Here is an 81,745-nt window from a genome sequence, read left to right as displayed (position 1 = left end):
GAGCAACTGACTTGTAATCAGTAGGTTGGGGGTTCAAGTCCTCTAGTCGGCACCACTTTCAAAATGAGCCATTAGCTCAGTTGGTAGAGCATCTGACTTTTAATCAGAGGGTCGAAGGTTCGAGTCCTTCATGGCTCACCATTTACAATTTAATGCGGGTGTAGTTTAGTGGTAAAACAAGAGCCTTCCAAGCTCTGGTCGAGAGTTCGATTCTCTTCACCCGCTTTTCAATTATGGGCCTATAGCTCAGCTGGTTAGAGCGCACGCCTGATAAGCGTGAGGTCGATGGTTCGAGTCCATTTAGGCCCACCATATATTATTCCGCAGTAGCTCAGTGGTAGAGCTATCGGCTGTTAACCGATCGGTCGTAGGTTCGAGTCCTACCTGCGGAGCCATTATGCTTCCATAGCTCAGCTGGTAGAGCACTTCCATGGTAAGGAAGAGGTCACCGGTTCAAGCCCGGTTGGAAGCTTGGGAATAGGTTTAAAACTTTTTTGGCCCGTTGGTCAAGTGGTTAAGACACCGCCCTTTCACGGCGGTAACACGGGTTCGAATCCCGTACGGGTCATACTAAAAGAGATAGCATAATCTGCTATCTCTTTTTTGTTGTGTAAAAGTGGACTTTGGATAGAAAAAAAGGGATACTCAAGGTCATTAACGAAATGGCACTTAGAAATATATCATAGCTGGGAAGATCCTAAGGAATTAGTTGTAGAGTTATTAGATACAGTTGAATAATAAAAATTGAAATATGGATCGCTCAACTAAAGGATGCTTTAATTGAGCTTTTTAATATTGAAATTTCTGTATTAGGCGCTACCACGGAAAACAAATAGTATAAATAGAAGAAGCTGTCTTTCAATAGGTGATCTACTGGAGACAGCTTTTTTATGATGCTAACGTTGTCGAGTATTGTCGGTAAGTCGATATATTGCAAAAATCGCTGATATAATTTGAGTTACGGTCGATAAATTTCAATAATCGCTGATATATTTGGAGTTACGATCGATATATTCTAAAAATCGTCGATATAATTTCACTTACCGACAAAACCACAAAAAATTCCTTTCACAATCTAAAGAAAACGCCTCCATTGAAATGGATTCCACGCCTATCCTAATAACTTTACACTCTATGTGAAAAAGTTCACAAATAGGTCATAATTTGTGAAGTAATTCACAATAATACGTGCTACAATATGAGTGTAAAGAAGTTAAACAACATTAAATTAGTATTTTAATTAATTACTTAAACAATCATAAAAAATATATGTGAACAATAGAGAGGGGAAATTACCATGAAAAAAGGTATCAATCGTGTAGTATTAGTAGGAACAGGAGCTGTAGGTTGTAGTTACGCTTACTCAATGATCAACCAAGGTGTAGCTGAAGAATTTGTATTAGTAGATGTTAATGAAGCAAAAGCAGAAGGGGAAGCAATGGACTTAAGCCATGCGGTACCATTCTCTCCATCACCAACAAAAGTTTGGAGCGGTAGCTATGCAGATTGTAAAGATGCAGATTTAGTAGTCATCACTGCTGGATTACCACAAAAGCCAGGTGAAACTCGTTTAGACTTAGTTGAGAAAAATACAAAGATCTTTAAACAAATCGTTCGCGGTATTATGGATAGCGGATTCGATGGAATCTTCTTAATCGCAACTAACCCAGTTGATATTTTAACTTACGTAACTTGGAAAGAATCTGGTTTACCAAAAGAGCGCGTAATTGGTTCTGGTACTACTTTAGACTCTGCTCGTTTCCGTTACATGTTAGGTGACTACTTAGATGTAGATCCACGTAACGTTCATGCTTACATCGTTGGTGAACACGGTGACACTGAACTTCCAGTATGGAGTCACGCTACTATCGGTGTACAAAAACTAGAAACAATCTTAGCTAACAACGAACAGTACAAACAAGAAGACTTAGATAAAATCTTCGAAAACGTACGTGATGCAGCTTACCATATCATCGAGCGTAAAGGTGCAACTTACTACGGAATCGGTATGTCACTACTTCGTGTAACTAAAGCAATCTTAAACAACGAGAACAGCGTATTAACTGTATCTGCATACCTTGAAGGTCAATACGGTGAGAAAGATGCTTACGTAGGTGTTCCAGCTGTAATTAACCGTGAAGGTGTACGTGAAATCGTAGAGCTTGAGTTAAATGAAGAAGAAAAAGCGAAATTCGCTCATTCTGTAAAAGTATTAAAAGAAACAATGGCACCAGTACTATAATAATTGCTAAATCATTCAGGGGCGGGACACGCTTCCTACCTCTGAATTCATATAATTTAATATAAATTCCTTTTCCGGTTTCCCTTGTATATCCCCAATATACCCCTTTTGCTGGATCAGGGTTGTTTATAGAAAAGAGCACTCTACTTTAAGTAGAGTGCTCTTTATTATTATTTTTTAGGTGTTAATCCTAATTTCTTTAAAATATCTGTCAGTGTACCGCTTTTTGATTTTTCAACAGCTGTTTGTGATTTAGATGCATCTGGATCTTTTTTCAAGAAGTTCTTTTCAACGAAGCGAATATCTTTTTCGTCGACAATACCATCTTTGTTAAGGTCGCCGTCTTTCACAGATAGCCCTTTTTTACCATAGTTGCTAGCGATAATTTCTGCATCTTTAATATCAATTACTTTATCGCCATTTACATCACCTGCAAGGTTTTCATCAAAGCGTGCATAATAATATTGGCCAATTAGCTTACCATCTTTCTCGGTACCTAATTTCGTTGTTAGTCGACTTGTCAAATGCCCTGGTACTTCTACATATAAGTTGTAGTCGCGTTTATTAACAGGAAGTCCATTTAATTTGAAGTATCCGTATTTATCTAGTGAGCCTTCAAACTTATGACGGTAAGAATCAGTCGCATATACTTTTACGCCAAGCTTTGTATAATCGAACTTTTCATCTAAATATCCACGTTCATTTAAGAATGCGCCCGGTTTGATATTGCCTTCTACTAGTGAGTTTAAGGACATAACTGAGAATGATTGATCTTGAAGGACACGCATTCTATTTGGCTCTGTTTCTCCTGGTTTCCAGTATACAAACACGGCTGACTCTAATTGGGCATTTGCTTCATAAAACTCATCATTTTCTACTTTGAACGTTACATCAATGAACGGGAAATCACCATCTAATCCAGCGAAGTTTTTGTCATCGATAGCACCGCCAACTGTAACAGAGCCTGCTTCTAGTTTTGGTTCATTTACTTTTGCAGTTACACCTTTTTCAGAAAGGAGTTTTTCAAAAGCAGGATTGAATTTCGCATTTGCAAATTTGAAGTTCTTCTCTAGGAATTTTACGTTAAATTCCCCAGCAACAAATTGTTTCACATGTTTGGCGTTTAGCGTCACAGTGAATTCATCACTTTTATATACTTCTTTTTTATCATAGCTAGTTTTCGCATATTGAGCTCCTTGCGGGATAAACCAATAGTTATTTACACCGCTTGGATAGTCAGCTCCTGCAGTTGCATAATCGAAAATATATACGCCTGTGTTCATTGGGCCTTCCACTTTAAAGGATTCAGGAGTAATGCCAACTTTAAAGTCACCATTTGCATTAATAGGTAAAAATTTATGCAAGTATGGAGAATAGTCATAATACATAACGCCATTCGCTTCTTGCGTAATATTTAGCCCTTTTCCTTTTAAGTAGTCAACGTTCGAATCATACACATTTCCTTTAATCCATAACGCTTTTTTACCATCTTCTACTGTATAATTTTCTTCATTTAATTCATAAATACCAGGTTTTAATCCAGTTAATTTTACTTCTGGCGGTGTATTATCAATTACGACATAATCACCTTTCACACGTGCTTTCCCAGCTTTGTCATAGCCAACAAACTCAATTGTGTAGTCTCCTTCTGGTAAGCTGATTTTCTCATCACCAATTGGTTTTGCAGGATCATTTGTGAAAGGATACACTTTTCCGTTAAAGAATGAATCTAAGTAGTAATATCTATCCGTTTTTAGTCCACTCGTGTTTAATGTCCCAAGGAAACCGAGCGCTTTATTTGTTTTCGAATCTTTCACGATAAGATCTAACGTTTCAAGTTCGCTATTTAATTGGAATGCCCCGTGTACATATGATTCACCGTATGGATTAAATTTCGATGTATCAGTTGAAATTGCTTTTCTTGATAATATGGCATTTTCAATACCAGGCTCTGATACACGAATAGAGAACGGAATTTGATACGTTTCTTCTTTATTTTTCGTATTTGTAATATGAATATATCCTTCATATCGGCCTTGTTTTACACCGGCTGGAACATTAATTTTTGCTTCAATTTCATCTGATTTGCCAGCATCAAGAGTAATTGTTTCTGGAACAGATACTTTTACACCGTTTGCGATAGCATCGTTAATAGAAGAAGATGCCGGTGTATAAGAAATTTCTGTTTTAAATTCTTTTTTCTCTTGTTTATTATGATTTTGTACTTTTATATTTCGTTTTTGTTCAAGAGCTTCACCGTCTTTTTGATAGAACTTCCCGAATGCAATGGATCCGGTTTCTTCTGGTACTTCAATTACTTCATCATTTACAACTGTTTTTGTTGTATCTAGCACTTTAAAACTTGTTTCCGTATGAACGGCGTTGTACGCATCTACTCGTCCAGCTCCAACTTCATATACGGAATACTTTTCTTTTAAATCATCAGCTGTGTTCATAAGAGATGCTTTCACATCAAACGGAGAGTATTCTGGGTGTTCTTGTAAAATAAGAGCAGCAACGCCCGCGATATGAGGAGAAGCCATGGATGTTCCTTGCATACGCTCATAGGAAACGTCATAGTTTTCGCCATCTTGTGGATCGTTAATATATTCGGGTACTGTTGAAAGCACAGCAACACCAGGGGCTGTAATATCTGGTTTAATATCATCATTTGATGTAACAGGACCGCGTGAGCTAAAGTCTGCAAGATGATCGCCTTCTGTTTGAATATAACTAAGTTCGTCAAAGCTAAAGGATGTATTACCTTGTTCGATTTGAGTTTTTAGTTTTTCACCGTCTTCTTTCGTTAGGCGGAATGCTGGGATGTATTTTGTACTTTCGCCAACGTAGAAAGGAATTTCTCCGTCCACATTGTTATAAATAATAACGGCTTTTGCACCTGCTTGTTTTGCATTCGCAATTTTTTCATCAAATGACAGTGTACCGCGTGCAACGAGAGCGATTTTTCCTTTTACATCTTTTTTACTAAATTCGTCAGGTGTACCAATTCCTACAGATTCAATAGGTAAAGATTGTCCTTTGAAATCTTCTATTTTATCAGTGAAGTTTTTGCCAAATAAAATTAAGTTAGGGAATTGTACCTGTCCAGCATGACCTGATAGTTTCGGCAAGGAAATAGAACTATCACTTGCCCCGACCGTAATCGCAAATGGAGAAGCACCTGGTGATCCGAGTGTCGCTGGGTTTGGACCAGAGTTTCCAGCAGCAACGACTGTAACAACACCGGAAAGCATAGCGTTATTGACAGCGATAGACGTAGGATCAAGCGGGTTGTTGCTATCGTCACCTAACGATAAATTAATAACATTCATACCGTCAGAAATAGATTTATCGATTGCAGCAATAATACCAGAACTATCTCCACTTCCGTATGGACCGAGTACACGATAGTTATACAGTTCAATGTCAGGTGCAACACCTTTTACTGCGGAATCTGATGTGTTTTTCTTTTGAGCAGAAACGATACCTGCTACGTGAGTACCGTGGGCTGTGTAGAAGGAAGAACCACGATCATCAAATTCAGGAGCACCAGATTGTTGCCACTCTGTATAAGTTGTTTCCATCGGATCCGCATCGTTATTAATAAAGTCCCAACCTTTTACGGAGTTTGGGTCTACCCTGCTAGAATCTTCACCTGGTTTTGCACGATAGCCCTTATAGACGTCTTTTAAGTCAGGATGATTGTAATCAATGCCTGTATCTAATACACCAACTTTAATTCCTTTTCCGGTAATGCCTTCGCTATGTAACTTATCGACCCCAATTTGCGGAATACTATCTGTTAGTTTTTGAGGTGCTTTTTGCTCTGCTTGTTTTGGTAAATTTAATTTCACTTCGTAATCTTTCCAAATACGTTTTACAACACCAATTCGTAACAATTCTTCCACTGTATTTGCAGGTAATGTTAGGGCAACCCCATTTATAGCATGTTTATAAGAACGTTTAATTTGTACAGACTGGAAATTCCCTGACTTTACTGATGGGCTGAATTGATGAAGACGTTTTAGTCCTTTTTGGAATTCTTCATGTTCTTGATCGATACGTGCTTTTATATTTTCAGGAGCAGCTTGTAGTCCTTTTTCTTTTTGCTTTAATTTATTAATTTTTACTGGAGCAGTTTGAAATTCTACAATGATATTTACTGGTTCGGAACTACTCGTATTAATATCTGGCGAAATCGTAAAGCCAGGATTGGCATCTAACGTTTGTAATGCCTGACGCTGTTCTTTAGAAAGTTTTGATAGTAAAGACTGGGCGTTTGAAGAGTCAATTTGGTTAATTGGATTTTCAGCAAGTACATTGAACGGAAGGGCAGTTGAAAACAGAACGCCAGCCGTTACAATTCCGGTAACAAAACGATTTTTCTTTTTCATGTATAAGCCTCCGATAATTTATATTTTAAATATTACTTCTCTGTGCCTGGTGTTTGCTCTGCATGGAATGTCCAGTTTAGCTGTAAGGAATCGCCCTGGAATTTATTTTGATCTTGGTCGTTGTCTTCAAAGGAGAAGAGAACGTGTAAATAATCTGTTTCACCAGATTTAATACCATCTATTAAGTTATGACGTTCTAGAGAAGTAGCCACATCCTCAGGTTTCATAGTTTTTAATTCTGATAGTTTTGTTTCCCACAAAATTTCATGATCATCGTTTGGATTAGACGGCTTTCCATCATTCACTAAAAATTTGACGATGATGTGATCGCCTAAATCTTCACCATCATTATTTTTCTTTGCATCTGTAACTTCATAGGATGTTTCAAGTGCTACTTTTGCAATATCCAATGATCCTTTATTTTCAAGCGTGAAATTTTTTTCAATAAAGTCACCTGGTTTTAAATCTTTCACATCAACAATTACACTTGGATTAATAGAAAGGTCTAGTGTTCCAGCTTGAAATGAGTTACTAGATGTTTCAGAATCACTGAAGTAGGCGAATACACCGCCGAATGTAAGGGATAAGCCAAGCGAAGCTGTGACAACTCCCATTCCAACCTTTTGTTTTAATGACATAAGAAAGCCCCCTAATTAAATTTTTATGGCGACTGTTCGTAACAAGGATAAATAAGTAAACATAGTAGTCCGCTATGAATTGTAGTTACGAAAAATCGATGTTCTTTATTGAGAACAAGTATATGCGTATAAATTTTCCATTTCAATACAATTGTGACGAAAAATGTTGAGAAACATTTTTTTATGACAGATTATTTTGTTACGATTTCAAGTGGAAATAGGATAAAAAAGAGGATGAATCTAATAAAATAGAGGTTGAGAAATAAATAGTAAGATGAAAGACTAGTAAAAAATGAAGCGTTTTCAATGAATATTCGTCAAAATTCGATATTTTATATAGAAATGTAAAAAAAATTCAACATTTTCAAGAAAAAAACGTATATTTTTTATAAATGAACAAGGATATTTCAGTTTTTCGCAGAATTGGTAAAGTATAAAAAATTCTGTCATCTTAGTGAGGTGAGCATATTGAGTGTAATAAATTGTGAAGAAGTGAAACGAGATGAGTTTCATACAGAAAAGTACTATGACAGTTATAACATCTTTGGTGCACATATTGTGACGGAAGATGAGATGCGAGGTGTACGATTTACAGTATGGGCTCCTCATGCGAAAGCAATGAGTGTTGTTGGAAATTTTAATGAATGGGATTATGAGCAACATAAGATGCTACAAGTGACAGAAGAGGGAATTTGGTCCCTATTTATACCGCATATTGAAGAAAAAGAAATATATAAATATGCGATTGAAACGATGGCTGGTGATGTCATTTTTAAGGCAGATCCGTATGCTGTGTATGCAGAAGTAAGACCGAATACGGCATCTGTAGTTTTTGATATAAAGGGATACGAATGGAATGATAAAAACTGGAGTCGTAAGAAAAAGAAAAAATCGGTTTATAAAGAAGCGATGACAGTTTATGAATTGCATTTCGGTTCTTGGAAAAAGAAAGAAGATGGAACGCTGTATTCTTACAGGGAAATGGCAGAAGAACTCATTCCTTATGTGGTGGAGCATCAATTTACACATATTGAAATTATGCCGCTTGTTGAGCATCCATATGATCGTTCTTGGGGATACCAAGGGACGGGATATTATGCAGCAACGAGTAGATTCGGCACGCCACATGATTTGATGCATTTTGTCGATGAATGTCATAAATATGGAATCGGTGTCATTTTAGATTGGGTGCCGGGGCATTTTTGTAAAGATGCTCACGGTTTATATTTGTTTGATGGCACACCGACCTATGAATATAAAGATAAAGATGTACAAGAAAATCCAGTATGGGGAACTGTTAACTTTGATTTAGGAAAGAGGGAAGTACGTAATTTCTTAATTTCAAATGCGTTATTTTGGATGAGATATTTCCATATTGATGGTTTCAGGGTAGATGCAGTTGCGAACATGCTCTACTGGAATAAAGAAGGACAAGAGCAAAGTAATGAGCACGCTGTTTCATTTTTACGGGAGTTAAATGAAGCGGTATTTGCAGAGGATGAAGATTTTCTTATGACAGCTGAGGATTCAACAGCTTGGCCACTTGTAACAGCTCCAACGTATGAAGGTGGGCTTGGATTCAATTACAAATGGAATATGGGCTGGATGAATGACGTGTTGAAATATATGGAGTGTGCGCCAGAGTACAGAAAATATATTCATGAGAAAATGACGTTCTCTTTACTATATGCTTACTCTGAAAATTTCATATTACCGCTTTCTCATGATGAAGTCGTTCATGGGAAAAAGTCGTTATTAAATAAAATGCCAGGAGACTACTGGGATAAGTTTGCTCAACTTCGTTTATTATATGGATATTTCTTTACTCACCCAGGAAAGAAATTACTTTTCATGGGAGGAGAATTCGGGCAGTTTGATGAGTGGAAAGACCTTGAAGATTTAGATTGGAATTTACATGATTTTGAAATGCATCGTTATATGCATGATTACTTTAAAGAGCTCATAGCATTGTATAAGCGCTCTAAACCACTTTGGCAGCTTGATCATTCGCCTGAAGGATTTCAGTGGATTGATGCTAATAATAATGAGCAAAGTATTTTCTCATTTATCCGCCAAGGGGATAAACAAGAAGATGCGTTAGTTGTCGTATGTAATTTTACGAAAGCTACATATGAAAACTATAAAGTAGGTGTACCAGATTTCGAGTGTTATAACGAGATTTTAAACAGTGATGCTGAGCAATATGGCGGATCAGGGCAAGTAAATAAGAAACGTCTGAAGGCGATTCAAGAACCGTTTCATAATCAAGCAGCACATGTAGAAATTACAATTCCACCATTTGGCGTATCCATATTACGACCAGTGAAGACGAGAAAGGGGAGTAAAAAACAAGATGGCTCAAAAACAAAAGTGCGTAGCAATGTTACTAGCAGGGGGAAAAGGTAGTCGATTAAGTGCATTAACAAAAAATTTAGCCAAGCCAGCTGTTCCATTTGGTGGTAAATATCGCATTATTGATTTTACGCTAAGTAACTGCGCAAATTCTGGTATTGAAACGGTTGGGATTTTAACGCAATATCAACCACTCGAACTTCATAATTATATCGGAATCGGCAATGCGTGGGATTTAGACCGAGTAAGCGGTGGAGTCACAGTATTACCTCCTTATGCGGAGTCTTCAGGTGTGAAGTGGTACACAGGTACGGCAAGTGCCATTTATCAAAACTTAAACTATTTAAGTCAATATGAACCAGAGTATGTTCTCATTTTATCAGGCGACCATATTTACAAAATGGATTACAGTAAAATGCTAGATTACCATATTGAGAAAGAAGCGGACGTTTCCATTTCTGTTATTGAAGTGCCTTGGGATGAGGCGAGTCGTTTCGGTATTATGAATACGAACGAAGAGATGGAGATTGTTGAATTTGAAGAGAAACCGCAATTTCCAAGAAGTAATCTTGCATCAATGGGAATTTACATTTTTAACTGGGCAATTTTGAAAGAGTATTTAGAAATGGATGCAAGAAACCCTGAATCTAGTAATGATTTCGGAAAAGATGTACTTCCGCTTTTATTAGATGAAGGGAAGAAGTTAATGGCGTATCCATTTGAAGGGTATTGGAAAGATGTTGGAACGGTGAAGAGCTTATGGGAAGCGAATATGGATTTACTTCGCGATGAAACATCACTGAATTTAAATGATCGTAATTGGCGTATTTATTCTGTTAATCCAAACGAACCACCTCAATATATCGCTGAAAAGGCAAAAGTAGAAGAATCACTTATTAACGAAGGATGCGTCATTGAAGGGGACGTGAAGCATTCTGTACTATTCCAAGGAGTGACGGTGGAAGAAGGTAGTATGGTTATTGATTCTGTCGTTATGCCTGGAGCGAAGATTGGTAAAAATGTTGTGATTGAAAGAGCAATCGTTGGATCGGAAATGGTTATTGAAGATGGAACAATCATTCGTCCAGAGAAAAATGTTGACGATGTAGTACTCATTGCTGAAGGGAAATAGAAAAGGGGGATGAAATGAATGGGAGAAAAAATGTTAGGAATTATTAATGCAACGGGAAGTTTTCCTTCCTTAAAGAAAGTAACAGGGCATCGTTCACTAGCGGCGTTACCGTTTGGGGGCCGTTATCGACTCATTGATTTCATGCTTTCAAATATGGTGAATTCTAATATTCATAGTGTGGCAGTTTTTACAAGCCATAAAAACCGTTCGCTAATGGACCACGTTGGTTCAGGAAAACAGTGGGATTTAGATAGAAAAAGAGACGGACTGTTTTTATTCCCGCCAAACTGCCAATGTGATCAAGATGAATTTGGATCTTTTGCGCATTTTAGAAGACATATTGATTATTTTCTAAGAGCTAGAGAAGAATACGTTGTTATTACGAATAGCCATCTCGTAACAGCATTAAATTTTCAAGCTGTGTTAGAGCGACATATACATACGGCAGCTGATATTACGGAAGTTTGCCATGAAGGGGTTTCGCTTCAAACATACGTGTTAAAGAAACAATTATTGTTAGATTTATTTGAGTCATATAAAGATGTGGAACAATATAGCTTATTCGATGTAGTGAGAGAAAAGCGCGGAAAATCACTACATATTGCTACGTATGAGCATACAGGATATGTAGCTATTATTGATTCGATTGAAAGTTACTATAAACATAGCTTAGAAATTTTGCAACCTGCTATTTGGAAGCAACTATTTAAGAAAGAAGCACCGATCTTTACGAAAGTAAAAGATGAACCACCAACTCGTTACCTAAAGGGTGCAGTCGTGAAAAACACAATGATTGCAAACGGCAGTATTATTGAAGGTGAAGTAGAAAATAGCGTTGTCTCCCGTTCTGTTAAAATTGGAAAAGGTTCAATTGTTCGTAATAGCATTATTATGCAAAAGAGCCAAATTGGAGATAACTGTATAATAGACGGTGTTATTATTGATAAAGACGTGAAAATTGGTGACGGTGTTGTTTTAAAAGGAACCGCCGATGAGCCATACGTTGTAGAAAAAGGAAGCGTTCAAAACAGTACGATTAATAGTTATTCTTAAGAAATCAGTGGGGGTTTTTCCTCCACTGATTAAAGTTTTAATTCAAATGAAAACTCGAAGGGAGGAAGCTGCAAGGGAAGTAGTATAAACTTTTCGTGCAGTGGGACAACAAGTGAATATTTTATTTGCAGTATCAGAATGTGTACCATTTGTTAAATCGGGAGGATTAGCTGATGTAGCAGGTGCGCTCCCAAAAGAGCTCAAAAAATTAGGTGTGGAAGTTCGCATTATACTCCCGAATTATAGTCTTATTCCGCAAAAATTAAGGGATGGATGTACGTTACATAAAGTAATTAACGTCCCGCTTGGGTGGAGAAATCAATATTGCGGAATTTTAAAAGGTGAGCAAGACGGGATTACGTATTACTTAATAGATAATGAATATTATTTTAAGAGGGATTCTCTGTATGGCCATTATGATGACGGAGAGCGTTTTTCTTATTTCTCGAAAGCGGTATTAGAGTGTATCCCGCATCTTGATTTTGAAGTGGATGTTCTTCATAGCCATGATTGGCATACAGCTATGGTCAATTTCTTGCTGCGTGAAAAGTATCAAGATAATCCATTATATGAGCATATTAAAACAGTATATACGATTCATAACTTGCAGTTCCAAGGTGTATTTCCTCCTGAAGTGATGTATGACTTGTTAGAACTTGGTGATGAATATTTTCATAGTGAGCAGTTAGAGTTTTATGGAAATGTGAACTTTATGAAGGGTGGCATTATCGCTTCTGATCAAATTACAGCGGTTAGCCCGACATATAAAGAAGAAATTCAATATGAATTTTTCGGTGAGAAGTTAGATGGATTACTGCGAAAATATAATGATAAGCTAAGCGGCATTGTAAACGGAATTGATACGAGCGTATATAATCCAGAAACGGATTCGTATATTACTGCTCAGTACGATGCAGATTCATTATATGAAAAGAATGAAAATAAACGCGCGTTGCAGCGTTATTTTGGTTTGCCAGAAAAAGAAGATACACCAATTATTTCTATGGTAACGAGATTAACGAAGCAAAAAGGTCTTGATTTAGTACGTACTGTATTCCGAGAAATAATGGAGGAAGATGTACAATGTATTATTTTAGGATCAGGTGATTCGGAATATGAACAATTCTTTGAGTGGATGGCATATGAGTATCCTGAGAAGGTAAAAGTGTATATTGGCTTTAATGAAGAGTTAGCTCATCAAGTATATGCGGGAAGTGATTTATTCTTAATGCCATCACTGTTTGAACCGTGTGGACTTGGACAACTTATCGCATTAGCGTACGGTACGATTCCAATTGTAAGGGAAACAGGCGGATTAAATGATACGGTACAATCTTATGACGAAGAAACTGGAGAAGGAAATGGTTTCAGTTTCACGAATTTTAATGCACATGACATGTTGCACACGGTTCGTCGTGCAATTGGATTTTATCATGATAAATCGGTATGGGAGCAGCTTGTAAAACAAGCGATGACTGAAGATTATAGCTGGGAGAAATCAGCTCTTGCTTATAAGAAATTGTATAAAAGTCTCATGGAATAACATGTAGGTGGTGAAGAAATGTTTACTCATGTTGAAAGTTTCAAATCAGCTTTTCTAGAAAAGTTAGAGACGATGTATGGTAAAAGTTTCAAAGACTCTACAACTCGTGATCAATACAATACGCTTGGGTACATGGTACGTGAGTATATGAATAGTCAATGGATTGCAACGAATGAAAGCTATCGGTCTGGAGAGCGAAAGCAAATGTATTACTTATCCATTGAGTTTTTACTTGGACGTTTGCTTGGAAGTAACATATTAAATTTAGGAATCAGGGATGTATGTGAGCAAGGACTTTCTGAGCTTGGGATTTCGTTGCAACAATTAGAAGAGGTGGAAGCAGATGCAGGTCTTGGCAATGGTGGACTTGGACGATTAGCAGCCTGTTTCCTTGATTCACTTGCATCTTTAGATTTACCAGGTCATGGATGTGGCATTCGTTATAAACACGGCTTATTTGATCAAAAAATTGTTGATGGTTATCAAGTTGAATTTCCAGAACAGTGGCTTCTTCATGAAAACGTATGGGAAGTAAGAAGGCATGATCAAGCTGTAGAAGTAAGTTATTTCGGCAATGTTGAACCGCTCTACATTGATGGACGTTTAGAATTCAGGCATACAAATGCAGAAGTAATTATGGCCGTACCATATGACGTTCCAGTAGTAGGTTATGAGACGAGTACTGTAAATACACTTAGACTTTGGAATGCGGAACCAGTTCCTTTCCCACAAAATTGCAAAGATATTTTGAAATATAAGCGTGAAACAGAGGCGGTATCGGAGTTTTTATATCCAGATGATACCCATGATGAGGGGAAAATACTTCGTTTGAAACAACAGTATTTCCTCGTATCAGCAAGCTTGCAAAATATTGTTCGAATGCATAGAGAAAGATATGGTGACCTTCGTCAATTACATGAGAAAATTGCGATTCATATTAATGATACCCATCCAGTTTTGGCGATTCCAGAACTGATGCGTATTTTATTAGATGAAGAAAAACTAGCATGGGAAGAAGCTTGGCACATAACAACGCAAACGATTTCTTATACGAATCATACGACGTTATCAGAAGCGCTTGAAAAGTGGCCAATTCACATTTTCAAACCGTTATTACCGAGAATTTATATGATTATTGAAGAGATTAATGAACGTTTCTGTCATGAGCTTTGGGAACGTTATCCATATGAATGGCATCGCATTGAAGAGATGGCAATTATTGCGCATGATCTTGTGAAAATGGCTCATTTAGCAATTGTCGGTAGCCATAGTGTAAACGGCGTAGCAAAAATTCATACAGAAATTTTAAAGCAGCGTGAAATGCGATTGTTTTATGAGTTTTATCCAGATAAGTTTAATAATAAAACGAATGGAATCGCTCATAGACGCTGGTTAATGAAAGCGAATCCGCAGCTGACAAACCTTATTTCAGAGGTGATTGGAACAGAGTGGAAGAAAGAACCGATTAAGCTTCAAGAGCTACAATTAGTTCAATACGATGCGAGTTTCCAAGAGAAATTTGCAGAGGTAAAACAAGAGCGTAAAGAGATTTTAGCAGCGCGTATTCATAATACAATGGGGATTACAATTGATCCTAATTCTATTTTTGATGTGCAAGTAAAAAGGCTACATGCTTACAAGCGACAATTATTAAATGTTCTTCATATTTTATATTTGTATAACCGTTTGAAAGAGGATGCTAGTTTTACATTTTATCCGCGTACTTTTATCTTTGGAGCGAAAGCATCACCTGGCTATTACTATGCGAAAAAAATTATTAAATTAATAAATGAACTCGCAAGGAAAGTGAATAATGATCCGTACGTAAGCAAATATATGAAAGTTATCTTTCTAGAAAACTATCGAGTGTCTGTAGCGGAAGATATATTCCCAGCGGCCGATGTAAGTGAACAAATTTCAACTGCAAGTAAAGAAGCATCGGGAACAGGTAATATGAAATTTATGATGAATGGTGCGATTACGCTCGGCACGTTAGACGGAGCGAATATTGAAATAAAAGATAGAGTCGGTGAGGATAACTGTTTCATTTTCGGCTTAACGGCCGAAGAGGTTCTTCATTACTATCAAAATGGTGGATATCGTGCAAGTGATTATTATCACCACAATGGGCACATTAAAAAGGTAGTAGACCAGTTAACGAATGGTTTCTTTGCACAGTCTGGAGCTGAATTTGAAGCAATTTACGATTCTCTCGTTATTCAAAATGATGAATATTTCGTTCTGCGAGATTTTAGCCCATATGCGGAAAAGCAAGAAGCTGTTGGTAGAGCTTATGAAAACCGAACGAAGTGGTTGGAAATGTCGATTTTAAATATTGCACAATCTGGTCATTTTGCGAGCGATCGAACGATTTTGCAGTATAGTAATGAGATTTGGGGTATTGGTAATACGGTTACGCAGTATTAAAGAGGTCGCTACGTTGGAAAAGACAATATGAAAATATATCAGCGGTTTTTAAGAGATATCGATTTACCGAAAAAAATTGACACTAATAAATAAACCGAGCTTAAACTCATTAAGCTCGGTTTTCTTTTTTGCTTAAGAAAGAAATGAGATCACAGTATATATGATACCTGTTCCATCATATTCTCCTGTCGCAAAGTATGAAAATGTAAAGAAACCTGTAAACGTAAAAATTACAATGAGAAAAAGTGCAAAGATAAATTTTAGCATGTAAGGTCCCCTCATCCAAAAGTAACTTCATATATTATTATAGTATAAGGATATTTAATTTCCAATTGTTTACTGGTTAAAAATGAGAAGTCAGACATGTTTTGTATGTTGTCATGGCATGATTATTTGCAATCGATTTTGTGTTTTTTGTAAAAGTCATGTTGTGATGAACGTGTGCATATTCCCAGTCTTGTTCATTAAAATGGACATTGCGCGGAGGGAGAAGAGGAACGACATCAAATAAATTAACAAAGCGAAAGCTACTAGCTACTTGCAGTTTATAATAATTACGAAATGCAATATCTCCCACTTTTGGGGAGGCAAATGTATACAGACCGTACTGTGTGAAGGCAGTGTTTATACGCGCATCGAGTATATGTAGTGTTGCGAGCGCGCCGCCTAAACTATGACCTGTTGCAAGAAGTTTCTTATGGGCTGGTAATGATACGAGCATATCCATAATAGAATCTCGGCAAGACTCATAAATGGAAAGAAAGCCGTTATGGACATTTCCACTATTTAAAGCATATGGGTATGGTTTTTGGTTAACGAGTGAATCGATAATCCAGTCTGTATCCGTTTGTGTTCCGCGAAAAGCTACAATAATGGTATCCTCAGATTCTAGTATGAATCCGAACCATTCTGTCGTTTGAATGGTTTTTCCTTGAAAGCCTTGTACATATTGAAAACCATCTGGTATTTCAAAAATCCCATTTTGTTTATATTGTTCATACGTTAACTCACAACAAGAAGCTAACAGTATGGCAGTATCTTTATCAAAGGATAAAGGAGTACGCATTAAGGAAGCCTCCTTAAGAAAAGGTATAGTTCAATATATGCAGTGAGGGACTTGATTCATTCTTTTTAGAAAAAAAGCTTGAACCTACAGTTACGTGAGGGAGTATGATTTTTGTAAACATACTGTTAGGAGGAGTGTAAGATGAGCAAAAGAGAAGGCTATTCAATTGGTGAGTTTTCAAGGAGAACGGGTACAACGATACGAACGCTCCAATATTACGATGAAATTGGATTACTTAAACCTGAAAAGAATGTTAGCTCTGGTCACCGTGTGTACAAAGGAAAAGATATATTAGAGCTACAGAAAATAGTGAGCCTTAAAGTATTAGGATATAGTTTAGAAGAAATAAGCGTCATGCTGAAAATGCCAAGTTTGAATGTAAATTTAAAAGAAACATTGGAGCAACAAAGAAAAGCCTTTGAAGAAAAAAGAAAACAAATTGAAGTTTCGATAAAGGCACTTGAACGAACAATGGTATGTCTTGAGGAAGATGAAGAGCTGGATAGTGACATATTAATGAGTCTAATTAACAGCATTCAAGAAGAAAAAGAACAACGTTTATGGCTTGAAGAATATGTATCAAAAGAAACAGTTGATGGATTATATAATAAGCCAGAAGAAGAGAGCCTGACACTTGATAAAGAGTTTGTGCGTTTAGCAAAAGAAGTGAAAAGGTTATTTGGAAGACAAATTGAGGATTCAGAAGTGCAAAAATTGGTTGATGAACATATGAAGGCGACTCTTAAGTATGTTGGTGAAGAGACAATGTATTCTCTAGGTAAATTAGAGAATGCAGAAGAACAATATAATAATATGATGCTATCTCCTTATACGGAAGAAGAAGAGGCGTGGCTTAATGAAGCAATGGAGTATTATATGATGATTCGAAATGGTTTATATAGTCCACCAAAATAAAAAGCGCCCGATAAGGGCACCTTTTACTCTTTTCCATCTAATAAACGACCAAGTCCGCCTAAAACGCTGCCTTCACCAGTGCTTTGTGCTGCTGGGCTTGTCAGACGTGCTGCTAAGCGGCTAAGTGTTAAGGACTGAATCCAAACTGTTCCAGGACCTTCTAACGTTGCGAAGAATAAACCTTCGCCGCCAAATAGAGCTGTTTTTACTTTTCCAACGAACTCGACATCGTAGTTAATGTCTTTTGTCATGGCAACGAGACAACCTGTATCGATACGAAGCTTTTCGCCAGGTTTTAATTCACGTTTATATACAGTTCCGCCTGCATGCATGAAAGCAAGTCCATCACCTTCGAGTTTCTGCATGATGAAACCTTCACCGCCGAAGAAACCAGTTCCGATCTTTTTCGTAAACTCGATTCCGATAGAAACGCCTTTTGCAGCACAAAGAAATGCATCTTTTTGACAAACTACTTTTCCTTGATATTCTGTTAAATCTACAGGAATAATTTTACCCGGATAAGGAGCAGCAAAGGATACGTGACGCTTGCCGTGACCTGTATTTGTAAATACAGTCATAAACATGCTTTCGCCTGTAACGAGACGCTTACCAGCGCCCATTAATTTTCCGAATAAACCTCCAGATGGGCCAGAACCATCACCGAAGATTGTTTCCATTTCAATGTAATCTTCCATCATCATCATTGCGCCAGCTTCTGCGATAACGCTTTCTTCTGGGTCTAACTCAATTTCAACAAACTGCATATCATCGCCGTATAATTTATACTCGATTTCATGTGCTTGCATTTTTTTCACCTCATAAATATGTAGTAATTATATTGTACAGAAATTATTAGAATTAGAACACTATAGTTTTGTTAATTTTCCAATAAAATATGAATATGAAAATTCAACATTATATTAAAATTATAAAAAAATGGTGGAATGAAAGTGTTCTCATTTGACGTTTTTGATATAGCGTGATATAGTGAAGTCACTATTGAGCTACATAATGTGGTACGGAAATAAAGCACGTTGAATTAAAGGCTGTAAGCTTGTTATACATTCATGTCCTTTATATCCACCTTTTCATGTGGATTCATAGTTTCATTTTTATTTAGGAGGTACATGACATGCAAACAGGTAAAGTTAAATGGTTCAACAGCGAAAAAGGTTTCGGTTTCATCGAAGTTGAAGGTGGAGACGATGTATTCGTTCACTTCTCAGCTATCCAAGGTGACGGATTCAAAACTTTAGAAGAAGGTCAAGAAGTTTCTTTCGAAATCGTTGAAGGTAACCGTGGACCACAAGCTGCTAACGTTACAAAAAACTAATTAGCTAGCGATAAAAAGCATTCCGATTTTCGGAATGCTTTTTTTTATTCTTTGGAACTCGACTCATTTGAAGACAATTCGCCCTTAAAGGTACGCTCTTCAAAGTCATCAAGCATTTGCTCATATTCTTCATGTTCTTCCGTAGCGAAAACTTGCGGATTTTTTCCATACATATCTGTACCGATAAAGTTTTCGAAATCCTCTACGTAGCCTACGTTTTCTTCACTATTTACGTACATGCCATTATAGTTTTTCGAATCTTGTCTTTCTAAATCAGATGGTGTCTCAGATGTTCCGTAATTGGCAACATCTTGCCATGCATCTTCTGCATCGTATTCAACAGAATGATCTTCATCATGTTTGTGGAAAGAAGGAGACAATACTTCTTCTTCGACTGGTCGTGTATTCATATTTAACTTATTTGTTGCGTGCTGAACGCATGTTGTAGCGGTTGGCATCGCTTCTAATCTTTCAAATGGAATTTCTTCGCCAGACACTTCGCAAATGCCGTACGTACCCGCTTCTATTTTTTGCAGGGCATGCTTCGTGTCCTCAAGTTGTTTATGCCAAAGTTCAATAAGCCCGAAGTCTTTTTCACGTTCATATAGCTCTGTTGCCATATCAGCCGGATGGTTATCATAGCTAGATAATTCCCCAACAGATTCACGTTCAGATGCACGATCTTCATTTTCGTGTGTTTGTATCGTTTGCTCTAGTTCTTGCTTTTGTTTTTCTAAAACGGATTTAAATTGATTTATTTGTTGTGGAGTTAACATAGTCGTCCACCTTCCTACAATTCAGTTTCTTTACATAGTATGAGCGTTGCGAGTAGGAATTATGAGCTGAAATTGGTATATGAAAAAGGAGCCGCATTAGCAGCTCCTTTTAAAGGAAATATCCAAGTAATAATCCGATTCCCATTAAGAGACCGAAGATTGTATTTGTTTTTGCTGTTGCTATCATCGCAGGTACCATTTCCATTGGAATGCTTTTGCCGATAAAGCCTGTCGTCGCTTTAAATGCTTTCGGTGCACTTAAAAATACGATCAGCATCCATGGTGATACGATGCCCACGAGAATTAAAGCAATTGTCCAAATGTAGGAAACGATGAACATAGAAGCAAGTACACCAACTGCTCGCTCACGTCCAACGAGAATTGCTAACGTTTTACGACCGTTTTCTTTATCGCCATCTAAGTCACGGATGTTATTCGCTAGTAAAATGGCACCAATTAAAATGGAGCTTGGAATAGATAGTAAAACGACTTCTGATGTTACAGTTCCAGTTTGAATAAAGAATGAAATTCCGATAATAATGACACCCATAAATAATCCGGCTGTTAACTCTCCAAATGGTGTATATGCAATTGGAAGTGGGCCGCCTGTATAAAGGTAAGCAACGGCCATACAAACAAGACCGATTGCAGCAAGCCACCAGCTAGAATTCATACAAATATAAACACCTAATAGTATCGCGATGCCGAAAAATCCAAATGCTAAGTTAAGCACTGTTTTTGGCTGAATGCCATCGCGAACGATAGCGCCGCCGATACCAACTGAACCTTCGTGATCAAGTCCTCTTTTATAATCAAAGTATTCATTAAACATGTTTGTTGCTGCCTGAATGAGAAGACAAGCAAGAAGCATTATAAGGAAAAGAGGGAGATGTATTTGATTTATACCTCCGACCTGCATTGCATAGGCTGTTCCGATGAAAACAGGAACGAAAGCTGCTGTTAATGTATGGGGACGTAGTAAACTCCACCAAATGCGCCAGCCTGTTTGCTTGCTTGGCTTTGGCGCCGTAGGAGAGGAATTCGTTTCGACGTTCATTTCCATGTTGAATCCTCCTTTGGTCACATATTGTACACAACTAAGTGTAGAAAAAGCATCATTTAGTGTCAACGTTTATTTTCTAGGAAGAGAAGGTGAATTTCTCAGAAATGCTAAACGTTGACAGGCCTTTCGTTTGAGGTGTATCTTAAAATCAAGCGTAATTATGACTATTTTTCGCCCATAGGGGGGAGACAATTGTGATTCAAACGAAACAAAAAGGCTTGCAAGAAGTTCTGAGTGCAGCCATTAAGCATGCAACTGATGAAAAAATATTGGTTAGTTTTGTAAAACAAATAGACTGGATGGATCCGCTTCTGTTTTATGCAGCGGGAAAAAGGATTTCATTCGAAAATAGATGTTATTTTGCAGACCCAGCTCAGCATGTAATATTTGCTGGAATTGGCTCTGTTTTCACTATAGCAACTGCTTCTCACAAACGCTTTCAAACTGCTCGTGACGAGTGGGATAAAGTAAAAGAGAAATCATTTGTACAAAGAGAAAGATACGAGTTTGGAACAGGTCCTCTTTTATTTGGTGGATTTTCATTTGACCAAGAAAAAGAGAAAACCAATTTATGGAAAGAATTTGATGATACGACATTTTCACTACCAGCATTTTTATTAACTGTAAAAAATGAAAAAGCATGGTTAACAATGAATACATTCGTTTCAGCAACAGATTGTGCAGAAACTCTTTATAATGAAATTGTTTCTTTAGAAGAGAAAATTTTGGAGGAGAGTAAATGTGCACTAGAAGGATCGAAATTAACAGTTACTTCTAAAGTAGAAGTAGATCCGAAAGGCTGGATGAAGGCTATTGAGAAAGTGCAAGATGAGATGAAGCAGGGGAACGTACAGAAGGTTGTATTAGCGAGGGAGCTAAAAGTAGAGATGGATCATCATATTGATTCTGCGCTTGTTTTAGAAGCACTTCGCATTGGGCAACCAGATTGTTACGTATTTTCTTTTGATTATAAAGGAGCATGCTTCTTAGGAGCGACGCCAGAAAGATTAATTCGCAAAGAAGATGAGAAGTTTACTTCAATGTGTCTTGCTGGTTCAACTGGTCATGGTCAATCTATAGAAGAAAGTAAGCGAAATAGTAATGCGCTTCTTCATGATGAAAAGAATTTAGCTGAACACGGTTATGTTGTGAACATGATCAGGTCTGTATTAAATGAGCACTGCGAATCCGTTAATATTCCGGAAAGTCCAGGTCTATTAACAACGAAAAACTTAATTCATTTATATACGCCTGTAGAGGCAAAAGGCGATGCGAGTCTTTTAACGATGGTAGAAGAATTACATCCAACACCAGCTCTTGGCGGGACACCTCGTTTGGAAGCGATGAAACTGATTCGTGATGTTGAATTGTTAGACAGAGGATTATATGGTGCACCGATTGGCTGGATAGATGATGAAGGAAATGGTGAATTTGCGGTTGCACTTCGCTGCGGATTATTAAATGGCGAGAAAGCATCCTTATTCGCCGGTTGCGGGATTGTAATTGATTCAGTACCACAACTTGAATATGAAGAAACAAGTTTGAAGTTTAGACCGATGCTTGGTGCTTTGGAGGAATTAATGAAATGAACAATCATATAGAAGCATTATCATATTATTTAGGCGCGTTCGTGGATGAACTGACGCGTCTAAATGTATGTGATGTTGTCATTAGTCCAGGCTCACGGTCCACGCCGATTGCTCTACTAATGGAACAACATGAAGGAATGAACACATATTTACATGTAGATGAAAGATCTGCAGGATTTTTTGCGCTCGGTATCGCAAAAGCGAAAAAACGTCCGGTTGCATTATTATGTACGTCAGGAACGGCAGCAGCGAACTATTATCCAGCTGTATGTGAAGCTTTTCATTCACGAGTGCCGCTTATCGTCTTAACGGCAGATAGACCGCATGAATTAAGAGATGTCGGTGCACCACAAGCGATGAATCAATTTAATTTATACGGTACGTTTGTGAAGCAATTTACAGAGATGGCACTTCCAGAAGCGAGTGAAGCGATGTACCACTATGCTCGCATGACAACGCAGCGCATGATAGCAAGCGCGCTTTTAGCACCGCAAGGACCTGTTCATCTTAATTTTCCAGTTCGCGAACCGCTTATCCCGGACTTCTCATTAGAAAGTTTATGGGATAAAGGACGCGGGGAATATACAGGAGTAGTTCAGCAAGGGAATGCGGTGATGCCGAGTGAATATGTAGACTCTCTTGTAGGGCGCCTTTCACATATAGAAAAGGGGCTTATTATTTGTGGAGACGATAGTCATTCAGAACTCGCAGCATTTGCCGCACAATTAGCTGAAAAAACGGGATATCCAATATTAGCGGATCCACTTTCTAACATTCGTAGCGGACACCACGATAAAACGATGGTAATCGACTGTTACGATACATTTTTACGAAATGAGCTGTTAAAAGAAACGTGGAAGCCGGACGTTTTAATTCGCTTCGGTGGTATGCCTGTTTCGAAAGCATTAACGCAGTTCATCAAAAAACAAACGAAAGCTGTTCATATCGTTGTTGACGAATCAGGACAATGGAGAGATCCAGCTCTCGTTGCCACAGAAGTTGTCCAAGCAAGTGATATTGCATTTTGCAGTGCACTAATAGAAAAAATGCCAGTTATGAAAAAGAATGATTGGTCCCGAATGTGGCAACATATAAACGAAAAAACGAAGGAAACGCTTCGTGAAATGGAAACATATGATACTGCATTTGAAGGAAGAGCCATTACGGATATTGTCCGCGTATTACCAGAAGGAGCAACGTTATTTGCGAGTAATAGTATGCCAATTCGTGATACAGATTCATTCTTTTTCACATCGGATAAAAATATTCAAGTGATGGCTAATCGCGGTGTAAATGGGATTGATGGAATCATTTCGACAGCTTTAGGAGCGAGCGTTATTTGCGATCCGCTCGTATTAGTAATCGGTGATTTATCATTTTATCACGATTTAAACGGATTATTAGCCGCAAAATTACATGAATTAAATATAACGATTGTCGTTGTAAATAATGACGGCGGCGGTATTTTCTCATTCTTACCACAGTATGAGAAAAAGGAACATTTCGAATCGTTATTTGGAACACCGATTGGTCTTGATTATGAGCATGTTGTCAAAATGTACGGTGGTTCATTTAGCCGTGTAAATGGTTGGGAGCAATTCCGAGAAGAAGTACAAAAAGGAACAACGACAGAAGGTTTACACGTTGTGGAAATTTGTACGAACCGTGATGAAAACTTAACGTTACACCGCAAATTATGGGCAAAAACACAGGACGTAATTACTACATCTTTACAAGGTGAATCAAAATGAACGTAACGCTGCAAGGTGTATCGTATGAATATGAAGTAGTCGGAAGCGGGGAACCACTTCTACTTCTTCATGGTTTTACGGGAAGCATGGAAACGTGGCGTTCCTTCGTTCCTTCTTGGAGTGAGCAATTTCAAGTCATTTTAGTAGACATTGTTGGGCACGGAAAAACGGAAAGTCCTGAAGATGTGACTCATTATGATATTCGAAATGTAGCATTGCAAATGAAAGAACTACTAGATTACCTTCATATTGAAAAAGCGCACATACTTGGTTATTCAATGGGCGGTAGATTAGCGATTACGATGGCATGTCTATATCCAGAGTATGTACACTCTCTTTTATTAGAAAATTGTACAGCTGGGCTTGAAAGTGAAGATGAGCAAAAAGAACGCTGTGAAAAAGATGAGCGGCTTGCTCAGAAAATTGAGCGAGAAGGCATCGAAAGCTTTGTAACGATGTGGGAAAATATTCCGCTGTTTGAAACGCAAAAACGTTTAGCACAAAACGTACAAGAAGCAGTGCGAGAAGAACGACTTGCTAACAATCCAAGAGGGCTCGCAAATAGCTTGCGCGGCATGGGAACAGGGGCTCAGCCTTCATGGTGGAATGAGGTACAAAATTTAAAAATGCCTGTTCTTTTAATGAACGGTGAGCATGATGAAAAGTTCTTTCGCATATTAAAAAACATCGAAAAATGCATCTCTGATGCGAAATTTGTCAAAATTGATGGTGCTGGCCATGCAATTCATGTGGAACAACCGGAAAAGTTTGATACAATAGTAAAGGGATTTCTAAAAACTATGCAGTGATGCTTTTTTCAGTTAAGAATGAAGTTGCACTTATAGAGGAGATCAGAAATATACAAGGAGGTAGTTGTAATGGCTATTGAATGGGTAAAAGAAGGCAATTACGAAGATATTATTTATTCAACATACAATGGTATCGCAAAGATTTCGATTAACCGCCCTGAAGTACATAACGCATTCCGTCCTAAAACGGTAATGGAGTTAATCGACGCTTTTGCACAAGCTCGTGATGATGCGAATGTTGGCGTTATCATTTTAACAGGTGAAGGTGGACGTGCATTCTGTTCTGGCGGCGACCAAAAAGTTCGCGGTCATGGTGGATATGTAGGTGACGACCAAATCCCACGTCTAAACGTATTAGACTTACAACGTCTAATTCGCGCAATTCCTAAACCAGTTATCGCAATGGTAGCAGGTTATGCAATTGGCGGAGGACACGTACTTCATATCGTATGTGACTTAACAATCGCTGCAGACAACGCTGTATTCGGACAAACAGGTCCTAAAGTAGGAAGCTTTGACGGTGGATACGGAGCTGGTTACTTAGCTCGTATGGTAGGCCACAAGAAAGCTCGCGAAATTTGGTACCTATGCCGTCAATACAACGCACAAGAAGCGCTTGATATGGGCTTAGTAAACACAGTAGTACCATTAGAAGAACTTGAAGCAGAAACAGTACAATGGGCAAAAGAAATCTTAGCAAACAGCCCAATGGCACTTCGTTTCCTAAAAGCTGCATTCAACGCAGACACAGACGGTCTAGCTGGTATTCAACAACTAGCTGGAGATGCAACGTTATTGTACTATACAACTGACGAAGCAAAAGAAGGTCGCGACGCGTTCAAAGAAAAACGCAGTCCGGACTTCGGTCAATTCCCTCGTTTCCCGTGATGAAAGCGGAAGCGGCTCGTTTAGAATGTGAGGGGGATGGAGCTTCTGACGTAGAGGCGCTTTTTGCCTCGTAGGAAGAAGTGAAGCCACCGAACATTCTAGCCGCTGTAGCTGGATGAAACCAAAAGTGGAAGCGGCTCGCTTAGAACAAGAGGGCGTTGGAACTCCTGATGTAGAGGCGCTTTTTGCCTCGTAGGAAGGCGTGAAACGACCGACTGTTCTAGCCGCTGTAGCTGGATGAAACCAAAAGTGGAAGCGGCTCGCTTAGAACAAGAGGGCGTTGGAACTCCTGATGTAGAGGCGCTTTTTGCCTCGTAGGAAGGCGTGAAACGACCGACTGTTCTAGCCGCTGTAGCTGGATAAGGTCAAACCGGAAACAAAACAACTAAGAGACTTGATGTCATATCAAGTCTCTTTCTTTCATGAAAGGAGAATGAGTGATGGAGACGATGCCAAATTGGTTAATGCAACGTGCATTTTTAACACCAGATCGCACTGCAATTGAAATAGAGGAAGAGAAAGTTACTTTTATGCAGCTGCATGAAAAAGTAGTATCTGTTTGTGAACACCTCACGCATGTTGGAGTGAAGCCTGGGCAAAAGGTGGCTGTTCTGATGAAAAATGGTATGGAGATGATTACAGTTATTCACGCCCTATCGTACGTAGGTGCAGTAGCTGTGCTTTTAAATACGCGTCTTTCAAGAGAAGAGCTACTTTGGCAAATGGATGATGCTGAAGTTATTTGTTTAGTGACGGATCAAGATTTTGAGGCTAAAGATATTCCTGTATATTCATTCGCCGACATAATGAATGGACCAAAAGAGGAAGCCCCTATACAAGAAGAGTTTTCTTTAGAAGAGGCGATGACAATTATTTATACGTCAGGGACGACAGGAAAACCGAAAGGCGTTATTTTAACGTACGGAAATCATTGGGCAAGCGCAGTTGGTTCTTCGCTTAATTTAGGCCTTCGTGATGATGATTGCTGGTTAGCTTGTATGCCGATGTTCCACGTTGGCGGCTTATCTCTTTTAATGAAAAACATTATGTACGGCATGCGCATTTTACTCGTTCCGAAATATGATGCGGATTTTATTCATAAAGCACTTCAAACGAGAGGCGTTACGATTATTTCTGTCGTATCAAAAATGTTAACTGATTTATTAGAACGACTTGGGGCAGAGACATATCCACCTTCTTTACGATGCATGTTACTTGGGGGAGGACCAGCGCCGAAACCACTATTAGAAGCGTGTGTAGAAAAAGGAATTCCTGTATATCAAACGTATGGAATGACAGAAACGTCTTCGCAAATTTGTACGTTATCCGCAGATTATATGTTAACGAAAGTAGGGTCAGCTGGAAAACCACTATTTCAGTGCCAACTTCGTATTGAAAAAGATGGCGTAGTAGTACCGCCATTTGCGGAAGGCGAAATCGTAGTAAAAGGACCGAACGTAACAGGTGGTTACTTTAACCGTGAAGATGCGACGCGTGAGACAATTCAAAACGGATGGCTTCATACTGGTGACCTCGGTTATTTAGATGAAGAAGGATTTTTATACGTATTAGATCGCCGCAGTGATTTAATTATTTCTGGCGGAGAGAATATATATCCTGCTCAAATTGAAGAAGTGTTGCTTTCTCATCCGGCGGTAGCGGAAGCTGGTGTTGTCGGTATGACTGATGATAAATGGGGACAAGTACCCGCTGCTTTTGTTGTAAAAAGTGGAGAGGTAACAGAAGAAGAAATTCTTCATTTTTGCGAGGAGAAATTAGCGAAATATAAAGTGCCGAAAAAAACTTGTTTCTTAGAGGAATTACCACGAAATGCTTCGAAAAAATTGTTAAGACGAGAGTTAAGACAATTAGTGGAGGAGATGTAAGTGGAGATAAAAAAAGCGACACTTCATATAACGGAAATGCCACTGGTCATCCCGTTTGCTGCAAGCTACGGAACGTATGAAAAGCGTGAAAGTATCGTCATTGAATTAGAAGATACGGACGGGTGCATTGGTTTTGGCGAAGTCGTTGCATTTTCTGAACCGTGGTATACGGAAGAAACGGTGAAGACTGCGCTGCATGTACTGCAAGACTTTTTATTACCTGATTTATTAAAGGCTGAAATTTCTCATCCGAATGAGGTACCGAGCTTGTTCCAGCATATAAAAAGAAACGGAATGGCAAAGGCGGGAATTGAAGGGGCTGTTTGGGATTTATATGCGAAGCGTCAAAAGAAATCGTTAGCGACAGTGCTTGGCGGAACGAAGGCTGAAATTGAAGTCGGTGTTGTCATTGGAATCAATACGATTCCGGTTATGTTAAAACAAATCGAGAAGTATGCAGAAGAAGGATACGAGCGTTTTAAAGTGAAAATAAAACCGGGGCATGATTATGAGTTATTGAAAGAAATTCGTAAAGAATTTCCGCATATCCCGTTAATGGCTGATGCCAATTCAGCGTACACGTTAGCTGATGTAGAAAAATTAAAACGGTTAGATGAATTTCAATTGATGATGATTGAACAACCACTAGCGGATTATGATTTTCTTGATCATGCACAGCTGCAAAAGAAAATTGAAACACCAATTTGCTTAGACGAAAGCATCCATAGTTTAGAAGACGCGCGTGTTGCGATTACGCTTGGTAGTTGCCGCGTCGTTAATATTAAACCGGGGCGAGTGGGTGGATTAACAGAATCGGTTCAGATCCATAATTATTGTATGGAGCATAACATACCAGTTTGGTGCGGCGGTATGGTGGAGATGGGGATTTCACGAGCGCAAAATGTTGCGCTTGCTTCATTGCCGAACTTTACGATTCCAGGCGATATATCTGCTTCTAGCAGACATTGGGAGAGAGATATTATTTCGCCGGAAGTGACGCTTGAGGGCGGGAAAGTGATTGTACCGCAAAGCGTTGAAGATGAGTACGGAGTGGACCGCGGAAGGCTGGCGGAAATCACGAAGCAACGGATTGTTTTGGAGCGGTAAGTTGAGTCTTTCAAATAGCGGGCGAATTTCGTCGTTAATTGTCGGTTGGTCGATATATTTCAATAATCGCCGATATAATTCGAGTTACGATTGATATAATTGAAAAATCGCCGATATATTTCAAGTTACGGTCGATATATTTGGAAAATCGCTGATATAATTTTATTTACAAAGGTTACTCTAAAGGGTAACCTTTTCGCATTGTACAAATTGCATAGACTAGTTTACAATCGATCGTATAAAAAGGGGGAGTAAAATGAAGCGCATTTCCATTTTAATAGCGGATGATGAGGCAGAAATTGCTGATTTAATTGAGATACATTTAGAAAAAGAAGGGTACCATGTTGTGAAGGCAGCGAACGGGGAAGAGGCCGTTCATATTATTGAAACGCAGCCAATCGATCTAGTGGTTTTAGATATTATGATGCCGAAAATGGATGGGTATGAGGTGACGCGTCAAATTCGCGCGAAGCACCATATGCCAATTATTTTCTTAAGTGCGAAAACGTCTGATTTTGATAAGGTGACAGGTCTTGTATTAGGTGCAGATGATTATATGACGAAACCTTTTACACCGATTGAATTAGTTGCACGTGTAAATGCACAATTACGTAGGTTTCTTACGTTAAATCAGCCGAAAGTAGCGGAGAATAAATCTGCTTTAGCGATAGGCGGAGTTGTGATTGATCCTGAGCGCCGAACGGTAGATGTGTACGATGAGAAAATTGAATTAACGCCAAAAGAGTTTGATATTTTATATTTATTAGCGAGTCACCCGAAGAAAGTATACAATGTGGAAAATATTTTTCAGCAAGTATGGGGTGAAGGGTATTACGAAAGTGGAAATACAGTTATGGTACATATTCGTACATTGCGGAAAAAACTTGGAGAAGATAAAAGAAAAGATAAGTTAATAAAAACAGTGTGGGGGGTAGGGTATACTTTCAATGGGTAAAAAGATGAGAAGTTTTCGCTCAAAGATGGTTATGCTATTTGCGTTAAGTATGATATTAGCTGGTGGCGTAACGTATATCATTTATGAAGGATTACGGATTTATTACAAATCAGAAGTTCTTTATGAGGATCGTTTAGCCGAAGTGCGTTTCATGATAAGACAAATTGGGGATGTTAATTTCTTTTTAATTATTTTCATCCCTCTGTCCATTATGTTTTTCTTCTTCCTTACTAGGCCGTATTTAAAATATTTTGATGAGATTTCAAACGGAATTCATCATTTGGCGAACGGAGATTTTACAAATGAAGTGCGCGTTTCATCAAATGATGAGTTTGGATATATTGCAAACGAAATTAATGTAGCGAGTGAGAAATTAAAGGAAGCAGTGGAAAGAGGAGACTTTGCTGAAAGTAGTAAAGATCAGCTCGTTGTAAACTTAGCTCATGATTTAAGAACTCCATTAACATCCGTGTTAGGGTATTTAGATTTAATTCTTAAAGAGGAGAATTTAACAAAAGAACAAATTAAACATTTCTCCACAATTGCATATACGAAATCGCAAAGGCTTGAAAGTTTAATTGATGAGTTATTTGAAATTACACGTATGAATTATGGCATGTTACAACTAAATAAAAAGCCTATTGATATAAGTGAGCTACTTATACAGCTAGATGAGGAATTATATCCGCTGTTAGAGAAACATCATTTAGAAGCTAGATTGAATATTGATCCGCATTTGCCGATTAACGGTGATGGAAAATTGTTAGCTAGAGTATTTGAAAACTTGTTAACAAATGCCGTTCGATACGGATATGATGGGCAATTTGTTGATCTGAATGGGTATATCGATAATGAAGAAGTTGTCGTACAAGTTATAAATTATGGAGATAGCATTCCAGAAGAAGATTTACCGTATCTTTTTGATATGTTTTATACAGGTGATAAATCGAGAACGGAGAACCGTGGCGGGACAGGCCTTGGGCTATTTATTGCGAAAAATATTATCGAGCAGCATAACGGTACAATTTCTGCTGAAAGTAATGTAGTTAGAACAATATTTGAAGTGCGATTGCCAAAAGACGAGAACGTAACAATTTAATAAAAATTTAAACTTTATCCCACTTTTTATTTTAATAGTTTTTTCTATTCTAGACGTAAGTTACGTTAAGGAGGAACTAGAAATGAAAAAGTGGGTATTTATTTCTTTTTTTATCGCATGCACAATCTGTGTAGGCGTTTATATATCACCGTTATTTCAAAAAGAAATTGATGTGAAAATCGGCGGGGAAAATAGTGCAGTAAAGAATGAAAATATGAAAAAGGTAGAGGTTACAAAAGAAGAAATTTATAAAGGGGATCTATTATTAGTTAACAAAGATTACCCAGTAAAAAAAGATAGTATTAGGTCTGACATTATAAATGTAAATCATAGCAGTGAATTAGTAAGAGGTTACGTAATATTTGATAGAAATCTTCGTTTATCAAAGGATGTTGTAAAAAAGTTTTTGAACGTTGTCGATGCGGCTGGAAAAGATGGCGTACAACATTTCTTAATGAATAGCGGGTATAGAGATTTTAAAGAGCAAAGTAAATTATATAAAGACATGGGATCGGATTATGCACTCCCAGCAGGATACAGTGAGCATAATTTAGGGTTATCACTAGACGTTGGATCGACGCAAAAGAAAATGGAAAAAGCGCCTGAAGGAAAATGGATTGAAGAGAATGTATGGAAGCACGGCTTTGTTTTACGTTATCCGAAAAATAAAAGTAACATTACAGGCATTCAATATGAGCCGTGGCATATACGTTATGTCGGCTTACCTCATAGTGCGATTATGCAAAAAGAGAAAATTACATTGGAGGAATACTTAGACTTCTTAAAAGAGAAAAAAGAAATTTCAACTGATGTAGAAGGTAAGAAATATAAGGTTTCTTATTACAAAGTTTCTGGGAACATGAAAGTGGATGTTCCGGTGAATAAGCAGTATGACATTTCGGGGAATAATATGGATGGGGTTATTGTGACGGTACAGGAATAAATAAAGAGGTTGTTCCGGTTTGGAGCAACCTTTTCGTATATATAAGAAAGGGATTGATGTTTTTTGTCGGTAAATCGATATTCCTTGTCGAATCGTTGATATATTGTGAGTTACGGTAGATATAATTGAAAAATCGTTGATATATTGCAAGTTACGATAGATATATTCGAAAAATCGTTGATATAATTTCCTGTACTATCAGCCTTTTGAGGAGTATCTTTTATTTTACTCTTAAACATTATAACGTTATATTTACTTCTCCCTTTTTTTGTGTTACGCTAAACGTGTGAAAAACATATAAAATGAAACTTTAATGTAAGCGTATTCTTATGGCTTCTTATAGAAAAGGGTGGAAATACAATGACAGAACGATTCGTACTACGTAATGTGAAACGTGTGAACGGGGAAGAGATTGACATTGTAATTGAAAATAATAAAATCGCACAGGTGACGAAAGCTGGTGCTGGCGAAGGTGGAAAGGTTCTTGATTACTCAGGTACTTACGTATCGAGTGGCTGGATTGATTTGCACGTTCATGCTTTTCCAGAGTTTGATCCGTATGGCGATGAGGTGGACGAAATTGGCGTTAAGCAAGGGGTAACGACAATTGTTGATGCGGGTAGCTGCGGAGCTGATTGCATTGAAGATTTAGTAAAAAGTAGAGAGCAGGCAAAAACGAATTTATTTGCCTTTTTAAATATTTCTCGCATCGGTTTGAAACGAATTGATGAATTATCCAATATGGAATGGATCGATAAAGAGAAAGTAATAGAAGCAGTAGAAAAGTATAAAGATGTAATCGTTGGGTTAAAGGCGAGAATGAGTAAAAGCGTTGTTTGTGATAGTGGAATTGAACCGCTGCATGTAGCGCGCTCTTTATCCCGTGAAACATCATTACCAATTATGGTACATATCGGTTCAGCGCCTCCTCGCATTGAGGAAGTTGTACCTCTTTTAGAAAAAGATGATGTTATTACACATTACTTAAACGGGAAAGAAAATAATTTATTTGATGAAGAAGGCAAACCGCTACCTGTGTTACTAGATGCAGTGAATCGCGGTGTGCATTTAGATGTTGGGCATGGTAATGCTAGTTTTTCTTTTAAAGTAGCAGAGGCAGCAAAGCGTCACGGTATTGCCTTTAATACAATCAGTACAGATATTTACCGGAAGAATCGTGTGCATGGTCCAGTGTATAGTATGGCTCACGTTCTTTCGAAATTCCTTTACTTAGGGTATCCGCTAGAAGAAGTAATTGATGCGGTTACGAAACATGCAGCAGAATGGCTTAAGAAACCAGAGCTTGGCCGTATTCAAGAAGGAGATATTGCAAATTTAACTTTATTTACGGTGAAAGATGAGAAGGTTACGTTAATTGATTCAGAAGGGGATCAGCGCATTGCTGAAAGAAGAATTGATACGAAAGGGGTTGTAATCAATGGGTCATTCATTGAATGCTAAGTACGGATTAAAGAGAGTAATTAATGCGAGCGGTAGAATGAGTATTTTAGGTGTATCCGCTCCGACAGATACAGTTATGGATGCGATGAAACATGGTGGACAAAATTATGTGGAAATTGCTGATTTAGTAGATAAAGCGGGAGACCATATTGCGAGAATTCTAGATTCAGAGGCAGCGGTCGTTGTGAACTCAGCATCGAGCGGAATTGCGCTTTCTATCGCTGGTATCGTTACAGAAGGAAATCGCCGTAAAAGTGAAAGACTTCATCAAGATGTAATCGCGAAAAATGAAGTGATTATGTTAAAAGGTCATAACGTTCAATACGGTGCTCCAGTTGAAACGATGATTTACTTAGGCGGAGGTAAGCTTGTTGAAGTGGGTTACGCAAATGAAGGGAAAGCAGAGCATATTGAAGATGCAATTGGTGAAAATACAGCAGCGATTCTATATGTGAAATCCCATCATGCCGTGCAAAAAAATATGATTTCTGTTGAAGAAGCATGGGAAGTTGCGCAGCGAAATAACATCCCGCTTATCGTCGATGCGGCAGCTGAAGAAGATATTCAAAAATATGTGAAGTATTCAGACCTTGCCATTTATAGCGGTTCAAAGGCAATTGAAGGACCAACTTCTGGTATTGTTGGCGGGAAACGAAAATATATTGAATGGCTGAAAGTACAATTACATTGCATCGGGAGAAGTATGAAAGTTGGGAAAGAGACGACTTTCGGTTTACTGCAAGCGCTTGATGAGTACGGAGTAAAAGAAGATAAGAGCGAGCAAGAAAAAGAGTTGTTACAAGTACTTATGCCGCTAAAAGAATTAAACGGCGTCAATGTAACGATTGTTCAAGATGAAGCAGGAAGAGCAATCTTTAGAGCACGTATTCATATTAATGAAAAAGAATTAAATAAATCAGCAAAAGACGTTGTGACAGCATTACGCGAAGGGGAAATCGCGATTTATACACGTGATTACGGAGTAAGACAAGGATTCTTTGATATCGATCCACGTCCACTTCAAGGTGATGACATACATGTGATTGAAGAAAAATTGAGAGAAATTGTAGGGGGAAACTAAAATGACAAACATTCAAAAACGTTTTTATAAAGGCCGCGTAGCATTAAATGTATTGGCAAACAATATCGAAAATGCAAAAGATATTTTTGAAGCAGCAGAAGGTTATGTAGTAGTAGGTGTATTATCAAAAGATTATCCAACAGTAGAAGAAGCTGTTACAGCGATGAAAGCATACGGAAAAGAAATTGATGACGCTGTATCAATTGGACTAGGCGCAGGAGATAATCGCCAAGCAACAGTTGTAGCTGAAATTGCGAAGCATTATCCTGGTAGCCATATTAACCAAGTGTTCCCTTCAGTTGGAGCGACACGTGCAAATCTTGGTGAAAAAGATAGCTGGATTAATAGTTTAGTATCGCCAACAGGAAAAGTAGGGTACGTAAATATTTCTACTGGTCCAATTAGTGCAGCTGGAGAAGAAAAAGCAATCGTTCCAATTAAAACAGCGATCGCACTTGTACGTGATATGGGTGGAAATTCATTGAAATACTTCCCAATGAAAGGGCTAGCTCATGAAGAAGAATATCGCGCAGTTGCGAAAGCTTGTGCAGAAGAAGGATTCGCATTAGAGCCAACGGGCGGAATCGATAAAGAAAACTTTGAAACAATTGTACGTATTGCGCTAGAGGCAAACGTAGAACAAGTGATTCCGCACGTGTACTCTTCTATTATTGATAAAGAAACTGGTAATACGAAAGTAGAAGATGTTCGTGAATTATTAGCAGTCGTGAAGAAGTTAGTTGATCAACATGCGTAAGAAAATTGCAGCATTCGGTGAAGTAATGATGCGCCTGCAAGTACCAGGATATGAATTGTTATCGCAAGCTAACACATTAAATTATTCCTTTTCTGGTACGGGTGTGAACGTGGCAGCAGCACTTTCTCATCTTGGGCATGAAGGATTTCTTATTTCAACTTTACCGGAAAATTCGGTTGGAGATGCTGCATTATCTTATATTCAAAAGTTAGGTGTGCAAACCTCACTTGTTTCAAGAGGCGGTAAATATGTCGGTATGTACTTTTTAGAAAATGGATTTGGGGCACGTGCAAGCCGCGTTACATATTCGAATCGATTAGAAAGTAGCTTTAATACGGCGTCTGAAGAAATGTATCAATTTGAAGAAATCGCGAAGGAAATTGATATCATTCATTTTTGCGGGATTACACTTGCAATGAATGATACGGTGCGTCATCATATGAAATCTTTAGCGAAAGCAGTAAAAGAAAACGGAGGAACTGTCGTCTTTGATTGTAACTATCGTCCATCTCTTTGGGGAGAAGATGGGTATGAGCAGGCGAAACCACATTATGAAGAAATGCTCGCTCTTGCTGATATCGTTATGATGAATGAAAAAGATGCGATGTTCGTTCTAGGAATGAAAACAGAAGAGACGGAGCGAGAGGCGCAGCTTGTTGATCTTATTCCAAAAGTAGCTGAAACGTATAGTATCGCTACAATTGCTGGTACACATCGCTTTATTAATAGCGATAATACACACTCGCTTCGCGGGTTTATATGTAAAGATGGTACATTCACTTTTGCAAAAACACTTACGTTTTCTGTATATGATAGAATAGGTGCTGGAGATGCTTATACGAGCGGGATTATTCATGGCGAGATAGAAGAGTTTGCACCAGAGAAAGCTGTTTCATTTGCGTCAGCAGCTGGAATGCTTGCACATACAATCGTCGGTGATACGCCAATGTCATCAGAGAAGGATATACTTCGGGCAATGACGGCATCAGTAGGTGATGTAGAAAGGTAGTGGGTGTAACGGTGAACGTAACGAGAAAAAAAGGACCATTATATTTACAAATAAAAAACATTATTCGTGATCGAATATTGCATGGTGTATATGCGATTCATACGAATATTCCTTCCGAACCACAGTTAGAAGAAGAGTTCAAAGTGAGCAAAATTACAGTGCGTAATGCGATTAAAGAACTTGCTCAAGAAGGATATTTGGAAAAGAAAAGCGGTAAAGGAACGAAAGTCATCCGTAACACTTCTGCGACAAAGTTGTCAAAGGGTAAGAAATTTACTGAAGTTTTAGTGGAAGAAGGATATAAAGTACAGAAGAAATTGCTAAAAGCAGAAATCGTTCAGAATGAAGAAGGAACAGTGCCATTTCGATTATTCGGTAAAGAGAGTTTTCGTATTGAACGTTTATATACGTTAAATGATGCACCGTACATTCATTATACGCACTATTTCTCAGCACACATGGCAAGTACAGATTTATCGGACTTTGATTTGCAATCGCTTTACGATTTAGTAGAAGACCGAGGTATACATTTAGAAAACTTCAGAGATGAATTCGCTGTTGGTCTTGCGCCTAGTTTCGTTGCCGAAGCGTTAGGGGAAAAAGAGGGGACAGCGCTATTAAAACGCATGCGCTATTCTTACGATGAAGTTGGAGAAGTAATTGAATATAGCGAAGGCTACTACAATACAGAAATGCAGCATTATGTAGTGAATTATGACGTATAAAAAAGAGGGGATGTTCCCTCTTTTTTTATAAAGTAAGGGGAATGAGAGATGGATATATACTTATTAATCGTCACGTTACTTGCAATTGCGATTGTTATCTTAGGGGTATCATGGTGGAAATGGCATGCATTTATTAGTTTAACAGTTGCGAGTTTATTTTTAGCCATTATGTCTGGACTGAATGTAACGAAGATAGTGGCTGCCTATGAAACTGGTGTTGGTAGTGTACTAGGGCATTTAGTTGGTATTTTAGCTCTCGGAACAATTTTAGGGAAAATGATGTCTGATTCAGGGGCAGGCATGCAAGTTGCAGATTTCTTTATTCGATTTTTCGGCGTAAAAAAATTACCTTGGGCTATGTTATTTGCAGGGTTCGTTATAGGGATTCCAGTCTTTTTTGAAGTAGGGATCGTCATTTTATTACCACTTGTGATTTCCATTCGAAAAACGACGAAGCAAAATATATTATTAATTGCGTTACCTGTTATTGCTGGATTATCTATTGTTCACGGGCTCGTGCCACCACATCCAGGGGCGATGACAGCAATCGGTATTTATAACGCGAACTTAGGAAAGGTGCTTTTATATTCATTACTTATCGCGTTACCAACAGCCATTATCGCAGGACCGATATTTGCAAAGTGGGTACATAAAAGGGTTATACCTGAAAATGAACCAGAGCTTATTCGAGTTACGACTGTCTCAACTGATTTACCGAGTCGTAAAGCTTCATTCTTTATTATTTTATTACCAGTTGTATTGATGATTTTATCGGTCGTTGCACCATATATTTCATTACCGAAAAAGATGACTGAATTTTTCGTATTTATAGGAAGTCCAGTAATTGCTTTACTTATTTCATGTTTCGCAGCATTTTATTTACTTGGAATCAGACAAGGAATTAATAAAAAGATGATTAAAAAATTAACAGACGAAAGTTTATTACCGGTCGGTTCCATTATTTTAATTATCGGTGCTGGTGGTGGATTTAAACAAATATTAATTGAAAGCGGCGTTGGAACGGCGATTGCGCAAATGGCAGAACATATATCGTTATCACCAATTGTATTAGCTTTCATGGTAGCTGGATTAATTCGAATTGCAACAGGTTCAGCGACAGTAGCATTAACGACAGCAGCAGGAATTGTTTCACCAGTTATTCAGCACATGTCTGGTGTGAATTTAGAATTGCTCGTTATAGCAACCGGTGCAGGATCGTTAATGTTTTCTCACGTAAACGATGCAGGATTCTGGCTTGTAAAAGAGTATTTAGGTTTGACGGTGAAGGAAACGTTTAAAACGTGGACGGTACTCGAGACATTGTTATCATTTATTGCATTTGGTTTTGCGCTTTTATTGAATATGTTTATTTAGAAGAGCCGATTTAAACGAATAGAGCACACAGAGAAAATGTAATTTCTCTGTGTGCTTTATTCGTTTTTTTGTGCTTTCTATCGCTCTATTACTTAATGGAACGGACATACTGATCTTCTCCATCGTCTTTGACAAAGACTCCTAGCTCATTCAAATCTTTGCGTAAATGCTTCTTTTTTTTCGAGTTTCCTTCTCGAAGAGCATTTCGTCTTTCATACAAAATAGTATTTATGCTTTTATTAAATCGCTCATCCTCTAATTTCCATAAGCTATACTCTTGTTTATAAGGATCTTGTTCCACCCAGGGGAAGCCGTGCATTACGAAAATATCTTTAATTTTGCTTGGATTAATGTCAGATGTTTCACGTAACCATTCTCGTTCTTCTTGATCAATGATAACCACTTGACGCTTATCTACAAAAACGGCTTTTACATTTGACCTGGTAATTTGCTTCTTTTGATTGTCCTTATTCATGTGAATGCTTTCCGAAGTAATGTTCATTTTTAAAGCTTCACTATAAATAATTAAAGAAAATAAAACTCCTGCAATAACACCAATGAGCATGAGAATAACAGGAAGCCAGAAGGGGTTAATAAAATTTAAAAGTTCTATAATTTTTGAATCAGAAAAGAGAGGAATCTTTTTTATAATCTCTATTAATTTAGGTGAAAAATATCCAATAATGCCTAAAAGGATTGGACTTACTATAGCAAGTAATTTTTCTAAAAAACCTAATCCAATGACAGATACCTTTTTCATTTGTAGTTCATCCTTTCTTAATCTATATTTTTTCAAAATCAGGGCATTTAAACAGTGAGTTTCTTCACCATTTTGATGAGCTCATCCGAGTAATTTTCTATAGATATAGATGAATTTGCCTTTAGCATTCTTTCTTCGATTGCTCCTAAAATAAATGAAGCCAATGTGTCAATTCGGAAAGAGTTAGAAAACACTCCATTTTGTTGACCAGTCTTCAAAATATCTAATAACATCGTTCTAAGAGCATCATCTTCTTCGTCGTCTTCGATTCTGTAATAAGGAACATTCTCTTCATTTCTTGCATTAAAGACAATCTCAATTAAGGCAATATTATTTTTGTAATGAGTTTCTTGATAAGCCAAATGTGCTTCAATAAAAGCCTCTAGTTTGTTTATTTCAGATTGGGCTAATAGTACTCGATTGCTAATAAATTCATGTTGTTTATCAACTAAAAATTGTAAAGTCCGATTCATAAGATAAAGCTTATCGTTAAAATGATAAGAAATAAGTCCAGTGCTAATCTTAGCTTTTTTTGCTACCTTCGTTAAGCTTAAGTTGTTATATCCAACTTCTTCTAATGTATCAATACATGCAAGAATAATTTGTTCACGTCTAGCCTCTGCAATAAAAGAATCAGTCACGCTATTCAACTCCTGATTTTTATAATTTGAATGTATAATCAAAAAATTGATTGGTCGTTCAATTAAATTTTAGTAAGAAATTAGAAGTATGTCAAATGCTTTATGCTTACATCTTGATAAGGGTAATTCGCCTATTGATCAAGCCCAATTCCTAAAACAAGCCCGTTTTTAAGTAAGCCAAGCTTCCGATTCGCCCTGAAAACATAATATAAATGGAATCCCCTCATTTAGAGCAAGGTGAACTTGTTATGAATGATACTAAAGGAGGAATAGAGTAATGAGCGAAAAGTGTGAACACAGACATGATGATTGTAACCGCAGACATGGGTGCGGAGGCGGTTTTGCGCTTCTAATCGTATTGTTTATTTTATTAATTATCATCGGTGCTAGCTGCTTCGGTGGCGGAGGCGGTTGTGGTTATGGCGGTTACGGCGGCTACGGATATGGTGGCTACGGCGGATATTGCTGCTAATTAAAAACTATTGAAAATGGCCTTGTGCAATACGCACAAGGCCATTTTATTCATATTTTGATATGCTGTGATAATTTATTAATGTACAGAGAACGGATTAAGAAGAAGAAAACAATCTCGATAATACCGAAAAAGGTGAGTACGATACATGTCTCTTTTAGTAATGAGAAAGAAAACATGCTTTGTAAAAACTTAACCGCAAATAACGTGTGAACACCAGCAACGATGTAAGGAACGAAAAATAAAATTCCTAACTGAATCGTTGCGGAGCGAAACATTTCTGACTCAGTTAATCCAAGCTTTGTAATCGTAATGTATTTTTGTTTTTCATTCGTTAAGTCATTATACATACGGAAGTATAAAACACTAGCTGCTCCGATAAAGAAAATAAAGCCGAGAAATGCCCAAATAAAGAATTGAGCGACCGCATTTCCTTTACCGTAAATGAGTTCATCCGTAGCCGTATGTATGAAGAAAGGAGCTTGAGCGTTCTCTTCTGTATGCTTTTCGTAGAACGTACGTGCATCACTACTAATAACACGTAACATATTTTTGGTTGGAACTATTGCATTTTCCCAGTTTTCTACGAAGTAGTTGTAGATTACGGTTGTTTCAATATGAGGAATCATATTATCAAATACATAATCTTGTACGACAACTAAATGTGGGAATGCAAAGGATGGTTCGATCCCCTTATTAATAAACCCTTTAATATAAAATTCTTTTTTATTAGACCCGAGTGTAATCGTATTTTGCTTTGCAAATGGATTTGATACAAGATCGAGCAGTTCTGGTGAGTGGCGAGAAATAATATACACTTCTGTAGAATTGATTGTTACTTCCGGTCTTTTCAATTGTTTAGCGATTGCGTTATAATCACTCATCTTCATAAGCATAATGTCTTCTTTTGAAGCTGTATCTTTTAATACTGTAAACTTATATTTTTTGTAAGGAAAATTATTATTTGTAAGTTCAGTTTCAATTGTAGTAATATGCTTTTGTTCAAGGGAATTGTCACCTTCTGACGTATAAGTGAAGGGGACAGGATATCGCTCTAGTACTGATGCTTTCGTATTGTTATTAGCAGCGAATAATCCAATAATAATCGTAAATGCAAGTGCAGATAGCATAGAAACGATAAAGAGTACATTAATATTACTGCGGGTACGAGAAACTAAATCTGAAATCCATAACATGTTTATTTGTTTTAAATAAAACTTTCTACGCTTCTTTAAAATATAGATAAAAAGAAGAAATGTTTGTGAAAAGAATAAATATGTCCCGACTATTACGAGTGGTAAAATAGATAACATAATAAAAAAGACAGATCCATTTTGCACATTTTTTTCCGTTACGTAGCCTCGCGGATAACCAGCGATATAATAGCATAGCCCTAAACAAATTACAGCAAATAGCGAAATGAGTATAGATGGTTTTTTTTCACTCTTCTCTTTGTTAACTCCCTTAATAAGCTGCGTTGTTTTTCGAGTACGAATAAACATCGGTGTAAACGTAGAAACGATTAAAAATAAAATGATAAACGTTACGGTTGTAACGATAATCGCTTCTGTTGGCCAATATAAATAAAGGCCTTTCGAACTTGTTAATTTCGAAGTGACTAATAAGAAAAAGTTAGAAAATACAAGACCACCCTGTATACCGATAAAGATAGATAATATCCCAATTATCATGTTTTCGGTAAATAACAATCTTTTTAATTGTCTCTGTGAGATACCAAGAATAGTGAGTATCCCGAATTGCTGCTTCCGAACATTTAAAAATGTTCCAATTGAATATAACAGAAAGAAGAACGAGAACATAACGATCACAAGCTGTGCTGTACTAGCTAAGTTCATTAGAGGATCCCGATCTTGAAAGCCTTGTACACTTTGTAAGCGTGGATGATACGCGTATACAGTAAATGAAAAGAAAACCATGATAGAGAACGCACTACTTACAAAATAAGCGAAATATGCTTTCGAATTACGCGAGACATTTTTAAATGCGAATTGCCAAAATGTCATCCACGTCTTCCTCCTAATAATGCTAGAACATCTAATATTTCTTGATAAAATTTCTCTCGGTATAGCCCGCGGTGTAGTTCATTGTAAAGTTCGCCATCTTTAATGAAAATGACGCGGTTGCAATAACTTGCTGCAAACGGATCGTGCGTAACCATTAAAATCGTTGCATCTTCTTCTTTGTTTAATTTCGTAAATAGCTCCATTACGTCAATTGCCGCTTTTGAATCTAAGTTTCCTGTCGGTTCATCGGCAAGTAGAAGGGAAGGATGATGAATAACAGCACGTGCTACTGCGGTACGCTGTGCTTGTCCTCCTGACACTTCAAAGATACGCTTGTCTAAAATATGATCAATTCCAAGCTTTTTTGAAATGTTATCAAGCTTTTCATCCATTTCTTTTAAAGGAACATTATCTAATGTTAAAGGTAGTACGATATTTTCACCGATTGTTAGTGTATCTAGTAGGTTAAAGTTTTGGAAAACAAATCCTAACTCTTGGCGGCGGAAAATAGCTAACTTCTCTCTACGAAATGTGTGCGGTTTTTTTCCGTTAATCACGACATCACCAGCAGTCGGAGAATCAATGGTAGAGATAACGTTTAAAAACGTAGATTTACCGCTACCAGATGGTCCCATGATCGCAACGAATTCACCTTTATCTACATGTAAATTTATATTTTTTAAAGCAGTATGAGGGACTTTTCCTTCATACACTTTTGAGACATTTTTTATGTGTAATACTTCTTCCATAATAATCACCTTTCTAATTTTAAAACTTAATGTGTTGTGATAATTTTTGCATATAGAAGGAACGAATTAAAAGGAAAAATAAAATTTCAACTGTTCCAAAAATCATCAGTACGACTGTAATCTCAGCGAAGAACGAGAGATGTAAAATTTCTTGTAGCATCTTTGTCGCAAACATCGTATGGATCGATGCCATAATGTATGGAACAAAGAATAAAATAGCAAGTTGAATTGTAGCAGATCGTTTCATTTCGGCTTCTGTTAAACCAATTTTTGTAATCGTTACATACTTTTCTTGCTCATTTGTTAAATCTGTATACATTCGGAAGTAAAGAACACTGCCAGCACCGATAAAGAAAATAACTCCTAGGAAAGTACCAATTAAGAAGAACGAAGCGACATTTAGTTTTGTTTTATATAGAGAATCACTCGCTTCACTTGCGTGGAAAGGAGGATGCTCTGCTTTGATCGCTTCACTTTCATTATAAATTTTTGTTGTAAATGCCGCACCGATGTTATGTGCTTTTTCCCAATCGTACACTTTAAAGCTATATACACTCATTTGTTTTGAAATGGTGGATAATGCTTCTACATTTTCATCAGATAGTATGAGCAATTGGTATATTAAGCGATTTGGGAATGGATTATAACTTTTATATTCTTTCACTTGTAGTTGTAAATTGTTTTGAGTAAGTGTAAGAGTATTTTTTTTGTCTTTATTATGAAGCGTTCCAATAACTTGATCATCTAAGTCTGTCATAAGAATATAAGATTCATTCTTATTTACCGTGAGCGTTTCCCAATTTAAAGCCTTAGCAAGTACATTATAGTCACTTTGTTTAATGGCGTAATAGAGCTGCGTGTTATCTTCAGATGAAGATACTTCATATATATCTGTTTTAAATTTTGTATAAGTAAAGTGCTCTTCAATAAATTTTTGTTCTAACCAGTTTAAATGTTCATCCGCTAACGTATTTTCAGTATGAGATAAATAAGTAAACGGGAAAGGATTTTTCCTAATTTCATCAAACTTTGTAAACTTCCCGAATCCATATAAGAAGGTAATCATTGTAAAAGCGAGAGTCGATAGCATTGCTACAATAAAGAGCATGTTAATGTTTGTCCGAATACGCGCTGCTAAATCAGAAATCCAAAGCATATTAATACGTTTCATATAAAATTTTCTTCGCGTCTTTAATATACGAATGAGCAAGAAGCTAATCTGTGAAAAGAAAAAATATGTCCCAGCTGAAATAAGCGATGGAATGACAAATATACTAGAGACGGCATATAAAAGCCCAATGATGTCACCTAACGACATAAAATACAGTGGATTGGCTGCTAATACATATCCAGTTATTAAGCATGTCGCACCGAATAGAGAGATGAGCACGGATGCTTTTCTTTCTTTTTGCTGTTTTCCTTCTTTTAAAAGTCGTACCGCTTTTCTTGTACGAATGAGCATCGGTGTAAAAGACGATACGAGAATAAAGAGACCGAGAAAGATTACTATTGTTAAAATGATAGCACCTGTAGGCCAATATAAATATAGACCTGGTACATGCGTAATTTTTGCGGTAACTAATAAAAAGAACTGTGAAAAGACAAGTCCTAATTGAATACCAAAAAATATAGAAAGAATACCGATTAACATGTTTTCTAAAAAAATAAGTCGTTTTAGTTGTTTTTGAGATATACCAAGTACAGTTAAAATCCCGAACTGTTTTTTTCGTACTTTTAAGAAAGTACCGATCGAATATAGTAAAAAGAAAAATGAAAAGAACACAATGACAACCTCTGAAATTGTCATTAGTATGTTCAGAGCATAATTAATGTCTGTCATATGCAATTTCGGATGAAATAAATAAACTGCAAATGAGAAAAAAATTGCGATAGAGAACGCACTGCTTACAAAATAGGCGAAATAAGCTCTGGCGTTCCTTGTGACGTTTTTAAATGCAAACTGCCAAAATGTCATTCACCTAGACCTCCTAGTAGGATGAAGACGAAAAGGATATAAGAGATATCCTTTTCCCCTATTAAATACATTCATAAAATTTAACCATTCGTATACTCTGATAACTTTTGCATGTAAAAAGAACGAATGAATAAGAAAAAGACGATTTCAACTACGCCAAAAATAATAAGAACAGCTGAAATTTCTTTGAATAGTGATAGATCAATTACATCTTGGAGCATTTTTGTTGCAAACATTGTATGAATGGATGCCATAACATATGGAATGAAAAATAAAATGCTAAGCTGAATAGTAGCAGATCGTTTCATCTCTTTATCTGTTACACCAATCTTAGAAATCGTTATATATTTCTCTTGTTCGTTCGTTAAATCTGTATACATTCTAAAATAAAGAACGCTACCGGCTCCAATGAAGAAAATAACACCTAAAAATGTTCCGATTAGAAAGTATGCAGCACTACCAGATGTGATTCTGTATAATGAACCTGCTGATTCATAGGAGCGTATAAGAGGGCCTTCGTATTGGAATTCCTGTCGATCTCTTTGTATTTTTTTCATAAAATCATCAGCAATTTCATAAGTCTTTTCCCAATTTTGTACGTTATAATTGTACGCTGTTACGTGCTTTGTTGTATTTGGTAAGTTGTTTACAACAGAGTCAGGTAAAATTAAAGTTTGGTATGAAAAGTTAGATGGAATGGCCCCTGCTTGTTCATAGCCTTTTACTTGTAATTGCGTATTTGTGCTAGAAAGTGTAATAGACTTTCTATTGTAGCTTGGCTCAAATTCGCTGAATAAGGTTATATAAGCGTTACCTGTTAAGATGTATACTTCATTTTCGTTCATGAATAGTTGTTTCATTCGCAGGGAAGCTGCGAGTTTATTATAGTCACTTTGTTTTATTGCATATATGTCATTATAAGCTGTTATACCTTCATCTTCTTTCAATGGTGTTTCATATAAATCAGCCTTTATTTTTTTATAAGAGAAATTCTCTTTTTGTAATTGTTGTTCAAGCCAATTTAAATGATTGTCCACAAAAGGATTTGCTTCATAAGAAAAATAAGAGAATGGAAACGGTGAACTTCGCGTAACCTCTAGCTTTGTAAACTTTCCGACCCCATATAGGAACGTAATCATTGTGAAAGCGATTGTAGATAGCATCGCTACAATAAACAACATATTAATATTCGTTCGGATGCGGCTTGCTAAATCCGAAATCCACAGCATATTAATTCGTTTCATATAAAACTTTCTTCTTTGCTTTAAAATATAAATAAGTAAGAAACTAATTTGAGAAAAGAAAAAATATGTCCCAACTGTCACAAGTGATGGGATCACAAAAATACTTGAAACCATATATATAACGCCTACTTGCGGGTTTATTGAGAAGAAATATTTAGGATTTGCAGCTAAAATATAACCACCTAATAAACAAATCGCACCAAATAGAGAGATGAATATGGATGGTTTTCTTTCTTTTTGTTTCCCACTATTATTCGTTTTTAAAAGGTTTACCGCCCTTTTCGTACGAATCAGCATTGGTGTAAATGAAGATACGGCGATAAAGAGACTCAGAAATACAATTGTTGTTAAAATAAAAGCATTCGTTGGCCAATATAAATATAGTCCTGGTAGATATGTAATTTTCGCTGTTACTAATAAGAAAAATTGCGAAAAGACAAGTCCAAACTGCATGCCGAAAAAGATAGATAAAATACCAATTAACATATTTTCAGTGAAAATGAGTCGATGTAATTGCTTTTTTGATATACCTAAAACGGTTAACACACCAAATTGCTTTTTCCGAACTTTTAAAAACGATCCGATTGAATAAAGTAGAAAGAAGAACGAGAACAAGACAATGATAACTTCTGAAAAAATCATTAATCCTGAAATTTCTGAGATCATACTGAAATTTTGTAATTTAGGATGAAATAAATAAACAGCAAACGAAAAGAAAACAGCAATGGAAAAAGAACTGCTTACGAAATAAGCAAAATAAGCTCTGGAATTACGTGTTACATTTTTAAAGGCAAACTGCCAAAATGTCATAATACGTACCTCCCGCTAGAAGACAAATATGTAGTTTTATTGCAAAAAATGTATGAGAGTAAGTTCTCATACATTTTGCTAGCATATGTCACGATCATGCTTCGGTCACCTTCTCCGTATGTTCTGCTTGATTATTTGCAGCGTTGTGGAAGATGATTTTAATCGTCGTTCCTTTCCCAACTTCAGAATCTAGTTTGACAGAGTGACCTAAATAATCACAAATTTTACTTACAATATAAAGTCCCATACCAGTAGATTCTCCGAATGTACGACCGTTTTTCCCAGTGTAAAACGGTTCGAATACTCTTCGAATATCTTCTTGCGGAATACCAACACCTTCATCACGAACTTCTAAAATAATATCTTTTCCGTTTCGGTAAGCGGATAAGAATACTTTCTTTCCGCGCTCACCAGAGTAACGAACAGCATTTGTCATTAACTGATAGATGATAAATTTTAGCCATTTCGCATCAGAAGCAACTTTTAAATCAGAATGAACTTCTAAAACAGGGAAGACACCATTACGAATGAATAGTTCTTTTAATCCGTTAATATTTTTTGTTACCGTATCTTTTAATGAAATCGTCTCGACATGGAAATCTTCATGGAAGTTATTTAACCTAGCCATGTATAAAGCCATATCAAGCCCTTGGTTTAGACGCTCTAATTCTTTTTTAAACTTTGGAATTAAATGTTCGTCTTCCATTTCTAGCACCATAAGCTGCATAACAGAAACAGGTGTCTTCATTTGATGTACCCAATGGTTAATGAATAATTGATGTTCTTGTTGTTTTACTTCATACGATTGTAGTTCTTTTTGGAAGAGGCGGTACTGCGTACGCACGAGTTCATTGACACCGTGAGGCATTGGAGCAGTCGCTCTTTCAATAAACGCATCTTCCATTTTTTCTGGTTGCTCACTTAATCTATGGTACATTCTACGATTGCGGACGTAACGGTAAGCGAGGAAACAAATAAATAAGTATAAACTTAAAACGACGAAGTAAAATTTATTATTTTGAAATCCATCTACTGCATCATAAAGAACGAAAATGATACCGAAGTTTAATACGTACAGTAGAAAAAATGCAAAATGATCACGTAAAAATAGCTTCATGCTTATTCACTCCAAGTTGCGTTAAAGCGATATCCAAGTCCACGTACTGTTTCAATAGAGTTCTCAATGCCAAGCTCATTAAACTTTTTACGAAGACGCGTAATGTTTACGTTTAATGTATTTTCCTCAACGAAACTTTCGTCATCCCAAAGCGCAGCTAATAAATCTTCACGGCTCGCTGTACGAGGGAATTTAGATAATAACATTTCTGCTAAAATTGCCTCTTTCTTCGTTAAAAGAACTTGTTCAGATCCAAAATGAATTTCTGGACGTTCAGGGAATAGTTTTAAACCTTCTACTTCAACGATACGTTCAGAAATATTTGGTGCATAATCACCGTAAATACGACGTAATTGTCCTTTAATTTTTGCCATTACAACGTCGTAGTGGAATGGTTTTGTAATGTAATCATCCGCACCGCTTTCAATCGCCATAATTTGTTCCATCTCACCAGCACGAGCTGAAATGAAAATAATTGGACAAGTAGATTCATGACGGATTTGGCGGCACCAGTAGAACCCATCGAATTTCGGTAAGTTTACATCAAGTAAAACAAGATGTGGTTTCACAGCGTTAAACGATTCCATAATATCATCGAAATTCTCTGCAACAACAGCTTCATAGCCATATTTTTGAATGTGAGATTGTAGTAATGATGAAATATTTGGATCGTCTTCAACGATTAAAATTTTATACATATGTATATTCCTCCTAAAAAAACAATTGTAGATATAGTGTATCATGTGTTTCAAGTCTTTTCATTAAGTTGAAAGATAAGCTAGTAAACAGTATAGGTCAAAAGCGGAGAAAGTAAAAAGGGCTTCGTATATAATTGACAATTAACTGAAATCATTTTAACATTTAGATAAATATCTAAATGTCTAATTAGTGAAAGGAAGAAAGACATTGAATCAAGCATTCAAAGCGTTAGCAGATCCAACAAGGCGAAAAATTTTAGACTTATTAAAAGAAGGTGATTTAACCGCTGGAGAAATTGCTGAACATTTCAATATGACAAAACCAAGTATTTCACACCACTTAAACGCACTTAAAAATGCTGAACTTATTCAAGATGAAAAGAAAGGGCAATTCGTTATGTACTCTTTAAATACAACTGTCTTTCAAGATTTGTTGACTTGGGTGTTTACGTTTACGAATAAGGGGGAAGAGAGCAAATGAAAAAGCATCTTGTCGCAATTATATTGATTCTTATAACTGGTTTAGCTTGGGCATATGCATGGCCGAATTTGCCTGATACAATGGCAGTTCATTGGGGAATGGAAGGTGTAAATGGTTATGCTTCCAAATTTAATGCAATGTTGTTGCTACTTGGGATTATGATTTTTACTTACGTTTTATTAACAATTACCCCAAAGATTGATCCTAAGAAAAAGAATTATGATAAGTTTTCTAAAGGTTATATGATAATAAACTATAGCGTAGTAGTATTATTATTTTTAGTTAATATGCTTGTAATTGGAGTGGGGTTAGGCTATGACATTCCAATGAATAGTACACCGCTTATTCTTGTTGGTCTTTTATTTATAGTCATCGGAAACTATTTACCACAATGTAAACCAAATTACTTTGTAGGTATAAAAACACCGTGGACGTTAAGCAACGAAGAAGTATGGAGAAAAACGCACCGTTTTAGCGGAAAGGTGTTTGTTGTATTAGGAATTATTATGATTTTAAGTGTTTTTGTACCAGTAACGTGGAAATCTTTCATAATGGTTGGAATTATTATTGGTGCAGTAGGATTAACGATGGGATATTCCTATGTCGCTTATAAAAAAGAACTAAAAATGTAAGACAAAGCTGCTTTTCCTTTTAAGGAAAAGCAGCTTTATTTTTTATCACTTCTTCAAAACCGGTATCCAAATTTCACTTTTAAAGTTTGAAGAAGATATGTCTTTCTGTTCATTCCACAATATTTCCGGTCCTTCCGCTAGTTCATAATTGGAAGAAGGAAACCATTCAGAATAAATACGTCCCCATACATTTTGTAATGCATCAGGAAATGGTCCGACAGCTTCAAATATAGCCCACGTTGAAGCTGCGACTTCAAGTTGTGCGAATTGCTCTGGGCAATCTTCCACACTAGCTACTCCAATATAGTGATCAAGTTCTCCTTTTTCCTCCATTCTTCCTTCAGAAAAATTAGTAGAAGCACTAATAATTCCAGTAGGTTCCATATTTGAAAGTGACTTTAACGTTTGAATAGACTCTGGGTTTAAACTTTTCCACATAGAAGTAATTTCTTCATTTATACCGTTAAAAACGATTGGTACTCGTTTTGTAATACCTATAATTCGAAATGGCTCTTTTTCTTCAATTCGATAGTTCATTTCATTTCCTCCTTGAATGGATAATTGGAAGGTCATTGGTGAATAAGCCTTCAAAGAATGGCTACTATTTCGGGCTTCTGAAGGTGTGATACCGTGCAAGTTTTGAAAGGCACGAGCGAATGAATCTGGTGAGTTGTAGCCATATTTTATAGCCAAATCAATGACTTTTACATTGCTGTTTTTTAGTTCAAAGGCAGCGAGAGTAAGACGTCTACAGCGAATATACTCTGATAGTGATATGCCTGCTAAAAACGAAAACATTCTTTTAAAGTGATACTCAGAACAAAGAGCTAGCCTCGCAACTTCTTTAAAATCAATTTCATTCGTAAGATTATCTTCAATATAGCGCATTGCAGCATTCATATTTTTAAGTGAATCCATATGATGACCTCCTCTGTATATAGAATAGCAGGAACGAAATAGCCCCATCCGACATTTCATGCACAACTTTGTAGGGTACATTTTGTACCTTACAAAATTGTAATGTTCCTGTAAGGAGAATGAATGGATGGTATGATATCCCAATGTTATAGTAACAAAGTACTTTAATTCATTACGTTAACTTTTTGATTTCTTTACTTATGTGCCTTACATAACTGTCATGTTTGTGTAAGAAACATCGATAGTGGCAAGAGTAGAGAGTGTATATAGTTGAAAATAGAGAATAGAAGAAATGAGGGATGTCGAGATGAAAACAGTGTTAGAAGCAAAAAATATTGAAAAAGTATATGACACAGGTGGTAATACATTTGCAGCGTTAAAAGGTATTAACTTACAAGTAAAAGAAGGTGAGTTCGTTGGAATTATGGGACCTTCTGGTTCTGGTAAGACGACTTTACTAAATGTTCTTTCTACAATTGATAATGCGACGAACGGTGAAATTTTAATCGATGGAAAAGATATTGTAAAAATGAATGATGATAAGTTAGCGTTATTCCGCCGCGATCATTTAGGTTTCATTTTCCAAGATTATAACTTATTAGATACGTTAACGGTGAAAGAGAATATCGCTTTACCACTTGCGTTATCAAAGGTGAAAGCGAGTGAGATTGATCGCCGCGTTCTTGAAATCTCAAAGAAATTCGGTATTGATCATATTTTAAGTCAGTTCCCATATCAAGTATCTGGTGGACAGAAGCAAAGATGTGCGGCATCACGTGCAATCGTTACAAATCCAAGTATGATTTTCGGGGACGAGCCGACTGGAGCGCTTGATTCTAAATCAGCAACAGATTTACTTGAAAGTATGAAGTCGTTAAATGAATATGATAACTCTACAATTTTAATGGTAACGCATGATGCATTTGCAGCAAGTTATTGTAAACGAGTTATTTTCATTAAAGATGGTGAACTATATAAAGAATTGCACCGTGGTGAATCAACGCGTAAACAGTTCTTCCAAAAAATTGTTGACGTAATGTCTTCTATTTCTGGAGGTATGGCTGATGACCTTATCTAGCATTGCCCTCCGCAACATACAGCGGAACTTTAAAGACTACTTTGTATATTTTGCATCTATGATTTTTAGTATCGTTATTTATTTTACATTTAAAGCACTGCAATATAATTCACAAATGGAAAAAGCAGCAGAAGCTTCTAAAAAGATTAGTGGAGCGTTCCAAGTTTCAAGTGTGATGCTTATCATTTTCGTAGCAGTGTTTATTATATATTCGAACGGATTCTTTACACGTAAACGTAAAAAAGAAGTTGGCTTATATTCGTTATTAGGTATTCGTAAAAGACAAATTGGTAAAATGCTCTTTTATGAAAATATGTTAATGGGATTAATGTCTTTAATTATCGGTATTGCGATTGGTAGTGTCCTTTCAAAATTATTCCTTGAACTGCTAGTAAGCATGATGGGATTAAATTTAAATGTTCATTTTGAAGTACCGATGGCTGCCATTATTGATACAGCACTTATTTTCTTTGTGATTATTTTGTATACATCACTTCAAGGATATCGTTTAATTTATCGCTTTAAGTTAATTGAACTTTTCCGCGCAGAACGTGAAGGAGAAGCAATGCCAAAAGGATCTGTCATTATGGCATTTATTTCAGTTGTCTTAATCGGTTCAGGTTATTTCTTAGCATTAATGTTCATGAAGGCAGTTAAATATGCAGACTTTATGGCAGTTGCACTTTATATTTTACTAGCAACAGTATTAGGTACGTACTTACTATTTATGTTCTTTACAGTATTCGTATTGAAACGTGCAAGAACGAATAAATCATCGTTTTATAACGGTATGAATATGGTAACGACGTCACAGCTACTATATCGTATTAAAGGAAATGCAAAGTCACTTGCGACAATTTCTATTTTAAGCGCGGTAACATTAACAGCGGTTGGTACGTCAGTTACGATGTATTACAACACATTTACACAGTCAAAAGCAGTTGCACCTTACAGTTACTCTTATGAGAAAAAAGATGCAGAGCTTGATAAGAAAGTAAATGCGATTTTTGCAGAAGAGAAGAAAGATCACCCGATCAAAGATCAATTTGAAATTGAGACAGTTCCTGTAAAAGGGAAGTTTGAAGGAGACAAAGTTGATTTCATTCTTAACATGAACTATAGGATTTCAGAGAAATATCAGTTTATGTCTCAGTCAGAATTTAATAAATTTGCTAAAAAAATCGACGCAGAAACAGTGAATGTAGCTGCTGGTGAAGCATTTATATATGATAGTTCGTATATTGAAGGGCATGAGTTTAGTCCACAATATAAAGGAAACAAAGCAGTATTCCAAATTGGAAACGAAACGAAGCAATTAAAAATCCAAGGTGCAAATGACGTTGCGATTACAAATTTAGGTGAATTAGTTGTTGTCGTTTCAGATGAAATGTATGAACAAGCGAAGCAAGCATTTGGAACACGCGTTGTAAAAAATATTGATGTAAAAGACGAGAAAGATAGTAAAGTGTTAACAGAAAAATTAACAAAAGTGATGCCAGCTGGTGAATCAGAAATGGTGCCATCATTTAGAGATTTCTACACTGGTTTCCATATGGGGCTTGAAGGAACAGGATTAATGATGTTTATTGGAATGTTCTTAGGTCTTGTATTCTTACTAGCAACAGGTTCTATCATTTACTTTAAACAATTAACAGAAGCAAATGCTGATCGTGAGCGTTATGTTGTACTTCACAAAATAGGGGTCACAAAACAAGAAATGAAAAAAGCTATCGCAAAACAAGTAAGCTTTATCTTTGCAATCCCGTTAGTAATCGGAATCCTGCACAGCTTGTTTGCATTAAAAGGTTTAGGGAACATACTACCATTTGAAATTATGATTCCGCTTCTAATTAGTATCGGAGTCTATGGTGTCATTTATATTGGGTATTACTTCATAACAGTTCGTTCTTATTATAAGATTGTGAGTGCGAAGTAATAAGGGACAGCTATCGCTACAGGGGATAGCTGTTTTTTATTCTTCATAAAATCTTAAGAAATCTCCTTAATTTTTGTTAAGAAACGATAGTTATACTTAGAAACAAGTTAAAAACTATTGAACGAATGGGGAGATGGTTACATGCAACTCATAACATTCTTACACGAATTTATTAAACATCCGAAACATACTGGTGCAATTGCGCCAAGTTCAAAAATATTAGCAAAAAAAATGGTAGATGTAATTGATTTTCATAGAGCGAAATGCATCGTAGAGTTAGGGCCTGGTACAGGGGTTTTTACGAAGGAGATTATGAAGAGAAAAAAGAAGGAAACAATATTTCTTCTTATTGAAATTAATGAAGTGTTTTGCAAAGAGCTAAAGAGAAAATATAAAGATGAGCAGAACGTCATTGTTGTACACGGTTCAGCTGAAAATATAAAGAAGTATATGGAAGAGTTCCATATAGAATGCGTGGATTACGTCTTATCGGGATTACCTTTTACATCTTTACCAGAAGAAGTTTCAAAGCGTATTTTAAACAATGTAATGGAAGCGATACATGAGAATGGTGAATTTATTACATTTCAATATTCACTGGTAAAAAAAGGATTTATACAGCGCTTCTTTCCTGAAATTACGCTAGAGAAAGTGTGGCTCAATTTCCCACCAGCGTACGTCTTTAGCTGTAAAAAAGAGCTAAGGAGAGCGTATGCATAATGGAATTACATGAATTATTATCTTATATTGAACAATACGGTTATTGGGCTTTGTTTTTCTGTTTATGGTTAGGGATTATCGGTATGCCAATCCCAGACGAAATGATTGTAATGAGCGGTGGTTTTGTATCATCACTAGGGATATTAAGTATTATTCCTGCGTTTTTATTAACGTATTTAGGCGTTGTATCGGGGCTTTTTTTAGGTTATATACTAGGGAAAATATTTGGTACAAAAGTACTTCATAAGCTAATGAAAAAGAAAAAGGCGAAATATCTTTTGAAATCTCAACAAATGGTAGAGAAATATGGTCATTATGCGTTAGTTACAAGTTACTTCATACCGGTTGTAAGACATATCGTACCGTATGTAGTTGGGATGAATAATATGTCATTTAAGATGTATGCTTTGTATTCTTATACGACAGGATTTGTTTGGACACTCGTTTACTTTGTGCTAGGTTCTTTATTTGGACAACATATTGAAAGAATTGTAGCAGTTGCGATAGAGTATGGTGTGTATTTTGGGGGGAGCATTGCATTGATTGTGAGTGTGTTTTATTTTTACAGACAAAAAAGAAATACAGTGATGAGTAAATAAAGGAGGCGAAAGGTTCGTATTGGCGTGTAATTACAAGAGGGAGGTTTTCGCACGGTAAAGTACAAATAGAAGTAGATAAAATTCCTAATAGTGCAAAGGTAAAGTTAGGATTGTAAGTATAAACCCGGTTCTAGATAAGAGAATCGGGTTTGTTATTTTATGGTAAAATATAGGAGGGGGAGTGTGAGTTATGCTACTCATTGTTAGTCTTATATTAATTGGAATTATGTGTAGTATGAGAATAGTATCCTTACATATGATAGAACGACAAAAGATAGAAGAGCGATATGTATATTGCCCAAAATGTGATGCGAAAATTAGAAAAGGGAATTCTGCTCCTTTTTGTTCGAAATGTAATGTAATATTTTAAAGAAGATAAAAAGGCCACAACGAACATATTTCAGTTCGTTGTGGCCTTTTTTGAATGAAGAATAACAACAACTTTCTATGTTCCACTCATAATTTCTACGGTTATCTCCGCAAAAATAGGTTTTTTTTATAAAATCATTTTATTTTGGAGCTACAGACGTTGAAACATAAAATTGTTACTTATTAGTATCTATAACACTTTAAAGTGCGTACTTTTTATTGTGTTGCTGATAAGACATAATTACATATGTGAGAGGGAAATGAGTAGTGTAGAACTAAAAAGCATCTACGTTATTTTTAATAATTATCGTGCTTTGATTGGTCATCCCTTTTCACATTAATTGATATCCATTCATCATTTTTAAATAGATTTTAGGAGGAGATTTTAAATGAAAGATTTATTAAAAGGTACACTTGGTTTTGGTACGGCACCGCTAGGTAATATGTACCGTAATATTCCAGAGGAAGAAGCAATCGCAACAGTGGATGCTGCTTGGGATAATGGTGTTCGTTACTTTGATACAGCTCCACTTTATGGATCTGGTTTAGCAGAGATTCGTCTTGGTGAAGCATTATCGAAAAGAAATCGTGATGATTACTTCTTAAGTACAAAAGTAGGTCGAATTATTTCAGATGAATTGGAAGATCCATCTACACGTGATTTAGGTGAAAAAGGCGGACTTTTCGAATTTGGCCGTAAAAATAAAATCATCAATGACTACAGTGCGGATGCAACTCTTCGTTCTATTGAGGATAGCTTAAAACGTTTAAAAACAGACCGTCTAGATTTTGTTTATATTCATGATGTAGCACAAGATTTTTATGGAGATGAGTGGATTTCACAATTTGAAATTGCTCGAACAGGAGCATTCCGTGCACTTACTCAATTGCGTGATGAAGGTGTAATTAAAGGCTGGGGACTTGGAGTAAATAAAGTAGAATCAATTGAACTTATGTTGGATTTAGAAGAAGCAAAACCAAATGTTTCTTTACTAGCTGGTCGCTATTCATTATTAGACCACGAGCGTGCGTTAGAACGCGTGATGCCTGCGGCTGTAAAAAACAATATGGACATTGTTGTTGGTGGACCATATAGCTCAGGTGTACTTGCTGGAGGTGCTCACTTTGAATACCAAAAAGCGTCAACAGAAATCATTGCAAAAGTTAATAAAATGAAAAACCTTGCAGATCGTCATGGAATCAGTATTAAAGCTGCTGCTTTACAGTTTTCACTGGCTAACCCAGCAGTTGCAGCTGTTATTCCTGGTGCAAGTAAACCGGAACGAATTGCAGAAGACCAAGCTGCATTAAAAACAGTGATTCCAGCAGCGTTCTGGGAAGAAATGCGTGAACAAAAATTAGTTGCAGTTAATGCACCACTACCAATTAACGTTAAATAAAAAGGAGAGTAATGAAAATGGCAAATACTATTACATCTATTGAAATTCCAGCTTCACCTGCCCAAGTATGGAAATTAATTGGAGGTTTTGATGCACTTCCAGATTGGTTACCATATATCCCTAGCAGTAAAGTAACGGAAGGTGGACGTGTAATCCTGATGGCGATGCAATCGTAGAGCGTTTAGAAGCATTTAATGAGAAAGAACGTTACTACACATATTCAATTATGCAAGCACCATTCCCTGTGACGAATTATTTATCTACAATCCGTGTTAAAGAAGGTAAAGATGCTAACACATCATTAGTTGAATGGTCTGGTAGCTTCACTCCTGTAGAGGTTACTGATGAAGATGCAATTAATCTATTCCATGGAATTTATAAAGACGGTTTAGAGGCATTACAACAAGCATATTTAGGTTAATCAATTTATTAAACAATGAGAGTTTGAGAATAGATTAAAAAAACTGATTAAACATAAAAAAGACGAGCTAAAGTTTGAAACTTTAGTTCGTCTTTTTGTATTATACAACCGCAGGATTATAAATCATCGTAAAGTGCCCTGGCAACAATTCAATATGACAAGGTGTATGCAGCGAGCTTTCTCCATCTGTATCTACTTCTTTTTCTTCCTCTGTTTCAATATGAATGGATTTCGCTTTTACGTGGAAGATGTCATTGTCATTTGAGTCTTCAAATAGTTTCTTTCCGATGTAATCTTTAAATGCTTGAATACCTGTTGATTTGACTACGAAAATATCAAGTGTTCCGTCATCGCATTTTACATTCGGAATAAAGGAAGGAATACCGCCAAGGTATTCACCGTTTCCAACCATAACAAGGACAGCTTCATCTTCATATACTTGTCCGTCGTACGTAATTTTCACTGGGAATGTTTCAGCATTTTTGACAGTTCGAATGGTGCTTAAGTAGTAACCAATTTTACCAAGCTTTGCTTTCTCTTCTGCATCAATATTGTTTGATACTTCAGATACGAGTCCAATGCCCCAGAAGTTTAAGAAGTGTTGTCCGTTTGCTTTTGCGACGTCAACTGGTTTTACGTGTTCCTTTGTGATCAGCTTTGCTGCTTCTGCAATGTTTTGCGGAACGCCGAGTGTGCGAGAGAAGTCATTGCAAGTTCCGCCTGGAATGATTGCAAGTGTAGGTCTAGTTTCAAGAGGTGCTAAGCCATTTGTGCATTCAAATACAGTGCCGTCACCACCAAAGACGATAATTAAATCTACTTTACTAGCAAACTCTTGGCAATATTTCGTTGCATCACCTTGCTTTTTCGTATGAAGGATATGTAAGTCAGGAAAAGCTGCGGCAAGAGGTGGTACGATTTTCGTTAAATTTGTATGTAAGTCGCCTTGTCCAGCTTTTGGATTTACGATGAGGAGTACTTTTTCAAATTTTGTCTTTGTCATTTTTTTCTCTCCCTTTGTCTTTTACGAATTGTGATAGAAAATAAACTTCCACCAGTAATTGATGAAAGTTTATTTTATTATATTATTCCGTTACAACTGAAGCGATAAATGGTAAGTTACGATATTTTTCTGCACAGTCGATACCGTAGCCAACGATAAATTCGTCTGGAATTTGGAAGCCAACATATTCAGCTTTTAAGTCCACTTTACGACGCTCAGGTTTATCAAGCAACGTACAGAATTTGAGTGCCTTTGGTTTATGCATAAAGAAGTGATCTTTTAAGAAGTGAAGTGTTAAACCAGAATCGATAATGTCTTCTACGACAATTACGTTTTTGCCAGTAATGTTTACATCGATATCTTTTAATAGTTTTACTTTTCCAGTTGTTTCTGTTTGATTTCCGTAGCTAGATGCAGAAATAAAGTCGATTGTTACATCATTTTTAATGTGACGAATTAAATCAGCAGCGAATACGAAAGATCCTTTTAATACAGCGATTACTACGATTTCTTCTCCTTCAAAATCACGTTCGATTTGAAGTGCTAGTTCTTTTACTTTTTCTTGTAATTGTTCTTCAGAAATTAAAGTGTCTTTTATTTCAATATTCATTGGAGTCCTCCTACAGTGTAAAACTTGCGAACATTTCGACTGTAAAGGATAGAAAGAAAAAAGTCAAAGAAGATATAAGTTTTTTACAAAAATCTCCACAAAATAGTCAGATGATATGATATACTGATTACATTAAGAAAACGCTTCCATAAAGGGTGATTATGATGAAAAAGAAAGAGTATACAAGTGCAACATTTATAAAAGCATTGCTATTAACAATTGTTCTTGGCCTGTTAGCATACATAATTGATATACCAGCGATTCGGATTTCACTAATTGGAATGACTTTAGTATTAGGAGCAATTTCCCACGGTATGATGTCACAGCTGCAAGAAGCTAGGGTCGATCGTATGAAAGATCATATAGATGAAAAATGAGAAACCTTCACGTATAGAGAGTGAAGGTTTTTTGTTTCTTACAAAAATGTAAGGTAGTTGTAAGGCAAATCGATAGTTGCATAGTAGTGTTTTGGATAAACTATGGGTGTAAGGTAAAAGGCAAGCATATTTTAGGTAAATTAAGTTTTAGGCACTCTATATGTGAAAAAGGAGTAGGAGGGCATGGAGAAACGTTGGACGACCTTTTCTTTTTTAGCAACTAGCAACACCGTAATGCTAGCTGGCGAAATGGATTTTTTGCACTTGTTTGATCGAGAAGACGATCATTCTTCTTCTAATTTTACAATGAAATGGAATAAATGGAGCGAAAGTTGTAGGTTTGAAGAAGAGACCCCTAACGAAGAGCAAAAGATTATTTTGACAAACCCTATTAAAGCGTGGGTTGTTCAACGTCGTAAGTGTAACGTCAAAAATCACTTAAAGAAAACTGAGCCGAGACAATTAGTTATCGCTCCGGCCCATTCTACTTCTAAATCACGCGAAAGTAACATGTAAATAATTGAGACACACACCCGAAAAAACATCGTATATATTGCGATGTTTTTTTATTTTTCTACAATGAAATCTTTAAATGAAATATATTTCATCTGCATTTTATATTTATATCTCTTGTTTATTCTAGTGATACATCCGATGCGAAGTGATGTAAAACATATAAAAGGAGAGAAATGAAATGAAAAAGAAGCTATTACCAATCTGTGCAATGGCACTTTTAACAGTAGGATATTCTTCAGTAGCAAGCGCGGATACTGGAACAGTAACGAAGGAGGAAGAGGCGCAACTGCAGCAAGATAAGGCTAAAAAAGAAGAAGCAATTAAGGAACAGCAAAAAAGTGAAGTAGAGAAAAAGCAAGCGGCGCAAGTACAAGAAAAAAATGATATGGCTAAAAAAGAGGAAGCAATAAAAGCTGAGAAAAAAAGTGAAGAAGAGAAAAAGAGGATAGCGCAAGAACAGTTAAAAAGTGATATGGCAAAAAAAGAAGCCGCAATTAAGGAACAGCAAAAAAAAGATGTAGCAAAGCCAGCTGTACAAGGTGAAAAATTACCAAACACTGCATCAAATAATGTAGTGATGATGGGTCTAAGTGCATGTCTTGTAGCAATCGGTACATTATTTGGTTTGAATCGTCGCAATAAAGTTAAGGCGTAATTAAAATATTGTCCTATAAAGAATGGAATAATTTCATATATTAAAAATGGTAGGTTATTCCTACCATTTTTTGCATGGAGGGATGAAACATGAAGTTACTCAATTATATCGGTATTGTATTGATTGCCATAGGACTATGTATGGGATCATATTACGCTATGGAATGGTATAAAGGAAAAAGCTCTGCGGGGCAATTAACGAAAGAAGAAATAAAGAGCCTTGAAAATATACAACATAATCAACTTTCTTACGAAACACCTGTAACTTCCCAAGTGCCTTCTTCTCAAACAGAACATAAAGAAGGAGAAAAGGTTGCACTGTTAAATATACCGAGAATAAAGAAGAAGTTTTCTATATATTGGGGAGCGGATGATGCAACGCTGAAGAAAGGGGTTGGCATGTTCGTTAGTGATGTAACGACAACGCCATCTGGAGGGGGACATACTGTACTAAGTGGGCATAGGGATACTGTCTTTACAGATTTAGGAGAGTTAAAAGAAAAAGACAAGCTTATTTTAGAGTATGATAATAAAACGTACACATATGAAATTCAAAAAATATGGATTACCCATGCGGATGATCGCACTGTTATTATAAAAAAAGAAGAACCGATATTAACACTGACAACTTGTTACCCATTTAATTATATAGGGGATGCGCCAGATAGATATATTATCGAGGCGAAGTTAACTGCTAGTTATTCAAAGTGAAATTATGATTTCTAAAAGCGGGAGGAGGATACATAAGTTATGGCAAAAAATATTTTAATTGTGGAAGATGAAGATATATTACGTGAAATATTAAAAGACTATTTTTTAAGTGAGCAATATGTAGTGTTTGAAGCAAGAGACGGGAAAGAGGCTTTAGTTGTATTTGAGGAAGAAGAGGTTGATTTAGTTATTTTAGATATTATGTTGCCAGAACTTGATGGGTGGTCCGTTTGCCGAAGGATCCGTAAAACATCCGAGGTTCCTATCATTATGCTGACGGCACGTGTAGATGAAGATGATACGTTACTTGGATTTGAACTTGGGGCAGATGACTATGTGACGAAGCCATATAGCCCACCAATTTTATTAGCAAGAGCAAAAAGGTTGTTAGAGAGTAGAAAAGTGACAAAGCAACTTTTAGAGAATGAAGATGATACATTATCGATTCATGGTATCCATGTCCATTTTCCGTCGCGTACTGTTACGGTAGATAAAACAGATATAAATTTAACACATACAGAATTTGAAATATTAGCGTACTTTATGAAAAATCAAGGGATTGTTTTAACACGAGAGCAATTAATTTCAAGAATTTGGGGATATGAATTTGCTGGTGATGACCGAACCGTTAATAGCCATATTCGTAATTTAAGAAATAAATTAGGAGAGAAAGCAAAGTACATTACAACTGTAGTACGAACAGGTTATAAATTTGAGGGGAATGTATGAGAAAAGGGATTGTACTAAAATTATTTATCCTCACTACAGCATTATGTATGTTAATTTTAGCGACGATATTTATTGGACAAACGATATTTTTTAAACAATATTATGCGAATAGAAAAGTGGAAGATATTAAATTGAATTTAAATTCCTTCGAAAAGAATTATTTGAACTATGCAGGAAGTGTAGAAGGAATTCAGAAGCTGGAGCAAGACTTTTTAAGAGAAAATAATACGTGGATTACGACATTAGACCAGAATGGGAATTTAAAACATGCAGATGATTTTTATTTTGAAGTAACGATAGATCGTAAGCAACAGAAGAGTTTTGGACAACAAACATTCAAAATTCCTTTATACAATCTCGTCAATATAGAAGAGATTGATAATAAATCATCAAATCCGTTTTTAGGCCAAGAAATTTATTTTTCTGGCGTGAAAAAAGATGATAGTTATATTCCATTCTATTTCGCGTTAGGCAAGCAAAATTTAAGCGGATCTAATAAACCGTTAGAAAAAGCGTTTCAGGAGAAAAGGAAATTAAATGAGGAGAAAAAGAGAGCAGCCGGGGAACAACTTGCTAAGGAAAAGAAACCAGCTGTCCAGGAAGAATCTGCTCAAGAATTAGATGCTTACATAAGTGGGCGGGTTACGAAAGTTCAGCTTCCTGATGTAACAGGTCCTATAAATCCAATTTATAAAAATAGCATCTTCTTAGATAACATAAAAGAATTTCAAACGGATTTATTATTAAAAGAGAGCAAGCACATACAATATGCAATACAAACAATGGACTATGAAAAAAATGATATTAAATATAAATTATTAATCAAGCCAACAAAAGAAAAAGATGGATCAGTAACTTATATATATGCGATGGCTTCTTTACAGCCTGTAGATGAAGCTGTACAAATGGTGCAAGATTACTACATTTACATCATTGCATTTGTAGTTGTTCTTATTTTTCTAGCGTCATTCTATTATTCAAAACAAATTGCAAAGCCGTTATTAAAAATAAATGATACAACGAAGAAAATAGCGCATTTAGATTTTACAGAAAAAATACCGATTACTTCAAAAGATGAAATTGGTGATTTATCGAAAAATATTAATGTATTATCCAATAAACTCCATTCCCATATTGGACAGCTAGAACAAGATATTGAAAAGGAAAGAAAATTAGAAAAGACGCGGAAAGAATTCATTTCTGGTGTTTCGCATGAACTAAAAACACCGCTGAGTATTATGAAAAGCTGTATTTCTATTTTAAAAGATGGAGTAGCTGAGCATAAAAAGGAGTATTATTTTCAAGCGATGGAACGAGAAGTAGATAAAATGGATACGTTAATTTTGGATATGCTGGAGTTAGCTAAATTTGAGTCAGGTACATATAAAATGAAAAAGGATCCATTTTATATTGATACAGTAATGGAAGATATATGTGAACACCTTTCTGTAGAAATAGAGAAAAAAGAACTTCATGTTCATAAAAATATAGGTCCATTTGAAGTAGTCGCAAATCAAGGCCGGATTGAACAAGTCATCGTGAACTTCATTACGAATGCTATACGTTATACACCAAATAAAGAAGATATTATTATTTCTACAATAGATGAGAAGGATCGTATAAAAGTGTGTATTGAAAATAAAGGTACTCACATTGAAGAAGAGCAATTAGATAAAATTTGGGATCGTTTTTATCGCGTGGATGCAGCTCGTCAACGTTCGCAAGGTGGAACAGGTCTTGGGCTTGCCATTTCAAAGAATATTTTAGAACTACATGATGCTGAATATGGAGTAAAGAATACAGAAGATGGTGTATTATTTTATTTCTACTTATTGAAAAAAGCGTAGATGATGCATGCTACGCTTTTTTAATTTATTTTCATATTATCTTTACTTAATCTTTATTTTCAAGCGATATAATCTGGTTAGAAAATGAGGTTATGTAAGGAGTCGATGAACCGTGCATAGCAATTGGCTAAGTATAATGGTATTTATTTTTCTTTGCGCATTTATTGTTTTTTTAATTGATATTACGATATGAACAAAAAGAGCGCTTATTAAGCGCCCTTTTTGTTTGCATTTATTTGATAAGCATTGATGCTCTTGAATAAGCGTGGTGAAGTAAGGAATAAAAATATAAGTAAAACGGTACATAGAATATAGGAACCAATCATTGTACTACCATTTACGATTAATGAATAAAGCACAGCTGATTGACCTTTCGGCGCATATTGCCCCCAGAAAATAATACCGGCAATAAAGTGACAGAAGTAGCGAGCAAAGCTACCGATAAATGTAGCAAGGATAATATAACCAAGAACTTTTTTTCCTTCGTTTTGTTTTGAAGAAGGTTTGTCTTTACGGCTACCTAAATTTGATTGTTCTAAGTTATTTTCATTAGACGTTAAAAGTGCTTTTTGAATTGGACGATAGAATAAGCCAGCAAATCCGATAAAAGCAAAGGCAATGAAGTACTCAATGAATGCTTGAATAGGTGTTAAAATGTAAGCATCTCCCACGACAATTTGTAATAGTCCCCAAACTAAACCACCTAAGAAAGCTGATTTAAAGCCCCAGCGGTATGCAATAATAAAAATAGGAATCATAGCAAATGAAATGGAACCGCCTGTTGGAAGTTTAATTGATAATGGTAAAATATCGATGACCAGGGCGAAGGCTGCAAGAATAGCAGATTCGATCATCGCTTGTAAATTGGTGTTACGCATGTTGTCTCCCCCTAAATCCAAGTTGTACAAAAAAGAATAGATATCATAGGAGGATACGAAATACGTAAATAAAAATGAGGTATGTATTTCGGACGTTTGCACAATCCCTGCGTTAGCATTAACTAACAGGTTCGAAGGGTCGGAACGAAGTGTTCCCTCTCAGCGACATGGCTCCCCCTGTGATAACGAGATTCTTTATTTGCTACTGTTTATTGTAAGCGAAATGGATGAGAATGGCAAATGAATACAGTATGACAATAATTGAAATAGAATTGTAGCAAAATGTTAATAAATATGAAGTAAAAAGTTATAGTCCAAGTGAAATAGAGTATGATATAATTTTTTTGAAAATAATTATCATTCTCTTCTGAGGGGGAAGTTTATGAGTTTAGTAGATATTAAAATTGGTGAGAAAGTGTTAGTAAAAAGCGTTCATTCTTTAGATCAACTATTAAAGAGAAGACTAGCTGCTTTCGGTCTTTCTGAAGGAAGCGAACTTCGTATGAAACAAAAAGCGATGTTCAAAGGTCCTTGTACATTGGAGTGTCGTGGACAGTTAATTAGTATTCGTCATTGTGACGCGAAAATGATAAAGGTGGAATTAGCGTGAATAAGGTTGCTTTGCTAGGGAACCCGAATACAGGGAAGACATCGTTATTTAATGCACTTACTGGTTCTTATGAGTATGTAGGAAACTGGAGTGGTGTAACAGTAGAAAAGAAGGTTGGTAAATTAAAAGATAAGCAAGGAACATTAATTGATTTACCAGGCGTTTATGACTTGAATCCAGTTTCACGTGATGAAGGTGTTGTAACAAACTTTCTACTAACAGAAGAATTTCAGCATATGTTAAATATTGTGGATTCCTCGCAGTTTGAACGAAATATGCATTTAACGTTGCAATTACTTGAATTTGGTAAGCCAGTTTCAATTGGTTTAAATATGATTGATGTGGCGAAGCAAAGAGGAATTGTAATTGATGTAAAACGATTATCAGAACAATTAGGTGTAACAGTCGTTCCTGTCGTTGCAAGAAGTGGAAAAGGCTGTGAAGAACTACTTGCGACTCTTAAAGAAAATGACAAAAAAGAGAAAAAGCCATTCCTTATTTCATATGGTGTACAAATGGATGAAGGAATCGAAGAGGTAATTTCTCTTTTAGAGAAAGCGAATTATGAGCATCCAAGATGGTTAGCTCTTCAATTTTTAAGTAATAACGAAGTAGTAGAAAAAGAAATGAAAGCATTACCAATTTATAAGGAACTTGTAGCCATTCGATCTCGCTTAGAAAGAAAACTTGATTGTACGTTGGAAGAGCACATTTACAAAACTCGTGAAGCGTATATTGAAAAGTTAAAAACAAATGTTATGAAGCATGAGAAAGAAGGGAAAATTCCTTTTTCAGAAAAAATTGATAGATTAATTACACATAAAATTTTAGGACTTCCAATCTTTTTAGCAGTTATGTTTTTTATTTTTCAGGTTACGTTTACGTGGATTGGTACACCATTATCTGATATGTTAGATGAGTTTTTTGGTGGAAAGCTTACGGATTGGGTGACAGCTGGACTTACAAGTGTTGGAGCTTCTGATTTTATTCAAGCACTCGTTACAGAAGGTATTATTGCCGGTGTTGGTGCCGTATTAGTATTCGTTCCACAAATCTTTGCATTATTCTTTTTCATTTCATTATTAGAAGACTCAGGGTATATGGCGCGAATTGCAGTTGTTATGGATAGAATTATGGAATTCTTCGGCTTGAATGGAAAAGCGTTCATTCCAATGATTATCGGTTTCGGATGTAATGTTCCAGGTATTATGGCAGCGAGAACGATTGAACAAGAAAAAGAACGTTTACTTACAGTTCTTGTAACGCCATTTATGTCTTGTTCGGCACGTTTACCTGTATATGCGTTATTTGCGGGCGTATTCTTCCCGCATAGTCAGGCGACTGTTGTGTTTTCTTTATATGTTGCAGGGATTGTCCTTGCGTTATTAGTTACAAAAATTATGTCTCTTACCATTTTAAAAGCGGAAAAGTCTATTTTCGTCATTGAACTACCTCCTTATCGCGTGCCACAAGCAAAAACATTATGGCTGAGCACATGGGAGAAAGGGAAAGGATTTGTTCGTAAAGCAGGTACATTTATCTTCGGTGGTTCTGTTGTCATTTGGCTATTAAATTATGCAGGTCCATCAGGATTTGGTGTTGATATGGGAGACAGTTTCTTAGCGATGATTGGTGGATTTATCGCACCACTATTTGCACCGCTTGGCTTTGGAACGTGGCAAGCTGCAGCATCCCTTTTAACAGGATTTTTAGCGAAGGAAGTTGTCGTTTCTACAATGGCAATTATTTATGCAGTTAAAGAAGATGTGCTTGGAAACGTAATGGGAGCACATTATACAGCATTATCAGCTTATGCATTTATGTTCTTTATTTTATTATATGTTCCGTGTTTAGCGACAGTAGCCGTTATTAAACGTGAAACAGGATCAGCGAAGTGGACGATTTTCTCTGTCGTGTATCCACTCGTTGTTGCTTATGTATTAACGTTCATTATATACCAAGTTGGATCCTTACTCGGATTCTAGAAGGAGATGTATTGTGATGATGGTCAATATTATAATTGGAGCTATCATTTTTGGTTATGCAGCATACACGTTAGTTAATTTTGTAAAGAGAAGTAAAAAGGGAAAATGCGCCGCATGTTCTTTAAATAAGTCATGTCAGTCACAAACATGTAGTCCGGATATGGAGCAAATTGCTCATAAATAGAAAAAAGCTTTGCGAATTTGAATTGAACCCAAAAAGTTAGACAAATATATTAAGCAGCTACTAAGGATTGAACTCTGTATTGCACAGGGGACAATCCTTTTAGTTTTGTTTTAATTCTTTTGTGATTGTAGTAATGAATATAAATATCGTTTTATTGCTTGTATTTTATCTTTTGAAGAAAATTTAGCCATAAAAAATGCACCTCCAATTGTTAATTATGTGTCTAACAATTGGGGTGCACTTCATTACAGGCAGTCTTTTTAATCTACTTCAATATCTCGGCCTTCTGTCATCACTTTATTTCTCCAAAGCAAAAGTAATCTCCTAAATTCTGAAGTTTCTAATTTACATTGATTATTTGGTGGGCTAATGTAATAATTAATCGCGCTTGTATATTTAGGTTCAATAAATACAGCAGCAGCATTGTATTCTAGTTCATAACTAGGGTACTTTCCCTCTACGACATGGTCTAAAACTTCTATGTATTCATCCGCTTCATCTTCATCTAGGTTTTCTATAAAGTCAGATACAATAGCAATTTCTTTTGGTAAACGAATTCTTAGTCCACCAAATGGGTCACGCCAAAATTCATGTGAATAATTCATTAATACAACCTCACTATCTTCTCGTATATTTTGGATAAGCGGTGGTAATTTCTCCATTTTCAATAATCATCTCAACTTTAAATCCAGAAGAAGTTTGCCCTACGTATTTATTTGGAGCGATTTGAACACGATTGGTATATGCTTCTTTAATAGAATCAACTACCTGGACTCTATTCCAATCCTTAGGGAAAAATGAAGATTTAGCTTGTTTTACAATACCATCAATCTTTACCTCTGCAACATATACTCCTGCAGGATTTGGTGGCCTAGTAACGCGAATTATCTCTCCCCCCATCATATTCTCGTGATGATAACCAACAGCTTTTAATCCCCACCATTTTTGTCTTACTTCACCATGAAAAACATGCTCCATAAGTGATGAGTCAAATTTATATGGCGTGTTCCCACTGGAAGTTCCTTCCCCCCTAGCAAACTGATGGGTCGATAGCTTTTCCTCAGCTGCTCTAAAATCAGGTGTATCAAATACAGAGCGTATATTATTTCCACCAGTTAAAGCAAACTCATTGCGATTACGATTGAATAAGGATGCAGCGTCTTGCAAGCTTTGATTAGCAGTTCGTGAAATCTCAGCTAATTTTGTGCCAGGATTCAACATTGCAATTTTATCCACGCCTTTTGTTCCTACGAATAGTTGTCCAACAGCCAATATAGTATGACCAGCCGCGCTTCCATACCATTCTGCACCACTATACGAGTCACCATTGGTAACATCACGATTCCAAGAATCAGAAATTGTTTGTTTTATCGTATTGAATGTCTCGACTGGATGAGAAACGGCTTCAATCGTGTTATTAAATGTGTCAATTGGATGGATAATTGCATCTGCAAGTCCTAATAATTCATCACCTATAGCGTCGCCCATTCCTTTTTTTAAGTGATAGGGGACACCTAATCCAGATTTTTCAAAAGCAGATGCGATTTCATCATCTATAGTGTCTTTTATTTTATTCACATCTTTATATGCTGCATCGATACCATATTTAAATTTATCATATAAAGACTCATCGGAATTTTTTACTTTACTAAAATCCTCATAAGTTTCCTTGAGACCATGCCAAACCTTGTCACGTAAAGATCCATCATTTTTCTCACTATTTAACTTACCACACATTGCTCCTTCTTCAAGATTTCCATCATATGAAGCATCTGCGGTACGGAATTTTTCGGCAATTCGTTTCAAATCCTCTTCCACTTTTATAATCGAATTGATAGATGTAAAAGCTTTTGGTCTTGCATCATTGAACATTTGAATGAACTGTTGGTTAGAGGCACCAATCCATTGAAAACATAAATGATCTATTTCATTACATAGATTATTGTGTATAGATTCTAATGCGATTCTGGTATTATTTGCACGATTAGCAATTTCTTCTAGAATTTCAGGTGTTACTTTGATTTGAACCATTTCTTTCCTCCCTTTCCCCAATTAAAATTATGAGATAAAAAGAAAAAAATGTAAATACGGAAATTTTAGATTAGTATAATAATATTGATGTGAAATGAAACCTGCTTAATTGTAAATAAAGCTTATGTGTATGTAAAGTAACAATTAGAGCCACGATTGTGAGCGGTTTTTTATTTTGCATCAATAATATCAATAAACTTCAAAGTCATATTATTATAAAATGCATCCGTACAAATTATAGATTTATTCAGCGGATCAATGTCAACGACAGTCATATAGTTAGTAAGTAAAAAAACATCTTCAGTACCTTCTAGATATCGTTTTATTGCTTGTATTTTATCTTTTGAAGAAAATTTAGCTATAAAAAATGCACCTCCAATTGTTAATTATGTGTCTAACAATTGGGGTGCACTTCAATTTCACGAAGCTTTTTTGTTTTACTTTTTAATTTTTACAAGTTGTGATGATTCTACACCATTCTTTCCAGGGAATTCTTTACTTGGATCCTTATCAAATTTTAATACACCTACAGATTTTTCTTCACCTTTTACATTGCTGTAAGTTGCGTCATCAACAATCGCATACATATCTGTATATGCACGGCCACTTCCGATAATTGTGTTGCCTTCATATTTTAATTTTGCCCCATCAAGTGCAGCATTTTCTACTTTCTCTTTTGCGAATAATACACCTTGTTCTGCTGTTATAGCTGGTAATTTATCAAGTGGCTTCGTGTCGTCTTTTGCATCCACTTTGTTAAGTAATTCTTTCTTCACCAGTTCTTCACCAGTTTTCTTATCCATGACAAGAACTTTTTTACCTTCTAATGTTGTCATTTTCATTTTATAGAAGTCTTTTTCTTTCACTTCTTTTTTGTTTTTATCTGTAATTTGCTGAACTTGTTCTTCTGATCCATAAAGTACAAAACCGTTCGCTTTCTCTCCTAATAAAGAACAACCTGATAATGCTCCAAATGAAATTGCTGCTGCTAACCCGATTCCTACTAATTTTTTCATGATGATTTCTCCTTTTATATGTTTTATAGTAAATACAATTTTTGTATTAGTTTTGAAATGATGAGAAGCTTGTTTGTCGCTTCTGGTATTAGTGTATAAGAAATAGGGAGACGTAACTATCGAGTTAGCTTACAGTAACATTACAATAATGTAATTTAGTGAAAGTACATAAAAATGAGTCAATTTTGAAGAGAATTAATGAGAATATATTAGGAATACAATGTTTTGTAGGTAATGTCATATTATATTGGCTGTATTTTGGAAATAACATGTAAGGACATATTAGTTTTGTTATAATGAACACATAGGCTGTAAAAATGAATATTCTTTACTGTAAAGGGAGATTTTTCAGTTTTCCAAGTAGTGAATTTGAAATATGAGGTATATCATAGGAGGAATTTGAATGTCTGTATTTAAACGATTAAGAGATTTAACAATGTCGAATGTGTATTCAATAATTGAAAAAGCGGAAGATCCAGTTAAGATGACGGATCAATATTTACGCGATATGCAAGCGGATGTACAAGAAGCTGAGAAAAGTGTAGCAGCTCAAATTGCACTTGAGAAGAAATTCAAAATATTATTTGAAGAGCAAGAAGCACTTGTGAAAAAACGTGAAGAGCAAGCTCATATGGCTGTTCAAGCAAGCAATCTTGACCTTGCGCGTCGTGCACTAGAAGAAAAACAAAACGCAGAGCAAAAGATGAATGAGTATAAAGCAAGCTATGAGCAAAACAAAGCTGCTGCTGATAATCTTCGCCTGAAGCTAGAAGAAATGCGTAAGCAATTAACAGAGCTGAAAAATAAACGTGAAACACTTGTGGCACGTGTAAATGCGGCGAAAGCACAAAAGAATATTAATCAGGCGATGTCTGGATTTGATTCAAACTCAGCAAAAGCTGGTTTAAGCCGTATGGAAGAGAAAGCTCTTCAATTAGAGGCTGAAGCAGAAGCAAGCGGTGAAGTATACAAAAAAGGAAAATCATTAGATGACGAATTCGCAAGCTTAAACAAAAATTCTGCTGTTGACGATGAATTAGCTCGTATTATGAAGCAGTATGAGAAATAATATAGAATAGAGACAAATGAACCGACATGTCTAAACAAATTCATGTCGGTTTTCTATTATTTTTTAGAGGAGGTTTTGCAATGACATGGACAAATGTATTAGCCATGCTTGTATGGACTGGAGCGAGTGCAGTACTTTTATTTGCAATTATGTGGGTTGATTCAATTTTTACAAAATACAATGATTTAAAAGAAATAAAAAATGGGAATACAGCTGTAACAACTCGTTTCGTTATGAAATTATTCGCGCAAGGGTACATTTTATCTCAATCGATAACGAAAGCAAATGACTTATGGCAAGCATTACTTGCATCAGCAGTTTCTTTCGTTATTTTATTAGTAGTAGAAATGTTTATCGAATTTGTTTTAAAGAAAATGGCTGGCTTAGATTTAGAAGAAGGTACGAAAGAAGGCAGTGTTGCTCACGCGATGTTGGCCGGATCATTACATATAGTTGGTGCACTTATTTTAGGTGCTTGTTTATAAAGAGAGAAGGAGGGATAGATTATGAGTTTATTTAAACGAATTAAAAATATAATGAAAAGCCCAGAACCACCGAAACCAGAGAAAAGTTTGTTAACGTTAGCTCCTGGCGATATGGTTGAAGTTTCATTAGTCATGTATGAATTAATTGGGAAAACGAGTATGCATTCTCGTAAAGAAATTGTTTTAACGCTGCAAGACGGGAAAGATATTCGTTATTTAAAAATTGAAGACCGTGAAAATACGTATTACAAATTATATACACCAATTGATGGTCGTTTAGATTCGATTGATGAAATTCCGACGACAATTGAGATGGATGATACAGAGTACCATATGGAAGAGCAATATAACGGACGTGTTGTTGTGATGGGGAAAACACCATTCTCAGCTTCAGAAGAACAGTATGTATGGGAATTCCAATCAGATAATCGAAAATTATTACGTATCGAATGGCAAAATGGTCGCACAATGATGTATGAGGGAGAAGCAATTATTCCTGCTGATGTACAAATTATAAGAGCAACGTAAGGGGGCGTAATCATGTCAAACCGATTGTTTACCATGATTAAATCGTTCGTGATCCCTATACTTGCTATCGTTACATTACTTGTTGTTGCTGGATATGCCTTATCAGGTTGTCAAGGCGGACAGACAAAGTCGATTCAAGACCGTTATCCACTTGAATCTGTCGCAAAAGAAGGTAAACAAGAATCTTACGTGTATAGGGCCGCCAATCGGTCAGTTCCTGAAGTCGCGAAGGAACTCATTAATGAAAGAGAACCGAAGCAAGCATCTAAAGAAGACGAAAATCAAATGTTCCTCGTTTATTCTGATAAGATTTATAATCTGCAAAGGGATAAAGAGAAGCCATCTGATACGTTAATTGAAATAAGTAATAAAGAGTTTGTCCGTCAAAATTACCAACCGTCCTTCCTGCAAGGATATATTATGGGTAGTATATTAAATGATATATTCGGTTCACGAAAATCATCGTACGGTGATTATCGCGGATATAATGACAGACAAAATCATAAACCAGTTATTCCAGAGAGACCGCCTACGAAAGAAGAAAAGAAAACCCCGCCTCCAATTACGAAGGAAGGGAAAGGGTCTATCATTAAGCGTGGCGATAATGTAGATTCGAAATCTTCTGTAGGAGATACAGGAAGTATTACGAAAAAAGGAAGTAGCACGCCTCCGCCTTCTACTGGAAGCAAAGGGAAAATAACGAAAACACCAGGTGGTTCGAGCGGATCAGATGTGAAGCCGAAATCATCTATTAAAACGCCACCAAGGAATACCTCTCCTCCGAAAACGAGGGTCGGTGGTTCAGGAAAGATTACGAAGAGAAGATAGTGTAGAGACCGGAAAGTGAAATTTGCTTTTCGGTCTTTTTTTATGGAAATTAATTCCTTGTAGCTGGTACAATGAAGTTATAAGGAGGAGATTATTATGACTATGTATAAAAGATTTAGTGTAATTATGTTCCTCGTCTTATTCTTAAGTTTATTCATTAGCACAACGATGAAATTTCACTTTGTAGTAGGTATTCTATGGATACTATGTACATGTACTCTTTTTCTGTATGTTCCGCTTCGTTTCCAACAAGAAGTGCCAGCCTTTCAAAAATACGTGGCATGGATTAAGAGCGGGGGAAGATGGGGGGGAGTAAAAATATATCAGCGATTATTGAAATATATCGACTAACCGACAAAAACTGACAACGATAAAAAAGAGGGTGTGCCAGCATATTGGCACACCCTCTTTTTTCATAAAGATTAATGAATATCACGTTTCTTAAAGTTACCGCCTTTTACTTCTGCTACGTCATAAACTGTAATAAAGGCGTGTGGATCGATTTCGTTAATAAGTTCTTTCATTTTACTTTCTTCTAAACGGTTAATTACACAAGAAATTTCTTTGAATTTCTCTCTTGAATAACCACCGTATACTTCGTTATATGTTGCACTTCGGCCTAAACGATCGCGAATGGTTTCTACCATTAATTCAGGCTCTTTTGTAATAATTTTAAATGCTTTCGAACCACTTAAACCAACTTCAACGATATGAATCACTTTCGAAGCAATAAAATAAGCAATTGCCGAAAGGATAGCTCCTTGAAGACCGAATACAGTTGATACGAAAATAAATACGAACATGTTTAAGAATAAAATAAGGTCACTCGTTCCAAATGGTAACTTACGAGAAAGCAATACAGCTAGCATATCGATTCCATCTAATGCCCCGCCGTTACGTAATGCTAGTCCCATACCAAAACCGATGATAATACCACCAACAACTGTAACTAATAATGTATCGCCCTCAATAATAGCTGGTATTCCGTGCATGACAACGGTACCTATTGCTAATGAAGCAATCCCGATAATAGAATAAATCGCAAAGCTTTTACCGATTTGCTTATATCCTAACCAAACGAAAGGAATGTTAATAACTGCGATTAGAGCTCCTAATGGCAATCCAAACAATCTTGAACTAACGATACTTAAACCAGTTACACCACCGTCTGATACGTTATTTGGAATTAATACTGCTTCTAATCCGTACGCTGTGATAAATGCCCCAATAATAATCATCAAAGCTTTAGAAGCAATTTTTAGCTTATTGGGCTTGTTTTTGATAATTTTCTCCATATAATTTCCTCGTTTCAAACTAGTTTCTTATTTGTTACGTAATTCACACCTACATTCCATTTTAACATTTAATTTGAAAAATTTCTCCTTTAATGGATGTATGCAGGGAATATTATGACCATATTAACTTTAAAATATTTTTGAAATGAGTATAAGAAATCCCATCCTTTCAAAGGATGGGATGCTATTAAGAAACAATAAAACTAAGGACTGTTAGGAATAAAGCAAAACCTAAAATAGTTCCACATATTTTCATATGGCGCTTACGTCCCATCACAACGATTGCAACATACTCACGAATCATTGCATTAGGCCAATAATAAAAGGCTGTTTTTGATCCAATTCCTTGGCTATTAAGACCTGCTTGTCTTGCATATATACCAGCGCGGAATAGGTGGAAGTTGTTCGTTGTAAAGATACTATTATACTTACCTTCAGGCTTTAAAGAATCCATAATTTCTTTAGAGAATAACATATTTTGATATGTGTTTACAGAGCGATTTTCTTGCACTGTATGTTCAAGCGGAATTCCTTTTTCAACAGCGTACTTTTGCATCGCTTCTGCCTCTGGAAGACCTTCATCTGGACCTTGTCCACCAGAGAAAATAATTGTTGGTGGCGTATTTACAGCGGCTTGTTTCCAGTAAAAGTCGATTGCTTTATGAATACGACTTGCAAGTAAAGGTGGTACTTTATCATTAATTAAGCCACTACCAAGAACGATAATGAAATCTTGATTACGTCTTGGTCTGTTGAATTGGTATAAAAAATACGCGCTTAAGAAGTTAGATAAATGCACAAAGAAATACATAGTTATAAGAGAGATAGCAGCAAAAATAAATTGAAAATGCTCTGAGAATAAGCTTGCTGGATTTATAATAGGGAGCATTATAAAGAATAAAATCCCTAAAGCAGCAATTAAAGTTAAAGAGTTTGTGAAGCGTCTTCCTTCACGTTGCATTAAAATTTTTGCATTAAGAAATAGCCCAAACATTAAAGCGACTATAGCAAAAGGTATCATTACAATGAGCGCTAACATCGGAATAATAACGATAAAATGTAAAGAATTACTACCAGACTCATATGAGGCTATAGCGCAAAATAATAGAAATGAACAGAAAAAGGCATTAAATAAAAACCCATTTATTATTTTTCGTGGATCTTTTAAATAGGAGATAAGAAAAATAATAAACAATATAAGAGGAATGATTCCGAAAGACATAAATATAGTACACCTCAACTTGTATAAGAATTTGACATACCTTTTATATTACATGATTTTATAATTGAAAATGAAAGAAAAAGGATTTTGAATTTTCTCAATAAAATATATGGATACATATGTTACAATGTATGTAAAGCGATATATTAAAAGTAAAATGGTTGAAGAGGCACTCTATGGAGTGTCTTTTCTTTTTTGTATGTAATTATGCATATTATATTTATTTTCAAGTGAAGAGGATTAAAATATAAGTGGTAGACATACTTTATAAAATAGAATTTAATACAAACATTTCCCTCTACTTTTTGTATCTAACAATCGTATAACAATACATAATTCTGTTTTATAGTGTCTGTTTATGAAAGGCGTCTTCTTTGAAGGCGCCTTTTTGTTGTTTCATGTAGATACTTTTCACTGTTGATATAGTGGAAAGTATCTATACTAAACATTAGCAATCTTCCGTATAAACATTATCAATTTACTATATATTCCAGTAGTGTTAACCTACATATGAAAGGCTTTCTTTTTCAAAATATTACCCCTAATAAATTTTTGAAAAAGTCAACTGTCTCCAAAATTGCCATTCATGCTTAGCAAAAAAGAATCCTGCAGGATTCTTTTTTGTGTTCGACAGAATATGACAAAATACATTTGAATAATTTGTTATATTGTTAAAAGGTTATTATGGAAAGAGAAGGAGACTTAAGTATGAGATTTAAGAAATTAATTTTAACAAGTGCACTTGTTGCAACTACAGCATTTACTTCAATTGGAACAGCGGAGGCAAACGCAGGTTTTAAAGATGTTCCAAACAATCATTGGTCTTATAAAGCAATTATGGATTTAGCAAATAAAAACGTTGTTGCTGGATACGGAAATGGACTTTTTGGATTTGGTGATGATGTAACGCGTGAGCAAGTTGCAGCTCTTATGTTCCGTCACTTAAAACCGACAGTAAAAGAACAGTATAACAATCCATATAAAGATGTTACGGATCGTTCAACTATGTTTAAAAAAGAGATTCTTGCTTTAACAGAGATGGGCGTATTCGTTGGAGATAACACAGGGAAATTCAGACCGAAAGATGCGTTAACTCGTGAAGAAATGGCACAAATTTTGACAAGAGGATTCCAATTGCAAATTAGAGGGGATCATAATTTCACGGATGTAGATAGAAATGGATGGGCGAATCCTGCGATTACTGCAATTAAATCAAATTATATTACAGCTGGAACTGGTGACGGTACATTCGCACCTAGAATGCATGTAAGTCGTGAGCAATATGTTCAGTTCTTATATAATGCAACGTTACCACTTGAAGAAAGACCAGGAGCAAAACAACCACAGCCGAAACCAGAAGTAAAACCAGAACCGAAACCAGAAGTAAAGCCAGATCCAAAACGTTTTGCTAACTGTAAAGAAGCAAACGATGCGGGATATTATGACATTACAAGAGATAGTCCATATTACGGTAAGCATTTAGACCGTGATGGAGATGGAATTGCTTGTGAGAAAAAGAAAAAAGGTAAATAAGAAAAAGCACTCAGTCTGAGTGCTTTTTCTTATGGAAACATGCTATTTTTTTAGGCACTTTTCATAAAATGAAAGTAAGGAAATGAAAGTAGGTGACAAAATGCCGTCAGTTGTGGAAGGAGTTATTATTGAAAACTGCAATGGAACGATTAATTTAGGAGATAAATATAACGTGCAGCCGATTGAAAAAACGAAAGCTTATAATGGATCGGGATCATCGAATACAGGAATAAAAGTACAAACGTTTAGCGGGGTTAGTACAGCCGATGTAGTAGATAGCGATGTATATGATCAAGTAATCCAATCTACGTTATAATTTTTATATGCAAAATTGCATAAAGTAACATGTTTATGCTGTGCTACAATTTATTTGTGAGCTGTTAATGATTCTTCTGTATTATAGTTGTTAGATTAGAAGTATAACATCTTATCGAAAATCATACGTATAAAAAAGACACTTCAAACGAAGTGTCTTTTTTCATTTTAGTGATACCCTTTAGCAGAGTCTTTATGGATTTTATTTTTAAAGATACTGTAACTCCAAAGTTGATATCCAATAACAATTGGTACCATAACCATTGCAACGAAGAACATAATTTTTAAGTTTAATTGACTACCAGCCGCGTTGTATAACGTTGTACTATAAGCATCATTAATACGAGATGGTAACATTCTTGGGAACATACCCGCAAAGCCAGTTGTCATAAACATTGCGATTGTTAAGCAAACGAATGTGAATGCAAGACCAATTTTGTGTTTGTACACCATAATAAGTGCGAGTACACTCATTAACATTGCAAGTACTGGAAGAATGAATAGTACAGGATATTCTGTGAAGTTTTGGAATAAATTTGTACGATTTGCAGTTGCTACATAGAAAATAGCTAAAATGATAGCAGCTGCCATTGAAAATGGTCTAGCGATTTTATAAGCACGGTCAGATACTTCACCAGTTGTTTTAATCATAACCCAAAGTGCACCAGATACGACGAATATAGCTGTAAAGAACAGACCTCCTAAAATGCCGTAATGATTTAGTAAACTAAGTAAATTTCCTTCATAGCCATTTTTTCCGATTTGTAGTCCGTAATAAAGATTAGCAAATGTAACACCGAATAGGAAAGCAATTAAGAAACTACCAATTGCAAATGCCCATTTACAAGTTTTTTGCCAAATTGGTGAATCATCTTTATGCATGAATTCAAGTCCAGCAGCACGAGCAAATAGTGCAAGTAATACTAAGAATAACGGTGTATATAAATAACTAAACATATTTGCATATGTGACTGGGAAGGCAGCAAATGTTGCGCCACCAGCTGTAATTAACCACACTTCATTACCGCCCCAGAACGGGCCAATTGCTTCTTGTAATTGATTTCGTTCTTGTCGGTCTTTCGTAACGAAAGGAAAAATCATTCCGTTACCAAGTGCATATCCATCAAGAATAAAGTAAACTGTCCAAATCACGCCCCATAAACCAAACCAGATAATCGCAAGCATATCATGAGACATGAGCTGCACCTCCCTCAGTAGCAGGTTCCTCTAATGCTGCTGGTCCTTTTTTTGCGAACTTCAGCATTAAGTATACGTCTGCGATTAAAAGTAAAGTGTAGAACAAGATTAAACTAATTAATGAGAACCAAATTTGTGGGACAGATATAGGTGATACAGATTCTGCGGTACGCATTAGTTTATATACTGTCCATGGTTGACGACCTACTTCGGCAACAATCCAACCAGCATTAATTGCGATATATGGTAGTAAAACAGACCATATTGTAATTTTTAAGTAACGTTTTGAGTTTTCTAGTTTTCCTTTTCGATTTAAATAGAAACCGTACCAAGTTAATGCCATAAAGAACATGCCAAGTGCAACCATTAAGCGGAAGCTATAGTACACGAGGTTAACATTTGGACGATCTTCTTTCGGAATATCTTTTAAACCAACAATTTCGCCATCAAATGAATTTGTATAGAAGAAGCTTCCTAACTTTGGAATCGTTAGGAATTCAAAGTTCTTCTCGTTTTTTACATCAGGAATTTGCACAATTGAGAAGCCTTGTCCTTTTCCAGTTTCCCAAACAGCTTCCATCGCAGCACCTTTAGCAGGTTGATATTTAGCTGCTGATACACCAGATTGATGTCCCATAAACGGTGTAATTGTTGCGGCGAATAAGCCTAACATTAAGCCAAACTTAAATGATTTTTTGAAGAATTCAACTTCATTTTTACGTAATAAGTGATAGGCACTAATTGCCATAACGAAGAAAGCACCAACAATATAACAACCAACTACAGTATGGAAAAACATATTCCAAGCGTATGGATTCGTAACGAGTGCCCAGAAATCATTTAATTCAGCGCGGCCGTTACGTACGACGTAGCCAACAGGGTTTTGCATAAAGCCGTTTGCTGTAATAATCCAAAGTGCGGAAATATTTGTTCCAAGTGCGACCATCCACATACAGAAGGCACGGAACTTTGGTGAAATTTTGTCTTTACCGAATAACCATATTCCCATGAAAGTAGATTCTAAGAAGAAGGCAACGAGTGCTTCGATTGCGAGAGGGGATCCGAAAATATCTCCCATATATTTTGAGTACTCAGACCAGTTTGTTCCAAATTGGAATTCCATCGTAATCCCGGTTATAATCCCCATTACGAAGTTAATTGTAAATAATTTACCCCAGAAATTTGCCATTTTGCGGTATGTTGGATTCAATGTGCGGGCGTATTGAGTCTCCATACACGCTACTAAAATCACAAGTCCGATTGTCAAAGGCACAAATAAAAAATGATAAAAAACAGTAATTGCAAATTGAAAACGACTCAGTAACAGAACGTCGGACATAATAAATATTCACTCCTTTTTTACATTATCTACAATCAGTTTATAGTGAAAATGCGTTTAAAGTATGTGAGACTTGTTACAAAGCTGTGTGTATATTTTGAAAGAATTATGTCGATTATCTGAAAATATCTTATTTTTACTATAAAGCGATATCCTTTTTGTGTTTTTCATATTTTGGTACACTATTCATGTAGTGTAAACGAGAGAAAAGAGGGTTCCTTACTATGAAGTCATTAGAAGAGATTTTGCAATACAATGAGAAATTTGTTGAAGAGAAAAAGTATGAAGAGTTTGTAGCGGGGAAATTTCCAAACAAAAAGATGGTAATTATTTCTTGTATGGATACAAGACTTGTTGAACTATTGCCGAAAGCGATGAATATGCGTAACGGCGATGTGAAAATTATTAAAGTAGCAGGCGCTGTTATTTCACATCCATTTGGAAGTATTATGCGTAGTATTTTAGTCGCTGTATATGAACTTGGCGCTGATGAAGTATGTGTAGTTGGTCACCATGATTGTGGTATGGCAAAAATTCAAGCAAGCAGTACGATTGAGAAAATGAAAGAACGCGGTATAACAGAAGAGAAATTAGATATGCTTCGTTATTCTGGAATCGATTTAGAACAATTCTTGCGCGGTTTCTCTAGTGTGGAAGAAAGTGTAGAACATAGCGTATCAGTACTTCGCAACCACCCATTACTTCCGGAAGAAGTACCTGTTCACGGTCTTGTTATCGATCCTGATACAGGAAAATTAGATTTAGTTGTGAATGGTTACGAAAATTAAGAATGTACTTTGTCATCCTTTTTATCTGGGACAGGATCAAATCCTCCTGGATGGAAAGGGTGACATTTTAATATACGCTTACAAGTAAGCCAAAAGCCTTTGAATGCGCCATGCTTTTGAAACGCCTCTAATCCGTAATGAGAACAAGTTGGATAAAAGCGGCAAGTTGGTGGTGTCATCGGAGAAATGAACTTTTGATAAAAGCGTATAATCCCAATAAAAATCTGTTTCATAACGATCTCCTTTTCAGCATATTCTTAAAGTATTATAGCACGACTGTACATAATACTTTACTAATGTGCATTTCCGTTATATCATATTGGATATAACGGAATTAAATTAAAAGCGGGAGAGATGTTGTATGCCATCAGTAGAAAGCTTTGAATTAGATCATACGATTGTAAAGGCACCTTATGTAAGACATTGCGGAGTTCACAATGTAGGTAGTGACGGTATTGTAAATAAATTTGATATTCGTTTTTGCCAACCGAATAAACAAGCAATGAAACCAGATGTTATTCATACGTTAGAACATTTATTAGCATTTAATTTACGTAAATATATTGATCGTTATCCGCATTTC

At 36.2% G+C, this 81,745-nt stretch carries 77 protein-coding genes, 6 tRNA genes, 4 pseudogenes and 1 riboswitch (1 of these 88 cut by a window edge); of the genes and pseudogenes, 58 read left to right on the top strand and 29 right to left on the bottom strand.

Going from position 1 to position 81,745, the window contains the following annotated elements; genetic code table 11:
• Positions 1-65: 65 nt before the first annotated feature.
• The 7 genes from AC0NJG_RS24785 to AC0NJG_RS24755 all read left to right on the top strand — a co-directional run bounded on the left by AC0NJG_RS24785 (position 66) and on the right by AC0NJG_RS24755 (position 2,242).
• A tRNA-Lys gene (locus tag AC0NJG_RS24785) sits at positions 66-141 on the top strand.
• A gap of 13 nt (positions 142-154) precedes the next feature.
• Positions 155-225 (top strand) — tRNA-Gly (locus tag AC0NJG_RS24780).
• A gap of 10 nt (positions 226-235) precedes the next feature.
• Positions 236-312: transfer RNA gene (locus AC0NJG_RS24775), tRNA-Ile, on the top strand.
• An 8-nt stretch (positions 313-320) separates the two neighbouring features.
• A tRNA-Asn gene (locus tag AC0NJG_RS24770) sits at positions 321-395 on the top strand.
• A 4-nt stretch (positions 396-399) separates the two neighbouring features.
• Positions 400-472, top strand: a tRNA-Thr gene (locus tag AC0NJG_RS24765).
• 24 nt (positions 473-496) lie between these two features.
• A tRNA-Glu gene (locus AC0NJG_RS24760) sits at positions 497-568 on the top strand.
• 729 nt (positions 569-1,297) lie between these two features.
• Positions 1,298-2,242, top strand: coding sequence for an L-lactate dehydrogenase (locus AC0NJG_RS24755; protein WP_000715339.1), 945 nt, complete (start codon positions 1,298-1,300; stop codon positions 2,240-2,242).
• Positions 2,243-2,412: 170 nt separating this feature from the next.
• On the opposite strand, the gene AC0NJG_RS24750 is transcribed toward AC0NJG_RS24755, so the two are convergent.
• Both AC0NJG_RS24750 and AC0NJG_RS24745 read right to left on the bottom strand, forming a co-directional pair.
• The gene (locus AC0NJG_RS24750; RefSeq protein WP_474063561.1) at positions 2,413-6,636 is read right to left on the bottom strand and encodes a S8 family serine peptidase; all 4,224 of its coding nucleotides are present in this window, start codon (positions 6,634-6,636) and stop codon (positions 2,413-2,415) included.
• Positions 6,637-6,668: 32 nt separating this feature from the next.
• Positions 6,669-7,274: a CalY family protein gene (locus AC0NJG_RS24745; protein WP_048551095.1), complete on the bottom strand. Its 606-nt coding sequence runs from the start codon at positions 7,272-7,274 to the stop codon at positions 6,669-6,671.
• A 468-nt stretch (positions 7,275-7,742) separates the two neighbouring features.
• On the opposite strand from AC0NJG_RS24745, the gene glgB reads away from it, so the two are divergent.
• The 5 genes from glgB to glgP all read left to right on the top strand — a co-directional run bounded on the left by glgB (position 7,743) and on the right by glgP (position 15,781).
• Entirely contained in the window at positions 7,743-9,680 is a 1,938-nt protein-coding gene (gene glgB, locus AC0NJG_RS24740) for a 1,4-alpha-glucan branching protein GlgB (RefSeq protein ID WP_087953117.1), read from the top strand.
• Entirely contained in the window at positions 9,628-10,758 is a 1,131-nt protein-coding gene (gene glgC / locus AC0NJG_RS24735) for a glucose-1-phosphate adenylyltransferase (RefSeq protein ID WP_000057613.1), read from the top strand. The genes glgB and glgC overlap by 53 nt, the downstream gene beginning before the upstream one ends.
• Positions 10,759-10,776: 18 nt before the next feature.
• Positions 10,777-11,811, top strand: coding sequence for a glucose-1-phosphate adenylyltransferase subunit GlgD (gene glgD, locus AC0NJG_RS24730; protein ID WP_429680660.1), 1,035 nt, complete (start codon positions 10,777-10,779; stop codon positions 11,809-11,811).
• 112 nt (positions 11,812-11,923) lie between these two features.
• A complete protein-coding gene (glgA, locus tag AC0NJG_RS24725; RefSeq protein WP_474063562.1) occupies positions 11,924-13,354 on the top strand; it encodes a glycogen synthase GlgA in 1,431 nt (476 codons plus the stop codon).
• A gap of 18 nt (positions 13,355-13,372) precedes the next feature.
• Positions 13,373-15,781 (top strand): glycogen phosphorylase, encoded by a 2,409-nt coding sequence (glgP, locus tag AC0NJG_RS24720; RefSeq protein WP_474063560.1) that lies wholly within the window; start codon positions 13,373-13,375, stop codon positions 15,779-15,781.
• Between the two features lie 132 nt (positions 15,782-15,913).
• Here glgP and AC0NJG_RS24715 read toward each other — a convergent pair whose 3' ends face one another.
• Both AC0NJG_RS24715 and AC0NJG_RS24710 read right to left on the bottom strand, forming a co-directional pair.
• Positions 15,914-16,048, bottom strand: coding sequence for a hypothetical protein (locus tag AC0NJG_RS24715; RefSeq protein ID WP_474063559.1), 135 nt, complete (start codon positions 16,046-16,048; stop codon positions 15,914-15,916).
• Between the two features lie 76 nt (positions 16,049-16,124).
• Complete coding sequence (locus tag AC0NJG_RS24710) at positions 16,125-16,847, bottom strand: lipase family protein (protein WP_474063558.1); 723 nt, start codon at positions 16,845-16,847, stop codon at positions 16,125-16,127.
• Positions 16,848-16,988: 141 nt separating this feature from the next.
• Between AC0NJG_RS24710 and AC0NJG_RS24705 the strand changes: the two genes are divergently transcribed.
• On the top strand, positions 16,989-17,762 hold the full coding sequence (locus tag AC0NJG_RS24705; protein WP_088327204.1) for a MerR family transcriptional regulator: 774 nt from the start codon (positions 16,989-16,991) through the stop codon (positions 17,760-17,762).
• Between the two features lie 23 nt (positions 17,763-17,785).
• On the opposite strand, the gene AC0NJG_RS24700 is transcribed toward AC0NJG_RS24705, so the two are convergent.
• Positions 17,786-18,568: a TIGR00266 family protein gene (locus AC0NJG_RS24700; protein WP_001147834.1), complete on the bottom strand. Its 783-nt coding sequence runs from the start codon at positions 18,566-18,568 to the stop codon at positions 17,786-17,788.
• 326 nt (positions 18,569-18,894) lie between these two features.
• On the opposite strand from AC0NJG_RS24700, the gene cspD reads away from it, so the two are divergent.
• Entirely contained in the window at positions 18,895-19,095 is a 201-nt protein-coding gene (gene cspD, locus AC0NJG_RS24695) for a cold-shock protein CspD (protein ID WP_001193054.1), read from the top strand.
• 44 nt (positions 19,096-19,139) lie between these two features.
• Here cspD and AC0NJG_RS24690 read toward each other — a convergent pair whose 3' ends face one another.
• Both AC0NJG_RS24690 and AC0NJG_RS24685 read right to left on the bottom strand, forming a co-directional pair.
• Entirely contained in the window at positions 19,140-19,871 is a 732-nt protein-coding gene (locus tag AC0NJG_RS24690) for a yteA family sporulation protein (protein ID WP_061182731.1), read from the bottom strand.
• Between the two features lie 109 nt (positions 19,872-19,980).
• The gene (locus AC0NJG_RS24685) at positions 19,981-20,934 is read right to left on the bottom strand and encodes a 1,4-dihydroxy-2-naphthoate polyprenyltransferase (protein ID WP_087953112.1); all 954 of its coding nucleotides are present in this window, start codon (positions 20,932-20,934) and stop codon (positions 19,981-19,983) included.
• 194 nt (positions 20,935-21,128) lie between these two features.
• On the opposite strand from AC0NJG_RS24685, the gene AC0NJG_RS24680 reads away from it, so the two are divergent.
• The 15 genes from AC0NJG_RS24680 (at position 21,129) to gntP (ending at position 38,368) form a co-directional block, all read left to right on the top strand.
• On the top strand, positions 21,129-22,523 hold the full coding sequence (locus AC0NJG_RS24680) for an isochorismate synthase (protein ID WP_474063557.1): 1,395 nt from the start codon (positions 21,129-21,131) through the stop codon (positions 22,521-22,523).
• Positions 22,520-24,274: a 2-succinyl-5-enolpyruvyl-6-hydroxy-3-cyclohexene-1-carboxylic-acid synthase gene (gene menD / locus AC0NJG_RS24675; protein ID WP_087953110.1), complete on the top strand. Its 1,755-nt coding sequence runs from the start codon at positions 22,520-22,522 to the stop codon at positions 24,272-24,274. The genes AC0NJG_RS24680 and menD overlap by 4 nt, the downstream gene beginning before the upstream one ends.
• Positions 24,271-25,083, top strand: a complete 813-nt coding sequence (menH, locus tag AC0NJG_RS24670) for a 2-succinyl-6-hydroxy-2,4-cyclohexadiene-1-carboxylate synthase (protein ID WP_143881631.1) — start codon at positions 24,271-24,273, stop codon at positions 25,081-25,083. The genes menD and menH overlap by 4 nt, the downstream gene beginning before the upstream one ends.
• Positions 25,084-25,152: 69 nt before the next feature.
• Positions 25,153-25,971, top strand: a complete 819-nt coding sequence (gene menB / locus AC0NJG_RS24665) for a 1,4-dihydroxy-2-naphthoyl-CoA synthase (RefSeq protein ID WP_087953108.1) — start codon at positions 25,153-25,155, stop codon at positions 25,969-25,971.
• A 440-nt stretch (positions 25,972-26,411) separates the two neighbouring features.
• Entirely contained in the window at positions 26,412-27,857 is a 1,446-nt protein-coding gene (locus AC0NJG_RS24660) for an o-succinylbenzoate--CoA ligase (protein ID WP_308901888.1), read from the top strand.
• Entirely contained in the window at positions 27,858-28,964 is a 1,107-nt protein-coding gene (menC, locus tag AC0NJG_RS24655; protein ID WP_474063556.1) for an o-succinylbenzoate synthase, read from the top strand.
• Between the two features lie 256 nt (positions 28,965-29,220).
• Positions 29,221-29,919 (top strand): response regulator transcription factor, encoded by a 699-nt coding sequence (locus AC0NJG_RS24650; RefSeq protein WP_087953105.1) that lies wholly within the window; start codon positions 29,221-29,223, stop codon positions 29,917-29,919.
• Entirely contained in the window at positions 29,912-31,018 is a 1,107-nt protein-coding gene (locus AC0NJG_RS24645; RefSeq protein ID WP_087966664.1) for a HAMP domain-containing sensor histidine kinase, read from the top strand. Before AC0NJG_RS24650 ends, AC0NJG_RS24645 begins: the two co-directional genes overlap by 8 nt.
• 82 nt (positions 31,019-31,100) lie before the next feature.
• Entirely contained in the window at positions 31,101-31,961 is an 861-nt protein-coding gene (locus AC0NJG_RS24640; RefSeq protein WP_087953103.1) for a M15 family metallopeptidase, read from the top strand.
• Positions 31,962-32,321: 360 nt separating this feature from the next.
• On the top strand, positions 32,322-33,422 hold the full coding sequence (locus AC0NJG_RS24635; RefSeq protein WP_474063555.1) for an amidohydrolase/deacetylase family metallohydrolase: 1,101 nt from the start codon (positions 32,322-32,324) through the stop codon (positions 33,420-33,422).
• Positions 33,400-34,503: a DgaE family pyridoxal phosphate-dependent ammonia lyase gene (locus tag AC0NJG_RS24630; RefSeq protein ID WP_088327190.1), complete on the top strand. Its 1,104-nt coding sequence runs from the start codon at positions 33,400-33,402 to the stop codon at positions 34,501-34,503. The genes AC0NJG_RS24635 and AC0NJG_RS24630 overlap by 23 nt, the downstream gene beginning before the upstream one ends.
• Before the next feature lies 1 nt (position 34,504).
• Positions 34,505-35,260, top strand: coding sequence for a 2-dehydro-3-deoxy-phosphogluconate aldolase (gene dagF / locus AC0NJG_RS24625; protein WP_173601175.1), 756 nt, complete (start codon positions 34,505-34,507; stop codon positions 35,258-35,260).
• Complete coding sequence (locus AC0NJG_RS24620; protein ID WP_088327186.1) at positions 35,253-36,269, top strand: sugar kinase; 1,017 nt, start codon at positions 35,253-35,255, stop codon at positions 36,267-36,269. The genes dagF and AC0NJG_RS24620 overlap by 8 nt, the downstream gene beginning before the upstream one ends.
• A complete protein-coding gene (locus tag AC0NJG_RS24615) occupies positions 36,269-36,994 on the top strand; it encodes a GntR family transcriptional regulator (protein WP_000539279.1) in 726 nt (241 codons plus the stop codon). Before AC0NJG_RS24620 ends, AC0NJG_RS24615 begins: the two co-directional genes overlap by 1 nt.
• Positions 36,995-37,042: 48 nt before the next feature.
• Positions 37,043-38,368, top strand: coding sequence for a gluconate permease GntP (gene gntP, locus AC0NJG_RS24610; RefSeq protein ID WP_088327184.1), 1,326 nt, complete (start codon positions 37,043-37,045; stop codon positions 38,366-38,368).
• 88 nt (positions 38,369-38,456) lie between these two features.
• Here the strand turns inward: gntP and AC0NJG_RS24605 are convergent, their stop codons facing one another.
• Complete coding sequence (locus AC0NJG_RS24605) at positions 38,457-39,128, bottom strand: YqeB family protein (RefSeq protein WP_474063554.1); 672 nt, start codon at positions 39,126-39,128, stop codon at positions 38,457-38,459.
• Positions 39,129-39,175: 47 nt separating this feature from the next.
• Positions 39,176-39,769: a TetR/AcrR family transcriptional regulator gene (locus AC0NJG_RS24600; protein ID WP_071722093.1), complete on the bottom strand. Its 594-nt coding sequence runs from the start codon at positions 39,767-39,769 to the stop codon at positions 39,176-39,178.
• A 277-nt stretch (positions 39,770-40,046) separates the two neighbouring features.
• On the opposite strand from AC0NJG_RS24600, the gene AC0NJG_RS24595 reads away from it, so the two are divergent.
• Positions 40,047-40,241: a YjcZ family sporulation protein gene (locus AC0NJG_RS24595; RefSeq protein ID WP_001290395.1), complete on the top strand. Its 195-nt coding sequence runs from the start codon at positions 40,047-40,049 to the stop codon at positions 40,239-40,241.
• Positions 40,242-40,291: 50 nt separating this feature from the next.
• On the opposite strand, the gene AC0NJG_RS24590 is transcribed toward AC0NJG_RS24595, so the two are convergent.
• From AC0NJG_RS24590 to AC0NJG_RS24565, 6 genes are all read right to left on the bottom strand, one after another.
• Positions 40,292-42,265 carry an FtsX-like permease family protein gene (locus AC0NJG_RS24590; protein WP_087994065.1) on the bottom strand — a complete coding sequence of 658 codons (1,974 nt, stop codon included), beginning with the start codon at positions 42,263-42,265 and terminating at the stop codon, positions 40,292-40,294.
• Positions 42,262-43,014, bottom strand: coding sequence for an ABC transporter ATP-binding protein (locus tag AC0NJG_RS24585; protein ID WP_000393244.1), 753 nt, complete (start codon positions 43,012-43,014; stop codon positions 42,262-42,264). The genes AC0NJG_RS24590 and AC0NJG_RS24585 overlap by 4 nt, the downstream gene beginning before the upstream one ends.
• A 19-nt stretch (positions 43,015-43,033) precedes the next feature.
• The gene (locus AC0NJG_RS24580) at positions 43,034-44,989 is read right to left on the bottom strand and encodes an ABC transporter permease (protein ID WP_087994066.1); all 1,956 of its coding nucleotides are present in this window, start codon (positions 44,987-44,989) and stop codon (positions 43,034-43,036) included.
• An 80-nt stretch (positions 44,990-45,069) separates the two neighbouring features.
• Positions 45,070-47,043 (bottom strand): FtsX-like permease family protein, encoded by a 1,974-nt coding sequence (locus AC0NJG_RS24575; protein ID WP_474063553.1) that lies wholly within the window; start codon positions 47,041-47,043, stop codon positions 45,070-45,072.
• A 94-nt stretch (positions 47,044-47,137) separates the two neighbouring features.
• A complete protein-coding gene (locus AC0NJG_RS24570) occupies positions 47,138-48,160 on the bottom strand; it encodes a sensor histidine kinase (protein WP_000765345.1) in 1,023 nt (340 codons plus the stop codon).
• Between the two features lie 2 nt (positions 48,161-48,162).
• Positions 48,163-48,858 (bottom strand): response regulator transcription factor, encoded by a 696-nt coding sequence (locus tag AC0NJG_RS24565; protein WP_000276738.1) that lies wholly within the window; start codon positions 48,856-48,858, stop codon positions 48,163-48,165.
• A 208-nt stretch (positions 48,859-49,066) separates the two neighbouring features.
• On the opposite strand from AC0NJG_RS24565, the gene AC0NJG_RS24560 reads away from it, so the two are divergent.
• Both AC0NJG_RS24560 and AC0NJG_RS24555 read left to right on the top strand, forming a co-directional pair.
• Positions 49,067-49,339, top strand: a complete 273-nt coding sequence (locus AC0NJG_RS24560; RefSeq protein WP_087953094.1) for an autorepressor SdpR family transcription factor — start codon at positions 49,067-49,069, stop codon at positions 49,337-49,339.
• On the top strand, positions 49,336-49,971 hold the full coding sequence (locus tag AC0NJG_RS24555; protein ID WP_029440261.1) for an SdpI family protein: 636 nt from the start codon (positions 49,336-49,338) through the stop codon (positions 49,969-49,971). Before AC0NJG_RS24560 ends, AC0NJG_RS24555 begins: the two co-directional genes overlap by 4 nt.
• Before the next feature lie 45 nt (positions 49,972-50,016).
• Here AC0NJG_RS24555 and AC0NJG_RS24550 read toward each other — a convergent pair whose 3' ends face one another.
• On the bottom strand, positions 50,017-50,889 hold the full coding sequence (locus AC0NJG_RS24550) for an AraC family transcriptional regulator (protein WP_087953093.1): 873 nt from the start codon (positions 50,887-50,889) through the stop codon (positions 50,017-50,019).
• A gap of 307 nt (positions 50,890-51,196) precedes the next feature.
• On the opposite strand from AC0NJG_RS24550, the gene AC0NJG_RS24545 reads away from it, so the two are divergent.
• From AC0NJG_RS24545 to AC0NJG_RS24510, 8 genes and pseudogenes are all read left to right on the top strand, one after another.
• Positions 51,197-51,967, top strand: coding sequence for an ABC transporter ATP-binding protein (locus AC0NJG_RS24545; protein ID WP_087953092.1), 771 nt, complete (start codon positions 51,197-51,199; stop codon positions 51,965-51,967).
• Positions 51,954-53,903 carry an ABC transporter permease gene (locus AC0NJG_RS24540; protein WP_474063552.1) on the top strand — a complete coding sequence of 650 codons (1,950 nt, stop codon included), beginning with the start codon at positions 51,954-51,956 and terminating at the stop codon, positions 53,901-53,903. The genes AC0NJG_RS24545 and AC0NJG_RS24540 overlap by 14 nt, the downstream gene beginning before the upstream one ends.
• Positions 53,904-54,044: 141 nt before the next feature.
• Positions 54,045-54,623 (top strand): class I SAM-dependent methyltransferase, encoded by a 579-nt coding sequence (locus AC0NJG_RS24535; protein WP_474063551.1) that lies wholly within the window; start codon positions 54,045-54,047, stop codon positions 54,621-54,623.
• Complete coding sequence (locus AC0NJG_RS24530; protein ID WP_087994071.1) at positions 54,623-55,222, top strand: DedA family protein; 600 nt, start codon at positions 54,623-54,625, stop codon at positions 55,220-55,222. The genes AC0NJG_RS24535 and AC0NJG_RS24530 overlap by 1 nt, the downstream gene beginning before the upstream one ends.
• A gap of 8 nt (positions 55,223-55,230) precedes the next feature.
• A pseudogene (locus AC0NJG_RS24525) lies at positions 55,231-55,338 on the top strand (YxeA family protein); the annotation flags it as partial.
• Positions 55,339-55,412: 74 nt separating this feature from the next.
• Positions 55,413-55,592, top strand: a complete 180-nt coding sequence (locus tag AC0NJG_RS24520; protein WP_025966497.1) for a hypothetical protein — start codon at positions 55,413-55,415, stop codon at positions 55,590-55,592.
• A gap of 388 nt (positions 55,593-55,980) precedes the next feature.
• Positions 55,981-56,991 carry an aldo/keto reductase gene (locus tag AC0NJG_RS24515; protein ID WP_087953088.1) on the top strand — a complete coding sequence of 337 codons (1,011 nt, stop codon included), beginning with the start codon at positions 55,981-55,983 and terminating at the stop codon, positions 56,989-56,991.
• A gap of 17 nt (positions 56,992-57,008) precedes the next feature.
• Positions 57,009-57,412, top strand: a pseudogene (locus AC0NJG_RS24510) (SRPBCC family protein).
• Between the two features lie 100 nt (positions 57,413-57,512).
• On the opposite strand, the gene AC0NJG_RS24505 reads toward AC0NJG_RS24510, so the two are convergent.
• Both AC0NJG_RS24505 and hpt read right to left on the bottom strand, forming a co-directional pair.
• Positions 57,513-58,415, bottom strand: a complete 903-nt coding sequence (locus tag AC0NJG_RS24505; RefSeq protein ID WP_071722123.1) for a diacylglycerol/lipid kinase family protein — start codon at positions 58,413-58,415, stop codon at positions 57,513-57,515.
• Positions 58,416-58,497: 82 nt separating this feature from the next.
• Positions 58,498-59,025: a hypoxanthine phosphoribosyltransferase gene (gene hpt, locus AC0NJG_RS24500; protein WP_001019304.1), complete on the bottom strand. Its 528-nt coding sequence runs from the start codon at positions 59,023-59,025 to the stop codon at positions 58,498-58,500.
• Between the two features lie 161 nt (positions 59,026-59,186).
• On the opposite strand from hpt, the gene AC0NJG_RS24495 reads away from it, so the two are divergent.
• From AC0NJG_RS24495 to AC0NJG_RS24470, 6 genes are all read left to right on the top strand, one after another.
• A complete protein-coding gene (locus tag AC0NJG_RS24495; protein ID WP_474063550.1) occupies positions 59,187-59,402 on the top strand; it encodes a hypothetical protein in 216 nt (71 codons plus the stop codon).
• 183 nt (positions 59,403-59,585) lie between these two features.
• Positions 59,586-59,918, top strand: a complete 333-nt coding sequence (locus AC0NJG_RS24490) for a hypothetical protein (protein WP_071722127.1) — start codon at positions 59,586-59,588, stop codon at positions 59,916-59,918.
• 178 nt (positions 59,919-60,096) lie between these two features.
• Positions 60,097-60,573, top strand: a complete 477-nt coding sequence (locus AC0NJG_RS24485; protein ID WP_087953086.1) for an LPXTG cell wall anchor domain-containing protein — start codon at positions 60,097-60,099, stop codon at positions 60,571-60,573.
• Positions 60,574-60,662: 89 nt separating this feature from the next.
• Positions 60,663-61,283, top strand: coding sequence for a class D sortase (locus AC0NJG_RS24480; RefSeq protein ID WP_087953085.1), 621 nt, complete (start codon positions 60,663-60,665; stop codon positions 61,281-61,283).
• Positions 61,284-61,322: 39 nt separating this feature from the next.
• The gene (locus tag AC0NJG_RS24475) at positions 61,323-62,012 is read left to right on the top strand and encodes a response regulator transcription factor (RefSeq protein WP_001097099.1); all 690 of its coding nucleotides are present in this window, start codon (positions 61,323-61,325) and stop codon (positions 62,010-62,012) included.
• On the top strand, positions 62,009-63,859 hold the full coding sequence (locus AC0NJG_RS24470) for a sensor histidine kinase (RefSeq protein WP_474063549.1): 1,851 nt from the start codon (positions 62,009-62,011) through the stop codon (positions 63,857-63,859). Before AC0NJG_RS24475 ends, AC0NJG_RS24470 begins: the two co-directional genes overlap by 4 nt.
• Before the next feature lie 209 nt (positions 63,860-64,068).
• Here the strand turns inward: AC0NJG_RS24470 and thiT are convergent, their stop codons facing one another.
• Positions 64,069-64,737 (bottom strand): energy-coupled thiamine transporter ThiT, encoded by a 669-nt coding sequence (thiT, locus tag AC0NJG_RS24465; protein WP_087953082.1) that lies wholly within the window; start codon positions 64,735-64,737, stop codon positions 64,069-64,071.
• An 86-nt stretch (positions 64,738-64,823) separates the two neighbouring features.
• Positions 64,824-64,925: riboswitch (TPP riboswitch) on the bottom strand.
• A gap of 194 nt (positions 64,926-65,119) precedes the next feature.
• Between thiT and AC0NJG_RS24460 the strand changes: the two genes are divergently transcribed.
• Genes AC0NJG_RS24460 through AC0NJG_RS24450 form a run of 3 tightly spaced genes read left to right on the top strand, consistent with a single transcriptional unit; the run spans position 65,120 to position 67,516 of the window.
• Positions 65,120-65,347 (top strand): FeoA family protein, encoded by a 228-nt coding sequence (locus AC0NJG_RS24460; RefSeq protein ID WP_087953081.1) that lies wholly within the window; start codon positions 65,120-65,122, stop codon positions 65,345-65,347.
• Positions 65,344-67,332: a ferrous iron transport protein B gene (feoB, locus tag AC0NJG_RS24455; RefSeq protein ID WP_474063548.1), complete on the top strand. Its 1,989-nt coding sequence runs from the start codon at positions 65,344-65,346 to the stop codon at positions 67,330-67,332. The genes AC0NJG_RS24460 and feoB overlap by 4 nt, the downstream gene beginning before the upstream one ends.
• 16 nt (positions 67,333-67,348) lie before the next feature.
• Positions 67,349-67,516, top strand: a complete 168-nt coding sequence (locus AC0NJG_RS24450) for a FeoB-associated Cys-rich membrane protein (protein WP_000989597.1) — start codon at positions 67,349-67,351, stop codon at positions 67,514-67,516.
• Positions 67,517-67,565: 49 nt separating this feature from the next.
• Here AC0NJG_RS24450 and AC0NJG_RS24445 read toward each other — a convergent pair.
• From AC0NJG_RS24445 to AC0NJG_RS24425, 5 genes and pseudogenes are all read right to left on the bottom strand, one after another.
• Positions 67,566-67,664 (bottom strand): annotated as a pseudogene (locus tag AC0NJG_RS24445) (IS3 family transposase); the annotation flags it as partial.
• A 112-nt stretch (positions 67,665-67,776) separates the two neighbouring features.
• Entirely contained in the window at positions 67,777-68,178 is a 402-nt protein-coding gene (locus AC0NJG_RS24440; RefSeq protein ID WP_014893454.1) for a hypothetical protein, read from the bottom strand.
• Positions 68,135-69,547: a WXG100 family type VII secretion target gene (locus AC0NJG_RS24435; RefSeq protein ID WP_088327218.1), complete on the bottom strand. Its 1,413-nt coding sequence runs from the start codon at positions 69,545-69,547 to the stop codon at positions 68,135-68,137. The genes AC0NJG_RS24440 and AC0NJG_RS24435 overlap by 44 nt, the downstream gene beginning before the upstream one ends.
• 170 nt (positions 69,548-69,717) lie before the next feature.
• Positions 69,718-69,849 (bottom strand): annotated as a pseudogene (locus AC0NJG_RS24430) (YolD-like family protein); the annotation flags it as partial.
• Between the two features lie 135 nt (positions 69,850-69,984).
• Positions 69,985-70,563, bottom strand: coding sequence for a lipoprotein BA_5634 family protein (locus tag AC0NJG_RS24425; RefSeq protein WP_088327164.1), 579 nt, complete (start codon positions 70,561-70,563; stop codon positions 69,985-69,987).
• A gap of 403 nt (positions 70,564-70,966) precedes the next feature.
• On the opposite strand from AC0NJG_RS24425, the gene AC0NJG_RS24420 reads away from it, so the two are divergent.
• The 5 genes from AC0NJG_RS24420 to AC0NJG_RS24400 all read left to right on the top strand — a co-directional run bounded on the left by AC0NJG_RS24420 (position 70,967) and on the right by AC0NJG_RS24400 (position 73,824).
• Positions 70,967-71,632, top strand: coding sequence for a PspA/IM30 family protein (locus tag AC0NJG_RS24420; protein ID WP_088327162.1), 666 nt, complete (start codon positions 70,967-70,969; stop codon positions 71,630-71,632).
• Between the two features lie 80 nt (positions 71,633-71,712).
• Positions 71,713-72,117 carry a DUF350 domain-containing protein gene (locus tag AC0NJG_RS24415; protein ID WP_000220322.1) on the top strand — a complete coding sequence of 135 codons (405 nt, stop codon included), beginning with the start codon at positions 71,713-71,715 and terminating at the stop codon, positions 72,115-72,117.
• 21 nt (positions 72,118-72,138) lie between these two features.
• Positions 72,139-72,645: a DUF4178 domain-containing protein gene (locus tag AC0NJG_RS24410; RefSeq protein WP_000051759.1), complete on the top strand. Its 507-nt coding sequence runs from the start codon at positions 72,139-72,141 to the stop codon at positions 72,643-72,645.
• Between the two features lie 12 nt (positions 72,646-72,657).
• Positions 72,658-73,473 (top strand): DUF4247 domain-containing protein, encoded by an 816-nt coding sequence (locus tag AC0NJG_RS24405; RefSeq protein WP_088327160.1) that lies wholly within the window; start codon positions 72,658-72,660, stop codon positions 73,471-73,473.
• A gap of 96 nt (positions 73,474-73,569) precedes the next feature.
• Positions 73,570-73,824 (top strand): hypothetical protein, encoded by a 255-nt coding sequence (locus AC0NJG_RS24400; RefSeq protein ID WP_143881616.1) that lies wholly within the window; start codon positions 73,570-73,572, stop codon positions 73,822-73,824.
• Between the two features lie 71 nt (positions 73,825-73,895).
• Here the strand turns inward: AC0NJG_RS24400 and AC0NJG_RS24395 are convergent, their stop codons facing one another.
• Positions 73,896-74,768, bottom strand: coding sequence for a YitT family protein (locus tag AC0NJG_RS24395; protein WP_000411240.1), 873 nt, complete (start codon positions 74,766-74,768; stop codon positions 73,896-73,898).
• Between the two features lie 187 nt (positions 74,769-74,955).
• On the bottom strand, positions 74,956-75,990 hold the full coding sequence (locus tag AC0NJG_RS24390; RefSeq protein ID WP_087954002.1) for a YdcF family protein: 1,035 nt from the start codon (positions 75,988-75,990) through the stop codon (positions 74,956-74,958).
• Between the two features lie 708 nt (positions 75,991-76,698).
• On the opposite strand from AC0NJG_RS24390, the gene AC0NJG_RS24385 reads away from it, so the two are divergent.
• Both AC0NJG_RS24385 and AC0NJG_RS24380 read left to right on the top strand, forming a co-directional pair.
• The gene (locus tag AC0NJG_RS24385; protein ID WP_087995811.1) at positions 76,699-77,523 is read left to right on the top strand and encodes an S-layer homology domain-containing protein; all 825 of its coding nucleotides are present in this window, start codon (positions 76,699-76,701) and stop codon (positions 77,521-77,523) included.
• 82 nt (positions 77,524-77,605) lie between these two features.
• Positions 77,606-77,839 carry a spore germination protein gene (locus tag AC0NJG_RS24380; RefSeq protein ID WP_140168638.1) on the top strand — a complete coding sequence of 78 codons (234 nt, stop codon included), beginning with the start codon at positions 77,606-77,608 and terminating at the stop codon, positions 77,837-77,839.
• 167 nt (positions 77,840-78,006) lie between these two features.
• Here AC0NJG_RS24380 and cydB read toward each other — a convergent pair whose 3' ends face one another.
• Complete coding sequence (gene cydB, locus AC0NJG_RS24375) at positions 78,007-79,035, bottom strand: cytochrome d ubiquinol oxidase subunit II (RefSeq protein WP_000017662.1); 1,029 nt, start codon at positions 79,033-79,035, stop codon at positions 78,007-78,009.
• A complete protein-coding gene (gene cydA / locus AC0NJG_RS24370) occupies positions 79,025-80,374 on the bottom strand; it encodes a cytochrome ubiquinol oxidase subunit I (RefSeq protein ID WP_001286198.1) in 1,350 nt (449 codons plus the stop codon). The genes cydB and cydA overlap by 11 nt, the downstream gene beginning before the upstream one ends.
• Positions 80,375-80,598: 224 nt before the next feature.
• Here cydA and AC0NJG_RS24365 point away from each other — a divergent pair, with 224 nt between their 5' ends.
• Positions 80,599-81,162: a beta-class carbonic anhydrase gene (locus AC0NJG_RS24365; protein ID WP_000838160.1), complete on the top strand. Its 564-nt coding sequence runs from the start codon at positions 80,599-80,601 to the stop codon at positions 81,160-81,162.
• On the opposite strand, the gene yidD is transcribed toward AC0NJG_RS24365, so the two are convergent.
• Positions 81,159-81,395, bottom strand: coding sequence for a membrane protein insertion efficiency factor YidD (gene yidD, locus AC0NJG_RS24360; protein WP_000809329.1), 237 nt, complete (start codon positions 81,393-81,395; stop codon positions 81,159-81,161). The two genes, AC0NJG_RS24365 and yidD, sit on opposite strands and share 4 nt — an antisense overlap.
• Before the next feature lie 128 nt (positions 81,396-81,523).
• Between yidD and luxS the strand changes: the two genes are divergently transcribed.
• Positions 81,524-81,745, top strand: partial view of an S-ribosylhomocysteine lyase LuxS gene (luxS, locus tag AC0NJG_RS24355; RefSeq protein WP_074602366.1) — the start only. The gene runs 252 nt beyond the window's last position; 222 of the gene's 474 nt are visible here — the first part of the coding sequence; the start codon lies at positions 81,524-81,526; its stop codon lies beyond the right edge, outside the window.

It is taken from the genome of Bacillus sp. SSR7, from assembly GCF_055902415.1.
The sequence above is the reverse complement of the archived record's forward strand: the minus strand, read 5'-3'. Positions and strand labels throughout refer to the sequence as shown.

What these genes read in the sequence shown, in the direction of transcription:
- AC0NJG_RS24755 (WP_000715339.1), top strand. Translation starts at nt 1,298, where the DNA reads ATGAAAAAAGGTATCAATCGTGTAGTATTAGTAGGAACAGGAGCTGTA.
- AC0NJG_RS24750 (WP_474063561.1), bottom strand. Translation starts at nt 6,636, where the DNA reads ATGAAAAAGAAAAATCGTTTTGTTACCGGAATTGTAACGGCTGGCGTT.
- AC0NJG_RS24745 (WP_048551095.1), bottom strand. Translation starts at nt 7,274, where the DNA reads ATGTCATTAAAACAAAAGGTTGGAATGGGAGTTGTCACAGCTTCGCTT.
- glgC (WP_000057613.1), top strand. Translation starts at nt 9,628, where the DNA reads ATGGCTCAAAAACAAAAGTGCGTAGCAATGTTACTAGCAGGGGGAAAA.
- glgD (WP_429680660.1), top strand. Translation starts at nt 10,777, where the DNA reads ATGGGAGAAAAAATGTTAGGAATTATTAATGCAACGGGAAGTTTTCCT.
- glgP (WP_474063560.1), top strand. Translation starts at nt 13,373, where the DNA reads ATGTTTACTCATGTTGAAAGTTTCAAATCAGCTTTTCTAGAAAAGTTA.
- AC0NJG_RS24715 (WP_474063559.1), bottom strand. Translation starts at nt 16,048, where the DNA reads ATGCTAAAATTTATCTTTGCACTTTTTCTCATTGTAATTTTTACGTTT.
- AC0NJG_RS24710 (WP_474063558.1), bottom strand. Translation starts at nt 16,847, where the DNA reads ATGCGTACTCCTTTATCCTTTGATAAAGATACTGCCATACTGTTAGCT.
- AC0NJG_RS24705 (WP_088327204.1), top strand. Translation starts at nt 16,989, where the DNA reads ATGAGCAAAAGAGAAGGCTATTCAATTGGTGAGTTTTCAAGGAGAACG.
- AC0NJG_RS24700 (WP_001147834.1), bottom strand. Translation starts at nt 18,568, where the DNA reads ATGCAAGCACATGAAATCGAGTATAAATTATACGGCGATGATATGCAG.
- cspD (WP_001193054.1), top strand. Translation starts at nt 18,895, where the DNA reads ATGCAAACAGGTAAAGTTAAATGGTTCAACAGCGAAAAAGGTTTCGGT.
- AC0NJG_RS24690 (WP_061182731.1), bottom strand. Translation starts at nt 19,871, where the DNA reads ATGTTAACTCCACAACAAATAAATCAATTTAAATCCGTTTTAGAAAAA.
- AC0NJG_RS24685 (WP_087953112.1), bottom strand. Translation starts at nt 20,934, where the DNA reads ATGGAAATGAACGTCGAAACGAATTCCTCTCCTACGGCGCCAAAGCCA.
- menD (WP_087953110.1), top strand. Translation starts at nt 22,520, where the DNA reads ATGAACAATCATATAGAAGCATTATCATATTATTTAGGCGCGTTCGTG.
- menH (WP_143881631.1), top strand. Translation starts at nt 24,271, where the DNA reads ATGAACGTAACGCTGCAAGGTGTATCGTATGAATATGAAGTAGTCGGA.
- menB (WP_087953108.1), top strand. Translation starts at nt 25,153, where the DNA reads ATGGCTATTGAATGGGTAAAAGAAGGCAATTACGAAGATATTATTTAT.
- AC0NJG_RS24660 (WP_308901888.1), top strand. Translation starts at nt 26,412, where the DNA reads ATGGAGACGATGCCAAATTGGTTAATGCAACGTGCATTTTTAACACCA.
- AC0NJG_RS24650 (WP_087953105.1), top strand. Translation starts at nt 29,221, where the DNA reads ATGAAGCGCATTTCCATTTTAATAGCGGATGATGAGGCAGAAATTGCT.
- AC0NJG_RS24645 (WP_087966664.1), top strand. Translation starts at nt 29,912, where the DNA reads ATGGGTAAAAAGATGAGAAGTTTTCGCTCAAAGATGGTTATGCTATTT.
- AC0NJG_RS24640 (WP_087953103.1), top strand. Translation starts at nt 31,101, where the DNA reads ATGAAAAAGTGGGTATTTATTTCTTTTTTTATCGCATGCACAATCTGT.
- AC0NJG_RS24635 (WP_474063555.1), top strand. Translation starts at nt 32,322, where the DNA reads ATGACAGAACGATTCGTACTACGTAATGTGAAACGTGTGAACGGGGAA.
- AC0NJG_RS24630 (WP_088327190.1), top strand. Translation starts at nt 33,400, where the DNA reads ATGGGTCATTCATTGAATGCTAAGTACGGATTAAAGAGAGTAATTAAT.
- dagF (WP_173601175.1), top strand. Translation starts at nt 34,505, where the DNA reads ATGACAAACATTCAAAAACGTTTTTATAAAGGCCGCGTAGCATTAAAT.
- AC0NJG_RS24620 (WP_088327186.1), top strand. Translation starts at nt 35,253, where the DNA reads ATGCGTAAGAAAATTGCAGCATTCGGTGAAGTAATGATGCGCCTGCAA.
- gntP (WP_088327184.1), top strand. Translation starts at nt 37,043, where the DNA reads ATGGATATATACTTATTAATCGTCACGTTACTTGCAATTGCGATTGTT.
- AC0NJG_RS24605 (WP_474063554.1), bottom strand. Translation starts at nt 39,128, where the DNA reads ATGAAAAAGGTATCTGTCATTGGATTAGGTTTTTTAGAAAAATTACTT.
- AC0NJG_RS24595 (WP_001290395.1), top strand. Translation starts at nt 40,047, where the DNA reads ATGAGCGAAAAGTGTGAACACAGACATGATGATTGTAACCGCAGACAT.
- AC0NJG_RS24590 (WP_087994065.1), bottom strand. Translation starts at nt 42,265, where the DNA reads ATGACATTTTGGCAATTCGCATTTAAAAATGTCTCGCGTAATTCGAAA.
- AC0NJG_RS24585 (WP_000393244.1), bottom strand. Translation starts at nt 43,014, where the DNA reads ATGGAAGAAGTATTACACATAAAAAATGTCTCAAAAGTGTATGAAGGA.
- AC0NJG_RS24580 (WP_087994066.1), bottom strand. Translation starts at nt 44,989, where the DNA reads ATGACATTTTGGCAGTTTGCATTTAAAAACGTCACAAGGAACGCCAGA.
- AC0NJG_RS24575 (WP_474063553.1), bottom strand. Translation starts at nt 47,043, where the DNA reads ATGACATTTTGGCAGTTTGCCTTTAAAAATGTAACACGTAATTCCAGA.
- AC0NJG_RS24570 (WP_000765345.1), bottom strand. Translation starts at nt 48,160, where the DNA reads ATGAAGCTATTTTTACGTGATCATTTTGCATTTTTTCTACTGTACGTA.
- AC0NJG_RS24565 (WP_000276738.1), bottom strand. Translation starts at nt 48,858, where the DNA reads ATGTATAAAATTTTAATCGTTGAAGACGATCCAAATATTTCATCATTA.
- AC0NJG_RS24555 (WP_029440261.1), top strand. Translation starts at nt 49,336, where the DNA reads ATGAAAAAGCATCTTGTCGCAATTATATTGATTCTTATAACTGGTTTA.
- AC0NJG_RS24550 (WP_087953093.1), bottom strand. Translation starts at nt 50,889, where the DNA reads ATGGATTCACTTAAAAATATGAATGCTGCAATGCGCTATATTGAAGAT.
- AC0NJG_RS24545 (WP_087953092.1), top strand. Translation starts at nt 51,197, where the DNA reads ATGAAAACAGTGTTAGAAGCAAAAAATATTGAAAAAGTATATGACACA.
- AC0NJG_RS24540 (WP_474063552.1), top strand. Translation starts at nt 51,954, where the DNA reads ATGACCTTATCTAGCATTGCCCTCCGCAACATACAGCGGAACTTTAAA.
- AC0NJG_RS24535 (WP_474063551.1), top strand. Translation starts at nt 54,045, where the DNA reads ATGCAACTCATAACATTCTTACACGAATTTATTAAACATCCGAAACAT.
- AC0NJG_RS24530 (WP_087994071.1), top strand. Translation starts at nt 54,623, where the DNA reads ATGGAATTACATGAATTATTATCTTATATTGAACAATACGGTTATTGG.
- AC0NJG_RS24520 (WP_025966497.1), top strand. Translation starts at nt 55,413, where the DNA reads ATGCTACTCATTGTTAGTCTTATATTAATTGGAATTATGTGTAGTATG.
- AC0NJG_RS24515 (WP_087953088.1), top strand. Translation starts at nt 55,981, where the DNA reads ATGAAAGATTTATTAAAAGGTACACTTGGTTTTGGTACGGCACCGCTA.
- AC0NJG_RS24505 (WP_071722123.1), bottom strand. Translation starts at nt 58,415, where the DNA reads ATGACAAAGACAAAATTTGAAAAAGTACTCCTCATCGTAAATCCAAAA.
- hpt (WP_001019304.1), bottom strand. Translation starts at nt 59,025, where the DNA reads ATGAATATTGAAATAAAAGACACTTTAATTTCTGAAGAACAATTACAA.
- AC0NJG_RS24495 (WP_474063550.1), top strand. Translation starts at nt 59,187, where the DNA reads ATGATGAAAAAGAAAGAGTATACAAGTGCAACATTTATAAAAGCATTG.
- AC0NJG_RS24490 (WP_071722127.1), top strand. Translation starts at nt 59,586, where the DNA reads ATGGAGAAACGTTGGACGACCTTTTCTTTTTTAGCAACTAGCAACACC.
- AC0NJG_RS24485 (WP_087953086.1), top strand. Translation starts at nt 60,097, where the DNA reads ATGAAAAAGAAGCTATTACCAATCTGTGCAATGGCACTTTTAACAGTA.
- AC0NJG_RS24480 (WP_087953085.1), top strand. Translation starts at nt 60,663, where the DNA reads ATGAAGTTACTCAATTATATCGGTATTGTATTGATTGCCATAGGACTA.
- AC0NJG_RS24475 (WP_001097099.1), top strand. Translation starts at nt 61,323, where the DNA reads ATGGCAAAAAATATTTTAATTGTGGAAGATGAAGATATATTACGTGAA.
- AC0NJG_RS24470 (WP_474063549.1), top strand. Translation starts at nt 62,009, where the DNA reads ATGAGAAAAGGGATTGTACTAAAATTATTTATCCTCACTACAGCATTA.
- thiT (WP_087953082.1), bottom strand. Translation starts at nt 64,737, where the DNA reads ATGCGTAACACCAATTTACAAGCGATGATCGAATCTGCTATTCTTGCA.
- AC0NJG_RS24460 (WP_087953081.1), top strand. Translation starts at nt 65,120, where the DNA reads ATGAGTTTAGTAGATATTAAAATTGGTGAGAAAGTGTTAGTAAAAAGC.
- AC0NJG_RS24450 (WP_000989597.1), top strand. Translation starts at nt 67,349, where the DNA reads ATGATGGTCAATATTATAATTGGAGCTATCATTTTTGGTTATGCAGCA.
- AC0NJG_RS24440 (WP_014893454.1), bottom strand. Translation starts at nt 68,178, where the DNA reads ATGGAGAAATTACCACCGCTTATCCAAAATATACGAGAAGATAGTGAG.
- AC0NJG_RS24435 (WP_088327218.1), bottom strand. Translation starts at nt 69,547, where the DNA reads ATGGTTCAAATCAAAGTAACACCTGAAATTCTAGAAGAAATTGCTAAT.
- AC0NJG_RS24425 (WP_088327164.1), bottom strand. Translation starts at nt 70,563, where the DNA reads ATGAAAAAATTAGTAGGAATCGGGTTAGCAGCAGCAATTTCATTTGGA.
- AC0NJG_RS24420 (WP_088327162.1), top strand. Translation starts at nt 70,967, where the DNA reads ATGTCTGTATTTAAACGATTAAGAGATTTAACAATGTCGAATGTGTAT.
- AC0NJG_RS24415 (WP_000220322.1), top strand. Translation starts at nt 71,713, where the DNA reads ATGACATGGACAAATGTATTAGCCATGCTTGTATGGACTGGAGCGAGT.
- AC0NJG_RS24410 (WP_000051759.1), top strand. Translation starts at nt 72,139, where the DNA reads ATGAGTTTATTTAAACGAATTAAAAATATAATGAAAAGCCCAGAACCA.
- AC0NJG_RS24405 (WP_088327160.1), top strand. Translation starts at nt 72,658, where the DNA reads ATGTCAAACCGATTGTTTACCATGATTAAATCGTTCGTGATCCCTATA.
- AC0NJG_RS24400 (WP_143881616.1), top strand. Translation starts at nt 73,570, where the DNA reads ATGACTATGTATAAAAGATTTAGTGTAATTATGTTCCTCGTCTTATTC.
- AC0NJG_RS24395 (WP_000411240.1), bottom strand. Translation starts at nt 74,768, where the DNA reads ATGGAGAAAATTATCAAAAACAAGCCCAATAAGCTAAAAATTGCTTCT.
- AC0NJG_RS24390 (WP_087954002.1), bottom strand. Translation starts at nt 75,990, where the DNA reads ATGTCTTTCGGAATCATTCCTCTTATATTGTTTATTATTTTTCTTATC.
- AC0NJG_RS24385 (WP_087995811.1), top strand. Translation starts at nt 76,699, where the DNA reads ATGAGATTTAAGAAATTAATTTTAACAAGTGCACTTGTTGCAACTACA.
- AC0NJG_RS24380 (WP_140168638.1), top strand. Translation starts at nt 77,606, where the DNA reads ATGAAAGTAGGTGACAAAATGCCGTCAGTTGTGGAAGGAGTTATTATT.
- cydB (WP_000017662.1), bottom strand. Translation starts at nt 79,035, where the DNA reads ATGTCTCATGATATGCTTGCGATTATCTGGTTTGGTTTATGGGGCGTG.
- cydA (WP_001286198.1), bottom strand. Translation starts at nt 80,374, where the DNA reads ATGTCCGACGTTCTGTTACTGAGTCGTTTTCAATTTGCAATTACTGTT.
- AC0NJG_RS24365 (WP_000838160.1), top strand. Translation starts at nt 80,599, where the DNA reads ATGAAGTCATTAGAAGAGATTTTGCAATACAATGAGAAATTTGTTGAA.
- yidD (WP_000809329.1), bottom strand. Translation starts at nt 81,395, where the DNA reads ATGAAACAGATTTTTATTGGGATTATACGCTTTTATCAAAAGTTCATT.